The sequence below is a fragment of the Clostridium coskatii genome, assembly GCF_001675205.1.
GTDB classification, from domain to species: domain Bacteria; phylum Bacillota; class Clostridia; order Clostridiales; family Clostridiaceae; genus Clostridium_B; species Clostridium_B ljungdahlii.
In genome coordinates this window covers 1-115343 of record NZ_LROR01000032.1, presented here as the reverse complement: position 1 = coordinate 115343, position 115343 = coordinate 1, and the positions used below count along the sequence as shown (strand labels likewise).

The 115343-nt window shown below is 30.6% G+C and carries 114 protein-coding genes, 4 pseudogenes and 1 riboswitch; of the genes and pseudogenes, 93 read left to right on the top strand and 25 right to left on the bottom strand.

Features of this window, described 5'->3' with window-relative positions; all coding sequences use genetic code 11:
• The first annotated feature begins 25 nt into the window (after positions 1 to 25).
• The 15 genes from CLCOS_RS04330 to CLCOS_RS04260 all read left to right on the top strand — a co-directional run bounded on the left by CLCOS_RS04330 (position 26) and on the right by CLCOS_RS04260 (position 14474).
• A complete protein-coding gene (locus tag CLCOS_RS04330) occupies positions 26 to 1204 on the top strand; it encodes an ROK family transcriptional regulator (RefSeq protein ID WP_013238483.1) in 1179 nt (392 codons plus the stop codon).
• Positions 1205 to 1342: 138 nt separating this feature from the next.
• Positions 1343 to 1822: a HEPN domain-containing protein gene (locus CLCOS_RS04325; RefSeq protein WP_013238484.1), complete on the top strand. Its 480-nt coding sequence runs from the start codon at positions 1343 to 1345 to the stop codon at positions 1820 to 1822.
• A gap of 73 nt (positions 1823 to 1895) precedes the next feature.
• Positions 1896 to 2000, top strand: a riboswitch (SAM riboswitch).
• 245 nt (positions 2001 to 2245) lie between these two features.
• Complete coding sequence (locus tag CLCOS_RS04320; protein WP_063600511.1) at positions 2246 to 3061, top strand: ABC transporter permease; 816 nt, start codon at positions 2246 to 2248, stop codon at positions 3059 to 3061.
• A gap of 21 nt (positions 3062 to 3082) precedes the next feature.
• Positions 3083 to 3862 carry an ABC transporter ATP-binding protein gene (locus CLCOS_RS04315; protein WP_063600510.1) on the top strand — a complete coding sequence of 260 codons (780 nt, stop codon included), beginning with the start codon at positions 3083 to 3085 and terminating at the stop codon, positions 3860 to 3862.
• Between the two features lie 36 nt (positions 3863 to 3898).
• On the top strand, positions 3899 to 4918 hold the full coding sequence (locus CLCOS_RS04310) for an ABC transporter substrate-binding protein (protein ID WP_063600509.1): 1020 nt from the start codon (positions 3899 to 3901) through the stop codon (positions 4916 to 4918).
• Positions 4919 to 4945: 27 nt separating this feature from the next.
• Entirely contained in the window at positions 4946 to 6409 is a 1464-nt protein-coding gene (locus CLCOS_RS04305; protein WP_063600508.1) for an aryl-sulfate sulfotransferase, read from the top strand.
• 222 nt (positions 6410 to 6631) lie between these two features.
• Entirely contained in the window at positions 6632 to 7546 is a 915-nt protein-coding gene (locus CLCOS_RS04300; RefSeq protein WP_063600507.1) for an ABC transporter ATP-binding protein, read from the top strand.
• A gap of 16 nt (positions 7547 to 7562) precedes the next feature.
• Complete coding sequence (locus CLCOS_RS04295; RefSeq protein WP_063600506.1) at positions 7563 to 8567, top strand: ABC transporter permease subunit; 1005 nt, start codon at positions 7563 to 7565, stop codon at positions 8565 to 8567.
• Positions 8568 to 8588: 21 nt separating this feature from the next.
• Complete coding sequence (locus tag CLCOS_RS04290; RefSeq protein ID WP_013238491.1) at positions 8589 to 9404, top strand: SGNH/GDSL hydrolase family protein; 816 nt, start codon at positions 8589 to 8591, stop codon at positions 9402 to 9404.
• Positions 9405 to 9545: 141 nt separating this feature from the next.
• Complete coding sequence (locus tag CLCOS_RS04285) at positions 9546 to 10022, top strand: hypothetical protein (RefSeq protein ID WP_063600505.1); 477 nt, start codon at positions 9546 to 9548, stop codon at positions 10020 to 10022.
• 199 nt (positions 10023 to 10221) lie between these two features.
• Entirely contained in the window at positions 10222 to 10449 is a 228-nt protein-coding gene (locus CLCOS_RS04280; protein WP_063600504.1) for a hypothetical protein, read from the top strand.
• Complete coding sequence (locus tag CLCOS_RS04275; RefSeq protein WP_063600503.1) at positions 10446 to 11063, top strand: hypothetical protein; 618 nt, start codon at positions 10446 to 10448, stop codon at positions 11061 to 11063. Before CLCOS_RS04280 ends, CLCOS_RS04275 begins: the two co-directional genes overlap by 4 nt.
• 6 nt (positions 11064 to 11069) lie before the next feature.
• Complete coding sequence (locus tag CLCOS_RS04270; RefSeq protein WP_063600502.1) at positions 11070 to 11444, top strand: hypothetical protein; 375 nt, start codon at positions 11070 to 11072, stop codon at positions 11442 to 11444.
• Between the two features lie 73 nt (positions 11445 to 11517).
• Positions 11518 to 13968 carry a glutathionylspermidine synthase family protein gene (locus tag CLCOS_RS04265; RefSeq protein WP_063600501.1) on the top strand — a complete coding sequence of 817 codons (2451 nt, stop codon included), beginning with the start codon at positions 11518 to 11520 and terminating at the stop codon, positions 13966 to 13968.
• Positions 13969 to 13970: 2 nt separating this feature from the next.
• Positions 13971 to 14474 carry a hypothetical protein gene (locus tag CLCOS_RS04260; RefSeq protein WP_063600500.1) on the top strand — a complete coding sequence of 168 codons (504 nt, stop codon included), beginning with the start codon at positions 13971 to 13973 and terminating at the stop codon, positions 14472 to 14474.
• 52 nt (positions 14475 to 14526) lie between these two features.
• Here CLCOS_RS04260 and CLCOS_RS04255 read toward each other — a convergent pair whose 3' ends face one another.
• The 6 genes from CLCOS_RS04255 to CLCOS_RS04230 all read right to left on the bottom strand — a co-directional run bounded on the left by CLCOS_RS04255 (position 14527) and on the right by CLCOS_RS04230 (position 20411).
• Entirely contained in the window at positions 14527 to 15663 is a 1137-nt protein-coding gene (locus tag CLCOS_RS04255) for a Ger(x)C family spore germination protein (RefSeq protein ID WP_430392609.1), read from the bottom strand.
• Positions 15641 to 16735: a GerAB/ArcD/ProY family transporter gene (locus tag CLCOS_RS04250; protein WP_063600498.1), complete on the bottom strand. Its 1095-nt coding sequence runs from the start codon at positions 16733 to 16735 to the stop codon at positions 15641 to 15643. Before CLCOS_RS04250 ends, CLCOS_RS04255 begins: the two co-directional genes overlap by 23 nt.
• Positions 16732 to 18207: a spore germination protein gene (locus CLCOS_RS04245; RefSeq protein WP_063600497.1), complete on the bottom strand. Its 1476-nt coding sequence runs from the start codon at positions 18205 to 18207 to the stop codon at positions 16732 to 16734. Before CLCOS_RS04245 ends, CLCOS_RS04250 begins: the two co-directional genes overlap by 4 nt.
• 181 nt (positions 18208 to 18388) lie before the next feature.
• Positions 18389 to 19555 (bottom strand): iron-containing alcohol dehydrogenase, encoded by a 1167-nt coding sequence (locus tag CLCOS_RS04240; RefSeq protein WP_013238501.1) that lies wholly within the window; start codon positions 19553 to 19555, stop codon positions 18389 to 18391.
• Between the two features lie 231 nt (positions 19556 to 19786).
• Complete coding sequence (locus CLCOS_RS04235; RefSeq protein ID WP_013238502.1) at positions 19787 to 20206, bottom strand: hypothetical protein; 420 nt, start codon at positions 20204 to 20206, stop codon at positions 19787 to 19789.
• A gap of 4 nt (positions 20207 to 20210) precedes the next feature.
• Positions 20211 to 20411 (bottom strand): helix-turn-helix transcriptional regulator, encoded by a 201-nt coding sequence (locus CLCOS_RS04230; protein WP_023163472.1) that lies wholly within the window; start codon positions 20409 to 20411, stop codon positions 20211 to 20213.
• Between the two features lie 296 nt (positions 20412 to 20707).
• Between CLCOS_RS04230 and CLCOS_RS04225 the strand changes: the two genes are divergently transcribed.
• On the top strand, positions 20708 to 21856 hold the full coding sequence (locus CLCOS_RS04225; protein WP_013238504.1) for a methyl-accepting chemotaxis protein: 1149 nt from the start codon (positions 20708 to 20710) through the stop codon (positions 21854 to 21856).
• A gap of 286 nt (positions 21857 to 22142) precedes the next feature.
• On the opposite strand, the pseudogene CLCOS_RS04220 reads toward CLCOS_RS04225, so the two are convergent.
• A pseudogene (locus tag CLCOS_RS04220) lies at positions 22143 to 23174 on the bottom strand (FAD-dependent oxidoreductase); the annotation flags it as partial.
• 21 nt (positions 23175 to 23195) lie between these two features.
• Positions 23196 to 24818, bottom strand: coding sequence for a recombinase family protein (locus tag CLCOS_RS04215; protein ID WP_013238506.1), 1623 nt, complete (start codon positions 24816 to 24818; stop codon positions 23196 to 23198).
• 168 nt (positions 24819 to 24986) lie between these two features.
• Between CLCOS_RS04215 and CLCOS_RS22295 the strand changes: the two genes are divergently transcribed.
• The 4 genes from CLCOS_RS22295 to CLCOS_RS04205 all read left to right on the top strand — a co-directional run bounded on the left by CLCOS_RS22295 (position 24987) and on the right by CLCOS_RS04205 (position 26624).
• On the top strand, positions 24987 to 25160 hold the full coding sequence (locus CLCOS_RS22295; protein ID WP_013238507.1) for a hypothetical protein: 174 nt from the start codon (positions 24987 to 24989) through the stop codon (positions 25158 to 25160).
• Between the two features lie 82 nt (positions 25161 to 25242).
• Positions 25243 to 25368: a hypothetical protein gene (locus CLCOS_RS22935; protein ID WP_013238508.1), complete on the top strand. Its 126-nt coding sequence runs from the start codon at positions 25243 to 25245 to the stop codon at positions 25366 to 25368.
• A 17-nt stretch (positions 25369 to 25385) separates the two neighbouring features.
• Positions 25386 to 25886: a siphovirus Gp157 family protein gene (locus tag CLCOS_RS04210; RefSeq protein ID WP_013238509.1), complete on the top strand. Its 501-nt coding sequence runs from the start codon at positions 25386 to 25388 to the stop codon at positions 25884 to 25886.
• Between the two features lie 15 nt (positions 25887 to 25901).
• Entirely contained in the window at positions 25902 to 26624 is a 723-nt protein-coding gene (locus CLCOS_RS04205) for a hypothetical protein (RefSeq protein ID WP_013238510.1), read from the top strand.
• A 119-nt stretch (positions 26625 to 26743) separates the two neighbouring features.
• Here the strand turns inward: CLCOS_RS04205 and CLCOS_RS04200 are convergent.
• The 4 genes and pseudogenes from CLCOS_RS04200 to CLCOS_RS04185 form a co-directional block, all read right to left on the bottom strand.
• A pseudogene (locus CLCOS_RS04200) lies at positions 26744 to 26998 on the bottom strand (FAD-dependent oxidoreductase); the annotation flags it as partial.
• Positions 26977 to 28521, bottom strand: a complete 1545-nt coding sequence (locus CLCOS_RS04195; RefSeq protein WP_063600496.1) for a recombinase family protein — start codon at positions 28519 to 28521, stop codon at positions 26977 to 26979. The pseudogene CLCOS_RS04200 and the gene CLCOS_RS04195, both read right to left, overlap by 22 nt.
• Before the next feature lie 95 nt (positions 28522 to 28616).
• Positions 28617 to 29198: a Uma2 family endonuclease gene (locus CLCOS_RS04190; RefSeq protein WP_063600495.1), complete on the bottom strand. Its 582-nt coding sequence runs from the start codon at positions 29196 to 29198 to the stop codon at positions 28617 to 28619.
• 33 nt (positions 29199 to 29231) lie between these two features.
• Positions 29232 to 29795: a helix-turn-helix domain-containing protein gene (locus tag CLCOS_RS04185; protein WP_082853502.1), complete on the bottom strand. Its 564-nt coding sequence runs from the start codon at positions 29793 to 29795 to the stop codon at positions 29232 to 29234.
• A gap of 262 nt (positions 29796 to 30057) precedes the next feature.
• On the opposite strand from CLCOS_RS04185, the gene CLCOS_RS22290 reads away from it, so the two are divergent.
• From CLCOS_RS22290 to CLCOS_RS03965, 48 genes are all read left to right on the top strand, one after another.
• Positions 30058 to 30231: a hypothetical protein gene (locus CLCOS_RS22290; protein ID WP_156496365.1), complete on the top strand. Its 174-nt coding sequence runs from the start codon at positions 30058 to 30060 to the stop codon at positions 30229 to 30231.
• A 76-nt stretch (positions 30232 to 30307) separates the two neighbouring features.
• The gene (locus tag CLCOS_RS22285; RefSeq protein WP_156496364.1) at positions 30308 to 30469 is read left to right on the top strand and encodes a hypothetical protein; all 162 of its coding nucleotides are present in this window, start codon (positions 30308 to 30310) and stop codon (positions 30467 to 30469) included.
• 45 nt (positions 30470 to 30514) lie between these two features.
• Complete coding sequence (locus CLCOS_RS04180; RefSeq protein WP_206599422.1) at positions 30515 to 30832, top strand: hypothetical protein; 318 nt, start codon at positions 30515 to 30517, stop codon at positions 30830 to 30832.
• A 319-nt stretch (positions 30833 to 31151) separates the two neighbouring features.
• Positions 31152 to 31952, top strand: coding sequence for a rolling circle replication-associated protein (locus tag CLCOS_RS04175; RefSeq protein WP_242872325.1), 801 nt, complete (start codon positions 31152 to 31154; stop codon positions 31950 to 31952).
• A gap of 59 nt (positions 31953 to 32011) precedes the next feature.
• A complete protein-coding gene (locus CLCOS_RS04170; RefSeq protein WP_063600492.1) occupies positions 32012 to 32401 on the top strand; it encodes a VRR-NUC domain-containing protein in 390 nt (129 codons plus the stop codon).
• Positions 32398 to 33156, top strand: a complete 759-nt coding sequence (locus CLCOS_RS04165) for a ParA family protein (protein ID WP_063600491.1) — start codon at positions 32398 to 32400, stop codon at positions 33154 to 33156. The genes CLCOS_RS04170 and CLCOS_RS04165 overlap by 4 nt, the downstream gene beginning before the upstream one ends.
• A 27-nt stretch (positions 33157 to 33183) precedes the next feature.
• On the top strand, positions 33184 to 34218 hold the full coding sequence (locus CLCOS_RS04160) for a DUF3102 domain-containing protein (protein WP_204524434.1): 1035 nt from the start codon (positions 33184 to 33186) through the stop codon (positions 34216 to 34218).
• Positions 34219 to 34416, top strand: coding sequence for a hypothetical protein (locus CLCOS_RS04155; RefSeq protein WP_063600490.1), 198 nt, complete (start codon positions 34219 to 34221; stop codon positions 34414 to 34416).
• A complete protein-coding gene (locus CLCOS_RS04150) occupies positions 34394 to 34573 on the top strand; it encodes a hypothetical protein (protein WP_063600489.1) in 180 nt (59 codons plus the stop codon). The genes CLCOS_RS04155 and CLCOS_RS04150 overlap by 23 nt, the downstream gene beginning before the upstream one ends.
• Before the next feature lie 48 nt (positions 34574 to 34621).
• Positions 34622 to 34765 carry a hypothetical protein gene (locus CLCOS_RS22280; RefSeq protein WP_156496363.1) on the top strand — a complete coding sequence of 48 codons (144 nt, stop codon included), beginning with the start codon at positions 34622 to 34624 and terminating at the stop codon, positions 34763 to 34765.
• 149 nt (positions 34766 to 34914) lie between these two features.
• Positions 34915 to 35316, top strand: a complete 402-nt coding sequence (locus CLCOS_RS04145) for a hypothetical protein (protein ID WP_063600488.1) — start codon at positions 34915 to 34917, stop codon at positions 35314 to 35316.
• Positions 35316 to 35861, top strand: coding sequence for a hypothetical protein (locus CLCOS_RS04140; protein ID WP_063600487.1), 546 nt, complete (start codon positions 35316 to 35318; stop codon positions 35859 to 35861). The genes CLCOS_RS04145 and CLCOS_RS04140 overlap by 1 nt, the downstream gene beginning before the upstream one ends.
• 99 nt (positions 35862 to 35960) lie before the next feature.
• Entirely contained in the window at positions 35961 to 36422 is a 462-nt protein-coding gene (locus tag CLCOS_RS04135; RefSeq protein ID WP_063600486.1) for an ASCH domain-containing protein, read from the top strand.
• Between the two features lie 17 nt (positions 36423 to 36439).
• Positions 36440 to 36772 (top strand): hypothetical protein, encoded by a 333-nt coding sequence (locus CLCOS_RS04130; protein WP_063600485.1) that lies wholly within the window; start codon positions 36440 to 36442, stop codon positions 36770 to 36772.
• Between the two features lie 27 nt (positions 36773 to 36799).
• Complete coding sequence (locus CLCOS_RS04125; RefSeq protein WP_063600484.1) at positions 36800 to 37249, top strand: hypothetical protein; 450 nt, start codon at positions 36800 to 36802, stop codon at positions 37247 to 37249.
• 173 nt (positions 37250 to 37422) lie between these two features.
• Positions 37423 to 37743 carry an HNH endonuclease gene (locus CLCOS_RS04120; protein WP_063600483.1) on the top strand — a complete coding sequence of 107 codons (321 nt, stop codon included), beginning with the start codon at positions 37423 to 37425 and terminating at the stop codon, positions 37741 to 37743.
• Between the two features lie 4 nt (positions 37744 to 37747).
• Complete coding sequence (locus CLCOS_RS04115; RefSeq protein WP_063600482.1) at positions 37748 to 37930, top strand: hypothetical protein; 183 nt, start codon at positions 37748 to 37750, stop codon at positions 37928 to 37930.
• Positions 37931 to 38039: 109 nt separating this feature from the next.
• Complete coding sequence (locus tag CLCOS_RS04110; RefSeq protein ID WP_063600481.1) at positions 38040 to 38348, top strand: P27 family phage terminase small subunit; 309 nt, start codon at positions 38040 to 38042, stop codon at positions 38346 to 38348.
• Entirely contained in the window at positions 38338 to 39999 is a 1662-nt protein-coding gene (locus tag CLCOS_RS04105; RefSeq protein ID WP_153042905.1) for a terminase TerL endonuclease subunit, read from the top strand. Before CLCOS_RS04110 ends, CLCOS_RS04105 begins: the two co-directional genes overlap by 11 nt.
• A 122-nt stretch (positions 40000 to 40121) precedes the next feature.
• Complete coding sequence (locus tag CLCOS_RS04100; RefSeq protein WP_063600479.1) at positions 40122 to 41270, top strand: phage portal protein; 1149 nt, start codon at positions 40122 to 40124, stop codon at positions 41268 to 41270.
• Complete coding sequence (locus tag CLCOS_RS04095) at positions 41270 to 42013, top strand: head maturation protease, ClpP-related (protein ID WP_063600478.1); 744 nt, start codon at positions 41270 to 41272, stop codon at positions 42011 to 42013. Before CLCOS_RS04100 ends, CLCOS_RS04095 begins: the two co-directional genes overlap by 1 nt.
• Position 42014: 1 nt before the next feature.
• Positions 42015 to 43211: a phage major capsid protein gene (locus CLCOS_RS04090; RefSeq protein WP_242866891.1), complete on the top strand. Its 1197-nt coding sequence runs from the start codon at positions 42015 to 42017 to the stop codon at positions 43209 to 43211.
• 14 nt (positions 43212 to 43225) lie between these two features.
• Positions 43226 to 43798, top strand: coding sequence for a hypothetical protein (locus CLCOS_RS22275; RefSeq protein WP_063600477.1), 573 nt, complete (start codon positions 43226 to 43228; stop codon positions 43796 to 43798).
• Positions 43799 to 43802: 4 nt separating this feature from the next.
• Positions 43803 to 44120 carry a hypothetical protein gene (locus tag CLCOS_RS04080; protein WP_063600476.1) on the top strand — a complete coding sequence of 106 codons (318 nt, stop codon included), beginning with the start codon at positions 43803 to 43805 and terminating at the stop codon, positions 44118 to 44120.
• Positions 44121 to 44125: 5 nt separating this feature from the next.
• Complete coding sequence (locus CLCOS_RS04075) at positions 44126 to 44515, top strand: HK97-gp10 family putative phage morphogenesis protein (RefSeq protein WP_063600475.1); 390 nt, start codon at positions 44126 to 44128, stop codon at positions 44513 to 44515.
• Positions 44512 to 44832: a hypothetical protein gene (locus CLCOS_RS04070; protein WP_063600474.1), complete on the top strand. Its 321-nt coding sequence runs from the start codon at positions 44512 to 44514 to the stop codon at positions 44830 to 44832. The genes CLCOS_RS04075 and CLCOS_RS04070 overlap by 4 nt, the downstream gene beginning before the upstream one ends.
• Before the next feature lie 67 nt (positions 44833 to 44899).
• On the top strand, positions 44900 to 45772 hold the full coding sequence (locus CLCOS_RS04065; RefSeq protein ID WP_063600473.1) for a major tail protein: 873 nt from the start codon (positions 44900 to 44902) through the stop codon (positions 45770 to 45772).
• A gap of 77 nt (positions 45773 to 45849) precedes the next feature.
• A complete protein-coding gene (gene gpG, locus CLCOS_RS04060; RefSeq protein WP_082853501.1) occupies positions 45850 to 46182 on the top strand; it encodes a phage tail assembly chaperone G in 333 nt (110 codons plus the stop codon).
• A 29-nt stretch (positions 46183 to 46211) separates the two neighbouring features.
• Positions 46212 to 46352 (top strand): hypothetical protein, encoded by a 141-nt coding sequence (locus CLCOS_RS22645; RefSeq protein WP_156496362.1) that lies wholly within the window; start codon positions 46212 to 46214, stop codon positions 46350 to 46352.
• Between the two features lie 141 nt (positions 46353 to 46493).
• Positions 46494 to 47111, top strand: a complete 618-nt coding sequence (locus tag CLCOS_RS04055; protein WP_082853500.1) for a DUF4352 domain-containing protein — start codon at positions 46494 to 46496, stop codon at positions 47109 to 47111.
• 76 nt (positions 47112 to 47187) lie between these two features.
• Entirely contained in the window at positions 47188 to 53616 is a 6429-nt protein-coding gene (locus tag CLCOS_RS04050) for a phage tail tape measure protein (protein ID WP_063600471.1), read from the top strand.
• 2 nt (positions 53617 to 53618) lie between these two features.
• Positions 53619 to 54332: a distal tail protein Dit gene (locus tag CLCOS_RS04045; RefSeq protein WP_063600470.1), complete on the top strand. Its 714-nt coding sequence runs from the start codon at positions 53619 to 53621 to the stop codon at positions 54330 to 54332.
• Positions 54332 to 56101: a phage tail protein gene (locus tag CLCOS_RS04040; protein ID WP_063600469.1), complete on the top strand. Its 1770-nt coding sequence runs from the start codon at positions 54332 to 54334 to the stop codon at positions 56099 to 56101. The genes CLCOS_RS04045 and CLCOS_RS04040 overlap by 1 nt, the downstream gene beginning before the upstream one ends.
• On the top strand, positions 56101 to 57015 hold the full coding sequence (locus CLCOS_RS04035) for a hypothetical protein (protein ID WP_063600468.1): 915 nt from the start codon (positions 56101 to 56103) through the stop codon (positions 57013 to 57015). The genes CLCOS_RS04040 and CLCOS_RS04035 overlap by 1 nt, the downstream gene beginning before the upstream one ends.
• Positions 57016 to 57231: a hypothetical protein gene (locus tag CLCOS_RS04030; RefSeq protein WP_063600467.1), complete on the top strand. Its 216-nt coding sequence runs from the start codon at positions 57016 to 57018 to the stop codon at positions 57229 to 57231.
• A gap of 13 nt (positions 57232 to 57244) precedes the next feature.
• Entirely contained in the window at positions 57245 to 57748 is a 504-nt protein-coding gene (locus CLCOS_RS04025) for a collagen-like protein (RefSeq protein ID WP_063600466.1), read from the top strand.
• A gap of 12 nt (positions 57749 to 57760) precedes the next feature.
• A complete protein-coding gene (locus CLCOS_RS22270) occupies positions 57761 to 58660 on the top strand; it encodes a hypothetical protein (protein WP_063600465.1) in 900 nt (299 codons plus the stop codon).
• 13 nt (positions 58661 to 58673) lie between these two features.
• Positions 58674 to 59363: a hypothetical protein gene (locus tag CLCOS_RS22755; RefSeq protein ID WP_242866890.1), complete on the top strand. Its 690-nt coding sequence runs from the start codon at positions 58674 to 58676 to the stop codon at positions 59361 to 59363.
• The gene (locus tag CLCOS_RS04010; protein WP_063600464.1) at positions 59336 to 59809 is read left to right on the top strand and encodes a putative ABC transporter permease; all 474 of its coding nucleotides are present in this window, start codon (positions 59336 to 59338) and stop codon (positions 59807 to 59809) included. Before CLCOS_RS22755 ends, CLCOS_RS04010 begins: the two co-directional genes overlap by 28 nt.
• Positions 59810 to 59928: 119 nt before the next feature.
• Positions 59929 to 60198 carry a hypothetical protein gene (locus CLCOS_RS04005; RefSeq protein WP_063600463.1) on the top strand — a complete coding sequence of 90 codons (270 nt, stop codon included), beginning with the start codon at positions 59929 to 59931 and terminating at the stop codon, positions 60196 to 60198.
• 169 nt (positions 60199 to 60367) lie between these two features.
• Positions 60368 to 60679, top strand: coding sequence for a DUF1889 family protein (locus tag CLCOS_RS04000; RefSeq protein WP_063600462.1), 312 nt, complete (start codon positions 60368 to 60370; stop codon positions 60677 to 60679).
• A 125-nt stretch (positions 60680 to 60804) separates the two neighbouring features.
• Positions 60805 to 61062, top strand: coding sequence for a hypothetical protein (locus CLCOS_RS03995; protein WP_063600461.1), 258 nt, complete (start codon positions 60805 to 60807; stop codon positions 61060 to 61062).
• A gap of 59 nt (positions 61063 to 61121) precedes the next feature.
• Positions 61122 to 61346, top strand: a complete 225-nt coding sequence (locus CLCOS_RS03990; RefSeq protein ID WP_063600460.1) for a BhlA/UviB family holin-like peptide — start codon at positions 61122 to 61124, stop codon at positions 61344 to 61346.
• Positions 61347 to 61357: 11 nt separating this feature from the next.
• Positions 61358 to 62173: a GH25 family lysozyme gene (locus CLCOS_RS03985; protein ID WP_082853499.1), complete on the top strand. Its 816-nt coding sequence runs from the start codon at positions 61358 to 61360 to the stop codon at positions 62171 to 62173.
• 2 nt (positions 62174 to 62175) lie between these two features.
• Entirely contained in the window at positions 62176 to 62730 is a 555-nt protein-coding gene (locus CLCOS_RS03980; RefSeq protein WP_082853498.1) for a hypothetical protein, read from the top strand.
• A gap of 198 nt (positions 62731 to 62928) precedes the next feature.
• A complete protein-coding gene (locus tag CLCOS_RS03975; RefSeq protein ID WP_063600458.1) occupies positions 62929 to 63684 on the top strand; it encodes a DNA adenine methylase in 756 nt (251 codons plus the stop codon).
• Between the two features lie 407 nt (positions 63685 to 64091).
• Positions 64092 to 65165 (top strand): hypothetical protein, encoded by a 1074-nt coding sequence (locus CLCOS_RS03970; protein WP_063600457.1) that lies wholly within the window; start codon positions 64092 to 64094, stop codon positions 65163 to 65165.
• A gap of 25 nt (positions 65166 to 65190) precedes the next feature.
• Positions 65191 to 66003 (top strand): hypothetical protein, encoded by an 813-nt coding sequence (locus tag CLCOS_RS03965; RefSeq protein WP_063600456.1) that lies wholly within the window; start codon positions 65191 to 65193, stop codon positions 66001 to 66003.
• Positions 66004 to 66108: 105 nt separating this feature from the next.
• On the opposite strand, the gene CLCOS_RS03960 is transcribed toward CLCOS_RS03965, so the two are convergent.
• Together CLCOS_RS03960 and CLCOS_RS03955 are read right to left on the bottom strand one after the other, a co-directional pair.
• On the bottom strand, positions 66109 to 66291 hold the full coding sequence (locus CLCOS_RS03960; protein ID WP_063600455.1) for a hypothetical protein: 183 nt from the start codon (positions 66289 to 66291) through the stop codon (positions 66109 to 66111).
• A gap of 12 nt (positions 66292 to 66303) precedes the next feature.
• Positions 66304 to 67290, bottom strand: a complete 987-nt coding sequence (locus CLCOS_RS03955) for a sulfide/dihydroorotate dehydrogenase-like FAD/NAD-binding protein (protein ID WP_013238512.1) — start codon at positions 67288 to 67290, stop codon at positions 66304 to 66306.
• Between the two features lie 146 nt (positions 67291 to 67436).
• Here CLCOS_RS03955 and CLCOS_RS03950 point away from each other — a divergent pair, with 146 nt between their 5' ends.
• From CLCOS_RS03950 to CLCOS_RS03940, 3 genes are all read left to right on the top strand, one after another.
• Positions 67437 to 68300 (top strand): DMT family transporter, encoded by an 864-nt coding sequence (locus CLCOS_RS03950; RefSeq protein ID WP_167317021.1) that lies wholly within the window; start codon positions 67437 to 67439, stop codon positions 68298 to 68300.
• Positions 68301 to 68763: 463 nt separating this feature from the next.
• Positions 68764 to 70218 (top strand): cell wall-binding repeat-containing protein, encoded by a 1455-nt coding sequence (locus CLCOS_RS03945; protein WP_013238514.1) that lies wholly within the window; start codon positions 68764 to 68766, stop codon positions 70216 to 70218.
• A gap of 274 nt (positions 70219 to 70492) precedes the next feature.
• Complete coding sequence (locus CLCOS_RS03940) at positions 70493 to 72361, top strand: sensor domain-containing protein (RefSeq protein ID WP_063600454.1); 1869 nt, start codon at positions 70493 to 70495, stop codon at positions 72359 to 72361.
• Positions 72362 to 72522: 161 nt separating this feature from the next.
• Here CLCOS_RS03940 and CLCOS_RS03935 read toward each other — a convergent pair whose 3' ends face one another.
• From CLCOS_RS03935 to CLCOS_RS03925, 3 genes are all read right to left on the bottom strand, one after another.
• Positions 72523 to 73218, bottom strand: coding sequence for a manganese catalase family protein (locus tag CLCOS_RS03935; protein WP_013238516.1), 696 nt, complete (start codon positions 73216 to 73218; stop codon positions 72523 to 72525).
• 187 nt (positions 73219 to 73405) lie between these two features.
• Positions 73406 to 73825, bottom strand: coding sequence for a DUF2935 domain-containing protein (locus CLCOS_RS03930; protein WP_023163477.1), 420 nt, complete (start codon positions 73823 to 73825; stop codon positions 73406 to 73408).
• A gap of 150 nt (positions 73826 to 73975) precedes the next feature.
• Positions 73976 to 76003: a thioredoxin domain-containing protein gene (locus tag CLCOS_RS03925; protein WP_063600453.1), complete on the bottom strand. Its 2028-nt coding sequence runs from the start codon at positions 76001 to 76003 to the stop codon at positions 73976 to 73978.
• A gap of 183 nt (positions 76004 to 76186) precedes the next feature.
• On the opposite strand from CLCOS_RS03925, the gene CLCOS_RS03920 reads away from it, so the two are divergent.
• The 3 genes from CLCOS_RS03920 to CLCOS_RS03910 all read left to right on the top strand — a co-directional run bounded on the left by CLCOS_RS03920 (position 76187) and on the right by CLCOS_RS03910 (position 80521).
• Positions 76187 to 76423, top strand: a complete 237-nt coding sequence (locus CLCOS_RS03920; RefSeq protein ID WP_041705093.1) for a hypothetical protein — start codon at positions 76187 to 76189, stop codon at positions 76421 to 76423.
• Between the two features lie 80 nt (positions 76424 to 76503).
• Positions 76504 to 77979, top strand: a complete 1476-nt coding sequence (locus CLCOS_RS03915) for a cell wall-binding repeat-containing protein (RefSeq protein ID WP_063600452.1) — start codon at positions 76504 to 76506, stop codon at positions 77977 to 77979.
• A 475-nt stretch (positions 77980 to 78454) separates the two neighbouring features.
• On the top strand, positions 78455 to 80521 hold the full coding sequence (locus CLCOS_RS03910; protein WP_063600451.1) for a methyl-accepting chemotaxis protein: 2067 nt from the start codon (positions 78455 to 78457) through the stop codon (positions 80519 to 80521).
• Between the two features lie 566 nt (positions 80522 to 81087).
• Here the strand turns inward: CLCOS_RS03910 and CLCOS_RS03905 are convergent.
• Complete coding sequence (locus CLCOS_RS03905) at positions 81088 to 82605, bottom strand: hypothetical protein (protein ID WP_242866888.1); 1518 nt, start codon at positions 82603 to 82605, stop codon at positions 81088 to 81090.
• 507 nt (positions 82606 to 83112) lie between these two features.
• On the opposite strand from CLCOS_RS03905, the gene CLCOS_RS03900 reads away from it, so the two are divergent.
• The 5 genes and pseudogenes from CLCOS_RS03900 (at position 83113) to CLCOS_RS03880 (ending at position 89158) form a co-directional block, all read left to right on the top strand.
• A complete protein-coding gene (locus CLCOS_RS03900; RefSeq protein WP_063600449.1) occupies positions 83113 to 84237 on the top strand; it encodes a radical SAM protein in 1125 nt (374 codons plus the stop codon).
• A gap of 157 nt (positions 84238 to 84394) precedes the next feature.
• Positions 84395 to 85369 (top strand): hypothetical protein, encoded by a 975-nt coding sequence (locus tag CLCOS_RS03895; protein ID WP_063600448.1) that lies wholly within the window; start codon positions 84395 to 84397, stop codon positions 85367 to 85369.
• 131 nt (positions 85370 to 85500) lie between these two features.
• Positions 85501 to 86714: pseudogene (locus tag CLCOS_RS22750) on the top strand (glycoside hydrolase family 113).
• A gap of 100 nt (positions 86715 to 86814) precedes the next feature.
• The gene (locus CLCOS_RS03885) at positions 86815 to 87456 is read left to right on the top strand and encodes a DUF4397 domain-containing protein (protein ID WP_063600447.1); all 642 of its coding nucleotides are present in this window, start codon (positions 86815 to 86817) and stop codon (positions 87454 to 87456) included.
• Positions 87457 to 87529: 73 nt separating this feature from the next.
• Positions 87530 to 89158, top strand: coding sequence for a GH3 auxin-responsive promoter family protein (locus CLCOS_RS03880; RefSeq protein WP_406542633.1), 1629 nt, complete (start codon positions 87530 to 87532; stop codon positions 89156 to 89158).
• Positions 89159 to 89183: 25 nt separating this feature from the next.
• Here CLCOS_RS03880 and CLCOS_RS03875 read toward each other — a convergent pair whose 3' ends face one another.
• Entirely contained in the window at positions 89184 to 89651 is a 468-nt protein-coding gene (locus CLCOS_RS03875) for a hypothetical protein (RefSeq protein ID WP_341349911.1), read from the bottom strand.
• 808 nt (positions 89652 to 90459) lie between these two features.
• On the opposite strand from CLCOS_RS03875, the gene CLCOS_RS03870 reads away from it, so the two are divergent.
• Positions 90460 to 92364 carry a cell wall-binding repeat-containing protein gene (locus CLCOS_RS03870; protein WP_013238530.1) on the top strand — a complete coding sequence of 635 codons (1905 nt, stop codon included), beginning with the start codon at positions 90460 to 90462 and terminating at the stop codon, positions 92362 to 92364.
• Between the two features lie 219 nt (positions 92365 to 92583).
• Here CLCOS_RS03870 and CLCOS_RS03865 read toward each other — a convergent pair whose 3' ends face one another.
• A complete protein-coding gene (locus tag CLCOS_RS03865) occupies positions 92584 to 93108 on the bottom strand; it encodes a DUF4489 domain-containing protein (protein ID WP_063600446.1) in 525 nt (174 codons plus the stop codon).
• A gap of 175 nt (positions 93109 to 93283) precedes the next feature.
• Positions 93284 to 94066, bottom strand: coding sequence for a hypothetical protein (locus CLCOS_RS03860; RefSeq protein WP_013238532.1), 783 nt, complete (start codon positions 94064 to 94066; stop codon positions 93284 to 93286).
• 125 nt (positions 94067 to 94191) lie between these two features.
• Between CLCOS_RS03860 and CLCOS_RS03855 the strand changes: the two genes are divergently transcribed.
• Positions 94192 to 95652 carry a hypothetical protein gene (locus CLCOS_RS03855; protein WP_013238533.1) on the top strand — a complete coding sequence of 487 codons (1461 nt, stop codon included), beginning with the start codon at positions 94192 to 94194 and terminating at the stop codon, positions 95650 to 95652.
• Positions 95653 to 95976: 324 nt separating this feature from the next.
• On the opposite strand, the gene CLCOS_RS03850 is transcribed toward CLCOS_RS03855, so the two are convergent.
• Positions 95977 to 96795 carry a hypothetical protein gene (locus CLCOS_RS03850; RefSeq protein WP_013238534.1) on the bottom strand — a complete coding sequence of 273 codons (819 nt, stop codon included), beginning with the start codon at positions 96793 to 96795 and terminating at the stop codon, positions 95977 to 95979.
• Positions 96796 to 97030: 235 nt separating this feature from the next.
• Between CLCOS_RS03850 and CLCOS_RS03845 the strand changes: the two genes are divergently transcribed.
• The 3 genes from CLCOS_RS03845 to CLCOS_RS03835 all read left to right on the top strand — a co-directional run bounded on the left by CLCOS_RS03845 (position 97031) and on the right by CLCOS_RS03835 (position 99722).
• Positions 97031 to 97822 (top strand): CsxC family protein, encoded by a 792-nt coding sequence (locus CLCOS_RS03845; protein ID WP_013238535.1) that lies wholly within the window; start codon positions 97031 to 97033, stop codon positions 97820 to 97822.
• 102 nt (positions 97823 to 97924) lie between these two features.
• A complete protein-coding gene (locus tag CLCOS_RS03840) occupies positions 97925 to 98788 on the top strand; it encodes a hypothetical protein (RefSeq protein WP_013238536.1) in 864 nt (287 codons plus the stop codon).
• Between the two features lie 328 nt (positions 98789 to 99116).
• Entirely contained in the window at positions 99117 to 99722 is a 606-nt protein-coding gene (locus tag CLCOS_RS03835; protein ID WP_013238537.1) for a hypothetical protein, read from the top strand.
• Positions 99723 to 100320: 598 nt separating this feature from the next.
• On the opposite strand, the gene CLCOS_RS22930 is transcribed toward CLCOS_RS03835, so the two are convergent.
• A complete protein-coding gene (locus CLCOS_RS22930) occupies positions 100321 to 100452 on the bottom strand; it encodes a hypothetical protein (RefSeq protein WP_013238538.1) in 132 nt (43 codons plus the stop codon).
• A 414-nt stretch (positions 100453 to 100866) separates the two neighbouring features.
• Between CLCOS_RS22930 and CLCOS_RS03830 the strand changes: the two genes are divergently transcribed.
• Positions 100867 to 101742, top strand: a complete 876-nt coding sequence (locus CLCOS_RS03830) for a response regulator (RefSeq protein WP_063600445.1) — start codon at positions 100867 to 100869, stop codon at positions 101740 to 101742.
• Positions 101724 to 102188, top strand: coding sequence for a chemotaxis protein CheX (locus tag CLCOS_RS03825; RefSeq protein ID WP_013238540.1), 465 nt, complete (start codon positions 101724 to 101726; stop codon positions 102186 to 102188). The genes CLCOS_RS03830 and CLCOS_RS03825 overlap by 19 nt, the downstream gene beginning before the upstream one ends.
• A gap of 258 nt (positions 102189 to 102446) precedes the next feature.
• Here the strand turns inward: CLCOS_RS03825 and CLCOS_RS03820 are convergent, their stop codons facing one another.
• On the bottom strand, positions 102447 to 103175 hold the full coding sequence (locus CLCOS_RS03820) for a LysE family translocator (RefSeq protein WP_013238541.1): 729 nt from the start codon (positions 103173 to 103175) through the stop codon (positions 102447 to 102449).
• Between the two features lie 439 nt (positions 103176 to 103614).
• On the opposite strand from CLCOS_RS03820, the gene CLCOS_RS03815 reads away from it, so the two are divergent.
• The 7 genes from CLCOS_RS03815 to CLCOS_RS03785 all read left to right on the top strand — a co-directional run bounded on the left by CLCOS_RS03815 (position 103615) and on the right by CLCOS_RS03785 (position 114273).
• Complete coding sequence (locus CLCOS_RS03815) at positions 103615 to 105561, top strand: methyl-accepting chemotaxis protein (protein ID WP_242866892.1); 1947 nt, start codon at positions 103615 to 103617, stop codon at positions 105559 to 105561.
• A 249-nt stretch (positions 105562 to 105810) separates the two neighbouring features.
• The gene (locus CLCOS_RS03810; RefSeq protein WP_013238543.1) at positions 105811 to 106245 is read left to right on the top strand and encodes a MarR family winged helix-turn-helix transcriptional regulator; all 435 of its coding nucleotides are present in this window, start codon (positions 105811 to 105813) and stop codon (positions 106243 to 106245) included.
• Positions 106246 to 106291: 46 nt separating this feature from the next.
• Positions 106292 to 108517 carry an ABC transporter ATP-binding protein gene (locus CLCOS_RS03805; RefSeq protein ID WP_013238544.1) on the top strand — a complete coding sequence of 742 codons (2226 nt, stop codon included), beginning with the start codon at positions 106292 to 106294 and terminating at the stop codon, positions 108515 to 108517.
• Positions 108514 to 110373: an ABC transporter ATP-binding protein gene (locus CLCOS_RS03800; RefSeq protein ID WP_063600444.1), complete on the top strand. Its 1860-nt coding sequence runs from the start codon at positions 108514 to 108516 to the stop codon at positions 110371 to 110373. Before CLCOS_RS03805 ends, CLCOS_RS03800 begins: the two co-directional genes overlap by 4 nt.
• A gap of 148 nt (positions 110374 to 110521) precedes the next feature.
• Entirely contained in the window at positions 110522 to 110896 is a 375-nt protein-coding gene (locus CLCOS_RS03795; RefSeq protein ID WP_029169919.1) for a BlaI/MecI/CopY family transcriptional regulator, read from the top strand.
• Between the two features lie 12 nt (positions 110897 to 110908).
• A complete protein-coding gene (locus CLCOS_RS03790; protein ID WP_013238547.1) occupies positions 110909 to 112855 on the top strand; it encodes a M56 family metallopeptidase in 1947 nt (648 codons plus the stop codon).
• A gap of 110 nt (positions 112856 to 112965) precedes the next feature.
• On the top strand, positions 112966 to 114273 hold the full coding sequence (locus CLCOS_RS03785) for a VanW family protein (protein WP_063600443.1): 1308 nt from the start codon (positions 112966 to 112968) through the stop codon (positions 114271 to 114273).
• Positions 114274 to 114566: 293 nt separating this feature from the next.
• Here the strand turns inward: CLCOS_RS03785 and CLCOS_RS03780 are convergent.
• Positions 114567 to 115343, bottom strand: a pseudogene (locus CLCOS_RS03780) (collagen-like protein); the annotation flags it as partial.

Sequence of the window (115343 nt, the reverse complement as noted above, 5' to 3'; positions counted from 1 at the left end):
TTCAAATTTGATTGGTGGTACTAAGATGAGTAGATTAAAATCAGTAGATCAAGAAACAATAAGAATATTAAATCAGAAAAAAATATTAAACTTGTTATATAGAAATAATAAACTTACAAAGCAGGAAATATCCCAAAAACTTAATATAAGCATTCCAACAGTTATAAGTAACAGCAATGAGCTTATAGAACAGGGTTTTTTGGAGGAAGCTGGAGTTGCAGAGTCAACTGGCGGCAGGAAGCCTACGATTCTCAAATTCCTGCCAGACAGCAGATATTCTTTTGGAGTGTGGATTACAAAAGATAAGGTGAAAATTATACTTACAAATTTGAATTTTAAAATAATACATGAAATAGACTTTAGTATGCCAGAAAAATTATATGATTTTACTGATGTGATTTCTAAAACGGCAGAGGCTATTGAATATTTGGTGAATAATTTTAATATTTCACCGGATAAAATACTGGGAATAGGATTTTCCCTACCTGGTACGGTAAATGAAAAAGAACTCCTATTAAAAAATGTACCTAATTTGGGCTTTAAAAATGTATCTTTTAAAAAATTTGAGAGGTATTTCAAATTTCCCATTTTTATAGAAAACGAAGCAAATGCATCAGCTTATGCAGAGACATTTATTAATTTTAATGATGCAAAAAATAGTCTTGTTTTTATATCTATTACAGAAGGTATTGGAACAGGTGTAGTTATAGCAAATAACGTATATAAGGGATTTAATAAACGTGCAGGTGAATTTGGACATATGGCTATCGTAAAAGATGGAAAAAGGTGCAATTGTGGAAGAAAAGGATGTTGGGAGCTATATGCTTCTAAAAAGGCACTACTTGGTGCATACAGGGAAGCATTTAATGATGTAAATGGAAACTTGGACGATTTTTTAAAGAAAAGTGAAATGGATTTAAAAGCAAAAGCAGTATTGAATACATATGTTGATTTTTTAGCTGAAGGTATTAAAAATATAATATTGACATTAGATCCTAAAAATATACTTATAGGTGGTGAAATATTTCCCTATAAGGATTTCATAGAAAAAGAACTAATTAAAAAGATATTTACGGATAACAGTTTTTATGATGAGAGTCAGTGTAATGTGATGTTTTCAAATCTTGGGGAAAATGCAGCTGTATATGGGGCAGCACTTTTGCCTATGGAAAATATATTTTTCCTAAATGACAATGTATTATGATATATTGAAGAGACACATTTTATAATTTGTGTTTCTTTTTTTACTTATTAAGTTTGCTTAAGAATTATTAAGTATTTATGTAAAGCAGATAAGATGATATAATTTTCGTAAAAATAAATATTTTATGGAGGGAAATATATGTATCTAGGAAATATTCGTCATAATATTGATGTTTCAAATGAATATTATATGCTAGCCAAAAAAGATGAGGAAGTTGGAAATATTTTAATGGAAAGATGCGAATATAGACATGCCATTTATTTTTTTATACAAGCAATGGAAAAATATATTCGTGCCAAAATCTTCAGATTAGTTGATCCAAAACTTGATTACTTTAGAAAGAGAAATCAAACTCATTCAATTGAAAGTGCTATTGAGTTCTTAATAGATATTATAAGTCCTGATAAAAATATTCAACAACAAATAAAAGAACAATTGAATAAATATGTCCTTCAAGATATTAAATTTCAACAGTTGCATAATAATCTAAGATATCCTTATTATAGTTCAAAGTATAATTCTTATTCCATGGTTGATTTCCGTAGTCTTGATTGTAGTGGAATATATATAAAGTTACATGATTTAAAAGATTATTTACAAGAGTTAAACAGACTATAAAGTAAAAAATTTAAATTTCATGTTGACAAAGTATTTTAAAAGTTATATCATATGTATAAATTAATTGAATAACTTCTTATCGAGAGAGACGGAGGGACTGGCCCTATGATGTCCGGCAACCTGAATATTTTATATTCAATGGTGCTAATTCCAGCAGGGATAACCTGAAAGATGAGAAACATGAGAATGTAACTTCCTGTGGTTTCTCCATAGGAAGTTTTTTAATAGGTAAATTTAATATTTTAGTTGGCTGACTAGAAAAACTAGAGGTCAAGTTTCATTTGAACTGGAAAACACTTTTTCGTTTTTAGTGGATTTTCTAAGTTTGTTGAAGCTTGGCTTTTTTGTTATTACTTATTACCAAATTAGTAATAAGTATAGTTCAATTAATAACCATAAAGTTTAAATAAGGAGGATTTGAATATGGAAACTGATATTAATAGAGATGATACTAAAACAATCAAGTATAAAAGGAATGGACATACTAAATTGACAAAAGAAATTATTAATTATCTATTATTTCCTATTTTAATTTTAGTTACATGGGAATTGATTAGTAGATTACAAATAGTTTCATCTATATTACTTCCATCTATTGAAGATGTAATAAAATCATTTATTTCACAGATAAAAAGTGGACAATTAATAAATGATTTGGCTACAAGCTTGTTTAGAGTATTTAAAGGATATTTTATTGCAGTTACATTGGGTATAAGTATGGGAATAATTATGGCAATTTCAGAGAAAACAAATAAATTTTTTACTATAGTTTTTAATGGAATAAGGCAAATACCACCATTGGCATGGATACCATTGTTTATACTTTGGTTTGGAATAGGTGAAACTTCAAAAGTTATTATGATAGCAATGGGAGCTTTTTTCTCTATATTACTAAATACTATAAATGGTATTCAAAATACCCCAAAGCAGTATCTTGAAGTAGCAAGATTATATAAGATAAAGAAAGTAGATTTGTTTAAAAAGGTATATCTACCTTCTGCTATTCCATCTATATTTGTTGGGTTGAGACTTGGGGCAGGGGCTTCATGGATGTCAGTAGTGGCAGCTGAAATGATAGCTTCAAGTTCAGGTATAGGTTATAGAATAAATGATGCAAGAAGCTTAATGCAGTCTGATGTTGTAATAGTTGGAATTATAGTAATAGGTGTAGTTGGAGTTCTGATGGATACTATTCTTAGAAAAATAGCACATTTTGCATCTAGATGGGAAAGATTTTAGTAATTATAGGAGGTGTATATTTTGGAAGAAAATGATAGAGATTTAATTATAAAAAATTTAGATAAGAGTTATACGGTAAATTATAAAGAAATAGAAATTCTTAAAAATATCAATATACATATTGGGAAAGGAGAATTCATAAGTATTGTTGGACATAGCGGATGTGGAAAGAGTACATTGCTTAAAATTATAGCAGGGCTTGTTGAGCATAATACTGGGTCTGTAACTTTAAACGGTGGAGAAATAAGTAAACCTGGTACAAAAGTTGGAATGGTCTTTCAGGATCACAGGCTTCTGCCATGGCTTACAATTAAAGATAATGTATCCTTTGGACTATATGATATTTCTAATGATGAGAAAGAAAAGCTTGTGTTGGACCATATTGAACTAGTTGGATTAAAGGGGTTTGAAAATGCATATCCTCATCAATTATCTGGAGGAATGGCACAGAGAGCTGCTATTGCAAGGGCGTTGGTTCATAAACCTGAAGTTTTACTTTTAGATGAACCCTTTGGTGCATTAGATGCACTTACAAGGATACAAATGCAAAGAGAAATCTTAAAGATTTGGGAAAAAGAAAAAACTACTATGATATTGGTTACTCACGACATTGATGAAGCTATATATTTAGGTGATAGGATTGTGATAATGTCTTCAAGACCTGGAAAAATAAAAAAAGTCTTACCTGTTGAAATTGCGAGACCTAGAGATAGAAATAGTCATAATTTTTCTGTACTTAGGAAACATGTATTTAGTGAATTTTTTGTAGAAAATAACGTTGTATCGGATTATGTAATTTAGTATAGTTAAAATTTATATAAATTGGAGGATAAATAAATGAAAAGAAAACTATTATCAGTAATTTTTGCAGGGATCTTTATATTTACACTTACAGCATGTTCTAAAGGTGGAGTCAGTTCAAGTAATTCAACAAATGATAGTGAAAAGAAAGTTGTTAGAATAGGATATCCTGGAAGTCAATATTCTTTAGGTGGAGCAGCTGCTATAGCACAGCAAAAAAAGTTTTTTGAGGAACAATTAAAAAAAATAGGTTATACAGTAGAATATAATCCTTTTTCAGGACAAGGCCCTGCAGTAAATGAAGCACTTACTAGTAATAAAATAGATATTGCAGTATATGCAGATTTTCCTGGAGTTGTGTTAAAGTCAAAAGGAGTGCAAACAGATTTAATTGGAATAAGTCAAAATAAAATTTATTCTACTATTGTTGTACAAAATAATTCTAAAATAAAGACAGTAGAAGATCTTAAAGGTAAAAAAATAGGATTTGCAAAGGGAACATATGCTCAGAAATTTTTATTAGAAATATTAAGTAAAAATGGACTTTCAGATAAAGACGTACAGCTTGTAAATGTTACTACAGATGCAGAATCTTCACTTATTTCAGGAAATTTAGATGCACTTGTATTAACAGATGATTCAGCACTTCAATTAACTGCTGTTAAAAAAGTAGCAAGGAATATTGTAAGTTCAAGACAGTATCCAGAAATGAGTGCTCAGAGTATTGTAGTTGCTAGAGATAGTTATATTAAGCAAAATTCCAAAGTACCTGTTGCTATAGACAAAGCGTTGATTGAAGCAAGAAACTACTTTAAATCAAATCCAGAGGAGAGTTATAAATTGTTAACTAAAGCTGGCTTAAGTTTGGAGGCTGTAAAACAACAATACAGTGGTGAATCACCTAATTTTAATGTATTACAAACGGAGATAAATCAAGATACAATAAAAAGATTAAATGAAACGCAAAAGTTCTTGTTAGATCATAACTTAATAACAAACAAGTTTAATACTGCTAGTTGGGCAGATAAGTCATATTATCAAGAAGCTATAAAATAATTATAAATATGAATGGAGAGGATAGTTATGGGATATCCAAGTGTTTATCCAACAGGAGTTACAATATACAATCCTGAAAAATGTTGGAATGGTTATACTATTTTTCAAGCAAAAGATATAGGAGCATTATTAATCGATATGAATGGTCAGGAGGTTCAACTTTGGAAGAATCTTCATGGATTTCCTAATAAAATACTACCAGGTGGATATGTTATAGGAAGTACAGGAGAAAGGGATTCAAGATATGGATTTCAGGATATGACTGACCTTGTACAGGTGGATTGGGATGGAAATATAGTTTGGAAATTTAATAGGCATGAATATATAGAAGATCCCGGGCAAAAGCCAAAGTGGATGGCAAGGCAGCATCATGATTATCAAAGAGAGGGAAATCCAGTAGGATACTATGTTCCTGGTATGAAACCAAAAGTTGATAAAGGGAATACTCTCATTTTATGTCATGAAAATGTAAAAAATGATAGAATATCTGATAAAATATTACTGGATGACAAAATTATTGAAGTTAACTGGGATGGAAATATAATATGGAAGTGGAATGCCAGTGATCATTTTGATGAATTTGGCTTTGATGAAGCAGCTAAAAATATATTATATCGTAATCCAAACCTGAGGACAGCAGGCGGCGGCATAGGAGATTGGCTTCACATAAATTCTATATCGTTAATAGGACCTAACAAATGGTTTGATGGTGGAGATGAAAGATTTAATCCAGATAATATTATTTTAGACAGCAGAGAAGCCAATATTTTAGCTATTATAGATAAGAAAACAGGAAAAATTGTCTGGAAGATAGGACCTCGTTATGATACAAGTGAGGAGCTCATTAATCTAGGTTGGATAATAGGACAACATAATGTACATATGATACCTAGGGGCCTTCCAGGAGAAGGAAATATACTTGTATTTGATAATGGTGGATGGGGAGGTTATGGTATTCCAAATCCAGGTTCTGTAAGTGGAAATAGGAATGCTTTAAGAGATTATTCCAGAGTTATCGAATTTGATCCCATAACTTTAAAAATAATATGGCAGTATACTCCAGAAGAAGCTGGTTTTATAAATCCACTGGACGCTGCAAGATTTTATAGCCCATTTATAAGTAATGCTCAACGTTTGCCAAATGGAAATACACTTATAACAGAAGGTTCAGATGGACGTATTATAGAAGTTACAGAGGATCATGAAATAGTATGGGAATATATAAGCCCATATGATGGAAAAAGTTCTACTAAGATGAATATGGTCTATAGATCATATAGAGTACCCTATAGTTGGATACCTCAACTTGATAAACCTGTAGAGAAACCGATAGAGAAGCTTGATAAAAATCAATTTAGGGTACCAGGGGCTGCCGGTCTAGGACGCAAAAAAGAAACGATTGTAGATCAAACTGAAGAATATGAAGGAAGTGATTCGAACTTTTGTGTTATAACTTACGATGAATTGAAAAAAGAAAATAAGCTAGATTAAAATATAATGTTTAATATTATCTAAAATTTTTATAAGGAATTGCCGAGCACAGTAAAAGTTCAGCAATTCCTTTTTATTATATGTTCTAAATGTATATTTGTTTTTTAAGCAGCTTATTAAAATTAATAAAATATTAAATTCCATCAATTGATATTGATATATACTATAAATTTACTCATAATAAAGTATATATCATACAATTCCTAAAAAGAAGGTATAAAGATGAGAGATGAAGTATTGTTACTGGATAATGTTACAAAAACAATAAAGGGCAGGCAGATAATTAAAGGAATAAGTTTTTCAATGAAGCAAGGAGAAGTAATGGGATTTTTAGGCCCTAATGGAGCAGGAAAATCAACGACACTTCGTATGATTGTAGGACTTTCAAAGCCTACTTCCGGGAAAATAGATATATGTGGATACTCTATAACTAAAAATTATGTAAAAGCTATGTCAAATGTGGGTTGTATCATAGAAGGACCTGATTTATATAACTATATTAGTGGAATAGATAATTTAAAGATGTTGGCATCCATGAGTAGAGATGTTACAGAAAAGGATATAATAAATGTAGTAGATTTGGTAGGCTTGAAAAATAGAATTAAAGACAAGGTAAGTACCTATTCTCTTGGAATGAAACAGAGGCTTGGAATTGCACAGGCTTTAATGCATAATCCCAAACTTCTCATTTTAGATGAACCAACTAATGGACTTGATCCATCTGGAATAAGTGAACTTAGAAACTTAGTAAAGCTATTGGCAAGTGAAAAAAATATTTCCGTACTTGTATCAAGTCATATTATTGCTGAAATTGAACTTATGTGTGACAAAGTAACTATAATTAAAAACGGGCAAACAGTTTTGGAAAGTGCAGATGTAGATAAATTATTAAGTAATCAGGGGGTATTCTGGGTTTTAAGTGACAATGAAAAGGGAAGGAAAATTTTAGAAGAAAATTGGAAAGTTAAAGGAAATGTAGTTGAAGAAAGGCTTGAAGCAAATGTTTCGCTGGAAAAGCTTCAAGAGATAAATTCCTGCTTTGTAGAACGAGGACTTATGATAAAGTATGTTGACAACAAAAACAAGACACTAGAGGATTTGTTTTTGAATCTGACAGAGGGAAATCAAATTATTTAATTGGGGGGCATAAAATTTGATAAGATTAATTGAAAATGAAGTACTTAAGATGCTTTCAAAGAAGAAATTAGTTCTTATTTCTGTAATTTTACTTGTACTTGTATCCCTTTTTTGTTATGGAGAAAATGCATCATATAAACATACGATAATGAGATTTTCAGGTACACCGGGACAAACTCAAAATTATAATTGGAAGTCAATGGTGAATCAGCAGATATTATATTTGAAAAATACTATGAATAGCCAATATATAAAAGAGGACAGAAAAAATTCAATAAACATTCAGATTGAACAGCTGCAGTATTATATAAATCACAACATAAATCCAATAACTCCAACTAGTGCAAAATTTACTATTGATTTTATGGATGAGGCAATCTATTTGTTTTTACCGCTGCTTATAATTATATTAGCAGGAGATGCTGTTTCTGGAGAATTTTCCTCCAAAACAATAAAGGTATTGTTAACTAGGGCTGTTCCAAGGTGGAAGATATTACTTAGCAAGTACATTGGGGTTTTGATTTTATCATGTATAGTAATTTTAGAGTCAGCACTTATGTGTGTAATAATATCAAGCTTTGCATTTCACAGCGGTGGATGGAATGAACCTATGGCAACGGGATTTAAAGTTATAGGAAATAAGCTGGATTCCTCAAATGTAATAAGAATTTACCAATGGCAGTATGCTATCTTAGTATATTCACTTGGATGGTTTGTTTCTGTAAATATTGCAACTTTATCTTTTATGGTTTCTGTAATAGTGAGAAATACTGTCACATCTGTGGGTATAATGCTGGCAACTTTAATAGGAGGGGGATTCCTCCAGATGTTTTTGCAGGATTGGCCCATGATTAAATATTTCTTTGCTGTAAATTTGGATTTAACACAATATTTAACGGCATCTTATCAACCTGTTTCTGGAATGAGCCTTTCTTTTTCTGCATCAGTGCTGTGTTTATGGTCGATTGCAGCTTTAGTTATAAGTTTCAGCGTATTTCAAAGACAAGATGTGTTGGTTTAGAGGCAGAGGGGGAAAAGTGTAATGAATAAAAAATCAAGATTTACAATTTTATCTATTGCTGCATGTATATTTACAATAGTATTTGCAGCAGGATTTGCATATTCTATTAGTATTACTAATGCATCGGGCATCACCAGTAGTAAAGTTACAAATAAGGGAAGTGAGAATAAGGCTGTGGATACTAAAATAAAGAAATTAAACAGTAATTCCTATAATATTTTAGTTATGGGTGATTCACTGGCAAGAGGAACCGGGGATGAAACTAATAGTGGATTTGCAAATGATTTTTCTAAACTTTGGAAAAGTAAAACTAAAAAATCTATAGACGTTACCAACATTGCTGTTAATGGTGATGTATCTTCTGGACTTTTAAATATAGTAAAAAGTAAACAGACCTTACAGTATGTACAGGATTCAAATATGATTTTTATTTCTATTGGTGGAAATGAAATAAAAAATTTTAAAAATTCAAGTACAGTTCCCTCTGCTGTTCAGACAGATAGTTTGAAGACAGTTGAAAATAAATACATGAAAAATCTATCAGATGTTTTTAAATTAATAAGAAGTAGAAATCAAAATAGTATAATTGTGTTTATTGGATTGTATAATCCTTTTGGAAGCGAGTTAACTGAAGATAAATTGGAACTTTTAAATGAGTGGAACTATAAAACAGACCAACTTGTATCGTCAGATGATAATGCCATATATATTCCTACATATGACCTTTTTAAATATAATTCAGGAAATTATTTTGCTGCAGATAATTTTCATCCTAATTCTATAGGTTATGAGGCCATTTCAAAAAGAATGTTTGAAGCATTGAAAAATTATAAATAGTTATAAATTGTTAACAATATTGCCACCTAAATGAAACAATTATTTAGTAACATAAGTCAATGAAGTAATATGTTACTAAATAATTAAATAACGGTAAATTTATAATATAACCGTTAAAGACAGAAGTGGAGATAAATTATTATGAAAGTTAAAGATAAAACTGGATTAAAGAAATCAAACAAGATTTATGTTTCAAAAATTTTGAATGCTGCTGCTTTAGTTGTGGCAGTTCTTGGAATTGCATCATTAGCTAATAACATTTATTTGTTTAGGCAAGCTACTAATCAATATGTGGCTCAAGGATATTCTGCTGCTACTGTTACTAAACAGCTGCTTTCATCACAATTGCTTCCAGGGATATTTGAACCAATTGCACTATATGGAGGTATTTCAATTGTTTTATTAGCTATTAATATGATAAATAAAAAAGTTTCAAAATGCTTAGAATTATTAACTCCAGCTGAAGTTTGTCAGGAAAATATAAGTGATGACATTAATGCTGCTAGTAATGATGTTGAATCTGGTGACCATAGTATTCATACTGATGATAAGGAAAGCAGTGATAATGAAAAAAAACATAATCAATTACAAGGTTCAGAAAAACCTAGTAAAGCTTGATTAAAATAAATTTGATATATGATTTATGCCCTATAAAGTAGACTTTTAAAGGTTTGCTTATAGGGCATATTTGTTCATGCCAATTAAAATATAGTAAATGAAACAAATTTTTGTATATTTTAAAAAAGTAGTTAACATTATAGGAAAATAATAATATAATTGTATCATTAAGTTATAAATAAAATAGGAGGATACATAAATGGTTGGGTTACAAAAATATTTGGGAACTAAGGTTAATATATATATCTATGCTAGTATAGAATCTTATAATAATGAACAGGAAGATACGTCATTAAAGGATGTAACTGTTATGGGAGTAACAGATGATTTTATAGAAATAGAAGACGAAAGAGGACTTTCTCATTGTATAAATTTAAAAAAATGTTTTTCTGTTGTAGTTGAAAGGGAAGGGAGCCTTGGGTATTGATAGATGAAGCTATTAAGGAATATTATTACAACATATATAAAAATTTTTATTTAAATGCAGGAGTAATGTCCTGCTTTATAAAATCTCTTGTTTTTACATCTGTTGTAAATTTAGAGAATGTAGATATTGAAAGTAACATACAATTAGATATGACTAAAATTAAATCTGTTGGAAATGAAGAAAGTTTAGTTATACTGGATATACCAGGAGGCAGGGGACTTGAATACGGCTATAAGTATAGAGATAAATATACTATAGTACCAGATTTTAATATGGTGTGCCACGATTTTGGAGTAGTTAAAAGCAAGCCTATATTAAAAAAGCTTGCTTTATTTTCAAGCACACGTTTAAAAAATTATGATAAATACATGATTATACTTGATAATAATCGATATGTGGATATTGAAATAAACAGTGTAAATCAATATAATAATCAATATGAAATAACAGAAGAGGATTTGCCGGAAGTTGAAATGTTGAATTTTTTAAAAATCCATAACGTACTATATGTATGCGATGAAAATATAAAAGAAGATGTAAAGGAGTATTTGAATTACTTAAAGGCTAACAATATTGGAATTAATGTGAGTAAGTTAAAGGAAAAGAGGAATTGAAGTTAGATGAATAAGAAAAAAGCAGCATTAGGATTAATTATATCAGCTTTGGTTGGAAGCTCAATATATACATACAATCAAAATTATATAACTGAGCAGGATCAGGAGAATGCAGCACAGCAGCAGTCTGGCTGCACTTCACCTTTTGTGTACTATCCTAATAGTTTTTTTGAAGGATACAGAGTATCAAATGAAGGTAAATCAAATGTGGATTTTTATGGGTGGCACAGTTGGACAAATTCTACCAGTGGAGTGGTAAGTCCATATACAAGCTCTAATATAAGCAGCATTAAGACTAGCAATGGAGGAGTTACATCTTCTTCAGACCATATAAGTACTTCTGGTTATAGTGGTGTACATGCTGGTAGTGTGGCTGGATAGACTATATACTTTAGTAAAAATTGGCTAAAAACAGGACAGCAAGTATGAGACTTATAATAAGGAGTTTAGTAGGATGAAATATAACAATGTGGTAGATGAATTACTTTTTGAATATTACTCAATACACTGCAGAAGAAAAGGAGATGTCTATTCTCCATATCCTTTTTATTTAACAGAAATTGAATACAATAAAATAAAGAATTACACTAATGTAATTAATAGACTGTCTTTAGATGTGTTAAATAACTTCAAAATTAAATACAATGATTATGGCAGCATGATTCCTGATTTCCCTCTTAAAGATGAAATAATGCATTTGAATAGAGAAATTCCAGATATTTTTTGGACAAGATATGATTGCTTTCTCCAGTATGATGGCAAAATATTTTTTAGTGAAGGCAACTATGACAAGCCCTGTGCCCAAAGGGAGCTCGCAGTAGGTGAATACTTTAATTGCAATAATAATGTAAATAGAGGCTTTTCTGAAAATTTTAGAGAAAAATTTAATTCAATAATTCAAAAGTATTATGGCAGCAAAAAAATCAATGTATTAGTTCTGGCGGATCCATGTCATTATGAAGAAGTCCATTTATCAATGCTCTATAGAAAATGGCTTGAAGATGATAGGATAAATGTAATTTTTGGTGGAAGTAATAATATATACATTAAAGATGAAGAAGTATATTGTTTTAATAGGCACATAGATGTTATTTTGAGGCAATTTCCATGTGAAAATTTATATGAGGTTAATGACATTAAACTTCTTTTAAATTTATATGAAAAAAATAAGGTGCTTATATTAAATGATCCTAGAGTAATAATTCTTCAAAGTAAAAGTATATTTGCCTATTTTCACAAATTATTGAGAGAAAATAGGTTAGATGAAGGTACTGCAAGTGTCGTAAGAGAATGTATCCCATATACAGAGTTATTAAGTGATACGAATTTTGATAAGGCTAGATATAATAAGGATAAATATGTAATAAAGCCTATACTTGGACGTTATAGCGAAGATGTATTTATAGGAAAGCTGTATTCAAAAGAAGAATGGAAAAGTATTTTAGATGACATTAAAGAGTATAGGAATTATTACGTTATTCAAGAGTTTAGGGAGATAAGAAAAGACAATATAGTTGAATTAAGAGGAGGATATCCTCATACTGTTGATGCTTTTTGCAATTTGGGAGTTTATCTCACATGTAATGAAATAAGGGGAATATGCTCCAGATGGAACTATGACTATCTTACAAATAATGAAACTACATTTATAACTCCAATAGGAATAAGAAATCCTAAACTAAATCTAAAATATAATAAAAATATAAAAGATAGATATAGTGAGTTTAAAAAGGTAAATTTAGATCTCGTAAAGCTAGGATTCAACGGTGCCTATAATAATGCAAGAGAGTACATATCTTTAGATGAAGTCATCTTAAGTAGTGACAAATTTGAAGAGTTAAAAAATGCTTCCTGTGAAGTATTGAACATATTTAGGAAGGTTTCTGAATTTGTATATAAAAATAAGGGATGGTTTGATGAAATTTTAGGAACATCAAATGTAAGTGAAAGTATATATTCATCAAAAGATTTTAAGTACTTGAGTATTTTAGGAAGAATGGATTGGGCTCTGGATACGGATAACAATTTGAAACTTATGGAGCTAAATAATGAAACTCCTGCTGGACTATATGAAAGTACTATTGTAAATGACTATCTTGTAAATAGATATAAACGTAATGTGCAAAATCCAAATAAGAATTTCAAAAACATTTTAAGTGAAAATATTGAAGGATATATAATAAAATATTCCCCAAAGACTATAGGAATATTTAGTACATGTTATTATGAAGATTACTATAATATAGATATTGTATATAACATAATAAAAAAAATAAGTGACAAATACGGAATTAGAGTGATAAGAGGTAATGTGTATAATCTAAGAGTTGAAAATGGTAGGTTATATTACTTTGATGATAAAGTTGATATGATTTATAGGTATTTTCCACTAAATTGGTTTGAAAAATTCAATATGCAAGATGTTGGAAAGTGGATAAATAATGAAAATTGTATAAATCAACCTGTAACTATGATAGGGCAAAGTAAGTCCATTTTTGCTGTGGTATATGAAATGCTTGGAACAGATTTTTTTACACAGCGTGAAAAAAGCGTAATACTAAAATACATTCCATGTACTGATTTTAGTAATAAATCTATGAAAACCATAGATTATATCTGTAAACCCATATTAGAAAGGGAAGGAGAGGGGATATACACTAGGGGACAGCTATCTTGTCAGGATATAAACAATCTGGATAACTATATTTTTCAAGAGAGAATTAATATAAAAACTTTAAACTATATATGTAGGTCAACATTTGGTGAAGATAGAAAAAATTTATTTCCGATACTTGGATGTTTCTATAGTGAAAGTGAATTTATTGGAATGTACTGCAGGCTAGGAGATTTAATTACTAGAGAAAACTGCATATATATGCCTGTATATATTGATAGGATGGTATAAGGATGAATAAAGAAAATGCTAATAAAAGATATAAAAATAAAAAAATAGTTATAATTGGAATTGCCGTTGTACTGCTAATTTCTTTAGTTGTTGTATATGTGAAAAAATATGAAAAACTTGTAAATAAATCTTATGTTGGAACTTATCAATTGCATGAGGTTGGTGGGTTTTATTTAGGTAAAGGAAATAATGATAATGATAAGATGGAATATGTATTTCAAGTAGAACCTATAGATGGATCTAAAACCTTATCTGATAATGTAGATGTTACAGAAGGTGTAACTATAATAGAAAGTTATACTGAAGGGGAAAAAGAATCAATATTAAAAATTGCAAATAAATCAATTGCAAAAAAATCAATGGATCTCTTTAAGAATAACTTAGGAAAAAATGATACAGTTTCTGTTTTTGCGGCTTCATATAAAAACTTGAGTGGTAAAGTCAATACAAAGTATGAGTATGAAATTTTGATTAACAAAAGTGATATAAAGGACTTTGATGATTAAAAAGGAGCAAAACATACTCCTTTTTCAAATATTTAATATAAATACATAGAGCTTAATAATCGCCTCTTCCCTGGCTATCTACTTTAACTTTTACATTAACTTGTATATTAGAATTGCTTATTACTTCATTCCAATCTGTGCCTGTTTCCCTGCCGTATTTAGCAGCAGCCACCCTACCCAGGTCTAAAACATCAACTTTATATTGACTTTTTATTTTATTTATAGTATTATCACACATTTCCTTAACTGAACTTTCCATACTTTGTTCAAATTCCTTCGTTTCTTTTAAATCTTTATACATATTATTATATAATTCATTATCTATCACAGTACCCTTTAAATCCAAATTTATTATAAAATTATATTTGCCATTCTCCTTGTAACACTTAACTTTTCTCTTAGAAGTTGCATAAAAATCCGTATACTTTTTCGAATTTTGTTGTAATGTTAAAATTCCTTTTACATTACTTTCTTTTAGAAGATTTATGATCTTAGCCTCTTTCACATCTGTTTTTGCAATCATTTTATCTTTGTTAAATATGGCAACACCTGTAGTTTTAATTAGGTTACCTCCGCCACTATTTTTATCACCTGTAATTTCTATATAGGGGAGCAATGTATTTCTACCTTCTGCATCTATTCTTACTATAATATCCATTATGGTATACTGTGAAGGAAAAAAATTAAATTGATTTGAGTTTTTTACCATTTCATAAATATATTCTGCAGAACTAGCATAACCTTTTACGTTATATTTAAATATATCTTCAACTTTCCCTTTACATACTACAGAAAATGCCCTGTCATTTGTATTTGCATTATTAAGAATTATATCTATAAAATTTTTTATGCCATTTCTAGAAGCTTCTTCACTGAAAATATATATTCTATTAATACCTAGTAAAAACTTTTTACTAGATTTTAGCTGCCTATTTTCTCTAGTTCTTCCTACAGTTGAGCCCTTTCCTGTAAGTACATTGCTTACTATTTTATTACCAGATTCAAATGAGTGCATAAGAATTGGTACAATATAAGTAGTATAGGAAGAAGTTTTTTCTATATCGGCTCCAACTCCCACAGGTATTTGTAGGTTTTCAACAAGTTCTCCTTTTGTGCCCATAAAGGATATTACAAAAATTAATATGATTAAAATTAGTATAAAAAATTTATTCTTTTTCAAAGTTACCACCTTTTTTAAAACTTATTAAAATTACTATTAGTGAAATATAAATTAAGTTGTATATCAAATAAAATGACATTATCATGTCTGTATAATGTCTCCTTCTAGTAGGAGTTCCATATAAGCTTGATAAAAATAAAATTATAGGGCATAAAATTAAGGCAAATGTTTGGGGGGATATTTTATTTATAAGTCTATTCATGCTATAGCAAGATGAAAAATAATAAATAGATATACATCTTAATACTACCAATCCCCACAATGATACAAATATGTACCTAAAACTATTGATAATAGGTATATTTATACTATCAGCTAATGTTAATATTGGGCATAAGTACTTAGGTGAAATTTCAATACCCAAATAATATATGGCTAAAAAAACAAACCACGTATAAACAAACATAGTAATTACAGTGCTTGTTATTCCACATTTTAGTAACTTGCTCTTATCTTCAAGGAAGGGGTAAATAAAAAAAGCAATTTCAGCACCGCAATAAAAAAAAGCTGTTTCTTTTGAAGATATTAATATATTTTTAAAACCTGAACCCAATACAGGCATAAGATTTAAATAAGTTCCGTATTTTAAAGTTGCAACAGGTACCAAAAGTAGTATTAGCGCTAAATAAAAAATTATTTTACATAATCTACTTAAGGGTTTCATACCTTTATAAGCTGTGTAAGCTGCAACAGTTAGTACAGGCAAAAATATTTGGTAATCTTTTAAAAATGCTGTGGCATATACTTTAAATGTATTAGATAAGCCTGTAAGTTCAGTAGAGGTTACAAATATAAAAAATGTTATAAATATAAAATTCAAAATACTACCTAAGATTTTACCAAGAGATTTTTTACTAAGGCCGAATATGTCATCACTTGGGAATTTATTACAGGTGTAATTTGCTAATATTAATATATATAGGGGATATACTGCACCTATTATGCAGCCTATCCATCCGTCTTGTCTGGCATCTTTTATGACAGAGTTAGGTAAATATAAACTTCCAATACCAATAAAAGATGAAAGTAAAAAAAATGTAAATTCACTTGATGTTATAAATGTATTTTGAGTTTTATTCATTTATTTTTCCCCCTAAAACGCTGCCTTATAGGATTTATATTAGGTATAATTTTAGGTCGTTTAATCATATCTTTAATGGGTGCTCTTATAAAAGTATCTTTCATATCGCTTTTATTGAATTCAAAATAAGGTACTCCAAAGTTTTCAAGGGAGCAGAGATAGGATAATATAAAAAACCATCCTATAATTATTCCAAGCACACCAAGCCAATTTGAAAGTATAAGCATGGGATATGCAAGAAGTCTTATTGCAATGGACATTTGATAATTTGATATTAAAAAAGAGGATACAGTAGAAATACCAGCAACAAATAACGTAGAAGAACTTACTATTTTAGCTTTAATAGCAGCATCTCCGATAATAATACCCCCAACTACACTAAGGGTTTGGCCAATTTTACCAGGAAGTCTTAAACCGCCTTCTCTTAAAAACTCTATAGTTAAATTCATAGCCAAAAGTGACATAAAAGGTGTTAGAGCTATTCCTTTTCTAGATTCCACGAGTGACTCTACAAATTCAATAGGTATGAGATCAGGATTGAATTTAATAAAAGTTATATAAATTGCTGGAAGAGTTATTACTATGAAAGCAGCTATAAATCTTAGGATTCTTGTAAAAAATGCTTGAACTGTTCTTCCATAATAATCTTCTGGTGTTTGAAAAAATTCTACAAATGTAGTTGGATAAGTTGTAACGTAGGGAGTTCCCTCTAATAAAAAGGCAATTCTGCCTTCCATTAGTGCAGCTACTATTATATCTGGCCTTTCAGATCCTATAGTTTGAGGAAAAAGGCTGTACGTGTGTTCTTCTATGAGTTGTTCAATTGTACTATTTGCGGCTACAAAATCCTTATCTATTTTACTTATTTTCTCCTCTATGCTGCTTAAAAAGTCTTTGTCAACTATATCTTCAATATACACTATGACAAAATTACTTTGACTTCGTCTTCCTAATTTAAATTTATGTAAAGTTAGCTTTTTATCTTTTATTCTTCTTCGTAGTATGCTTATATTTGTGTCAAGGTTTTCTACAAATCCTTCTCTTGGGCCTCTTAATGACACATCGCTAATCGGTTCAGAAATTTGCCTGTAAGTACCACCTGAAGTATCTATTACAATAAAATTTGAAATACCATTAAGTACTATTACAGTTTTACCACTATTTATACTATCTGGGATTGTATTTATATCAGTTTCTATACTTGTATTACTTGCAGCAATATACTTTTTGCATAAATAGTCATCCACATTTTTAATAGTTGATATATCTTCATGTACGTGAAGCATTAGAGGATTTAGTATATCTCTATCTATAATATTCTTATCTGTTTGAGCATTCAAATATATAACAGCAGCTGTTAAACTATTTTTATCTCCAATAAATATATATTTTATTACTAATTCGGATTTGTTACCAACCAAATTTTTTATATTATCAATGTTAGAATCAATTGCGGTTTCTGTGTTTTGCATGTTTATCACCTCCCCATTAATAATATAGTTAGTATGCTCTTTTTTTTTATATTTATCCCATGATTACTCGGGAGGATACCCCTACGAATAATTTAATTAATAGTTAAGAATGAAAAGTTAATAGTTATTGTACAAAAAACCAGAAGCTTTTAAACTTCTGGTTTTTATAGAATAAAATAGATTAAAAATCAACCTTTTTACCATAATAGATGTATTCTAATAACTTTTTCATTTCAGTATCATTTATACTTCTAGGATTTGATCCAGTGCAGGCATCTAATACGGCATTGTGAGCTATAAAATCTTCACTATCTTTAAATTCTTTTTCATCTACTCCGTAATCTTTTAATGTTAAAGGAATATCCATACTCTTATTCATATCTTTAATCATGTTGGTTAATGAATCTACTAATTCATCATCAGTATTTCCTGGAAGTTTAAGACTCCTAGCTATTTCAGCATATCTTGGTGCACAAGCTTTTTTATTGAAATCTATAACATAAGGAAGATATATTGCATTGGCACATCCATGAGGGATATGGAATACTGCACCTGTTTTATGTGCTAAACTGTGAGTTATTCCAAGAAGTGCATTTGAAAATGCCATTCCAGCTAAACATTGAGCTAAATGCATTTGGTTTCTAGCTTCTTTATCTTCATTGTAAGATTTAATTAAATACTGATTTACCATAACTATAGCTTGAATAGCAAGAGGATCTGAGAAAACTGAATGAAGTCCTGCAACATATGCTTCAATAGCATGGGTAAGTGCATCCATTCCAGTATGTGCAGTTAATTTAGGTGGCATTGTTTGAGCTAATGCTGGATCAATTATAGCTATATCTGGTGTTAAATTGAAGTCAGCTAAAGGATATTTAATTTTAGCTTTATAGTCTGTTATTACAGAAAATGCCGTTACTTCTGTTGCAGTACCACTTGTAGAAGGTATAGCTATAAATGTTGCTTTTTGTCTTAATTTAGGAAGACCAAAAGGAACCACAGCCTCTTTAAAAGTAAACTCAGGGTATTCATAGAATATCCACATAGCTTTTGCTGCGTCAATTGGTGAACCCCCACCTATTGATACTATTAAATCTGGTTCATATTCTCTCATTAGTTTAGCGCCATTCATAACAGTTTCTACAGATGGATCTGGTTCAACTCCTTCTATTAATTTTGATTCAATACCTGCTTCTTTTAAGTAGTTTACTACCTTATCAAGGAATCCAAATCGTTTCATGGATCCACCACCTACGACAATAACAGCTTTTTTTCCATCTAGGTCTTTCAAGGTTTCTAATGAATTTTCTCCAAAATAAATGTCTCTTGGTAAAGTAAATCTTGCCATTTTTATCCTCCTTGTAAATACATAAAGTATTTTTTAAAAAGATTGTTAAAATATTATCTAACTGATTATACTATACTTATATGGATTATGCAAATCAGTTTTGGTAATATTTTGTTATGTTTTAGAACGTATATCTTTGTAAATATTAAACTATTGATAAGTATATTTCTATTATGTGAAGTAGAAAATAAAAATATACCGTATTATGAAGTAAAACGGTATATCTTTAGATTAGTATTTTTTCATATAGTAGTTGGAAAAGATGAGATTCAATATAACTTTTAAAAGCACAATAGCTGAAAGTGTAATACAAATTGTTCTAAATCCTAAAAGTCCAGTTACAATAATAACTGCTGATTCAAGGTAAATCATTATAGTGTAAACAAAAGATTTTGTCTTTGCTTTTATGAATTGTGTACGCTCTTCTGTTTGTGCCATTTCAATTTTTGCTGCTTTTTTAGGATCCTTTAACAACTTTAGGCTGGTGGCAATGCCAATAACTCCAGCGATTGTAAAAGAGATGCCAATTCCTGAAAGTATATCTTTACTGTGATTGTTTGCAAAATCTCCAAATATAAAAAATAACAGTGCAATAATACCGAAAATAGTTTGAAATATAAAATATATAAGATTTCTTTTAGCATGATACATAAAACTATTCCTCCTCTTCAAAAATAAATACTTGTTCAATCGTCATGTTAAATATCTTTGCTATCTTATAAGCAAGAAAAATGGATGGATTATATTTACCATTTTCCAGTGATATTATTGTTTGTCTTGTTACATTGCAGAAATCTGCTAATTCTTCTTGTGTGATTTTTCTTTCTTTCCGAAGTTCCCTAATTTTATTTTTCATATTTTGAAGATTCATCTCCTAAATGTATAGTACACTTTACAATTATAGTATAGTACACTTTACATTTGGTATCAAGCTAATTTTACAATTATGTATATGTTTATGAAGTTTTTAACTAAAAAATAAACTTATGAGTAGAAATATTTAACTGTATAATACATATAAGTAACTTTGTATTAAATTTAGGATGGAGTTAGGCAAAATTTTATACAAATTGGACAAGTATCGAATAAAGTATATAAAAATGTAATATTATGATATATAATGATATTAAATTTTGAAAAGGAGAATGTAATATGATTTCTATAAATGGAGTAAAATATGTAAAAGATATGTGCCAAACGCAAGCAGATATGATACCAGGTGGTGTTATATATTTAACCAGTGATGGAACTACTTATACTTGGAGAAAAGCGTCTAAGGAATTTGATTTAAATATATTTCAAGTTGGTGAAAAGTTGAATTCAAATAGTATAACTGGTAAAGCTATGAGTCAAAATAAAATGATTATAGAAAATGTCCCACGTTCTTTATATGGAATGAGACTGAAGATTGTGTCGGAACCAATAGTGAATGATGAAGGACAAACTGTAGGAGTGTTTTCTACTGTATTTCCAGTGCAGCATCCATTAATGAAGGCATTTGATGATTTTGCACCAATATTATCTGAAATGTTTTCTGATGGTGCTATTATTTTTACTACAGACTTAAATAAATTTATAAGCATACAAGATTCAAAAGATTTTAAGCTGTCTCAATTAAAGGTTGGAGATAATTTTAAGAAAGATACTACAGTTGCTGAAGCTGTGAAAACTAGAAAACCAGTGTCTGTAGAGCATGATGATTCAATGTATGGTGTACCAGTTTTATCAGTTTGCTATCCTTTATTTAGTGATGATACAGGTGAATTAATTGGAACTTTTGGTCTTATGATTCCTAAAGTTGAAGCAAATAATTTGAAAGAAATGTCCAGGAGTTTAGAAGATAGTCTTGCCCAAATAACTTCTACTATTGAAGAATTAGCAGCATCGGCATCTACTATACATGAAAATGAGCAGAATCTTAATAATAGTATTAATGAAATAACAGATTTATCACAAGAAATAAATGGTGTAGCTTCACTTATAAAGGGCATAGCAGATCAAACTAAGATGCTTGGATTAAATGCCTCAATTGAAGCAGCTAGGGCCGGAGATGCTGGAAAAGGTTTTGGAGTAGTTGCTCAGGAAATTAGAAAATTATCGGAACAGTCAAGAAGCACAGTGCCTAAAATTGCAAAGTTAACGGATAATATTAAGGAAAAGGTTGAGTCTTCTAGCAAGATGAGTCAAGATTCATTAACGTCAAGTCAAGAACAGGCAGCTGCTGCACAGGAAATCACAGCTAGTATAGAAGAAGTTACTTCTATGTCAGAAAAATTAAATGAAATTTCACTTAAACTATAATATAGAATTTTAAATAAAAGTATTGATATTAAAGGGTGGACAGTAGTTTTTACTATAGCCCTTTTTATTATCTTGTCATTGAATATAATTTTAAGACGATCTAAAGATGTAATGGATACATTTTTAAATATAATATTTTATGTTTGAAAAATATTTGTATGCTTATAAAAAAATAAACTTATGCGTAGAAATGTTTTACAATAAACAAGTATATTTAACCGTACTTGTGGTTGTAAAGTATTTGAAGCATAAGTTTATTTTTTGTTCAGAAGCCTACTTAGAGCTATTAAACTAATTTTTTATTAAATATATTTGAAAGACCAGTATTTTTAATTCTATTTTGTATTTCTTCTCTGTCTATGGAATATAGACCTTTTTCTTTCATTCTGTTAAAAAATTCTGCACCAGCAAAAGTATATCTATTTTTTCTTCCTTCTTTAGTGTGTATTTTGGAAGTTGCATAGCTTATGATATCTCCAATAGCTGTATTAGTTGGAAGTGTTAGAGTAGGAATATTGAGTGCACATTTTACGGCATTATGACCGGCAAGAGATCCTGTACATATAGCTTCTGTGTGACCTACAAAGAGACCACTTTTTTCTCCACCGCAAAATAAGTTATCTATGCCATTTACTTTTAAGTCCACAGAAACGGGTGCGATGGAAAGATATCTTATGGAATTTCCCTTACCTCCAGAATACGGATCTATGAATTTGACATTTTCTAGACCTTGTATTTTACGCAACTTTTCTAAAGGATAATAAGATGTCATTAACTTTACATGGCCTGTATCTAAAAGTATTACATTTTGTGCAAATTCTTTTAAAGCATACTGCTGGCATACTTTAGCCTTTAACTTATCCATATTTACATCTTCTTCTGGAACTTTAAGTACTACTGCACCTTTTTCTTCAATTTCATGTAAGAGATTTTTATCTATAGTATCTTTAGCAAGTTTACAGGAACCGCTGAAAGCTCCGTAAGTTCCATCTAATCTCTCGCCGTGAAGATCTTCTACTCCAGCACATTTGCTTATGCTTATTCTAGGTCCGAAGGAAGGACATCTAAGTATGCACATGGAACAGCCGTTACCATATTTTATACAGTTTCCCATAGGACCTGTGGAACCTGTAGTCTCAACAAAGGCATCTGCTTCTTCATAATCTCCATTTGAGGTATATATGCCTTTTATTTTAGTCCCTTCCATTTTTACATCCACTACTCTTGATATTAGCTTTAGTTTTATGCCTTTACTTAAAATATATTTTCTAACAGCTGGTTCGATTTTATTTACATCATAGAGCCAAGCATGAACATGATTTATGGTATTGCAGCAGATTTAGGGAATACTAGGATGAAACTTGTGTACTTTTTCACTTCCCCATAAGTAAACATCAATATCACCTGTATTACCATTCCAGTAGATTTTGTCAATTATGTTTTCTAAGATATGCCTTTTGATTGACACATTTTTTATTAGGGCAAAGGATGAATTGAAATTTTCTAAGGCTTTTTCTATTATATCTAGATCTACATTTTCTTCTTCAATATTTTTAGACTTGTCTAATTTCAAATTTAAATCCTTTATTGTTTTTGCTAAGTTTTCTATTTTATTTAGGATAAATTCAGAAGCAGGGGAGTCATCTGCATTTATATTTGATAATTGTTGCAACAATGTGTTCATTTGGGTACTTTTATCTTCAATTTCTCTTTTTAGCATTTCAACAAAATTATTTTTAATAGAAGAAGTTGATTCATTTTTACGATATTGTAGTTCTTTTAAAAGCTTATTTATATTTAGTTTTTTAATATTTTCAGCAATAGCTTTTTCAATTTTTGGACCGTTGGCATTAGGGTTAACACATCTGGTTTTTCCAGAATGGGCTTTCATTGTACACACATAATAGTAAGTTCTTTTATTTTCACTTTTTTTAGATCTTCCATAAGAGACACGCATGGGTGAACCGCACAAAGCACATTTTAATATTCCAGATAATAAAGATTTTTTAGATGTTCCCTGTCTTGGACTAGATTTCCTTTTATTTTTATCTAATTGAAATTGCACTTCTAGCCAGGTAGTACTTTCAATAATTCCTTTATGCTTGGCAACAGCAGCAATCCACTCACTTGTACTTCTAGTTATATATTTTGAATTGCGTTTATTATATGTAATGATTCCATTGCCATTAGGTATGCCGCAGGTAGTTATACCTAAGTCTTTTAAATATTTAAAAACTAAATCGTTTGACTTTACATAAACAGGATTTCTAAGAGTATCATTTATTGACATAGATGAGAAGTCTCCACCATTTTTGCCTTTTATGTTATTAGTAAGTAGATATTTAAGAACTAGGGATATAGAACCAAATTCCATGTATTTACCATATATCAATTTAACTTTATCCAATTCCTTTTGTATAGGAGAAAGTTTATGCATAAATTTTTGTTTCATTTCAGAGTTATAATAAGTTACTTTCTTAGAGTTGAAACCAAGGGGAGTTTGACCTCCCAGCCAGCGTCCGGATTTTGCAAGTTCTAACATATTATCTCGAACACGTTCTGCAATAGTTTCGCGCTCTAACTGTGCAAATACAGAAGCTATATATACCATGGCTTTACCCATAGGGGTACTTGTATCAAATTGTTCTTTTACACTTACAAAAGATATATTATGTTTCTGTAATAATTCTAATGTAGTAGAAAAATCAGCAACATTTCTACTAATCCTGTCTAACCTGTAGCATATTAAAAAATTAAATTTTTCTTTTCTAGCATCTTTTAAAAGTTCTTGAAATCTAGGTCTATTTGTATTGCCGCCAGAAAAACCTTCATCTTCATATATTATAAAACTGCTTATTTTCAAATTATTCTTTGCATATTCTTTACATATTTGTACCTGACTTTCTATAGACTCACCTTTGCATGTAAACTTGGATTTTCTGCTGTATACAGCTGCTATCATTTTTTAAAATCACATCCTCAAAAATTAATATAGTCCTATATTAAATTACATGGCCTTAATTAACTTTTTATTCCTTTTTAAATTAAAAATTTTCATCACACAATAAGTTGAGGTGCATATAATATTGTAGGTAAATATGCTTAAAAAATAGCTGGGAGATGTTATTTTATGGCCAAGCTAATAAAAGTAAGAATGCATTATTCAAAAGACCCTAAAATAATGGATGAACTGGAAACAAGAATGGCAAGAGTTTTTGCAAGAGCACTTATAAGCGAATTACGTGTTGAACAAATAGATGAACTCATAAAAACATTAAAAGAAAGACAAACATGGAAGAAATAAATAAGTATAGACATATTGAAAACCATTCAAACTAAAATTAAGAATATGAAAAAAGTGAGTGTACCTTCAGAGGAGGTATAAGATGGAAAACAAAACTAAAATGAGATTTGAAAATATAGAACAGAGAGATAAGCAGTTAAAAGAGTTTAGAACTATAAAATATATTATAGATAAGAAAAATCCTTTAATAGTATGGATATATATTTAAAAAGTAGTAGGGGAGGAATGAGTTTGAGTAAACTATATGAGATTTCAGAGAGATACAGAAATTTGGAAGATTTATTGGACAATCCGGAGTTAGAAAATGCCAAAAGTGATATAGAAAGATCCTTAGATTCAATTAACGAGGAATTTAATGTAAAAGCTGAAAATATTGCTAAAATAATTAAATCGAAAGGTACGGACATTAAAGGTTTGGAGGAGGAAATTAAAAGACTTCAAGATAGAAAAAAAGTAACAGAAAATAAAGTCTTAAATTTAAAAAGTTATTTATTTGACCATATGAAGATATTAAAGAAAGAAAAAATAAATGGTAAACTATTTACTCTTTCAATAAGAAAAAATCCACCTTCTGTTAATGTAATAGATGAAGATGCTATTCCACAAAGGTATAAGATTCCTCAACCATATAAACTGGATAAAACGGCTATATTAGAAGACTCAAAACAAGAAATAAAGATAGATGGTGTGGAAATTAAACAATCCACAAGTTTAAGTATTAGATAGAGGAGGTGAAGCAATATGAATAAGGAGGTACGGCTTTTAAAAGCAGATGAAATTGAAATAAGGGTACAGAGCTTAAAGAAAACTCCAAATGGTGTAGGGTGTGTTTTGCTCTTATATAAAGATGCAAGAGTTGATATGAAAATACTTGATGAAACCTTTGGAATGACAGGGTGGAAAAGAACCCATGAACTTATAAATGGAAGACTATTTTGTAATATAGATATTTGGGATGATGAAAAGAAACAGTGGATTAGAAAGCAAGATGTGGGAGTGGAAAGTTATACGGAAAAAGAAAAAGGTCAAGCTAGTGATAGTTTTAAAAGGGCAGGATTTAATATTGGAATAGGAAGAGAACTTTATACAGCTCCTTTTATATGGATCGGTTTACAGCAGGGAGAATTTGCTGAAAAAGATGGTAAAGTTACTCTGTCGCCAAGGGTACATTTTCAAGTTAAGTCAATAGGATACAATAAGAATAGGGAAATTAATCAGTTGGAAATTCAAGATAATTATTATAGATTAAGATATTCTTTAGGAAAAGCTGCTGGTGACCAGAGTAAAACAGTTACTATAGACAACAAAGACGTAATAAATAAAAATGAACTTCACTGTGAAAAGTGTGGAAACATCATATCGGAAAAAGTAGCAGATTATAGCAATAAAAAATTTGGAAAAATGTTATGTATGAATTGTCAGGTAAATATCAAAGGTGCCCGAATTTTAAGTACGGCAAAATAAACAGAGTTCTTGAAACCATATGGATACTTATTATAGACATGTCAAAACATCCTAGAAAGATGACCTTTTGACATGTTGCTTTTATTTGAATTTTAATAAGATCGCAATACTGTAAGTGGAGCATGCTTATGACCGGGAAAATCTAAATTTTTGTGTCTAGTAAGGCTGTCTGTGATGCTTATTAGATCTCCTGCTCCAAGTGCAGTGATTTCTTCTGCAGCAGTGTATCTGCCGTTATTTCTCATTATTCCTCCTACATTTCCTAGGCCAAGTACCATGTCGGTTTTTTCATATATAACTACATCAGCACCTGCTTTTTTAGCAGATAAAGCTGCGGCACATGCGAACCAGTTTAAATGACACCTAATTTTGATATGATGATATTTAAGGAATTAGTATCATAATCATATATTATTTCTTTTACTAGATTTTTAATATAAATCCTTCTTAAATCATTATTAGAAGTATTGAGTATTTTTTTTATAGTATCATATATTACATCTATATTATTCTTATTTAAGTCATTTAATAATTTTTCCCTTTGTGATTTCAATAAATATTCTTTTAGACTATTATTGTTTTGAGTTAGATCTTCAATTTTTTTCATTAATAATTTTGAAGCATCGTTTGACATTAGAGCCAATTTATCAATTAAATTATTGATTAAAATGTCATTTGATTTAATTTTTTTATTTATAGATTTAATTTCCTGATCTATACCCTTAATATCATTAGATTGGTTTAGATATTCCTTTAAATAATTTTTGTCTAGGAATTTTTCTAAGAAAGATAGGAAATCATCTTCAGCATAATCCACTCTTAAGTGTTTACTAGGGCATCCTATACCGTTCCACTTATTTGCACAAACAAAATAATATTTTTGAGGAACTTTTTTCCTTGGAGCACCTGGCTTTAAAAGCATATGGCCACCACATTTGCACCTTATAAGTCCGCCAGATAAAAAGGAATAACTGCTTTCATGTGGGTGAGGGGCAATTGTTTTTTCTTTTAGTTTTTCTTGTACACGTACCCATAGCTCTAGGTCTATAATAGGTTTATGAATTGATATACTAACAAATTTATCTATATTGTTCCATGTCTTTTTCCCATTAGATTTAGGCCTGCGATTATAAGGTAAAAAGCCACAATTATTAGGCTCACCGTAAACAGTATACCCTTGACTTTCTAGATATTTAACTGATTCATTTGTTGCCTTAAGATATGTTGGATTTATTAATATATTTGATATAGTTTTGTTAGGATAATTTTTACCTTTAGCCTTGAAACTTTTGCTTATTTTATACATTGAAAGTCCTAGAGCATATTGTTCAAATATTTCTTTTATGTCCTTTGCATCATCTTCTATAAGTTCTAAATGAGTTATCTTTTTGCTATTTTCTTTAATACGATTTGCCTTATATCCTTTAGGAGGAGTTCCACCACTCCAGTGACCCATTTTGGCAAGTTCCTTCATATTATCTTTTACCCTCTGTGCTATATTCATTCTTTCCATTTCGGCAAAAGAAGCTAAAAGCATCATCATCATTTTACCAACTGGGGTAGAGGGGTCAAAACCTTCAGTGATACTTATTAGCTTAATGTTTAATTTGTCTAATTCATCATATACATTTACGAAATCTACTATATTACGAGCTATACGGTCTATTTTGTAAACAGCTATTACGTCAAATTGTCTAATTTTAGCCAGTTCCATCATTCTTTGAAAGGAAGGTCTATTTATATTGCTTCCAGAGAATCCTTCATCTTCAAATATTTCAAATTTACATTCTTCATTTTGCCTTTTAAAATACTGTTTACAGATGGCTATCTGGTTCTTTATGCTTTCGCCTGTGTCTGTTTCTACAGATTTACGACTATATATTGCTACTCTTAGCATAACACCACTCCTCAAAGATTAATTAAAGGACATGTGATTGTAACATTTTTTAAAATAAATTATTTTACATTTCATCATGTCCGTTTATGGAAAGTTTATAAAAGATTTAGTGAATTAAAGTCTATTTCTAAATTATCATAAATATTGACTTTAACCTTATCATTAAAAGAATATAATTTAGGAGCGTTATAACCATTATCAGTTAATGTATATACTAAAATATTTTGCTCCATAGGATTTATAATCCAGTATTCTCTAACTTTAAATTGCTCATACAAATTTAATTTTCTTACATAATCATTGCTGGGATTGAAAGGAGATATAACTTCAACTATCATATCAGGAGAACCAACACAGCCTTTATCATTTAGTTTATTTTTATCGCATATAACTGATATATCTGGTTGAATAATATTTTTACTATGAATAGTGTCTTCATCATCGTTTTTTAATATTACATCAAAGGGAGCGGTATAAACTTCACATTCTCCTTTATTATCTTCTATATATCTTCCTATAGCTATTAACAGCTTTGAAACTATCATTTGATGTATTCTACTTGGTGCTGGTGACATTGCTGAAATCCTCCCGTCTATAATTTCTACAGGTTTATCATCTGTGAATTTTAAATAATCTTCATAAGTATATATTCTATTATCTATTGGATTTAGAGACATGAATATCACATCCTTTCAATATTTTATTATTTTTTAAGCTCCTTTTTGCTTTCCTGAAACTGATAATATTTCCCCTTTTGATTCAGCATCTAGTTCGATTGCATAGGCTTCAACTTCTCTTTTTTTATATTCTTCAAAATTTTCTACATCTTCAGGGGATGTTGTGGGGGTGTCATTGTCGGTTGATTCTTTAGCAGCGGAAGTTTCATCATTAAAGTGTCTTGTAAATGCATTTTTAAGATGCGACATTAGTTTATTCCTAGTTTCATTGTCAAGTTCCATATAACTTTTAATAATATCAAGTTCAAGTGAAGTTAATTTATTTGCTTTAGCATATTCATCAAGAGAAAATGTATCACTCTCTTTAATTGGATTACCAGTACCATATCGTAGCCACTCTTCACTTACGGAGAACTCGCGACATATATCATTTATAACTCTATCAGTAACATTTTTGGTTTTTTTTCTTTCAATATCAGAAAGGGAACCTTGTTTCAAACCAAGTCTTAAGGACATTTCGTTTTGTTTTATTATAAGAATCTTTTCTCTTAAATAGCGTATTCTATCGCGAATATCGCCAACGTTATTCTTAACCATTTTAATTCCTCCTACCATTAACTGTTGATTCAATTATAAAATAAAAAAATCGGATTGTCTATATAAAAACATGAAAATATATTGACAAAAATAGATAATCTATATTATAATATGGTTAATCCGATAGAAAGAGATAATAATTCAAATTAGATAAAACCACATCTATATAACTCAAAAGCAACCACAATCCTTCAAGTGGTTTTCAGCTAGAGAGTAGAAATATTGATATAAGAAAATTAATAAAAAGTAAGGAGGAAAAATTATGGAAGCTATATTAAGAAGAGAAGAAAAGCCAGCGGTTGATGAAATGGTTGAATTTTTAAAAGATTTAACGGTTCAAGAGCAAGAAGAAATGGCTAAATACATGGCAGCTTTTAAGGAAGGCTTTGAGTTTGCAAGAAGAAATTTAGATAGGCCAAGAAAATGTATGGCATAGGAAAAATACAGTTAAAAGTAACCAAAAGTTATTAACTTGAATAACATAATAGTAGTACTTTTATGGAGGCTTATTTATGAAAAAGGAGAGGGAAAGACTAAAAATAGTGGTTTTAAACCCAGAAGAGATTCCAGCGGCAAAGAGAAGATTTACAAAACTAGTTTGTGACTTGAATAGGGATAAAATACTTAAATGTATTGAAGACCTAAAAAATGGTGAACTTAAGGATGCAAAATGATTACCAAGGCTGAAAAGCCTTTTATAAAAAACTATTTTTAGTAAAATGCAAATACTTATCCAATATATCCTATGCAGCAAGCTAAAAATTAGTACCAATAAATATAAGAGAGGTAATTTAAACATGGGAAAAAGTATGTTTAAGAAACTTTTAGAAAGAAGAATAGGACAAGCTTTATCTGATGCAGAGCTTAAGGAAATTGAAAAAATGGTAGCTGATGATATAGCATTTAATTTTAAAAGCTTTGGTAAAAAGCCTAGCTACAATGAGGTAATAGCAATTACAGAAAGATGTGCTATTGCATTTAAAAGGTGCTTACAGCAGGAGGATAAAAATACTATATATGGTTTTTATAAACTATAAAGGCAATAGTAAAACGCTTTACATATATCCCACTAAGATAAATGTAAAGCGTTTACTAAAAGTTCATCGCTTTAAGAAAATCCTTATTCACATTATATCAAAATAAAGCGATGGAGGTCAATAAAATATAGAATAAATCAATCTTTTTACAGCTTGTATTGGGTATTAATGTTTTAACGATACTATTTAATTATATATATTTAAAAGTAATAATAACTAGATAATAAATACTAGTTTTATATAGAAATATATAAAAGAGTAGGATTGTTATAAGCTATATACTCCTGACAGAAGGGAGAAAAAAGACATGATGACTTTCATGAGAGAAAAAAAGATATATTGTGGTGATAAATATATGGAAGTAGATATATTTCCATATTCAAAAATGCAAAAAGAAATAAGTAAGGGTAAGAGGTCTAAGAAAAGGAAAGAAAGTGCTCCCAAACAAAAAAATCTAAATGATAAAAATTCAAGAAGATATTTCACACAATTAGTAAATTCTAATTTTGGTTTAGGAGATTATCATGTTACTGCGACATATAAAGATGAATTCTTACCAGAGACATTAGAAGATGCTGAGAGAGAAGTGACAAATTACTTACGCCGAATTAATTACAGAAGAGAAAAAGAAGGACTAATACCATTGGAGTATATACTTGTAACCGAGTATAACACAGAAGAAAATGGAGAAAAGCCGATAAGAATACATCATCATATTATTATAAATGGCGGTCTTAATAGAGATACAATAGAAGACCTCTGGAGCAGGAGAAGAAAAAAAGGTGAAAAGAAAGGTGAAAGCATAGGTTTTATAAATGTGGACAGATTGCAACCGGATGAAAATGGTGTTTCTGCATTATGTAGATATCTAACCAAAAGGCCTTGTAGCAAGAAAAGGTGGACTTCATCTCATAATCTTAAAAAACCATGGTATAGAAACAATGACCATAAATATAGAAGAAGAGAGATTGAGAAAATATGTAAAAGTATACCTGATAGCTACTATTGGGAGAAAAAATATCCGGGGTGGAAACTAGCAAATAATGACTACTCATTAAAAGCGGTATATAACGACATAACAGGGTGGTCTATATATTTAAAAATGATAAAACTAGAATGAAAATATACACAAGATGTTAACAGGTTATACACAGCTTATCAACATGAAAGGAGAACGTTATGAGGAAAAATGAATTACCAGTAGCAAGTGAAAGTGTAGAACAAATATGTTTATTTAGGTGGGCAGCATATGAAGAAGGAAAATATCCAGAATTAGCACTTATGCATCATATCCCTAATGGAGGAAAGCGAAATATTACCACGGCAAAAAGGTTAAAGCTGGAGGGCGTGAAGTCAGGTGTGCCAGATATTAGTTTGCCAGTTGCACGTAATGGCTTTCATGGACTGTATATAGAGCTTAAAAAGAAAAAAGGAAATGGAACTACAAAGAATCAAGATTGTTGGCTTAAATCTTTAAATGCCCAAGGATATTATGCAATAGTTTGTAAGGGATGGGAAGAAGCTTCAAAAGAAATATTAGATTATTTGGGAGAAGGTGAAATGATATGAAAGTAATATCTTTAATAAATTTAAAGGGTGGAGTGGGTAAAACTATAAGCTCTATAAATATAGCGTGTATATTAGCGTCAAAAGGGAATAGTGTTTTGATTATAGATAATGATAAACAGGGCAATACAAGCAAGTTTTTTAACGTGCATGATTATGATGAACCAGGTATATCTGAAGTACTTACAATAAAAGATTTTGATATAGAAAGAGTAATAAAAAATACAAAGTATAGCGGGTTGGATGTGATACAAGCAAATATGACTTTATTAAGGGCGAATAAAGAAGTATTGATGGATGTGTCCAGACCACAGCAAACAAGGTTAAAAAGAGCTTTAAAGAAAATTGAATACAAATATGATTATTGCGTTATAGATAATGCTCCGGATATAAATATGAGTATTATTAATGCCCTTGTTGCTAGTGATGATGTATTAGTACCGATAAAGGTGGACAAGTTTGCATTTGATGGGTTGGAGCAGCTTACCGAACAGATAGAAGAGGTTAAGGAATTTAATGAACATCTACAATTTAAAGGATGCTTTATAACTATGTTTAGGAAAAATAAAGTTAATATGCAGGGAGCGGAATGGATAAGGAATAATGGAAATTATCCTATGTTTAAAACCATTATAAGGAATACGGTAAAAGTAGATGAAACAACTTTTACAGGTCAATCGTTGCAAGAATATGCGAAAAATAGTACTGCGGCAAAAGATTATTTGTCTTTAGTAAATGAGTATCTGGAATGTGATTAAAAATAACCAGAGAGGAGGAAAAGGGAATTGAGTAAAAAGTTTAACATGGCTGATTTACTTAGTGATAAATCCAAAGGAAAAGAAGATGTTAAAGAGCCTAAAAGTATTGATAAAATAAATCAACCTAAAGTGGACCAAGTTTCTATAGAGGATATACCTATAAATAGAGATGTAACATTAATAGCAGCAGAAATTAACAATATAAAAGAGAAGACCAGAAAAATGGTCTTATACAATAGTATAGAAATTGGGAGACGGTTGGTTGAAGCAAAACAAATGTTGGCTCATGGAGAGTGGGGAAAATGGCTAAAAGAATCGGTGGATTATTCTCAGAGAACTGCAAATAACCTCATGAGAATATTTCAAGAATATGGAGCGGATCAGATTACACTTATTGGTGATAATTCAAAGTCGCAAGCGTTTGCCAATTTAAGCTATTCTCAGGCAATAGCTCTACTAGAAATACCAGAAGATGAAAGAGAAGGATTTATAGAAAAAAATGATGTAGAGAATATGTCAACGAGAGAGCTTCAAAAACTTATAAAAGAAAATCATAAATTAGAGAATAAGTTAAAAATGCTTCAAGAAGAAGCATCAAAGGAAAAAGTTCGCAATAAGGAGACATTGACTAATAAAGAAGTAGAAATTGAAAACCTTAGAATTTACATTAAAGAGAGTAAAGAAAAATTATTAGAAGCTCAATCTAGCAATGATAATGATGAAATTGAAAGACTTCAATTGTCTTTAGAAGAAACTCAAAATAAATTTCAAGATGCTTTGAAAGAAATAGATGAACTTAAAAAGGAATTAAATGAAAAGCCAATCGAAGTAGTTGCATCCGTTGAAAAAGTTCCTGAAGAAGTTGAAAAGGAACTTGAAGATCTTAGAGCAAGAGTTTCTACTAATGAACCAGCGATTAAATTCTCAATATACTTTAAAGAGTTTACTAAGACATTTGAAGCATTAATTAATACTTTATCGGAAATACGAGATGATAAAGCTAAAGAAAAATATAAAGAAGCGGTTTGTGATATTGTGGCTAAGATGAAAGAGGGCTTTTGAATGAGTAAAGAAATTAACAAAGAGGAGCTTATGCAAAAGCTAATAAAAACTTTTAATGATTTAATAGATTATGCAATGTATATGAAAATGGTAACTAAATTTGATGGAGGTATAAGAGATAACTTATTGTTAGATTCATGTGAAATAATTGCAAAAATAAAGGAGAGTGGTCTATTTGAAAAAGAAGGAATTAAATGAAAGGCAGCTAAATACATTAAGAAAGTTAATTTATAACCATATACATGAATTTTTAACTGATAAAGTAAAAGCAAATAAGACTTTTGAAAAGATAAAAAAATATGGAATAAAAACAATGCCAGAAGCGGTGGCACTCTATAAAGAGAATAGATCCTAAAGGTTTTGTTTTAATAAATGAAATAAATTTCAGTGGGAGGAGTTATAAATGGCAAAAGAAGTTGATATTTTAGAAATAGAATGTTGTCCATTTTGTGGAGAAAAGAAAGACTTAGAATTTTGGACGGATGATGGAATCGTTATCTGTAATAATTGTGGAAGAAATTTCAAAACTGTAGAAGATAATATTTAATATGCAAAATGATATTTTTGTGAATTAGTTAGACAAAATTGTTCTTTGAAAATTGAATAATACGGTATTAAGCAAATGATAGATATTAGCATATCAAAATATGTTATAATTTTCTTGTGTATAAAATTTACATGTGAGGTGTTTAATAAATGGAATTACATAAAGAAAATTTAAGTGATGAAGTTTTGAAGTTATATGAAGAAACGATAAAGAATTTAGATTCAGAAAGGTTACATGTAATAATGGAAAAGCCGCGTATTGGTAATGCTACAGCTCAATATATTCATGATGGTAAGGGCAATTTTAAAATATATATTACTCCAGAATCATATTCAGATTACATTTTTTCTCATGAATTGTTACATGTTTATATTACGGCTAATGGCATCTTACCTATATTAACTTCTTTTGATAAAAATGCTGATGAGACAAGTAAGTCTTTGGCAATATTATTAAATGATATAATTCAGCATAAGTGGATAATGAACGAGCAAAGACGTAGAAATATATTGGGTGAAAAAAACTTTTTAAATCTAAGCTTACTAATTTAATGAATATGTCATATAATGAGTCAAGCATAGCAAGTGAAAATTTTCATATGATAAATACTATATATGAATTTATTAATGACTATTGTGAACATATTAATAGCATTGAAGAAAGTTTAGGTAAAAAGTATCATTTATCATTAGCCTATGCAAAAGAATTATTTGAGGAGCAATCAAATTATGACGTAAGTTCTCCATTTTATGCTAGAAGGTATATTGTTAGAATTATTAACAAATGGATTGAGTGGTTTGCTAAAGATGGTGGACAGTACGATTTTTTAAAAAGGGAAATTGTTGTGAAACCAGTTTTTAGTGAAAGACAACTAAAAACAGGAGCAGAAGCTGTATTAGGCATGGACAGACGAAATGATGGCGTTTATTGTTTTTATACTAAAGTTGATAATCAAAGATGTTCACTAAATTTTACAGCTAATAATAATTTCTTGAATCATGAAAAATCTATGCTCTTAGGTCAGTTATTAGATGAAATAAAATTACCATATTATATAGATGATAGAAAGGGCAATTGGACTCGTAATAATTGCTAAATTTTATTTTATTAGAATACCGTATTATTCAGAAATGAATTTTGCGGTATTTTTTATATCGTAAAACAAATAGTTTACGTCCAGGAGGTGTTGAAAAAAGTGAAAACATTAACTATAAGACAACCTTGGGCTACGCTGATAGCCCTGGGTAAAAAGAAAATTGAAACTAGATCATGGAAAAGTAAATATCGTGGACCATTATTAATTCATGCTGGTAAAAGTATTGATAAAAAATCATGTTTAAGAGAACCAATTAAATCGACTTTAAAAAATCATGGATGCACAGAAAAGAATCTTCCAACAGGTTTAATTATTGCAAAATGTGAGCTTATTGATTGTATAAAAATGAAAGATTGGTTTTCAGATACTTCATTAAAAGTCATTAAAGCAACTCTTGAAAATGGTAAAGCAATAACGGGAAATGAATTAGAGCTTGGAGATTTTACTCCAGGTAGATATGCTTGGATTTTAGATAGAGTTGAATTACTTAAAAATCCAATACCTGCAAAGGGAAAATTAAGTTTATGGGAATATGAAGGTGATTTAAATGAGAGGCATTAAATTTAGGGGCAATTATCATGAACAAAAGTGTTAAGAATAAAAAGTATTTAAAATTAAATATCAAAAGAAATTTTACAAAACAAGATTTATTGTTTTTAAAGAAATATCCTGAGTTGTTTCCGATGTGTACAATTTTTGGAATAACTAAAAGAAAGATAGATTATATTTTTAAAGTTATTACTTATACAATGCATAAGCCAGGTAAAGCATATAGTGAAATAGAACTTGGCATAAGAATGATAATAGCGGCATATATACATGGACATTCTTTCCCTAAAAATAGTATAGGTGTATATTATCAAAAGTTATTTGAAAAAGCGGGTATAAAGATGCAGGATATTTTTAAATAACAAAATCGTAATGCTAGAGGTGACAATATGAAAAATCATATTAGAGATTACGCAACTGCTGCATTTAGGTTTTATGCTAAACAGAGTATGTCGGCAGATAAATACAAGAAAAAAATATATGATGAAGCATTAGAAGAGTATCAGAGGAAACAAAAGGGTAGCGGAGTAAGCTGTCCAACAGAAGCCGCAATAATGAGAGCGGAAAAAGCAGTTAACAAGAAGCTAGCAGAAATTAGAGATATGGAAGCTGTGGAGCTTACCATTTCAGAACTTAGAATTAAAACTCAGGGCAGAGCTATTGTACAAGCTATAAAGCTTGTTTATTTTAAAGATGTGGACAAGGAGTTAAAAAGAGGTGATATACATACTAGAGTACATGAAGCAGAGTTATATATTCCCGCCAGTGAAAGATGGATATATAACTGGCTAAGAGAAGCAAGAAAGTTGTTTGCAGAAAAAAGAGGACTAAGAATATAAAAGTTTTTGAAAAGTGTGCAGTAATGAAGCCATTTAAAGTAGTATACTAAGTATAGTAGAAATTCATTTATACAGAGATTTGTAGAGCACTTAGTTAAAAGCTAGGTGCTTTTCTTATGCTTAATTATTTGTTGTCATGTACTTTAATTAAAAAATATAAAGAGGAAAACTAAATGGACACAGTACAGTTAGTAAAATGGATTAATGCTTTAATAAGGCAACATAATATAAAAGCTTTTTATAATTCTAAACTTTGGAAATGTGTAAGGATTAAAGCATTAGAGAGAGATAACAATGAGTGTCAGAAGTGTAAAGCTAAAGGATTGTATAGTGAAGCTCAATGTGTACATCATAAGGAACATTTGAAGAAACATCCAGAGCTTGCGTTAACATTAAGTAATTTAACTTCATTGTGTAATAGTTGCCATGATGAAGAACATCCAGAAAAATTTTATCGTAAACGAAAACCTCAATTGAATAAAGAAAGATGGTGATTATATGGATATGCTATATGAATGTTTAGAATGTGCCAGCCAAGAGATTGTAAGAGTTTCAAATCATAGAAGAATGTGTAAGAAATGTGGGGGACATTTAATTCTTATAGGCTATGTTGGAATAGATTTAGCAAGTGGCAGAGACAAAACAACACACCCCCCGGTCAAAAAAATGGAAAAATCTTGAGCTTTGGGAGAACGGGATATAGGGACGACAAGATGTCTGCCTCGCGCGCGTGAAGAAAAATTGGCCTATATATGACATAAATTTACATTTAAAGGGAGGGATAAAAAGTATGGCTAGTGCTAAGAAAATCAAGGAATCTTTAATAAAACAGCTTGAAGATAAAAGTGCAAATGTAGAGCATTTTTTAGGGTTAATTGATGATTATATTTGGTATTTTAATCAGGAAAAATTAATGCAAAAGGATGTGAAAAAGCGAGGATATACCTATGAAACTATTTCTGCATCTGGCAAAGAATATGAAAAAGATAATCCCTCCGTCAAAAACGCAGTACTTTACAATAAACAAAAATTAGCAATTCTAAAAGAGCTGGAACTGACTACAGAAAATGTTGTAAGTGATGATGAGGATGAACTCTAAACTTATACCAGAAATACAAAATTATATTGACTTAGTTCGAAGTGGAACAATAGCAATATGTAAAGAACAGTTTCAGTTATGCGATTATGTTGAAAAATGTTTTGAAGAAGAAAATCTCTTTGTTGATGAAGATCTTCTCCATAAATATTTAAGTTTACAGAAATACTTTCCATTTGATTTATATGAATGGGAAGTATTTTGCTTTACTCTCCATAATTGTACTTACTCAAAGCCAGGTATTTTAAGATGGCCAGATTTATTCATTTATGTTGGAAGGGGTTCTGGCAAAAATGGATACTTATCTTTTGAAGATTTTTGCTTGATATCTGAATATAACAAAATTAAAAATTATGACATTGATATTTGTGCCAATGCAGAGGATCAGGCCAAGACTTCTTTTGATGATGTATATAACGTTCTTGAAGATAATGAAAGAAAATTAAAAAAACACTTTTACTGGAACAAAGAATATATACAGAATCTGAGAACAAAATCTAAACTAAGGTTTAGAACTTCTAATGCTAAAACAAAAGATGGTGGAAGACCAGGCAAAATTGATTTTGATGAATATCACCAATATGAAGATTATAAAACTATTAATGTTTTTAAAACTGGCCTTGGTAAAAAGAAAAACCCACGAACTACAATAACTACTACAGATGGTGATGTTAGAGGTGGACCACTTGATAATATAAAAGCTCGTGCGCTTAGAATTCTAAATGAACGAAATGGTGATAATGGTTTATTGCCATTTATATGTAGGCTTGATGATGAAAAAGAAGTTGATAACCCTAAAATGTGGGATAAGGCAAATCCTACTTTGCACTATAGGGAAGAGTTATTTAGAGAAATAAAAAAGGAATATATTGATTATACAGAAGACCCTATTAGTAATAGCTCTTTTATGACAAAAAGAATGAATATTCCTAAAGGAAATAAGGATGTTGAAGTTACTTCATGGGATAATATTTTAGCTACTAATCAACCTATTCCAGACCTTACAGGATGTACTTGTATCGCTGGAATTGACTATGCGTATACTACAGATTTTGTTGTAGCGGGGTTGCTATTCAAATACAAAGGTAAATATTATTGGATTACTCATACTTGGGTGTGTAAAAAATGTAATGACCTTGGAAGAATAAAAGCACCGCTTGAAGAATGGGAAACTGAAAAAGGTGGGAAACTACTTACTTTTATAAACGATGTAGAAATAGCACCCTCAATTCCTGCGGAATGGCTTTCAGAACAGGGACAAAAATATAATATAACTACTCTAGGTATGGATAATTACAGATATACACTACTTGCTAAAGCTCTTAGAGAAGTTGGATTTGATACAGACAAACAGGGAGCAAATAATATAAAACTCACAAGGCCAAGTAACCAGATGTTAGTTGCTCCAACTATAAACAGCTTGTTTGTAAATCATAATATTGTATATGGTGATAATCCTTTGATGCGTTGGTATACAAATAACACATGTAAACATCCTGAAAAGTATGACAATATGACTTATGGTAAGATAGAACCTAAGTCGAGGAAAACAGATGGATTTATGGCTTTTATAGCTGCAATGTGTGCTGGTGGAGTTGGACTTGAAGATAGCGGGGAAGAGGTCGATTTCGATATAGGAGTTTATACTTATTAAGAAAGAGGGTGAAATGAAGGAAAGAGGTGTCACCAAACTTAAAAATATAAAAAATTTAAAGTGAAGTTAAGTCTTAGAAATAAGACTTTTTTATTTTGCATTGAAAGAAGGTGATTGATAGATTGGGGTTTTGGGAGTGGACTAAACGTTTCTTTGGACCTGACAAAGACGAAATTTATGTTACACAAAAGGCTATAGAACAGAGCAATAAACTAAACATAGAAAGGTTTGGAATTGTAATGGCCATTAATTTTATTGCAAATGCTGTAAGCAAATGTGAATTTAAAACCTTTTTAAACGGTAAAGAAGTAAAAGGTGATGAATATTATCTGTGGAATATAGAACCAAATTTAAATGAAAGTTCTACACAGTTTTCACAAAGACTTATATCTAATTTGCTTTTTTATGGTGAAGCTTTGGTTATAGATGTAAATGGTCAGCTGCTTGTAGCAGATAGTTTCAATCAAGTTGAATATGCAGTAGTAGAAAATTATTTTACAGATGTATCTGTGAAGACAATGAATTTTAGCAGAACCTTTAAGATGTCTGAGGTTATGTATTTTAGGCTGAATGATACCAATATACGTACATTATTAACTGACTTGGTGAATGGCTATGAAGAACTAAATAATATGGCAGAGGGCAAATATAAACGCAGTGGTGGCAGAAAGGGAATTGTTCATTTAAACAAACCAGCTAATGGAGATAAAGAATTTCAAAAGAAAGTTGATGATTTATTTAAAAATCAGTTTAAAGAATACTTTGAAGCTGAAAATGCAGTTATACATTTGTATAGTGGTATGGAATATGCGGAGCAACAGGATACCTCAGCTAAGAAAAGTACATCCGAAATAACAGATATCCAAAATATAACCAAAGAAGCTTTTGACAGGATAGCACAAGCCTTTAGAATACCACCATCTTTATTAAGAGGAGATATAGCGGATATAGAAAAGATTACAGATAATTTTTTAAGCTTCTGTATAGATCCTCTAGTAACAATTATAGGTGAGGAAGCCACCCGTAAAAGATATGGAAAACAAGCTTTTATAAATGGGTCCTATATAAAAGTAGATACAACATGTATTCGCCACATAGATATATTTAATATAAGTGAGGCTTTTGACAAGCTTATTGCTAGTGGAGGTTATTCTATAGATGACTTGAGAATAAAAGCAGGTGATACACCTTTGAATACAGATTGGAGTAAAAGGCATTGGATAACTAAAAATTATCAAGATGTAAATACAATTGAAGGAGGTGATAAATGATGTCAAAACCAATTTTTTTAATAAAACAAGCAGCTGAACCAAATACATTGGAACTTTATATTTATGACTATGTGCAGAGTGATGGTGTGGATTGGTGGACTGGTGAAACTATACAAAGTGAAACGTCTGCTAATTATATAAAAGATCAGCTTGAACAGGCAGGCGACAACATAACTAACATTAATATTTATATAAACAGTTATGGCGGTGAAGTGAAAGAAGGATTAGGAATTTACAATATTTTAAAGAGGCATCCGGCACAAAAAACAGTGTATGTTGATGGATTTGCGTGTTCTATAGCTTCTGTCATAGCAATGGTAGGAGATAAAGTTATTATGGGTCCAAATACTTTAATGATGATACATCATGCAGCTATGGGCATGTTTGGAAATGCTGACGAACTTAGAAAAGCGGCAAATGATGTTGATGTAATAGACAAGGCAAGTTGTTCAAGCTATCTTACAAAGGCTGGTGATAAGTTAGATGAAGCAACATTAAATCAACTTTTAGATGCTCAAACCTGGCTCAATGCTGAACAATGTGTCCAATATGGACTTGCTGATGAAATAGCAGGAAAAGAAGATCCACAGATAACAGCAGCACAACAGAGGTTTGAACAATCTTTGAAGGAACAGATTACACAAATGCAAAATAAAATTGAGGTACCAAAGCAATTTACAAAACAGAAGACTAATGCCGAAAAAATGATGGCAATATTTAAAAAGAAAATGGAGGAGAAATAATATGGCAATGAAAAGTAAAGATTTAATACAACAGGAATTAAAACAAAATTTGGCGGATGCATTTAAATCCGAAGATCCTGATGCTATAACACAAGCTTTCACTAATTTTGCTGAGACTGTACAGCAGAATGTACTTGAAGAATATAACACGTATCAGAAAACACAGGATTCTAATATTTTAGCTAAAAGAGGCATACATCAACTAACTTCTCAAGAAGAAAAATATTATCAAGTTTTTATAAATGCGGCAACTTCTAGTAATCCTAAACAATCTATAGCTGATATTGATGTAGCCTTTCCGGAGACAATAATTGATAATATCTTAGATGATATAACAACATCACATCCGTTATTAGATCAAATAACTTTTACTAATACTACTATACTGACTAAAATGCTTGTAAATAAACAAGGTTCTCAACTAGCCGCATGGGGTGCTTTAAACTCTGCAATAACTAAAGAACTTGAAGGAGCTATTGGAAAAATAGATTTAACTATTTGCAAATTAACTGCCTATATGCCTATAAGTAAAGATATGCTCAATGTAGGACCAACATGGATAGATGCGTATGTAAGAGGAACATTAAGCGAAGCTATAGCTCTTGCGCTAGAAACAGCTATTATAGATGGTACCGGCAAGGATGAACCTATAGGAATGGATAGAAGTGTTGCAGATGATGTAACTGTAACAGGTGGAGTATACCCAAAGAAAACTGCAAAAGTATTAACAGCATTTGATCCAGTTTCATATGGTGCTATATTGGGACAACTTTCTAAAGCACCTAATGGCAAAACAAGGCCAATTACAAATGTGCTTTTAGTTGTAAATCCTTCGGATTATTTTACTAAGATTTTTCCAGCAACAACTGTAAGAGCTGCGGACGGAACTTACAGCCATGATGTATTTCCGTTTCCTACTACTGTTATACAATCTCCAGCGGTTGCTGCCAATGAGGCTGTTGTGGGAATAGCAAATAAATATTTCATGGGCTTAGGTTCAGGCGAAAGAGGCGGTAAAATAGAATATTCTGATGAATTTAAGTTTTTAGATGATGAAAGAGTTTATTTAACTAGGATGTATGGTAATGGCAGGGCACTTGATGATAATGCTTTTATATTGCTTGATATAAGTAATATTGAACCAGCTACACTACAAGTATCAGTAAACAATGTTGTTAAAACTAAAGAGCAGGCTTAATTGAGGTGATTTAAATGGCTGATACAATTGGGGTAGAAAAATTATTATCGGAAGTAAAATCATATCTTCATATAACTTGGAAGGATGATAATACGGACAATAATTTAAAAGGTTTCATAAGTAGAGGTATGGCACGTTTACAAGATATTGCAGGTGTGCCTTCTCTTGATTTTATAACACATGACCAGCCGAAGTCTCTACTTTTAGATTATTGCAGGTATGCAAATAGCCAGGCTCTTGAAATGTTTGAAAAGAACTTTGAAAGTGAGCTTCTTGATTTGCACCTGCAGTACCAGCTTAAAGAACCCCAAAAGTTGATGACTGTCTCTATAGCAGGAACAATGGCGGGACACACAAAGATAATTGTATCACCTGGACTTGATGATGGCGACAGCTATGTATACAAATTGGGTGCAGAGCTTACTCCCCCTGGCTATTTTGATATATGTAATTTTGTAAATGGATATTTAATATGGGATGGAAGTTCTGAAATTGAAGTTACTTCAGGTGATGAAATTTTAATAGTTGAAGTAGATGAAAATAATAAGGCAATTCGAGCAGGAAAAACAGATGTAACAGTGGGGTGATGGTATGAAAATAAAAACACCTACTAATTTTGTCTCTTTTAGTGATGGTGTCTGTAGTATTTATAGTGAGGATGATGATGGAAACAAAAATAACAAGTATGAGAATCTTGGCTTTACTAAGTGTGTTTTAGGTCTTACAAGATTTTTTCAGGCTGATGCTAATCAAATGAAAGTAGATAAGGTAATAAAAATACCGCAGCTTGACAATATAGATACCTATGACCATGCAACTATTGATAGTGTGGATTATGATATTATGATAATTCAGGATAAATATGATACTAACCCTCCTAGCAGAGATTTAACATTGAAAGTGAGATGATGTGAATGAGTGTTGATGTTGAACTTACTGGAATATCTGAACTTATTGAAAAACTTCAAGCTACAAATGCTAAATTTAATAGTGTTGAAAATAAGGCGTTAAAAGCTGGAGCACGGCCTATACTTGATGATATGAAAACAACTAAAGCATTTAAAGATAGAAGCGGTGATTTAAGAGATGATTTATCTATTGGAAGTATAAGAAGTAAAAATGGGATTAAATCTATACAGATAGGTATTGATAAAAATGATATATCAGCAGTTTACTATGGTAAATTTATAGAATTTGGTAGTAGCCATGAAGTGGCTAAACCATTTATACAGCCTGCTTATGAAAGACATAAGAAGGAAGCGGTGGAGATTATTAAAGAAGAGATAAGGCAGGCTTTAAAATGAATGATATAGAAAGTATTTTAAAATCTATAGGTGCTCCAATTAAGCACTTGTTTTATACAGGCCGGGAAGACCCTTATATAACATACCAGTTCTACAATGAATATGGTAAAGTTTTTGCAGAGGATAAAGAGGTAGTAACAGCGTATTCGGTTCAGATAAATATTTTTACAAAAGGCAAACTTGAAGATTTATACAAGCAGGTTTTAGATCTTATGATTGTAGCGGGTTGGTGCCGAACTTATGCGACTGAAGACTATGAAACTGACACAAAGCTTAACCACAAAATAATAAGATTTAAGTACACAGAGGAACATTGATAGAAATGTTCTTTTTTATTTGTAAAATGAAATGAAAGATTTAATTAAAAAATGAGGAGGAATAATAATGAGTAAGCATAGTGGACAAGTAGGATTAAAGAATTTAGTTTATGCAAAGATGCATGAGGATGGGATAACATACGATGCGCCTAAAATATTAAGTCCTGCAATACAAGCTAAAATAACTCCAAAAACTAACACTGCTACACAGTATGCTGATGATAAGTCAGTTGAAAATGCAACTACATTAGGTGAAATAGATGTTGAATTGCAGACACAGGATGTACCTTTACAATCTCAAGCAGATTTACTAGGACACACTATAGATAGTAAAGGAGTATTAGTTCATAGTGGAAATGATAATGCTCCATATGTAGCGATAGGGTTTAAATCTCTTAAGGGAGATAATACTTATAGATTTATATGGCTTTTAAAGGGAAAATTTGAAGAAATAACAGAGGAATATAAAACTAAATCTGATAAAGTTGATTTTGCCACTCCATCTCTTAAGGCCACATTTGTTACAAGGGATGATGATAACTGGAAATTTATTGCTGATGAAAACAATGGTATGGATAATGATGTAATGGAACATTGGTTTGATGCAGTATACCAGCCTAATATAGATAATACTCCTCTTTCTATTGAGACCAATCCAACAGACGGAGCTACAGGAGTTGCAGCAACTAGTGGTGTTAACTTTGTATTTAGTAAAGCAATAAATTCATATACTGTAAATGATTCGTCAGCATTTTTAATTAAAGCTGATGGTACTATAATAGATTCTACTATAGTAATAAGCACAGATGCTAAGACAGTAACATTGAAACCTAAGAGCACTTTGGATGCGGGAAATTATGTTGCAATAGCAACAAAAGCTATTAAAACTGCACAAGGGTCAGCTCCTGCAAATAATGTTGTAGTTAATTTTGCAGTATAGATGATACAACCTTGTTAGGGTGACTTCTTAACTTACAGGTAATTATATAGGATAAATGTCCAATGGAGGTAAATTAAATGAAAGATATAAAAATTATAAAAATAAAGTTAAATGATAAAGAATATATTATGCCACGTCCAAAAGCAAGGGTTATAAGGGATACTCTTGCTTTTTTAAATGATACTAAGATAAATTATGCTAATGTAAAGCCGGAAGATCTAGACAAAATTGCTGAGTATATATGTGATACATTTGGAAAACAGTTTAGTATAGATGACGTATATGACGGTTTAGATGCTAAAGACATAAAACCTAAATTTGATGAGTGTGTAAATGCAGTAATATCAAATTTAGGTTTACATTTAAATAAAATCCCAAACAGCGAAACTCCGGAGGAAAAAGAAAAATAACTCTGGAGGATTTTATAAAAGAAATATACTTGGATAGATTAACGGCTGGTGAGTCTATGGAATCAATAGATAACATGGACTTTTTTTATTATATAGATTTACTTATATATAAAATAAATAAAGATGAAGAAAGAGAAGTAAATAAAACCACTATTGAGAATTTAATATAAGATATCTGAAAAAATAGTAATAAATATTTTGATTGATGAAAAAGATATAGCACGAAACTCATAGAAACATTGTGCCATATGGAAAACATACTCTTATTTTGGTATTATAGAAATATATACTAAATTTAGGGGGGACACATTATGAAAAAAAGAATAATTATGGAAGCTGTAGGTGCTATCTTAATTTTTATTGTTGGTTATTTTATAGGGGATGCAACGGCTATAAATAGAGTAAATAAAACTATTAATACTAAGGTGTCTAGTCAGACATCTCAAAAGTCAACTTCTCAGGATAATACTGAACCGAAAGAAGAACAAAAACAAAAGATGTATAAACTAGGGGAAGAAGGCACGTCAGGTAACTGGAGTATAAAAGTTTTAGAGGCACAGGAAGCGTCTACAATACAAAGCGGTGATGGGTCAGATAATAAAACAACACAGCAAAAATTTATAATAATTAAGCTTCAGATGACTAATATTTCTCAGGCAGCAGTTCAATATAGTGATGATGAGTTTGCATTAGTCAATACCAAAGATAAAAAGCAATATGAAATAAATGGAGATGATTCGCTTACTGCTAATCAAGTAGAGACTATATATAGGAAAAATTCAAACTTTTTCTTAGGTATCGATAGTCTTAACCCTAGTACTCCAAAACAAACATATTTAGTTTTTGAAGTACCTAAAAATTTTGATTTACAAAATGCAGTTTTAGTTCATATGAGCAATAGCAAGGCGACAGGGTTTCATTTAAAATAAAAAATAATTTTTAAAAAGTCTTAGAGATAAGGCTTTTTATTTTGCACAAAAATAATCAGGGAAGGAGGTGAAAGTTGTGGCAGAAAATGAAGAAATAAGTTCTTTAGCGGTAAGAGTTGCACTTGATGATTCAAGCTTTAGCAAGGGCATACAGAATCTAAAAAGAAGTTTAGGGACAATTGATAGTGAATTTAAAAATAGTGTTGCAGGTATAAAAGACTGGGGTAAAAATCTTGATAGCTTGAAAAGCAATGCTCAATCTCTAGGAGATAAAATAGAAACTCAACGAAAAATAGTTCAAAGTTATTCAGAACAACTAGAAAAATCAAAGAAGACTTTAGAAGATAACTCTAAGTCTATGATGGAATTAAAAAGTAAAGTTGATTCAACTAAAACTGCATATGAAGAAAGTAAAGCTACGTTAGGATCAGAAAATGAAGAGACAAAAAAGCTAGAGAAAAGTCTCAATGATCTTACTGAAAAGTATAAAAATAATGAGCGAACTGTTTTAAACAATGAAAAGAGTGTACAGGGATATACTATTCAGCTGAACAATGCACAAAGTAGGTTGAAGGGTTTTGAAGGGCAATTGGATGAAACAAATAAAAAAATTGCTAATTTTAAATTAACATCACTCAGTACCTCTTTAGAAGAAACAAGTAAAAAATTTAAATCTGTTGGAGAAGGATTTAGTAAAGCCGGAGATGCAGCATTAAAATTTTCCATACCTGTAGTAGCTGGAATTGGAGTTGCAGCAAAAGCAGCCACAAGTTTTGAACATCAAATAGCTGATATTAGAAAAGAAGTTGAAGCAAGCGGTGCAAGTACTGAAAAAGTAAACTCCATTATGTCTGAAATGTCACAGGATTCTCTGCAGTGGTCCGGAGATTTTGGACAAAGTACAGATAATATAAACGAAGGCCTGCTAACTCTTGTTAAAGATGGATATAGTGCGGATGAATCCATAAAGGTTATGAATACAGCATTATATACCTCTCGTGGTGCTAATGAAGATTTAGCTGTAGTTGTGGACCAGTTAGGAAGTTCTCTTGAAGCTTATGGAATGAAAACAAATGATGCAGCTCAAACAACACAGAATATGGCTCATATGGCTGATGCTTTTGCATATATAAGCAACCATACAAAGGCTAGTATATCTAGTTTAGGTGAAGCTTTTAGTATCACAGGTTCAACAGCCTATGCAATGAAAATACCAATGACACAAACTGCGGCGGCTATAGGAATACTTGAGAGTAATGGTATTGATGCAAGTACTGCTGCAAATGCCTTGAAAGCGGGGCTCGTAAACTTAACAAAACCTACAGATCAAATGTCGGCAGCTATGAAAGAAATGAATTTGGAAGTATTTGATAGTAAAGGTAATATGAAAGATTTGCCTGCTCTATTAAATAACATAGAAAAAGGTACAAAAGGTTGGACTAACGAACAAAAACAGGCCGCCCTTGCTGCTATATTTGGTAAAGAATCTCTTGCTACATGGAATGTTCTTGTTCATAAAGGTGGGGATTATTTAAGTGATTTATCCACTCATGCAGATAATGCTAATGGAGAAGTAAAGAAATTATCTGACAGCATGAAGGATACATCTGCAAATAATTTTAAAGAGTTGAGTGCATCTGTCCATACACTAGGAGTTGAATTTGGACAGAATGTGTTGCCAACATTAATCCCTATGGTAAAAGAGACTACCAATCTTGTAAAAGCTTTTGGAAATTTAAGCCCAGGTATGCAGAAAGCTATAGTTGATGTAGCCGGATTTACTCTAGTTGCGGGTGTAGCATCAAAGACTATAGGTAGTGTAGTGAAGGGTGGAAGTGGTATACTGGATTTTTTAGGTAAGCATGTGAAAAAGTCTGCCGAAGCGAAAGTTGCATCTGAAGCAGCCGGAGAAGGGATAGAAAGAGTAGGCCTTGCTGCTGCTGAAACCGGAGTTGAAACGGCAGGTGCAACAGCTGCTAGTGGTGGACTTATAGCAAGCCTAGGAAGTGTAGCTTTAGCAGCCGGACCATATGTATTGGCAATTGGTGGTGTTGTGGCAGCAGGAGTTGCCGTGCATCATGTTATGACTGAACAAGCAGTACCTGCTGTAGACCTATTTGCAGACAGAACTATAAATGACACTGAAAAAGCTTCTGGTTCATTTAAAAATTTAGATAGTAGTATAAAATCATCAACATCTAGCATTAATACATCTGTTAATAAAGCAGGTTTAGACACAACACAAACGACTATAAAAATATCGGATGCTACTAAAAAAGCTGTTCAGTCTTATATACAAATGGATGATGATGTAAAGAAGACCATGACAGACATATATATTAATGCTGATAAATTTACCGATCAAACTAAAAAATCAGTTATAAGTCAATATACTGACATGACTAATAGCACCAAAATTTTAAACACAGGAATGAAAACTGATTCTATTAACCAATTTAAGCAGATGGTATCTCAGACAGGAAATTTGACTAAAGACAATGTAGAAAAGATTGTTGCAAAATATTCTGATATGGTAAATAAAGTTTCAGGGCTTACAAAACAGCAGAAAGAAACTATGGTTAAGAATTTCAGAGATGGCTTAACGCAGTCCGTTGGAATAACCCAGCAGCAAGTAAATACTATAACCCAGCAAATTACAGCTATGGGTACGAAAATAAAAGAAGGTATGGATAAACAGTCTAATGACAGATATACAACTCTTAAGAACTTTTTTGATAAAAGCAGTGCTTTAAGTACTCAAGATGAGCAGAAAATATTGCAGAATATGCAGAAAGACAATAATAACAAGAAACAAAAAATAACTCAGTATGAAGCCCAAATAACACAAATATATCAAAGAGCCTCAAATAATCATAGAGACTTAACTGTACAAGAACAACAGCAAGTTAATTCTCTACAAGATAAAATGAAAACCAATGCTGTGCAATCTTTAAGCCAAAATGAAATAGAAAGCAAGGTTATATTAGAAAGAATAAAAAGTTATGGTACAAGTATAACTGAGCAGCAGGCACAGGATATAATAAAGAGTGCCAATAAACAGCGGGACGGAGCAATAGCAGCTGCAAACAGCCAGTATGATAAAGTTGTTGCAGATGCAATATACCAAAGGGACGTAAGCCACACCATGACTGCAGATCAAGCTGATAAGGTTATAAAAAATGCAGGAAAGCAGAGAGACCAAAGTGTACAAGCAGCAAAAGACCAGAGAACTCAAGTTGTGGATCACCTGAGTAAAATGGATGGCGAAGTATTAAGTAATATGAATACTGATACTGGTAATATGCTTTCTCCTTGGGAAACTCTTATATCTAATATTAAAAAAGCATGGACAGATTTTAAAAAATGGCTTAGCGGTTTATTTGCCCACAGTGGGAGTGGAGACCAAAAAATTCCGGCCACTGGTAGTATAGGTTCTGGAAATGGCCTTGGTGGTATACCTGGCTTAGCAAGTGGAACTGATAGTGCATCAACCGGATGGCATATCGTTGGTGAAGAAGGACCTGAACTTTATTATTTTGCTGGTGGCGAAACTGTTATAGATGCAAAATCTACTAATAAAATATTAAGCCAGGTAAATAAAAGTAGTAGTGGTTCATCCCAAAATGACAGCGGAGAACAATTGAGAGCTACAGAGGAATATGGAGAGAATTTAAATAAGTATTTTGCTAATGGTTTGGAAAGCAGTATATCTACAGTATCCAAACCATTAAATGTATTACAAGATAGCGTAAATACTTTAATGACTTCATTTATACAAAAATATCTTAGTTATGGACAGCAGAGTAGTAAAAATATGGGACTAGGTATAACTCAAAGTTCAGCCTCTGCGATAAATCCAGTAAATACTTTAAATAAGAAAATAGGTACTTCGGTGTCTAATCTTACTCAGTCTTTTACAAAATATGGACAAGATTCAATATCTAATTTAGGAACTGGAATAACAGGAAATGAATCAGTTGCAAATAATGCTGTAAATAAGGTAACAGATGATAATGAGAATATTTTAGACGCTTATTCTAAGGTTCATACTGATTACGGAACGTCTTCTATGGACAATCTTGGAACTGCCATAACAGGGAATGAAGGTGTAGTTACTGATGCAAATACCAAAGTAACTACAGATAATAAAGCTATATTAAGTGATTATGTACGGCTCCATACGACATATGGAACTAATTCCATGTCAAATCTGACTGCTGGAATAAATAGTGCTTCTTCCAATGTACTATCTGCAACAAATAAGGTGTCAAATGACAATAAAAATGTATTAAATAATTTTGCTGCATCTGCAAACCCAATAGGACAGAATGTTACTAATGGCCTTTCTGAAGGAATGAAATCTGCCGAGGCCAATGCTGTTAGTATAGCCCATGAACTTACACAAAAAGTTTTAGATGCTTTTACGGGTCCAGATGGTTTTGACATACATTCACCTTCTAAAAAGACAACAGGTTATGGTGAAAATGTAATACAAGGATTTATAAATGGTATGTCCAAGAAAGATGTGCTTAATTTCTTTAAGAATAAAATTGGTGGTATGCTTAACTTTGCAGAGGGTGCTAGTGGACAGATTGCAAGTTGGTTAACTGCTGCACTTGCATTAACAGGACAGCCTATGTCAGCACTTCCAGCACTTGAACAAATAGCAATGCATGAAAGCGGAGGAAATCCCATGGCAATAAATCTTTGGGATAGCAACGCAACAGCAGGACATCCAAGCAAAGGGCTTATGCAGCTTATAGATGACAATATGCAGTATGCACTTCCAGGTATGGATAATATATGGAATCCTATAGATAATGCTGTAGCAGCTATTAGATATATGATAGCAACCTATGGAAGCATATGGAATGTACCGGGTATAAGAAGTATGGCAAATGGTGGATCATATGTTGGTTATGCTGCTGGTACAACCAATGCTGTAGCAGGATGGAGAATAGTAGGGGAGAATGGCCCTGAATTAGAATATTCTCCTAGTGGAGGAGAGACTATTTTAAATGCCAGTGATACATCAAAAGTTTTAAGTGCTAATTCATCAAATAGCAATGGAAAGACAATAGGAGCATCACTTATAAAAGGTATAGCGGATGGAATAAGCAGCAAGATAAGTTTAATAAGTAACGCAATGTCCAATATTGGGAAAGCAGCAAGTAATGCTTTTGGAAACTCATTAAAACAATATAATGCATGGGACGAGTTTAAGAATGAACTTGCTAAAGCTCTAAATGACAATGAAGTGTATATAAATAACAGCGTAGTTAAACTTAACACAGTACTTGCCAATTCTGTCATGAATGAAAGAAATGCAAGAAGTAAATATTTTGAAGATTATAGTAAAGGTGTTATTTCTTCAGATGCTGCTGTAACTAAATTGGATGTTGATATAAAAAATCTTCAAACCTCGACTGGCGATTTTGAAACAGATACAAGAAATTTACTAGGTGTTATGACGGATCAAAGTACAGAAATAAACATACTTACAGCGGAATATAACAAGCTTGGAGCTCAATATGGGTATAACTCGGACAAAGCGTTGGATGCTCTAAAAAAAATACAGGATGTTAAAGATGCTTATCAAAAAAGTGGTACTGATATTTTAACTTTAGTTGACAATCTTAAAAAATCTGAAATAGATGGTATAAATGAAGTTAACGATAAGATTAAGGATGCGTTAAAACAAAGGTATCAAGATGAGCAGGATGCAGCAGAAAAGCAGGTTAACCTTGCAACAGATACCCAAACCAAAATATTACAGGCAAAAATAGATAATTTAGATCAGCAAGAAAGTGACCTTGACATAGAGTATCAGGACGAAGACGATGCTGATAAAAGAGCCGAACTTGAAAGACAGTTATCTATGCACTATGGAGCTGCAAAGAAGAAGGAGCTTCAAGAGGAACTCGATGATCTTAATAAAACAGAGGAAAGAAGGCATCAGAAAGAGTCTATTGCCCAGCAAAAAGATGATTTGCAAAAGCAAATTGACCAGTTAAAGGAAAGCAATGACAATATGATTAAAAATATAGAAGAATTTTACTCTGATAAACTTAAGGATGCAAATATAGATGCTGAGGCACAAAAAATGATAATAAACAATAACCAAAGTGAAATAATAACACTGCTTAAAAGTTATGGCAAGGACTATGAGATTACAGGTTCATCGTTAGGAGATAGATTTGCAGCTGGATTTAAAAGTTCTCTTACTTCAGTTTCAGATATGATAAGTAATTTAAAATCACAAATAAATGATTTAAATACCAATGTAAATTTATCATCTATAAGTCCACTTTCAACTAACGTAAATAATACAGTTACAAGTAATATACAGCAAACTTATACTGCACCTAAAAGTATACAGAGCAGCCAACCTATAGTTATAGTAACTAAAACATATTTAGATGGTAAACAAGTGGCCGAAACATCAACACCGTATATTGATAAAAATTTAGGTGCAATAAATGCTTTAAGTGCAAGGGGGTTGTAAAAATGAGTGTAAAAGATGGCTTTATATTTAATGGAAAACATTCTTTTAAAGATTTTAATGTATGGCTTCAGGAGAAAAAAATACAGCCGCCAGCAAAGACAAAAATAAAAGAGTCCGTCCCTTTTATGAATGGCACATATGACTTTAGCACTGTTGGAAGTAATGGAGATCAGGTATATGGGGAAAGAAAAATACAGGTTAAACTTGGACTTCGTACTAAAAGTAAGGAAGAGTTATATATAGTATATCAACTTATTCTCGAATGGCTTGAAGATACGGGAAGACAGGAATTAATGTTTGACAACATACCTGGATTTTATTTTATTGCAGAAGTTGAAGATACACCAGAATTTGAAGAAACTATAAAGATGGGTACTTTAACAATAAGCTTTACAGCACAACCATTCAAAGTAAGTACAAGTTATATGGGAGATGATATTTGGGATACATTTTGTTTTTTGACAGACTATACCCAATATACAAATGAATTTGCTATAAATGGTGAAACTGCTGTAACTATGTATAACAATGGAAGGTCAATAACTCCAGTAATAAACTGTAGTTCTGACATGACATTAGTCTATAACGGTAAAACTTATAATCTTACCAAAGGAGACAATAAACCTTGGGGTTTAAAACTACAAAATGGCAGAAATGATTTATTATTCAGTGGCAGCGGTATAGCAAAGATTTTGTTTAGATGGGAGGTTTTGTAGTGTATAAAATTTCTATTATAAATGGAAGTGATGAAATAGTTGTACATTATCCAGATCCGGAAGCACCAAAAGTTTCAGACCCGCATCTAAATTTAAAAAGAAGTCAGGCAGGCAGCTTGACTTTTTCTATTCCCTGGGATAATCCAGGATATAATTTAGTCACTAGGTTCGTAACTAAGGTAAGATGTATAGACGTAAGAGACGATGGAGAAATATTTAGCGGTAGGGTATTCAGCATTAAACCGAGTATGACAGAAAGTGGAGAATTTAAAAAGGACATTGTATGCGAAGGCAAAATGAACTATCTTCAGGATACTATTGTACAAAGCCTTATATATGAAGATAAAACACCTAAAGATGTTATAGTTGATTTTCTGAACTACCATAATACACAGGTTGAAGATTATAAGAAAGTGCAACCTGGAATTATAGACGTAGAGGATTGGTTGTTTTTTACTACAGACTTTGAAACGACTTTAGAAGCAATTGAAAAATATGTTTATGATGAAAATAAAGGTTTCTTGAAATTTAGAACTGAGGACGGAACAAATTATCTAGACTATATGGCCAATCCTCCACAGGATAAAATTGCAGAGGTATCTATAGGTCAAAATCTTAAATCTTTAACCATAGATGATAGCCAGGTATTTGGTACAAGAATCATTCCAGTAGGTTCTAATGGTCTGACAATTGAAAGGGTAAATGACAATAAGAGCTATATCGAAGATCCTGTTGCAGTTAAAAAATACGGAATCATTTATAAGAAAGCTGACTACTCAGATATTGATGACGACGAGGAATTGAAGACTGAGTGTACTGCTGATTTAAGTCAGTATACTCAACCTGCAGGAAGTCTTGACATATCTGCACTGGATTTGAGCACTCTTGCAAATACATCTGTTGACAGCATAGATACAGCAACATCCGTTCATATAAGATGTCCAATCCTTGGAGTTGACGATACCTACAAGGTACTGGAACTTGATGATGATTTAACTAAACCATGGAATCCTAAATTGACAATAAGTAATAAGGCTTCAAAGCTTAGTGGAACTATAGGAGATATTCAATCAAATAGTATTAATAGAATGGCTACTTATGGAGGAGTTCAATTAGGTTATAAATATGGTCTTAGAGTTGTAAGCCATGATAATTCCGTAGAAATACTTATAAATGGCAAAGAAGGCATAGTGATTAAAAATGACAGCAAAGAAGTATTCTATTTAGATGCAGATGGAAATGTAAATATGATAGATGGGTATATAAAACTCCATAGAGGCAATATCCAAATAAGCATAGACCCAAAAGTAGGAATTGAAATAAAGAATGATAGTAAACAGGTTTTTTATATTGATACTTCTGGTAATTTAATAATGGATGGTATACAAAAAATAACTAAAGGTGGAAAAGTATTAATAGAAAATACTTTTAATGAATATGGGGGCATTAAAAATGTATATGATATAGATGGCAATTTAGTCCTTAAAATTGGTGTTGAAGCTGGAAGTAGTGATAATGTAGGAGCTACTTTAATTGGCTATAACAAAGGATTTGATAAGCCACGTTTTAAACTAGGTATAGCAAAGAATGGGGATTTTGGGGTATTAGAATTATTAAACAAGGATGGACAAGTGAAAGCTGAAATAAATGCAGATGATGGAAAAGGTAATGGAGTAGTTTTTATTGTTAATTCTAATGGAGTGAAACAAAGATTAGCAACAGAGCTATATGTACAAGAGCATATGACAACTACAGGAGGTGGTGCATAATGTCGGTTGATGTAAGTAAGGAATGTGATTTTATTAACCAAGCCATAAAAGGTGGAGAAGTAAGAAAAAGCCTTTCTGGCGGAATACAAAAAATTGCAGACGAGGTTAATAAGTATGAAGATGCTCAAAATCAAGAACAGACAGATTTTGAAAATGCTCAGAAGAGGGAGCAATCAAATTATGAAACTAAGATAGATGTTGAATTTGATAATTATAAATCTGATTTGATTAAACAAGAAAATGATTTTGAAGATGCGCAAGAAAAAGAACAATCTGATTATGAAGCTAAAATGGATGATAAGTGGTCTGGTTATAAAAAAACTATGGACAGTGATGAAGTAATTAGAGAGCAAAATGAAGATGCCAGGCAGTCCAGTGAGCAAAAAAGGGAGGCTGACGAAACTACTCGGCAGAGCAACGAAACTACTAGAAAACAAAATGAAATAGTTAGGCAGGACAATGAAGCTACTAGAATTCAAAATGAGACAGCTAGGGAAATAGCTTTTGCAGGTATGCAGCATGTAGATGCTAACTTAGAATTATCTGCAGCTAGGGGAACCTTTGACAATTTAAATGATAGGTTGAATTATTCCGAGGGTGAAACTCTAGTAAATAAAGAGCTTATAACAATTCCACATAATACTAATTCTTATCCTAATGTGCGTTGTATTTGTACTAGTTATGGTGCAGGAGTAGGCGGAGCTGGTGAAGGACCTGCGGGAGGTACAGAGAGTTATTTAGTTAATGCAAAAATAGGTTATCCAGATACTAATAATGTAAAGATTTATGTACCTGCAAACTATTTAATCAGAAGTCCTGTGTTGCAACAAATAAATAACAGAAAATACATTTTAGCTTCTAGTGATAAAACAGAAACTAAAAGTATGTTAATAAATTTAATGGAGGTGGCTTAGATGGAAGACTTAATTAAAGGCGAAGCAGATTGGCATAACAAGGTAAATAGTAATTTTCGTGAACTTGCTGAAAAGGCTGGAGTAGTTGTAACTGAAGAAGATATTCCGGTTGCTGAAAGGAAAAAGGGTGCGGTTTATTTTGTAGTTACAGACCAGGCACCAACAACAAATGAAACTATAAAAGTAAGCCCTACTATGGGCGTAAAAACAGTATAGGAGGTAATATTATATGGCTGATACATTAATACAAATACAGTTACTAGATTCCACTACAGGAGAAGTGGTTTCTGATGCTTTTCCATTAACACAGGCCAAAGGAGTAAAACTTGCTAATGGACAGGATTTAGAAACATATCTATCAAGTTTAGTTCTTCAAAAAGGAGATACAGGAGCAACAGGAGCTAAGGGTACAGATGGAAAGACTATATGGAATGGCACAAGTGATCCAACTTCCAGCACTGGAACGGATGGAGACTTTTATATAAATACAAATTCACATAAGATTTTTGGACCTAAAGCAAGTGGATTATGGCCAACAGGAGTTAGTATTATTGGACCTCAAGGAATTCAAGGAGTGCAAGGTACGAAAGGCGACACAGGAGCAACTGGGCCAACTGGACCTACAGGTTCACAAGGAGCTAAAGGGGATAAAGGAGACCCAGGAGATACTTTAAAGTATGGGACAAATTATAGTACAGCAAGTAGTGTTAAATTATTTTTCAAACAGGTGTAGGAGGTGAGGTAAATGGCAGAGGAAAGGACTATACAGATACAAGATGATTCAGGAAATGTTTATTATCCACAAACAAAATCATCCTCAGTATTTATGGGTGATGGAAAATCCATTGATTCACACTTAGGGGATGCTACTGCTTTAAAAACTTCTGCTAAAGATAGTTTTGTAAATGCTATAAATGAGGTTTTTCAATCTGGCACTAACGTAAAATCTAATACGATTAGTGCCGTAAACAGCAAAGGAGGTAATTTAAGTACTAGTGCTACATGGGATGATGTAATAAATGCTATAAAAGCTATAGCAAAAGGACAGGGAAATGCGGTAGAAAGTCAAGTATTAGGTGGAGCTACTTTTTCTAATTCAGATGGAAAACTTAGGACTGGTTCTATGTCTAATAATGGAGCTATAAGTGGAACTATTACAAATCAAGGACAATCTATAAGTATTCCAGAAGGTTATACAAAAGGTGGAAGCATTATAGCTAAATTTGCTAATTTAATTGCTAGTAATATAAAAAAGGATGTAAATATAGGTAGTATTATTGGTACTTTAGATATAGAAAATCTAGGTGGTAGAAAATGGGCAAGTGGGAGTGCATCTGTAGACTACAAGGGACAATATATAGAAGTTACAGGATTAAATTTTAAGCCTTTAGTTATTTATACTTATACTTCTACATCATTGTATGGTGTAGGAGATTATGGCATGGAAGGATATCTAGAAACTGTATATATAGATTTCTCCAGTGTTGGTGTAAAACCAACAAAACTAACCGTACTAGTAAATGATGGGTTAATGTCTAATCATGTAGAATTTAAAATCTGTAATATAGATGGAAGTACGTATCATGTGGATGGTAATGGATTTAAATTGCCTAGTTGTGTTGGTAATTGGATAGCAATAGGATAAGGAGGTATTGTAAATGCAACAAATAGGAAGAAGAATATATTATGATAAAAATACAGGAAATGTATTATTGAATACAGGAGAAATGCAAGGGGCTGATGATGCTTTAAAAGAAACTACAATAGACGAAGACTTTCAGACATATAAAGTTCTATCTCAAAGAAATAAGGATAGTGTAGGGGTAATCCAATTAGAATATGGACAATTAAATAATAAATTTAGCACGTGCACAGGGTATAGCATAGATACAACTAAAAATCCTATAGATGCAAGTGCTATTATTTTTACATTTACAACTCCTGATGCTTCACTTCAGGAAGTTAAGCAGGCTAAAATAAATGAATTAAGTCAAGATTGCCAGAATAAAATAGTAGAAGGCTTTACTTCCACAGCTTATCAAAATACAAGTAAAGTTTATGATAGTTCTTTAGAAGACCAGTCAAATATAACAGGAAACGCCCTTAGTGCCGTATCAAAAGTGGCAGGAGTAAAGGAGTGTCAGCAAGATAAGTTTTATTATCACGCAAGGGGAGAAGAATTTATTGAGTGGACAGCAAATGAATGTTTGCAATTAGCTAGAGATTTTAAAACTTTCAAAGAACAGCAGCTTATAAAAAATAAGCAACTACAAGCTTATGTAAATACTTTAATTACAGTGGAGGAGGTTCAAAAGGTAACATGGGATACAGTAATTCCAACAGCTTAAAAAATAAAATATATAAAGACCTGATTTTAATATTTATTATGGGTGCTCTGTATATGGTACTAGAAGGTTTATGGCGCGGATGGACACATATAAGTATGTTGGTAGTTGGTGGATTAGCTGCTTTCTTTATAGGGAAGTTAAATGAACATCCCAAATTCTATGATAAGAAAATGTGGCAGGAGTGTTTGATAGGTACTATCATAGCTCTAGTACTAGAATTTACAAGTGGGATGATTTTAAATGTGTGGCTAGGTTTAGATATATGGGATTATTCTAATGAGCCTTTTAACTTATATGGACAGATATGTTTGCCTTATGCTGTGATGTGGTTTTTCCTAGTACCATTTGCTATATATGTTGATGATTATTTAAGATATAAGTTATTTGAAGAGAAGAAGCCAGCAGGATTATTGAAAAATTATAAAGATTTATTTACATGTAATTAAATGTAGCAGAAAAATGTTCAATAATTACAGGGAAGGATAGCGTTAATTAAAGAATAGTGTAAATATATAGAGGAATTATAAACCTTTTATAGAATAAATAGTATTTGGAGGTGAATAAAATGACTCAAATTCAAATACTTAAAGTAAAAACAATTCGAAACAGGCACAGCACACTGGAGGTATCAGGATATATTGGACAAAATAGATTCTATGGATATTTAGAGGGAGTATGCTTAACTATTAGCACCCCTCATCCATTAAATTCAAAACAAGTAGAAAATTTTGAAGAAAAATTACAAGAATTATTTCCAGTGTCATATGATGGAAAGTTTAAGAAAAAAGAAATTGACTTAATAATGAAAGACGCACCATTTATATTTAGCGTCTAGCGTAGGATTTAAACCATCTTAAAAAGGTGGTTTAAATCGTTTGTGAATTATTTTACAGACTAAATGTAAAGCAAAATAAGGATTAGAAATAGTCTTTTTTAATTTTATTTTCTAAAAAAGGAAAACATTATTTTATGTAGAAGTAATTAATAAGAGGGGAGGAATTTAAATGGATCCAGTAGTAGAACAAGGACTAAAAGCTATTAAAGGCAGGATTAATATATCAACTGGTTTTGTAGATCAAAGAGATAAAGGAAGTGCAATAGAACTTTTAAGGAAGCTTCATGAATCAGGATATAGATTAAATTCAAATGAAATTGTGGCTTGGGCATCAAACAACGAATTTCAATCTAAATATGCTCAACAATTAGGGGATTTCGTAGAAGGTGTTAATGCCGGAAAAAGGTATAGAATAGGAAAGAAGCCCTATTGGAAAGAAGATATTGTAGATACATTAAAAGAACGAAGCGAAAGAATATAGTATATATTTAAGTAAAAGAGGTTTGGAGAAATTCCAGACTCTTTTTTATACCATAAAATAATCATAATAAAGAGGAAATATATTTTTTATGTAGAATCATACATAAAAAGGAGAGTGAGATTAATATGGTGATTACCAATATTGTTCCATGCATAAAAATTGTAAAAGAAGACAGTATGAGTGGATGTGACCTGTATATTGAATTGGGAGATCTTGTTAAAATTAAAGATCACAAGGATAAATTAATTATAGGAAAATTGTCATTTATAGAATTAGGAAAAGATGAATCAGAGGATGATATTATATATATTTCTACTGATAATGAAACAATAATTAATATAGGGACAAGCTATATAAAAGACATAGATATCATACATGAATAATAAATAGCTTCTAGTGTAATCTAGGGGCTTTTTTAATATTACAATTTAGGAGGTGTGACATGGAAAATGAAATACTCAAAATTGCAATTAATCAAGGATTATGGGCGGTGCTATTCGTAGTACTGCTTTTTTATATTCTAAAAGAACAGGAAAAGAGGGATAAGAAAGCAGAGAAAAGAGAGGAAAAATACCAGGATATAATTTCAAAACTTACAGATAAATTTAATATCTTAGAGGATGTTAAAAAAGATGTGGCAGAGGTAAAGGAAAAAATATTTAAATAGGAGGTCTTATAATGCTGAAGGGAATCGATGTATACGAGGGTGACAATATTTCAGATTGGGATTTAATCAAAAGAAATTATGATGTAGTAATTCAAAAAGCTACTCAAGGAACTGGGCATATCGACAGACTTTTAAGTTACAGATATCCCAAAATTAAAAATGCAGGACTAAAAATTGGATTTTATCATTTTGCTCAATATAATTCTAAGAATCCAATTGATGAAGCTCAGCATTTTTTAAATGCTATAAAAGGATTAGAAAGTGACACCGTTCTGTTTTTAGATATAGAAATAGAGGATAAATGGGACAAACAGATTGCCATAAATTTTGCTAATGCTTTTATTAAGTATGTGCAAAGTCAAGGTTATAGCATTGGTATTTATACAGGCTACTATTTCTATAAGGATTACCTGGGAGGGAATATACCTCAGGTACCTTTATGGATTGCAAGTTATGGAAAACAGCCACCTACTTATCCAGAAGATTCATGGCAATACTCAGAGAATGGCAGAATTTTAGGAGCAATAGGATACGTTGATTTAAACTATTTCAATGAAAATATATTGAACGGAGGAACAAAAAAAGTGAAAAATATAGTATGTATAAATAACAGTGTTGATGAAAGGGCAGCTGGATATTTAGCTGATTATTTACAGTGCCCCATTATAAATAATACTCTTGTAAAATTTGATTATAGTTGTGTAGAGAATGTATATTGTGTGGGCGGTGGGCAATTTACAGATCATGCAAAACAAATAATAAAAGGTGTTACCCGATATGATACTTGCCAAGCTGTATTAGATTTTATTAAAAATGGAGGTAAATAATTATGGATATCAATATAATAACTAGTTTAGTAAGTGTAATGGTTGGTGGGGCTATAGGATGTATATCTCCTAAAATTAAATTTAACAAAAATATAGAGGGCAATATTAATACAGGGTTAGCTGAGGCTGACAATTTAATAAGTACAGCAAAACTTATAGCTCCTAATTCTAAAGCTGTAAATGTTATTGATTTTATAGAAAAGAGAGCTGAAAAAGAAGTTCAAAATGTTGAACAATTAGCTCATACAGGAGATTTGCAATCAAATGAGGAAAAGTTCAAAACTGCACAGGATGGCGTATATAATTCATTAGAATTAATTGGGATTAAATCAGATGATAAATGGAGAAAAGTTATTGACGATAGTATTCAAAGTGCTGTAAATCAATTAGGACATAAAGCAGTTCCAGAAATTGAAAAAGATAAGAAAATAAATGAGTTACAGCAGCAGTTACAGGTGGTACAAGCAAGAAATAATCAATTGCAACAAACTATAGCTCAGATAAATGCAAGTACGGCTCAAACTGTAATACAAACCCAACCTGTACAAACAGTATAAAATAATTTTGCGGGAATTCAGTGTCTATAAAGCGATTTTTAGTATCTTGAATATGACATTTTATAAGAAAAGGAAAAATATTAGGCTCTGTTTTTTAAATCTTAGCTACTGTATTTTATTATAGTGGCCTTTGCAGGCCACTATATATTTTTACTATTAGATGAACATAAGTTTAAAAATACAAAGGAGGAATTATAAATGAATAGTTTTATAGGATGGATAGGTGGAAAGAAACTGTTAAGAAAAGAAATAGTTAAAAGGTTTCCTGAAAAATTTAACAGGTATATAGAAGTATTTGGAGGAGCGGCATGGGTTTTGTTCTCAAAAGATAAGTTAGCTAATATGGAAGTGTATAATGATGTAAATAGTGACCTGGTTAATTTATTTAGATGTGTAAAATATCACTGTGGAGAATTACAGAAAGAACTTTCATTCATGTTAAATTCAAGAGAATTATTTTATGATTTTATAAATCAATATAATACTAGAGGAATGACAGATATACAAAGGGCAGCAAGATTTTTTATGCTAATTAAGACAAGCTATGGAAGTAATTTAGAGTCTTACGGTTGTGTTAAAAAAGATATTAATATAATGACTAAATATCTTACAGATATTCAAGAGAGACTTTCAGGAGTAGTTATTGAAAATAAAGATTTTCAAAATTTACTCAAGGTATATGATAAAGAAGAGGCACTTATATATTTAGATCCTCCATACTATGGCACTGAAAGGTACTATCAGGCTAAGTTTTCAGAAGAGGATCATATGAGACTATGTGATTGCTTAAAGAATGTAAAAGGAAAATTCATTCTTTCATATAATAATTGCGAATTTGTAAGAGATTTATACAAAAGTTTTAATATAGATGAGGTTGCAAGAAATCATAATCTTACAGGTAGGTACAAAAATAAAGATCATAAATATAATGAATTAATCATTAGAAATTATTAATGTATATATAAAAATAATATCCTAGGGTGGTATAAAAATTACTCTAGGATTTATTTTTATATTTAAGAGGGTTTAAAGCAAATGTTAGATGTGTAGTATTAAATGGTAAACAATATTATTATTGCAAAAAAGGTATACTTTTGTCGAACTTATTGAATCTCTTAGAAGCATGTCCTATACTAAAGAAAATATCGCTAACTTTATAACTGAACTTGTCTAAATTGGTAGCTTAAACAAAAACAAGTGTTGATAGAAATATAAGATCAATTTTATGAAGCTATAAGTCTAACATTAAAGTTAACGTTTTATAGAGAACTTATAACAAATTATGTACTTTCAAATTAAGCATTATTACTAATAATGTTTTTGAAAGTGCAAGAAGTTTATTTATGCTTGGAGGGCTTTTTATGGAGATAAAAGATATTATAGTAAAATCAGATTTTATGAACTTGACTAATTTAGAAATTAATAAAATATTAGAAATACTAGATATAGAATTAAATGATGGTGAGGATCCTAGAGAACGTTTATTTAATAATTTAAACTTAATATTTAAAGATGATAAATCTAAAAATATATTATTAGATAAGATTTTTGCAGGAAGAAAATCAGTTAAATGGTTTAAAATTATCTATAAAGAGGAAGGTAACGATATAAAGAAATATAAAAAGTTGTTAATTAAAAAGATAGAATCTGATAAATGTTGTTTTAACAAAAGTATACATATAAGTACTCAAGATTTAGAGAGTCCTAAATTGTACACCTGTATTAAGTTAAAGAATAATAAATACATAATGAGATTTATGGTTCCATCGGGTGTTAGAACGTATAATAATGGTGAACAATATTCCAAATTTAAAAATATAGTTAATGTTATTGCGATAATAGATTTTGACAATATGTATTTAGAGGTAAGAACTAATTCAAAGGATGCAAAATTAATATCAAGTCAGTTAAGTGATAAATTTAACTTAATTCGTATTGATGACTTAAATATACTAAAAAATTATACCGGGTCATTAGAGAAATTTAAGGATTCTTTAAATAATGGAAATTTTGCTCAATCTATATCTATACCAGATGAAAATTTAAAGCTAACGGAAGAAAATAATGAATTATTAGTTAATATGTTAATAATAATTGATGATTATTTTAAGGATAAGAATCTGAAGAAATTTGTAGATAAAATTAAAAATTTAGATATTGATACTGATGGAACTCCGTTTACTCAATTATTACTTGCGGGTATGGCGAGTATAGGCTTAAAAATAAGGAAGGATTCCCAAGAAGATTTGTCTAAGCAAACTTTGTATAATATATTAAAAAATTATATAACAAATTATTCAGGATTAATAAGATTCTCTAGTTTGGATGGAAAGGACATATATACAATATCTGTTGGATTAAAAACGCATTCTATATTTTTTAAGTCGTCAGTTAACGAAAAAATTATAACATATATAAGAGGAAAAGTGATATAATAAATAAAAAGGAGGAGACTGTGCAGTGAGTAAATTTGAAATAGATTCTTATGTTGAAAAATTAGCAATGAATAAAAATGTGCAAAGTTTTTATCCAGTAGCTATTTCTAAGGCACTAAATCTCCAACTTAATTTAGTTTTAGAAAGACTAAATGAATTAGTTTCAATAGGGTATTTAAAATTAAAATTTGAAATAAAATGTGACTGTAATTTTGATACAATTGAAATTGTAGAGGATTATACAAAGTATTTGGGGCAAGAAGTATATTGTGAGGATTGTGGTACAGATGTAAAAATCACATTAGAAAATATATTCCCTATATATTATATAGAAGATGATTATCGTGAATGCGTAAAAAAAAAGAAACAGCATAATACAAAAGAAAATGGCCATTATGTAACTAATGAATCAAATGATAAAAATTGTGCTATTAGTATGGAAAATTTATTAGTAGAGTATTTTAAAGAACAAGGGTCTTATATAGAAAAAAGTAAATATGGGAATATAAGCGAAGATAATAAAGTGCTGGGTGAAATAGCATCTATGTTATCTATAATTCAAGATAAAGAGATTTTAGGGGAATTAAGTTTAATAAATGAATCAATAAAATCATTAGATAATAACCAAAATGCTAATGCAACTAAAAATAGTATATTTCAACGAGTAGTTGATAAAGCTGATACTATTGGGAAGGTTCATAAAGGTTGTCAAGGTATAAATGCTGCTTATAGTGGATTATTAGCAGTGATACATTATGCTTCAGGAAAGTGGACAGCTATAGGACCATATATTAAGCCTATAAAAACATTTATAGAAAATATGATTCAGTTAAAATAAACTCAGGTGTTTGAGCTTATTTCAACTGAATCATATTTAATTAAAAATCCTTAGCTTTAGACTGGAGTTCCTATTTTTGTTTAATGAAATTTATTTTGGTTATAATTATTTGAGAATAGGAAGTATAATTGTTATAAAAAGTATCATAAAAAAACAAATTAAAATAGATAAACTCCAGCTTAAAACTAAGCTGGAGTTATGTTTTTGAAAAAAGGTTCTTATGAATAGGGGTTGTTTAAACTGTACTGCACATCCAGACCATCCTGAACCAATTACTATTATTTTCATAAAAAATACCCCCTATAATAATCTTCTACCTTTAAATAAATCTCTTGGATCCATTTGCACCTTACATAGTCTTCTAACTATGTCACCATCATAGTGTTTGGTGCAGCTTGCACATATTCCTTCACCGCAGCTCATTTTGGAATTATTGCAGCAGGAAAAATTTATGGATTTGTTTTTTGAATTGTTCATTTTATCTATAAAATCTATAATTTCATAACTCATTATATCCGGGCCCCCACAGTGAACTAAATTTATGGAATTTTCCCGCAGAATTTTTTTAAGCATTAATTTGAATTTCTCAGAGAGATTTCCCTCGTCTAATATAGTGCAATCTAACACTTTTGATTTGCATTCTTTAAAATAATCCTCATAAAAATTTTCTTTAAATTGTGTGTCAATAATAGATATAACCTTGTTCTTATTGGAATATAATTTTTTCATAACTGGAATAGAAGGAGCAATTCCTATACCTCGGGCTATAATTAATGATGTACCATCTTTAGCATTAGAAATATTTGAAAGTCCCATTATTCCATTTGAAAACGGTCCTCTAAGAAGTATTTTATCGCCTTTATTTAATTTAAAAAGAGCTTTAGTTTTTGTGCCGCTTGATTTTATTGCAACATCTAGGGTATTATTCGTATTATCTGCATTTATAATAGAAATTGGTACGTCGTAATAATTTACACTTTCTTTATTTCTTAAAAATACGAAGCTTCCAGCATTGGATAATTCTCTTACTAGGTTTTCTGGTGCTTCTAAAGTAAACATGCAAAGAGAATCTTCAGCTACTTTTTTGTCTAATATAGGACAATCATAAGTTTTTCTTAAATTTTTTGCTTTTTTACCATTGGAAATATATTGTTCATATATACAAACTCCACACCAGTCTTTGCATTGGCAAAACTCTTCACCGGAAAGTTGAGAGCATAATATACAGTCAAGAGTCTCTGCCAGGTGGCATGGACAATAGTCACTTCCTGCATCAATACAATACATGTAAATAACCTCCGTTGATATTATTATAAAACTATGTACAATATTAGATTATTTTTCAGAATGATTTTTGTTACTTTAAAATGAAAAACTATGTTAGAATAAAAACATTGACTGCTAAATTTAATTACTTAGATAGGGGTGTTTTGTTGAAAAAAGGATACATATATTCCGCATTGTCTGCTATATTATTTGGAACTTGCGGAATCATAATAAAAATTGCTTTCTCGGAAGGGGCAAATTCTATAAATATATTGACACTTCAATATATGATGTCAATTCCAATTATGTTTCTAGGCATACTTATAATAGATAGTAAGGCTTTAAAAATAGGGAAAAAGGATTTATACCACACAGCAGTTCTTGGTATAGTGGGTAATACTTTCATGACTATTTTCTATTATATGGCTTTTAATTATCTTGATGTTTCAATGGTTACCATACTGCTTTATACATATCCCGCTATGGTTTTTATTTATTCAGTAGTATTTCAAAAAATGCAGGTAAGTTTTAATAAGATTTTTGCTCTTATTGCAACTTTTATAGGCTGTTTTTTAGCTTTGGGTCTTAACCAGAGCATAAAGACATTTTCAACAAAAGGTTTTATGTATGGAATTCTGGCAGCAGTATTTTATGCCTTTATGAATATATATACGGAGAAAAAAATGGACAAATTAAATCCACTTGCAGTTAACTTTTACTCCATTATATTTTCATTTTTATCATTAATAATTTTTAAGTTTCCAGTGGACGTGTTTAGACAGGATTTGAATGGAAAATTAATTGTTTGCATTATAATATTAGGAGTGTTTTGTGAGATAATACCTTTAACTTTGCTTTACGCGGCAATTAAACATATTGGATCTTTAAAAGTTTCAATAATAGGTAATTTAGAAATACCAACAGCTATGTTTCTTTCATTTCTTATTTTAAAGGAACCTTTATCACTACTTCAAGTTTTTGGAGCAGCACTTGTTATTTATGCTATTTATAGTATAAAAAAAATGGATTGAGTTTTATCTAGTTATCACAGTCATATTAGGTGACTATGATAACTATTTCAGACTGAAAATTGAGATTCATGCATTAATAGACAAAGTATATTAATGGAAGAGAATATTTAGATATGAAAATTACTTTAAAGATTTTTGCTTTTTGCTGTAAGAACAAGCTTTCTTTTCGATAGTATCTAGGGATTCACTTAGACATTCTTCAATAACATCAGGTGTTATTAATATATTTTCCTTTTTCAAATTACCGCCTCCTTTTACTTAATAGACTTAATTATATTCTAGTAAACGGAATATGTCAACTAAATTATTTAAAAACACATCCTTTTACTGGAACAATATATAGTATATAGTTATATAGCCTAAAATATGACTACGATATAACTAATAATTAAATATTCTGCTGTAATTTTTTTAATATGTAAATACTATAAATAGTAATATATTAAAAATAGGGGGGATATTAGTGAAGAAAACCATAGCTTTCATAATTTCAATAGTTATATCAACATGTGGAGGAGAATTTGTATATGCTAAAACTGCTTATGGTGTAAGTAGAATAAGTGGGGCAAATAGATATGAAACATCTGTAAATATAGCAAATAATTTTAGCAGTGATAAATTGAAAAATGTAATTATTGTAAGTGGAAGTAATTTTCCAGATGCATTAGGAGGCTCTGTGCTTTCAAAAAAAGAGAATGCTCCTATATTGTTAGTAGGAAAAGACGTAAATTCCAGTGGAGATGCTATTAACTTTATAAAAAATAAGTTAAGTAGAGAGGGAACTATCTACATATTAGGAGGAGAATCGGCTGTAAGTGAAAATTTTGAGAGTTATTTTAATTCATTAGGATACAGCAGCATTAAAAGATTAGGGGGAGGAGATAGATTTGGCACAAATTTTATAATTGACAGATACTTAATGACAGCAAAAGCTACTCCAGTAGTTATAGTAAATGCTTTTGGATTTGCAGATGCTTTAAGTGTTTCAAGTATTGCTGCGTCAAAAGGATATCCTATTATCATGACTAATTCATTTAACTTACCTGATGAAACAAAAGAAACACTGAAAAATATAGAGCCATCTAAAGTATTTATTATTGGTGGAGAATCATCAGTAGCAGGTAATATAGTAAGTCAGTTAAAGGAAACTGTCCCATCACTCAATAGTAATGACATAATAAGGATAGGGGGCATGAACAGATATGATACATCCTTAAATGTATGTAAATACTTTAATCAAACTTCAAATGAAGCTGTCATTGCAAGTGGTGAGAATTTTCCTGATGCGTTATCTGCAGGTGCACTGGCTGCAAAAAACAATGCACCAATAATATTAACAGATGGAGCTAATATATCAGATCAAAAACAATATTTGGATGGATCCAACTGTGAAAAGGTTATTTTAGTAGGTGGCACTGTAGCTGTAAGTGAAGATGTACAAGATGCTTTAGAGGGCAAAGCTGTTATTTCAAATGGGGATGCTAAAAAATTGCTGCTTCAGGGTGACGATGCTTTTAAGAAAGTATTAAAAATTAATGTGGATGGAAACTCCTATATGGATGTATCAGGCATAAGCTATGCTCCCGTAACAGATAACATAGGGGAATACAGTTCTATAAGTGAATATTTAAATGAAAACTATGGATTGAACAATTATTATACGAAGGATTTTGTAAGTGCTCTAATAAGTTTTGTATTTAAGGATATTGATGGTAAAGTTTATATGAGATATGGAAATCCTGAACCTGAACTTACTGTTGAAAATTCTGAAGTAGTTTCTAAGAAATATGATGGTAATAAAGCGGATATTACATTAAAGGGTTATTATTATGGAGAGTTATCCTATGCCAATGCCACTTTAGTTTACGATGGAAATAGGTGGCTCATAGATAAGTTTGATAACTGGGGAGTAGAGTAATTTACCTTGCAATAAAAGAAGACTATGAATTTTTAAAATTTATAATCTTCTTTTTATTACAAACTTTAGACAAAATAATCTCTTGAATAAGATGAAAAAGATGTTTATTTATACTATTTTACTTTTATATTTCGGTCAATATCATGTTAAAGACTAGGTATAATAGGGCATACTAGAGCTGTTATATTTATATTATGGTACCTGTATTGATTTTTGATATAGAGAATACTATAATAGCAACTATAGGCAGTTTGGGACGGAAGGTGCTATATTTATGGTGAGTACTTTAGAAAAAGAGCTATTTTCCATAATTGAAAATTTGAAAATTGCAGGATATGTTTCTTTTTATAGTAGATATAAAACAGTATTTTTTATTGCAGTAATCATAGTTGCAGTACTATTATCATTTGTAATTATATTTTATATAAATATAAAAAAAAGAAATTTAATGGAGCAAAGATATAAATTAGCTGCAGAAAGTTCTAACATTGCTATTTGGGAATATGACATAGAGAAAAATAATTTTTTTGCTTCAGATAAGTGGAAAGAAATTACTGGGTACAAAGTTAGTAAAAATGATAATCTTAAGATCATATTAGAAAAATTGTTACCAGATGAAAATAAAAAGATAATGCTAAATTATTTGGAGAATCACCTAGCAGGGATAACTCCTTTTTATGAATGCGAGTTTAAATTAACAACTAAAGGTGGAAAGAAAAAATGGATTTTTATTAGAGCAAAGGCACTTAGGAATGCAAAAGGAAAAGCTTTAAAAATAGCAGGCTATGTTACTGATATTACAGAACAAAAGCTTATACAGGATAAAAATAAATATCTAGGCTATTATGATAGCTTAACAGATCTTCCTAATAGAAAAATGTTTCAAGATAAGCTAAATAAGGTATTGAAAAGCTCTAGTGAAAATGATAAAAAAGGGGCATTACTTTTTATAGATGTAGATAATTTTAAAAGGGTAAATGATACTTTAGGTCATCAATGTGGAGACAAGCTTCTTCAATATGTGGCAAATACATTAAAAAATATTATGGAAGAAGATAATACTGTATTTAGATTAGGCGGAGATGAATTCTTGATAATACAGCATGATATAAAGGATAAGAATGATATTGTAAAAGTTTGTAATAAAATAATATTTGCATTTAAAGCACCATTTAAAATAAACGAAAATTTAATTCATATTAGTGCTAGTATAGGCATCTCCATGTATCCTCAGGATGGGACTACAGCTGATTCTTTACTGAAAAATTCAGATATAGCTATGTATAAAGCAAAAGATTCATGTAAAGGCATATATAAATTTTATAATAGAAGGATGTCTTATGAGGTTTCGAGAAAAGCGGAACTAGAAGAGGGGCTTAGAACTGCTTTAGAAAATAATCAATTTCAGTTATATTATCAGCCTGAAATTGACTGTAAAACTGGAAAAATCAAGGCTATGGAAGCTCTATTAAGGTGGAAAGTTGGGGAAAATGAATTCGTTTCTCCAATTGAATTTATTCCCGTAGCTAAAGATACATCATTAATAGTTCCTATTGGTAAGTGGGTACTGGAAACTGCTTGTAAGCAGCATAAACAATGGTTAGATAAAGGGTATGATTTTGGTATTATATCAATAAATGTCTCAAAGGTTCAATTACAGCATCCCAGTTTTTTTAAAATGGTAAAAACAGTTTTACATGAAAGTAATCTTCCACCAGAGCTTTTGGAAATTGAAATTACAGAAAGTGAAGTTATGCAATCTTTACAATCTAATATAGCTGCCTTAGAAAAATTAAGAAGACTTGGAATAAGCATTGCTCTAGACGATTTTGGGACAGGCTATTCTTCATTAAATTATTTAAGATTACTTCCTATAAATACTCTTAAAATCGATAAGTTTTTCATTAATCGAATTCATCTTAATTCCAAAGATTGTTCTGTGGTAGATGGCATAATAAATCTATCTCACAAGATGAATATAAGTGTAGTTGCTGAAGGAGTGGAGTTTGTAAAACAATTTCAAATACTTCGATCTATGAACTGCAATAAAGTTGAAGGATACCTGTTTAGTAAGCCTATGCCTGTAGAAAATATTGAAAGTGTGGTTTATTCAATAGGTAAGTTTAATAATATGTTGGTATAAGTTGAATATGATTGTATTTAAATACATTATATTGTTATACAAAAATAAGGACTGTCACACTGAGAATAAATTTTACAACATATGGTATTAGCAAGCAAATTACAAAATAATATGTTGTATGTAAATTTCTTAGTGTAACAACCCTTTTTTTAATAAATTTATTAATGTTTCCCTGTCAATTCCTGTTCTCTTTTAGGATTTGCAAAGCTAGGTTCTGTAGGATTAGGGTCTCCATAGTATCTACCTGGTGTTGAAAGGTCAAAATACAATTTAGAATCTTGGGTTACACCAAAATCCTTATTTGAACCTGTAGACTTAACGTTATTTAAGGCCTCTCTAAATAATGCATTGTGAGCTTCTTCACGATTTAGTAAGAAATCTATTGTCTCACGTACATATTTATCGTTGATTTGGCGATATAGGTATTCATATACTACTTTTGCTCTTTGCTCGGATGCTATATTTGAAAGCAAGTCTGCAACAAGATCTCCTGTAACGGTTACATAATTTGCAGTCCATGGTTCGCCAGAAGAGTTCATTAATACTGGTGCTAATCCACCTAATACATGAGTTTCAATTTCTCCACTACCTACTGAATTGAAATCAACTGAATGACCGTTCAACAAATTTACAGTCTGAGCAACCATTTCCATATGGCTGAGTTCTTCTGAACCAATATCTAAAAATAAATCTTTTATTGCAGGATCATTTACTCTAAAACTCTGTGATAAGTACTGCATGGCAGCCTTGAGTTCGCCATTTCCACCGCCTAATTGTTCTTGCATTAGTACTGCATACTGTGGATTAGGTTTTTCTACCTTAACTTCTTTTAAAAGTGGTTTCTCATGTTTAAACATTAGTATATCAACCTCTCCTTCATTTTGTAATTTATATTCATAAATCTAATTTAGTTTTTACAAAATGAACAGATATAATACATCTCATAGTTGATGTAATTTCAATATATAAAAAACTAAAGGAGAAGATTGAATAAAAACGTTATTGGCATTTTTAATTAATATGTTAGGAATTGTATTTAAAAGTTTATCTTATTTGCTGTCTTAAATTTTTAAATAGCTCAAGCATAAAGGCTTGTTCATTAATTATGTGTCTAACTAGTTCCTGCCAAGCTTTATTTGCTTTTGCGAAAGTAAGCAATTGAGGATAAAAAGATAGGGCACGGGTATCGTAATATATAAATTCATCAATTAATTTTTTTATATGCATAGTATATTGAGCAGGATTGGTGCTTGTAGATTTTTTCAGCTGAACTGCATTGTTATATAATTTTAAAAATGCATTGTGAATATTATTTAATCCATCTACTATAGGCTTTGGTAGTTTAATATTAGAAAGGGAAGCCACAGTTTTGAGAAAAATTGGATGGTCACTTGAAATATGAGACCACAGTTGAAGTTCGTTGAAAACGCAAGTAAATTGATTCATGTAAGTGTAACAATACATGAGTTACCTCCTGATAAAATTATACATAATAATATAATATGCAGGTTATTACAAAAAGGTTACTGTAATAAAATTATTTTTAAACAGGCACATTAAGTTTTTTTAAGCATCAGGTGGAGTCAAAACTCAACCTGATACTTAGAAATCTGATTATAATATTTTCTTTAATAAATTAATGTCTGTTATAGGTTTTTTGCAGGTAAAGTTTTCACAAATGTATGTGGTAGTTTTGTTATTGATGTCTATATAGTTTTCTATAATAGGGGAAATAGTGCTCAAATCTTTATTTAAATTGCAGTACAAAATTGAAATTGTAAAAGGATTAAATTTCTCATTTATCATATGAACTACTTGCTTACCTTCCTCAATGTTGCTTCCTGCAGATACAATAATTTGCCTTATAGGTGATTTTGAAAATAAAAGTGATATAAGAGAAAATGAGCATGCTCTTGGAAAGCTATTTATTTCTCTTGAAAAAGCGTCAAATAGCTGTTTAGCTTTATCTTCAAAATCATAACTGCTTGTTAAATGGGACAATCGCAGCAAATTTAATGTGGCTACGGAATTACCAGAGGGAATGGCACTATCATATATTTCCTTTGGCCTTGTAATTAACTTCTCACCGTCATTTCCATATAGGAAGAAGCCTCCATTTTCTTTATCCCAGAAAAGTTTTAATAAATCTTCATTGAGTTCCAGTGCTTTTTTTAGGTAATCTGTGCTGTAGGTTGTTTCATATAATTCTATAAGTCCCCATATTAAAAAGGAGTAATCATCTAGGTAGCCTAAAAAAGAAGCTTCTCCATCACGATATCTTGCAAGGAGACGGCCGTCTGATTTAACTAAGTTTTTATAAATGAAGTCTACAGCTTTTTTGGCAGCTTTAGTGTATTTGGAGTTGTTTAAAACTCTGCCAGCTATTGACATAGCACCAATCATAAGACCATTCCAGGAGGTTAAAATTTTATCATCTTTATAAGGATGTATTCTTTTTTCCCTTTCAGCAAATAATTTCTCTCTGCAGTTTTCTATAAATTGCATATCATCTTCTGGAATAGAACTATTTATTAGATTCAAAATATTTTTGCCTTCGAAATTTCCGCCTTTTGTTACATTAAAATAAGAACAAAATTTGCCACTATCTTCTTCTTGAAGTATATCTTTTATTTCTTCCTCTGACCAGACATAAAATTTACCTTCTTCGCCTTCAGAATCAGCATCTTCTGCAGAGTAAAAACCACCTTCATTTGAAGTCATGTCCCTTAGTACATAACTCAGTATTTCTTCTGCTGTTTTACAGTATTTTTTATTACCTGTAGCTTGAAAGGTTTCAATATAGGCTATAATTAAGAGCGCATTGTCATATAGCATTTTTTCAAAATGTGGAACAAGCCATTTTCTATCTACAGAATAGCGGCTGAAGCCAAAACCTATATGGTCATATATTCCACCTTTTCTCATGCAGTCCAATGTTTTTTCAACCATTTCTAAAGCAGAGGAATCTTTGGTTTTGTAAAAATATCTGAGCAGAAAAAGCAAGTTATGTGCTGAAGGAAATTTGGGAAAGTCTCCAAAGCCTCCATATGTAGGGTCAAAATCATATTTGAAATTTAAAAAAGTTTTTTGAAAGATATCTTCATTAATGGTTTCATTAGAGGTTTCATTTGAATTTTTTAGGGAATCTAATATTTGTGTGCTGGCATTTAAAAGTTCACTTCTATTATTTTTCCATGCCTTTTTAATGTAGTCTAAAATAGACATCAACCCCATGAGCCCATCTCTATTATTTTTGGGGAAATAGGTACCTGCAAAAAAAGGTTTTTGATCAGGTGTCATGATAATTGTAAGGGGCCATCCGCCGCTTCCAGTGATGGACTGACATACATTCATATATATACTGTCTATATCAGGCCTTTCTTCTCTGTCCACTTTTATGGAGATGAAGCTGTCGTTTAGCATTTCAGCTACTTCTGTGTCTTCAAAACTCCCCTTTTCCATAACATGGCACCAGTGACATGTACTGTATCCTATGGATAAAAATATAGGTTTATCTTCTGATTTTGCCTTCTTAAATGCTTCATCTCCCCAAGGATACCAATTTACTGGATTGTGTGCGTGTTGTAAGAGATACGGAGATTTTTCATTTATTAATCTATTGGGTGTACTTGTTAGGTTCATAGAATCACCTCCTAAAATTTATTCTTATTATAGATTTATCTTTTGGGGAGAAAATTATTCAAATAAAAGTATGTTTTGAGTGGTTTAATATTTAAAAATAAGGTAAAGCAGTTTATGAAAAATATTGAAATTAGAGCTGGTAAAGGATTTTGAGATGAAATTGTTTTTTAGGTAAAATTGTTTATGGTAAGTGTGGTATCTTTTAAGGTAGAGAAAAGCAGCGATGATAAAAATGTGATTAAGGTATGGGCAAAGCATATCTTCTATGACCTTTCTTATTATTTTATAGAAAGCATGAAAGCAGAAAACTGCAGTGTGAAAACATCTTTGGAGAAATCTTTAGTAGGAGATTTAATAACCATATATACAGCAGATAGTGATATTATAACTGCAAATACAATACTTAATAAAATGATTTAATTTACTTAAATTTTATGACATAAGATAAGTGGCATTATTGATATAAAATGGTTATACTGGTTATAGTAGGGGGAATCAACATGAAAAAAAAATTATCAGGAATTATTTTTACTGCAGCTATATTTTGTGGGATGTTTCTCACATCAAATGTTGTAAGTGCAGCAACACTACAAGATAGATTATGTGGTAATAATAGATATGAAACTAATTCTAAAATTGTAGACTCAGGTTGGACATCATCAGAATATGTTGTAATAGCAAGTGGAGAAGGCTTTGCAGATGCACTATGTGCGGCACCTTTAGCTGAGAAAAATAAAGCACCTATACTTTTAACTAGCAGGGATGCTTTAAGTTCAGAGGCTAAAGAACAATTAACAAGACTTAAAGTAAAAAGAGTATTTATTGTTGGTGGAACAGCATCCGTATCTGATAATGTAAAATCTGAAATAACAAATATGAATATTGAAACTACTAGAATATATGGACAAAACAGATTTGAGACATCATTAGCGGTAGCTAAGGCTTTAGGAAACATTAATGGTGTGGTAGTAACAAATGGATTTGGATTTGCAGATGCTTTATCTATAGCACCTATAGCAGCAAAAAAGGGAATGCCAATATTACTTACTGACAAGGATGATTTATCAACACCAATTAAGGAGTTTTTGCATAATAGTTCTTATAATGAAAGTTATATAGTTGGTGGAACTGGAGTTATAAGTGACAAAATATCCTCACAGTTGAACAATGTTACAAGGCTTGGAGGAAATAGTAGATATGACACAAATTCAGCTATATTAAATCATTTTACTAATGATTTTAGTTATGATAAAGTTTATATTGCGTCAGGAGAAAATTATCCAGATGCATTATCTGGCAGTGTATTAGCAGCTTCAAGTAACTCACCTTTAATTTTAGTAGGATCTTACGTTGATCCTTCAGTAGAATCTTCAATAAAAGCTCAACACGAAAAATATAATAATGTAGTAGCTTTAGGAGGTACTGGAGTAGTCACAGATTCAGTAATAAATAGTATTGTCAGTGGGGTTTTTATACCAGGCATAAGCGATGATGAAATAAAAAATTTAATATATAATGCAGATCAAGCATATATTCAGATTCATTCACTTGCATCATATGATGAGAATGACAGTATACCTACTGAACGTGAAGGAGAAACTTATTATAAACTAAAAGACAATGTAAATACCTATGATAAGCTATTTAATTATTATAATAAATATTTTTCAGAAAAAAAATCAAATTACTTTATAAATACAGATTTATTTATAAAGTCAAATAATATTTTTTATATTCTTGGTTGTAATCCTGGAACAAGACCTTTATTTTTACAATCTAAAATAGAAAATAAAACCGTAGATAATAATAAAATAAATGTAACTTTAAATTGTTATCATGAGGACGATAATCCTGAAGAGGAAAGTCCTTCTGATTGTACTTTTACTTTAATTTATGAAAATGGATGTTGGTTAGTAGATGACGCAACTAGTGGTATGGATTGGAATGATTTCGAGTATAGAGATAACCAGAGCTAGGATTACAAGAGAACAAGCAATTGAAATACAATAGAGTTATTATTGTAGGGAAGAAGATACATAGTTAACTTCTCCCTTCAATAATAGTTTTTACCTAAAATGATACGGTTTATATCTTATTTTTTATGGTAATTAAAGATATATTTATTAGCTTACAAAATAACTTATGAATCTTAAAAATTGAATAGTATTTGACAATAAAAAGAATATGAATTTTTCAAATCTTGCATTTTACAAAAAATGAAAGAAAATTCAGGAAAATGACATATTTGCGTTGACAAAGACAAATATCAACATTATAATTTTAAATAACAACATAAGTATCCACTTACTTTGGTTAAAATATATTGAGTATTCTTAAGCATTTCTTTAGGCTCATGCATTTTAAAATTTTAATTGTCTGAATTTATTGAATATAAGAAATACAACAAAAAGATGAAATGTAAAAACTTAGAGAAAGAAGGAAGCTGGTATTATGAATAAAAAGGTTATTGGAATAAAGGCAAGGATTTTAGTATCTTCAATGGTAGTTCTCTTGATAACTTTAGTAAGTATTAGTAGTATTATAATCTATCAAATTAATAAAAAGGCTTATGAAGATTATTTTACTAATTCTAACGAGCAAATGAAAATCGTTTCTCAAGCAATTAACATTTTTTATGATCAAATTGACAAAAATATTGATATGTTAGCAAAAAATCCTGTGATAATGACAGCTGATAATAGTGTTACGACTTATAAAAATACAACTCAAGATACTCCAATGAAACCTTCAGCTAAGGCAGGAATTGAACAGGAAATTTATAAAGTATTCGAGCAATATGCAAATAGCCACAAAGGTACAAGCTATGTATATTTAGGAACAGAAGATGGAGGATATATACAATGGCCAGAAGAGAATATACCAGCAGGATTCGATCCTTCAAAAAGACCTTGGTTTAATGATGCAATGAATAAAAAGGAAAGTGTTATTAGAACAGCTCCATACAGTTATAAGTCTCAACTGCTTACAAGTAATGCTCGTACATTTACTGATAAAAATGGCAAAATTATAGGTGCCATAGGAGTGGATGTACAGCAAACTAATATTAGCGATATGTTAAATAAAATGAAAATTGGTAAAACAGGGTATTCAATGATTGTGCATAGTAACGGACTTATAATGGCAGATGGAAAAAATTCTAAAAACAATTTTAAAAAGGTTGGAGAAGTTGGTATTAATGGATTAGATAAGCTTTTAGCTAAAGACCCAAAATCATTTGATGTTGTTGTTAATGGTGAAAAGTATATTGTTAATCCCTATAAAGTTGAAGGAACTGATTGGATATTAGCATCATTTATGACAGAAAAAGAGTTAGGAGCCAGTGCAAAAGCAATAGTAAATATAGTGATAGTTTCTGCAGTGGTCATGTTAATATTGGCAATTATTTTATTTAATTTTCTTTCGAGCAGTATAATAAAGCCTATCTTAGCAGTGACAAAAAAAGTACAAGATTTTGCTAATTTGGATTTTTCAGTATGTGAAGAGTCAGATGAACTAAAATACTTAAACAGAAAAGATGAAGCAGGAGATATGGTGAGAGCCTTTGTAAGTATGAGAAAGAATGTATCAGAATTCATCATGAAAACTGCGGATTCAACAGAAAAAGTTGCAGCTTCATCGGAAGAGTTAACTGCTACTTCTGAACAAGCAGCTACTGCATCAAATGAAGTAAGTAAGGCTATTGAGGAAATTGCGAAAGGAGCTACTGATCAAGCTAAAGATACTCAAATGGCAGCTCATAATGTAGAGGATTTAGGTAATTTATTAGAAAAAGATTTAAATTATATTGAGGAATTGAATGTTGCAGCAGTTGAAATAGAAAGGCAAAAATCAGAAGGTTTTTCAATTTTGAAAGAACTTGTTGAAAAAACTCAGAAAAATAATGATTCTGCAAATAGTGTTTATCATATTATAATGAGTAATAATGAAAGTGCAGAAAAAATTCAAAATGCTAGCACTATGATTCAAAGTATTGCAGACCAGACAAATCTTTTAGCTTTAAATGCTGCAATAGAAGCTGCAAGAGCAGGAGAAGCAGGTAAAGGCTTTGCAGTTGTTGCTGATGAAATAAGAAATCTTGCAGAACAATCAAATAATTTTACAAATGACATTAAAACAGTAATAACTGAATTAAAGGTAAAATCACAAAATGCAGTTGATTTGATGCAACAAACTAAGCAGATAATTGAGGAACAAGCTTCTAGTGTTGGAGAAACTGAAGGAAAATTTGAAGGAATAGCAGAGGCGATAGATTCTATAAAAACTGTAGTTAATAAACTTAATACTTCTGCCAATAAGATGACAGAAAATAAAGACAAAATCATTGAGGTAACTCAAAATTTATCTGCAATTTCTGAAGAGAATGCTGCTGGAACAGAACAAGCATCATCATCTGTGCAAGAACAAGTCACTACAATTGAAGAAATTGCCAAAGCAGGAGAGAGCTTAGCTACAATTTCAGAAGAATTAAGAGTGTTAGTAGACAGATTTAAGGTCTAGAAAAAAACTCTATACCAATTATATTTAAATCAAATTTTTTAAATTTAATGCACAAAGGGGGATGAAAGTTAGAAAATATAACTTCCCTTTTGTGCATTAAGTTATATTTTTGACAAATAGTACTATATATAAGTAATTGAGAAACCAACTGATAATAAATTTACTAGAATGTTAAGTAAGAAAATTATGATAAAACAGCAACACAGTTCCTTCCTTTGTAAATATGTTAATAACAGTAATTACGCAACACAAAAAGAACATTGAAAATTTGTTACTTTGGCTGATAAGTAAAAAATTGTTTATATAAGTGATGTATTAGTCTATAATATAATAAAAGTATTATTTGTTGGAGGAATTATTTTTGAAGGCGTCTTTTCCGAACGAAAAAATAATGACATACAGCCATCAATTAGTGATATTTATTATAATTTAGATGAATTGAGAGAATGCATTGAGAAAATACGATATTTGATATAGTATATGATTAAAGGATTAGGTAACAGAATCCCATATTTAACATTGCCACAGCATTGAATTCTGTTATCATTTTCTATAACATATTTCTATTATTGTTTTTTCTTTTTTCTAAATAAAATTGCCCGGCTCCAGATAACATCAAAGATAGCTGGGGCAACATTTGTTTCCGGGTTTGCATAAATCCTGAAGCCTACATAAGCGTCCTCATTGTTATCAACACCATATGCTGATCCAGAGGGGTTACCGGTACTGTAGGGTATTATAACTTCGTTACCTTCCTCAACTTTTCTTGCCATCTTTACTGCATAATAGCATTTCGAGTTTTTATAATCTTTAGGAAAATACTCGGTAGCAGGATACTTTAACTCATCTGTAATATTGGCTCCTGCAACCCCGTTCCAGTATTCTTCGCCGTAAAAACTTATGTTGAAAAATGTTGCAAATTCAGCTTGTACGTGATCAACGCCATATAGTATCACAAAATCTTCATCGGTTTCTAATTGGAAATTGTCTGTTCTTATATAGAGCCCATCTCTGTTGTCATAATACACAGGAACATCCTGTAATATTCCCTCATAACCATCAAGTATCCAGAGTTTTGAATCCAGATCCACAGGTTTATATTCTTCATTTTGATATTTCTTAATTATCTCATTTCGCAGGTAATTAAGTTCATTTCTTGCATAATGAACTACCTGGAATTCAGTGGTACCAGTTTCATGCATTTTAAGGTTCGGTATTGGCCAGAGATTTGTATAGGAATAAGGAGTTTTTGGAGTAATACGTAATACCTTCACATAGTTTTTAAGGTTATTGATATAATTCCAGCCAGCATCATGATCTAACCAAATTGCAGCTCTCATTATAAACGAGAAAGTATCTTTTCCCTTTTCAAGCCCAATGTTCGTAAGTCCCATAGGAATGTTGTCGTCATTCATAATACCGGGATTAAATCCTGATTTAATTAGAGCATCACGCATTTGCTCGTTAATGCCTTTGTCTGCAGTTGTAATGATGATGGTAGAGCTGTTAAACGGATCTCCAGGGGAACCATAAGGTGTATTATCAGTCCAGATATTATGGTTATTGATTTGATCACCCATGCTGGCACCGATGTTGTGATAAAAACCAGTATAGTCATTGCCTACCGTAATAGTATTACTGTAATCTTTTGACGGTTCGTTTTCTATAAATCCAAGGTAGCTTTTGTAACTAAAGTTATATGCGGTTGGAGGGGTCTTTCCAATTAATACAATAGCTTCATCAGCACGCAGCTTATAGTCTAAACCAGGTGCTGCGTATTCTATATTAGCTGGATAATTATTAGGATTATTAGGATTATAGCCTTTTGGAGGTTTCTGAGCCGGAGATGGATCTTGGTTTGGTGCCGGTGGAAGGAGATAGGTTGCATATGGAGCACCTGCATTGTTTGCAAATGCGGTGTCAATTATACCTTCACTGACTAGCTTTAGTATATCAAAATACTTCAGTTTACCCTCCTGAACAATAAAACCTCTGTCTTCTAATGTGGAGATAAAACCTGTTATCTTTGTATCCTCAGCATTTGTATAATTAGAGAATTGTCTCGAGAAGTTTCGGTTATACATTGGGGTATTAACGCAGTAAAGGCATGAATACGTTTTGCAACTATTACACATGGTGGAAGAACTATACGATGGAGTATTAAAGTAGTAAGAATGTGTCTTATGCATATTATAAATTCCTTTCAAAGACTTTTTATCATCTTATGTTAAGTGAGTAAAATATGTGCACTAATATGTATAAATGATACGTTCTTGTGGTTATATCCAAAATGAGGAAAAAACTTGAAATAAAACTTGAAATAATGTATTATCAAATAGTCATCGGATAAAAGTAGACAAAAACTGAAATAAAAAAAGTGAAGAAGATATAGAAGAAAATCTTAAGCAAAGAGCTTGAAAAAATCAATAGATTTTTTTATTGTATAAGAACATATTATAGACAAAAGTTAGTAATACGAATGGTTTGAAGCCCTTGAATGTATATACATTCGAGGGCCTTCGTATGTGAAAGAGGACAGCAAGAGGATTTGAATTGAATCTTTAAGAAGATTAATTAGAGGGGGATACATTATGAAAATTTCAAAGAAAGATGCACTAAAATGGTTTGAATTTTTTTCGATATTACCAGAGGATGAAGAAGTTATGACAAAACAACAAGAAATCATTTACGCTACCTTTGCACAAATTGAAGCAGCAATTGATCATAGAAATGATACGTTAATGTCGGAAATTAGAGGTTTGAAAACTTTAAAGAATAGAACTTTTTTTGTGGGAAGTGAAAGCAAATTTCCCAAAGGATGTCGTTCTTGTTTGCTTGGAACTGGTTTGAGTGCAATTAGGAAAACGAACAAATGTAATTTAAAGTGTAAGTTCTGTTATGATTATGGAGAGATAGAAGATATGCCTCCAATTGGTGAAGGTATGTGGGAAATTGGAGGAACAAAATTTTATGAGAAGGATATAGATTTACTTCTTTCCATCCACCAGAAACCTACAGGCATTTCTTACGTTTATTTAGAGCCATTTATGGAAATTGAAAAATACTATTCTATAATAAAGAAATTTAGTGATGCAGGGATTTATCAACATCTATATACAAATGGTACTTTAGCTTCGGAAGAGACATTGAAAGCATTAGGTGAAGCTGGTCTTGATGAGATACGTTTTAACCTGGGTGCCACTAATTGCTCAGACAAAGTTATTGAAAATATTGCAATAGCAAAAAAATATATTAAAAATGTGGGTATTGAAACTCCAATGACTCCTGAGTTTTTCAAAGCTTTTTTTGAGAAAAAGCAAGCAATCTTAGATACAAAACTTGATTTTATAAATTGTGCAGAATTACATTTAAATGAGAATAACATAGACAATTATTATGGGGAAAACATGTATATTGCAAGGCAGGGCTATATATCTCCAATTTGGAGTAGGGAATTAACTTTGAAATTTATGAAAATAGCCGATGAAGAAAACTGGGATTTAGCAGTTCATGACTGCTCAAATCATACAAAGTTTGCTAGAGGCTTAAACTTGAGCAGCAAAGAGGGCAAGTGGTTTGGAGCTAGTGACTATGCCTGTGAGTTTCCTAGGATACCATACAAGATATTTTTACCAATACTGCGTGATGACAATTTTAAATTTTTAAGTGAAGAAGAATTGCCTGAGGGCTATAAACCAGGAGAGTTGATTTTTTAGAAGAGAAAATATAGATAGGGAGAGTTTTTGAGTGTTAGTGATGCACTTGAGAGCTTTTTTTATGTTTAAATATGCTTTTTAGTTTAGGCATTACCACGTAAAAATATGCTATAATTTCCTTAGATATAAAAAATATATATAAATGGGGATGTTTATCATGAAATTGCAGAAAGAAAATTTAAGTAGTGAAATCTTGAAGTTATACGAAGAAGTAACAAAGAGTTTAGAAGGGAGAACGCTGCAAGTAGTAATGCAAAGACCTCCTATTGGTAACAGTGAAGCTCAATATATTCATAATGATAAAGGCAATTTTGAAATATATATTACTCCAGAATTATATTCAGATTATATCTTCTCTCATGAATTATTACATGTTTATATTGCAGCTAATGGCACCTTACCTATATTAACTTCTTTTGATAAAAATGCTGATGAGACAAGTAAGTCTTTAGTATTATTGTTAAATGGTATAACTCAGCATAAGTGGATAATGAATGAGCAAAGGCGTAGAAATATATTGGGTGAAAAAGAATTTTTTAAATCTAAGCTTACTAATTTAATGGATATGTCATACAATGAGTCAAGCATAGCAAGTGAAAATTTTAATATAATAAATACTATATATGAATTCATTAATAACTATTATGAACATATTAATACCATTGAAGAAAGTTTAGGCAAAAAGTATCCTTTATCATTAGCCTATGCAAAAGAACTATTTGAGGAGCAATCAAATTATGACTTAAGTTCTCCATTTTATGCTAGAAGGTATATTGTTAGAATTATTAACAAATGGATTGAGTGGTTTGCTAAAGATGGCCAACAGCATGATTTTTTAAAAAGGGAAATTGTTGTAAAACCAGTTTTTAGTGAAAGACAACTAAACACAGTAGCAGAAGCTGTATTAGGCATGGACAGACGAAATGATGGTGCTTATTGTTTTTATACTAAAGTTGATAATCAAAAATGTTGTCCAAATTTCAAACCTAATATTAATTCATTGGATCAGGGAAAGAAAATACTTAATGTAAATGTTTTAAGTCTATTATTAGACAAATTGGAATTACCATATTATATAGATGATAGAAAAGGTAATTGGACCCGAAAGAATTGCCGAGTATTAGCTTATTAGACTATTGCATTATATAAGGGAATGGCTAATTAGCTGTCCCTATATTTAAAGAAGGTTAAGGAGGAAAAATGAAAATTATTAAATATGTAAATAACTATAATATGGTTAGCAAATTCAAAAATGTAATTTTAATGACAGCTATTTTTAGTCTTTTTTTTCTAATATCCTTTAATGTACAGGCAGCAAGCTTTACAGATAATCAAACAGTAGATTCTAATAAAACATGGACAATTAAATTTACAAGTGATATTGGATTTGACGATTTGACTAAACAAGGTATAACAGTAACAGACAGTAAAGGCACTAAAGTAAATGTAGGATTACAGCTGGGACAAGATGGCAGAACAATTACAGTGACAGCTCCAAAAGGTGGATATACAGCAGGGAAAAGTTATATATTGAACATTGGAAATAAGGTACATTCTACAAAAGGTAAGGTTTTGAATAAAGAATACAAATTGAACTTTAACATTAAGAGTAATGAAAATAGGATGTTGAGCGGAAAAAAGATTAAATCAGGTAATTTATCTACAGATTATAACATTAAACAAGCCTTAAAGGTAAGGATATAAACATAATATTAGAGCCCTATCCTTGGATCGCTGAAGGCACACAAAATGAGACAAAGTGGAATCCTGATAATATAAGCACTTTCTTTTCAAATTGGAAGGTAAATGTACTCAAACCATTAATAGACGATATTGCAAATCCATATAATGTAGATGCACTAAACATAGGAAGTAACTTTGTAAATATAGAACCCGAAGAAAAGAATTGGTGTGATACTATAGATTATGTTAGAACATATTATAAAGGATTAGTAACTTATAGAACTAATAGGTGGGATACAGCATCTTTTGATCCTAAAAGTATTACTGACTATAAAAATAAGCTAAATAATAAGCTGTTTTCAAAATTAGATTTTATATCTATTGCAGCTTATTTTGAGCTTACAAATAATGATACAAATACCGTTGAAAATCTTGTAAGCGCAATAGAATGTTCTCAGGCAGAACCTAATAAAGGACAAGTCAGAAATCAAAATATAAAACGAGAAATAAAAAACTTTTATGATAAATGGAATAAACCTATTTTCTTTGGAGAACTTGGATTCCCTAAGACTAACGGGGCTTCTATTCATCCATGGGATTCAGGAAAAAATAAGATTGTAAATAACAGTGAGCAAGCTAGGTGCTTTGAGGCTTACAAGATAGAGTTTGAGAATGAACCGTGGGTTCTAGGGTTCTCTGTATTTGCAATAGGTAGCCAAGAGGGAGAAAAAAGCTATTATCCTAGTGAAGAAAGTACATCAGTTATCAGAAGTTGGTATAGTAAGGAACAGTAGGTAAATTATTTTTGCTAAATATCAAGTAAGAAAGATTAAGTGAACATTTCAATATTTATTTAGTATTATAATAGTGGTTAAAAATATAAGGAGAAGGTTTATGTTTTATTGTCCATATGCTCGTAGAATAAATAATTATTATAGGGCTAATCAAATGAATTCTTCTATTAGGGTATTTCATGCTGCACCTAATGCACCAGCTGTAGATGTTTATGCCAATGGAGAGCTTATCGTAAAAAATCTTTCCTATAAGGAACTCTCACAGTATATTTCTGTTGCTTCTGGCAGCTACAATATTATGGTTTATCCCTCAGGACAAATGACAAACCCTGTTATAAATACTAATTTAAATATTCCTGGAAATACTGTATTTAATGCAGCTGTAATAGGAACTCTTCCTAATATTAGCTTATACCCTATACAGGAACCAACTACTGCTCAGAACTTTGGAAGACCTTGTGTAAGATTTGTTCATCTTTCTCCAAATGCACCAGCTGTTGATGTAAAGTTGTCTGATGGTACAAAAGTATTTACTGATGTTGGTTATAAAGGTATTACAGATTATGCCTGTGTTCCTACAGGAACGTATACTTTCACAGTTAGTCCTACTGGCAGGGAGAATATAGTATTAACTGTTCCAAATGTTAAATTGGATCCTAATAATTACTATACCTTGTATGCAGTTGGTCTGGTTGGAAAATCTCCAGCTTTAGAAGTTATGTTAGTGCCAGAACCAAGATAAAATAATTAGGAAGTGCATTATTACGAGTATAATAAGCAAGGTACTTTATAGAATTTCTATAGAAGGTGGAGGAATAGTAAAAAAAAGGTTTAATAGACAAACACAAAATTGTAGAAAGGTGAATGAAAAAGTACTATTTAAAATATTAAAATCAAATGCTAAAAGTGAAATAGGGATTAAGTTTAATTTTAAAGATATTAAGTCCATAGATGATTTTAAAAAACAAGTTCCACTAACACAATATGGATATTATGAAAGCTATATAGAGCGAATGGCAAATGGTCAAAAGAATATTTTAACAAGTGACAATGTGGAATACTTTGGCCATACATCAGGAACTACAGGTAAACAAAAATTAATTCCTTGTACTAAAAGAGGTAGAAAAATTGCTTCAAAGTATATGGCACTTCTTATTAATAAATATTCTTATGATAACTTTAAGGAAAATTGGAATTATGGAAAAGGATTAATGATAGCTGATATAGTTATGACAACTTACACTAAAGGTGGGATTCCAATATGCTCTGCTACTTCTGGAGGAATGAATGGTATAAAGTATATATTGCCATATTTATATACTTCGCCACTAGAAGTTATGACAATAAAAGATAGGGAAGATGCTCTTTACCTTCACTTATTATTTGCGTTAGAAGAAGTTAAACTTTTATATATAAGTGGGGTTTTTATCTCCAATATTTTAGATTTATTTAGAGTCTTGGAGAGTAAATATGAAAGTTTAGTAAGGGATATAAGAAGAGGATGCATAAGGAGCAGCTTAAATATTGATGAAAATACTAGAATAAATTTAAATAAGCATCTTTCACCTAATGCCAGTAGGGCTGATCAATTAGAGAGAGAATTTAAGAAAGGATTTAAGGGGATAAGCGTTAGAATATGGCCTAATATGGCCTATATTGCTACAGTAACTGGAGCAAACTTTTCAATATATGATGATAAAGTTAACTATTATACTAATTCACTCCCAATCTATTCTCCAGGTTATGCTGCTACGGAAGCTATGATTGGAATTAATCCTTATGTAAATAAGATAAGATATGTAATTATTCCTGACACTGTTTTTTATGAGTTTATTCCTATTAAAGAGAAAAATAAAAAAAGCGAGGATACCTTTTGCTTAGATGAATTAGAAATAGGAGAAAAATATGAAATAGTTATTACTAATTATGCAGGCCTTTATAGATACAGAATGGGTGATGTTATTAAGGTGGTGGATTTTTATAATAATTGTCCAGAAATTGAATTTTTATATAGGAAAAATCAAGTACTTAATATGGCAGCAGAAAAGACTAATGAAGAACAATTGACTAATGCAATAAGAAATACAATGAAAAAATTAGACTTAAACCTAGTAGATTATACTACGATACCAGATAACTCAATTACACCTGGAAGGTACAGTTTTTATTTTGAATTTAAAAATAATATACCTAATTATAAAGTCAAGCTATTAGAAGAGACATTGGATTATGAAATAAGAAAATCAAACTTGGCCTATGATAGAGCAAGGAATAATAAGAGATTAGGTAGGGTAAAAGTAATGCTTTTGGCACCAAACACTTTTAACTTAGTAAAGGAATCCTTGTTTAATAAAGGAGTATCAAAAAATCAAATTAAGATTCCAAGAGTTGCAATTAATAATAGAAATATATTAAATATTGTTAATAAATCAAAAATACTGTAGTTTTAAGTAACTGCAGTATTTTTGGTTAAATATTATATTTGACAAATAACAACAACTTTATAAGGCGTTGTTTGAGCTGGTATACTCTTCGTAGAAGCTCCATAGATACGATTAGATTACGATTTGCAGGATTTTTAGTAAAGTCTTGATCATTTTCCAGAACTATTTCAGTATCTGGCTCAATGTTTAATTTTAACTTATTGTCACTGCTCACTAAGTTACTATTAAAATAGTCTACATTTACATTTTGGTATTCAACATCTCGTGCTATAACAATTGCCCTAAATTGTGGTGGAAAAATAAGAGGAACAGCTGCATTCGCATTATAAAAACCAGTTATTGTATCTCCAACTGACACTGTTACATGATCTACAAAATAAGTTGATGGTCCTACAATAAAATTTACCAAATCACCTAGTCTGTTTTCTACAGATATTAATTTATAACATCCTGCGCTTTCTTCACGCTTACTTATGAAAAAGTCATTAATCATGGTAATCACACCATGGAAAGGTTGAAATTTTTTCATTGTATATTTCTTCACTCCTATTTAAAAAATCTGTTTATCCCATTATCCGATGCCAAGAACTCTGTTTATATATACTATGCATATTTAAAATATTATGATCATTTCAAAAAAGAAATCTGTAAATTATATGATATTACAAAAACAAAATATTATTATATATGATTTCCCAGGGGGAGTGAGAACATCAAATTTATTTCATGTAGAAATTAAGCATAAAAATATTCACAATGTTATGCAAATATATAAAAATTGCAGTATAATTTTACATTATTTAATAAAAATTGTAATAGAGGTGACGTTGTAGAAACTTTATGCAGTACATGCAGTTTACGTAATGATATAGAAAAATATAGCGGCATTAGATGGATTGGACAACCTTCTTACGCGATTAAAAGCACTTCTCAAAATGACTTTTTAGCTTTTGAAACAAATCTAACTAAAGGAATGATAATCTATAATCCCCCCATTTATCCGATGACTAGCGGCTCTAATACTCCCCTTTTCCAAGTTTACGTTGCGAGCAGCTATGCCCCTGGATAACGATTTTTCCTAAAGGATAACGCCTTCTAAGTGCTGAAGCACTAAGAAGCCTGTTAATAAGCATCAGATAGAGTCAAAACTCCATCTGATGCTAAGAATTCTGTTTATTAAGTGGAATACACATTATAAAATCCCATTAATATGATATGCAGGAATGAACATACTTCTTCAAATTATGCATATTGTGTTCGATAATTTAATTGATATTTAATTGATATTGGGGGGAGATAAATTGAAAAAAATATGTATTTTATTTTGTTTTTTATTTATAACATTTTTTATGGCAGCGCAAGATTCAGCAGCAGCTCCGTCCAATATCAGATTTGGTGGAATGAACAGATATGAAACTTCGGTAAATGTTTCGAAAAGTAATTTTGAAAAATCAGAGTATGTGGTTTTAGTTTCAGGAGAAAATTTTCCAGATGCTATTTCTGCAGCACCTCTTGCAAAAAAATATAATGCACCTATTTTAATAACAGAAGGTACTAATTTAAATTCTAATGTAGATGAAGAAATTAAAAGATTAGGAGCTAAAAATGTTTTTATAGTAGGCGGTAATGGCGCAGTATCCCAAAATATTGAAGAACAATTAACTGCCCTAAATATTCAAGTTACACGTATAAGTGGACAGGACAGATATGAAACGAGCACTAAGGTGGCAGAAAATATAGGTACAAGTAATGGAGTAGTACTAGCTTCAGGAGAAAATTTCCCAGATGCTTTATCTATAGCTTCTATAGCAGCGGCAAAACAAATGCCAATACTTCTTACACAAAGTAAGATATTGCCTGATAGTGTTAAATATTATATAAGTAATAATAGTATTTCTAAAAGTTATGTAGTTGGTGGTACTGATGTAATTAATGCTAATGTTGTTAAAGATTTACCTAATATGAAAAGACTTAGTGGAATAGATAGATATGAAACAAATTTAAATGTAATAAATGAATTTTTGGAAGATTTTAATTTTAACAATCTATATTTAGCATATGGGGGAGATTTTCCAGATGCTTTATGTGCTTCAGCTGCAGCAGCAAAAGATTTTGCACCTATTGTTTTAGTTAGTAAAAGTTATACTAAGGCACAGTCCTTAATCAGATCAAAGATAGATTCAATAGCTTCATTAAAGATATTAGGTGGTACATTTGCTATACCAGATACTTTAGTACAATCTATTTTGTATCCAAATAAAACTGTACTAGGATATACTACTTACTATTATGTAGGAGATAGTTCTTCCTATAATTCTATAATAAATCATTCACAGGCAATTGATTCAATTGCTACAGATACTTATATTATGGATAGTACAGGTAATATAAAAGGTTTAGTACCATATAATCAGGTAAACTATGCAAATGATAACAAAATTAAGACATATGCCATGGTATCAAATAGTTTTAATGCAGATACAGCAAAAGGTGTACTGGAAAATTCAACAAATAGGCAAAAACTTATAAATAATATATTACAAAGTTTAAAAGCAAACAATTATAAAGGTGTAAATATTGATATAGAGAATGTTTACTATTATGATAGAAATTATTTTACCACATTTATGACCGAACTATATAATACGCTGAATCCACAAGGATTTGAAGTGACAATAGCGCTTCCTGCTAAAACAAGTGATAGTATGTGGCAGAGCTGGATTGGAGCTTATGATTATGCTGCACTTGCAAAGGTTTCAGATAAGATTATATTGATGACTTATGATGAACATTGGTCTGGCGGAGCACCTGGTGCCATAGCATCTATAGGATGGGTGCAAAATGTAATAAATTATGCAATTACAGTTATTCCTAGAGATAAAATACTATTGGGATTAGCAGCCTATGCTTATGATTGGCCATCAAATGGAGCAAAAGCAAAATCTTATGGCATAAGTCAAGCATATAATATAGCTTCACAAAAAGGTGCTCAAGTTAAATGGGATTCTGCAGCTAAAAGTCCATACTTCAATTATACTGATAGTTTAGGTGTATATCATACTGTATATTTTGAAAATAGTACAAGCATTTCATATAAGCTAGACATTGTAAATAATTATGATTTAGGTGGAGTTTCTATATGGAGATTAGGATTGGAAAACTCTGATTACTGGGAAACTATTAGTAACAAATTTAACAGATACTAAGTAAACTTTCTATTTGTTAAAATAATCGTCTATTTACATGATTTGAGGGCAAAAATGAAGGCAGTGTACCATAATTGTGCTGGGCACAAGAGTATTGTTTTTAAATATTGTAAATTGATTATTAGGGATACCTGTAACACTGAACAGTACAGTATGTGTATATTAAATTTGTTTATATGAAAAAACTCAAGGTTGCCCTTGAGTTATATAGTAATTTTATTAGCAGCATGACTCTGATCCAGATGTAACTATTGCTCCTAGCATAGCATTGTTTATAGAAAGCGTTCCAACGGTAACTGCACTAGTAACAGTTGCCACTACGGTATACGTACAGCAATCGTTAAAGCAGCTGCAGTCGCAATCGCAAACGAAGAAGGAAAATGTTTGACTAGAAAGTAATGCTACTAAGTTAAAAGTGTAAGCTGGTCCAACAGGAGTAGGTGTAATTTGATTCCTGCATTGTTTAAACACTTGGAAATTTATAGTACCAGTAAATGCCACGGCTGCAACAAGGTTACTGGCAAATTCAAGCTTAATACATGGATTATCGAATTTGCAACCATTTATTGTTAAGGAAGTAAGAGTAAAGGCTGTTCCTAAAACTGTGGCAGCTGGTATTGTAATTGAATTAGGGCAGCTGCATTTTATAATGGTAGCACCTATTTTTTTGCTTTTACAAGGATCAAAATCCTCTTTGCAAGGGTTGCAATCGTCTTTATAATAATATCTTGACATAGAATTCATGGATAAAATCCTCCTTTTTATATTAAAAAATGAAATAAGTTGATTAAAAATAACATCAAAATATATTGGCAATCTTGCTATTATCTTCTACTATAATATATGATTTCATTAAAAAATGGTGATGATAGTTTTTGCAATTTATTTGTTTTATGATAGTGTTATTCTATCATTTTTATTATTCCATATGATTTTTGTCGAAATCATCATTTGAAACTTCTTTGTTATAATAGGAAAATAGCGGTTCTAAATTTTGCTCAGGATAGAATTTTGGAACAGGAGATTTTTCGAATATTTCACGTGGGTTTTCTTTAGCATTTTCTCCAGAAGCTTCTTTTGGAATCACGGTGTAACTGTAAGCTGGTATAAGAAGCTGTACAACAAATTCACTTTTTACAACAATATAATATCCTAAGGTTATATCAAGTACGTAATTACCATCGTTATCTTTGATAAGTTCACCGTCTAATGCATTTGCAACCATTTCCAAATTAATAATATTGGAATCCTGATCTTTGGTTTTTATGCTGCTATAAGCTTCAGAAACTGGATCAGGACAATATAAGCTTTCTATATAATCTGTTCTATTAATTTCATAAAATTCACTCTTATTCACACCATTAATATCTACGTAATCGGCGTAAAATGAAATTATATAAGAAAGAATTATTTTTTTAAAACCTTCTTTCTTTTTTAGAGGAATTTTATCTATAGAAATTAATTTTATATTAAAATCTCTGGAGTCTATATATCTTTTTGGATTCACAATGATATTGCTCCTTAATTCACAATCTGTTTTATCTGTATCTGGTCCTTCACTGTATACAAGACATTTTTTGATTAAGCATTGATCAAATATTTTTGGAACTTCGATACAAACAAGTTCGGAAGGATCAGGTAATTGTCCTTGTTTGTTTACAAGACCAGGTCGTGGCTCAAATTTATTAAAATTAATGGACATAAATTATCCTCCTTTTAAATATTAATATAATAGAAAAATATATAATTATCACTTATATATTATGTTTTATTGACATAATTGTGATTTAATAAATTTTTTTATGGAAATAAAAGAGGTGAAATAATATGGGAAATAGTTATCCGTGGGTATTTATTGGCAGTAATAATAATATGTGGAAAGTTTATTTAAATAGTTCAAGTGAGTTGATGTATAAAATAATATATGAGAATGGAAAATGGACAGAGGAAAAACTTATTGATACTAATGTAGTTGAGTTTTCTATATGCATACAAGACCAAACTATCCATATAGTATATGCAAATAAAAAATGTGAATTGAGATATTGTACTAGAAAAGATGAAAAGTGGTTTGGAGAAAAAATTTGTGATATACAAAAAAATGATTTTGAAATTCAGACTTTAAAAGCTTTGATTTCACAGGATAAAATGCATATATTCTATTTGCTTAAATCAAAGGGCAGTAGTAACCGTGGAATTTTAAAACATTGCATATGGGATGGAAAAAAAGTAAAGCAGTATAATATACAATATATTGTTTTGTCAGATAGAATTAAGACATATTATCAAGTTTATGCTGAAAAAAAAAATTTAATCAAAATTTTTTTTGTTTCAAATAACAAAGATGAACTTTCTCTTGGTTATTCTGAATATAAGGAAGGACTATGGACAGATTCAAAGAGACTTTATGGAATTCATGGCAGTAATGTAACATTTAAAGTTTTAAAAACTCACTATACTATAAATATAATCAATAAGATGAAAGAGAATTTTACATATTCATTGGAGCATGTATGTATTGAAGAAGATACTATGAATATGAAAAATTATAAAATCTATGCAGGAAAAGAGGAACCTGTTGAACCAATTATATTTTCGGTAGAGGATACTTTATTTACTTCTTGGCTTAAAGAAGATAATGTATTTTGTTCAAAATATAATCTAGATAAGTGGGAAACGCCTATTGAAATTAATAAAGATTTAAAGGAATCAATTAATGCATATGTTTTTTTAGACAACAAAAAGTTAAATGATGCTTATATAGTATATGGGATAGAAAATACCAGTTTAAAAATTATTTCCTTTGAACAAATTTCAAAAAATACAGTTAAAGCATTAAGCAAAGAAAAATCTGATATGTCTAATTATGATGAATATGTTGAGAGACTAAAACAAAAATCAAAAACCATATATTATGAAAACAATATTCTTAAAGAAAAAATAAATTTTTTAAATAAGGAAATAAAACAAAAAAAACTTAATATAAATGAATATGAAAATAGGCTTATTAAAATTGGTGGAGAAAAAAAGGTACTGAAAGAAAATTATGATTTTTTTATACAGGTAAAAGAAAATATACAAAAAGAACTTGAAAATACAAAAAATCAATTGGAAAATTATAAACTATTTATTAATAAGTTACAAGGTAATTTGGACAAGAAAGAAAGGAACAATAATAGATTGAAACAAGAAATTACTTATTTAATGAAAGAAAATTTAAAAGTAAAACAGGAATTGAAATTTGAAAAAAATAAATCTATTGTAGATAAGTTATTTAAAAAGAAATAATAAAATAATCCACCTAGAGTTTAAGGTCCTAGGTGGATTTTTTAGTAAGGCATAATATCTGTAATCCCATCTTTATTTAAATGCCGTTTGACACTGTGGTGATAAATATGATTTTTTATATTAGTTTGAGTGTATCTAATCATAAGGATAAAAAATGCTCTCTTGGAAAATTACATGGTAAGTTTAATTTTAAAAATAATTTACACATGATCCATAATGATTGTTTTTACTCTATTATGAATATTATAATAAGTAAAGTTAAAATTTAACGTTATTTTGAAGTAAGCTTTTATCCATAAGTTTACTTGTACACTAGATTTTCAATCATTCCATAGGGTCATTCTCTCCATAATCACATCCATTCATTTCATCGTCATTTGCTTCGTCTTCACCTTCATCAGATTCTGGGAATAGAGGCTCTAAGTTTTGATTTGGATAAAATTTAGGTACAGGAGATTTATTAAATCTATTACAGATATTTTCTTCTGGTTCAGGCTGACAAGGTTCTTTAGGTATTGGGCAATAATCATAAGCGGGTATTAAAAGTTGAACTATTATTTGGCATTTGACTACTATATAATAACCTAAAGTGATATCTAAAAATTTGTTATCATCACATTTAGTTATCTCTCCATGAAGTGCATCTGCTACCATTTCAAGTTTTATCATACTTGTATCACAATCTTCTAATCCTTTAGAATGCATTCTACTGCTTGACATTTTAGCAACAGAATCAGGACAATAAAAATTCCAAATTACATCTTCCCTGTTAATTTCAAAAAATTCACTTTTGTTTACTGCATTGCAATCAACATAATCAGCATAAAATGATATCACATAACATATTACTAGTTTTTTATAATCTTTCTTTCTTGGTATAGGTATTTTTTCTACAGATTTTAATGAAATTTTGAAATCTCTACATCCTAAAAATATTTTAGGATTTTCTAAAGGATTACTCCTTAATTCACAATCTGTAGTATTTGTGTCAGGTCCTTCACAGTAGGATAGACATTTTTTAATCAAACATTGGTCAAAAACCTTAGGTACCTCGACACAGACTAATTCTGATGGATCTGGTAGGCATCCTTGCTTATTTACACGTCCGGGACGTGGTACGAATTTATTAAAGCTTATTGACATAACCTTCCTCCTTTTAAAAAGTATACAATATTTACATTATATATTATGCTTGAAAATTATAGTTGTGATTTTTTATATTATACTATAGTTAAGAAAATTTCATAACATATATTTACAGTAAAAGAATTTATATTTTTATTTAATAAGTGTAACTTTTAGAAATTTTAGAATAGTATAATATCAGGATATAAATTATTGTAGTAATATCCTAAACTTTTAAGAAGGAGATAATAAAATGGATAATGCTAATTTTTGTCCTGAACCTACTTGTAGTGCTAGAGTTATAAGTGCAGATACACTATCAGGTGCTAATAATTATCCTTTACCAAGAGGAGCATACAAGGTTCCAAAGGTTCTTGCAGAATTTGTAGTTCAATTGGATTCAGAATCAAAAATCAGACTCAATGAGCCTGCTTATGAAATAAAAAGAATAGAAAAACAAATATTTTTAACTGAATGCAGATATATCGCTCCAACAGATAAAGTTTTTATTCAAGGCTATATAAGAAAAAATATAGAATATGCTGCAAAAGAATGCATAACTCGTTCTGGGATAAGTGGAGCTATTAGGGATACTACCGTTCATATTCCAATTAAAGCATACACTCAAGTAAATTTCACTAATTTACCAAGAGTTTTTCCAAATCTTCCTCCAGTAGTAGCTAGATATTTTGATGCAAAAAGAAAAGGAAAAAATATAAGAGAAGCAGACAGGGGAAATATTGAAATTTTTAATGAGCCTGTTTTTTGTGAACTTGAATGGTCTGCAATTTTTGATGCAGATATTGACGATAAGGGCATGCCAATTGAAGGATTTAGGAATGAAGAAGAATTTCAAGAGTTTACTGATAAGTCAGTAGTATATCTATGCTTAAAATTATTGCAAAAGCAGCAAGTTTGGTCTTTAGATGATAAAACTGGCAAGTGCTGTGGTAGAAATGATATTAAAAAATCAACTAGAAGTGATGATATGCCATTAAAATCTAATTGGAATTTTTCCATTAATGATTTTATTCAAAGAAAATAGTAATTATTTATAAAGGGGCTGGTTATTTATAACCAGTCCTTTAAGTCAACAAAATATATTAAAATGCATATTATAGATGGAAAGCAAAATTGGAGCAAGAATATGCGAAAAAGTAAATTTAAAAACAAGAAATATTTAACTTCTTCAAATGCAGAAAAAAATCAACATAATAAATACTGTGTTAAAACAAAACAGAAGGATACTTCTAAAAATAAAATTAAGGTTAGAAAAAATAGTGAACTCCATAAGGAGAAATTAAAAGTTAATGTTAAGATGAAAACTGATGAAACGAAATCTACTGATTTAAAATCAAATATGTGCAAATCTAAAATGATTGTAGAATGTAATAGCAATATAGTAAAACCCTTTGTCAATAATGGGCTTTTTCCTGTAAGATTGCCTGTTATAATATCAGAATCTGCTATTAGAATTAATATTGAAAATACTGTGAGTTTTTCAAAACCAGTTGCCTATATAAAGTCTATTAGGAGAACAGCTTTTATTACTCAATGTAGTTTAATTCCTGATATGGGGAAACTTTTCTTAAGTGGAATTGTAAAAAAGAGTATTGAGTACTCAGAATCAATGGTAGATAATACTGATTTGAATGGACAAATTAAGAATATTGTAATAAAAGTTCCCTTTGATTGTGTTACTAAAATTAAATATATTGTCAACCCGTTGATGTTTGAAAAAAATTATAAAAATAAATCTGCATTAGCTAATGCTCAAAACTGTGAGCAAATTTTTTATGAAAGTTATAATGAACCGTCTAAAATATCATGCGATCTTATTCATGCTAGTTTCGAGGAAATAAACATAAAAGATATTCAAAGTACTTACAATAATTTTAACGGAAAAACGTTTTTTAAAACAATCAGCCAAAAAATGGCTATGATATTAACTATAAGACTAACTCAAAATCAAAATGTTTATGTAGCAAGTCGTATTAATTGTGAGCAATAATAATGAATTTAGATATGGTTATTGATTTCTAAAGGAACACATTAGCTCACCCAGATGATGTTAAACATAAATTATGTGCTAGAAGTTTTTTTAGTAAAATTACAATTTGAATTTTTATAAGCTTAATTTTAAAGTTAACTATATATATGCAGATTTTTTACCGCTAAATTTCATGAAAATAATTCTTGTGGAGAATTATTTTATATATATAAAATATGCTTGAAGGTTGTAGTATTATAACAAAAAATATTTGAAATTGTAATGATTAAAAATTTGATATGTAAAATGTTAGTGTAGAAAAAAGTACTTTTAAAAGGAGAGATAATAATTGAAAGACATTCAGAAAATAGTGATGGAAGTAGATAATATAACTAAAAATCAATTAGCTGTGGATTTAAGTGAAGATGAAAAAAAGGAACTAGAGGGGTTAATTGAATCTGGTTCTGGGGAAACCTTACAACAAAGCGTTCCTTATACTTGCTGTAATTGTGATTCGGCTATACCGCCATCCTGTACTCCGGGAACTTTTAGCTGCTTAATTAGTGTTCCTACTGATTTTACATTTGTACCTGGGGATTTACATGCTGGTGTTTCTCAGCACACTAATTTTACTGTTACTCAGGTAAGTGGTAAATGTACGGCGACACTTTCCAATGGATGTACTATAGCATTGAATAGTGCAAAAGTAACTGGAAGTGTTAAGGTATTTGCAAGTTTAGGATTTAAAGATCCAAGTGGAAATTGTGCTTTTCTATGCTGTACGGATGTTGTATGTTTCTGTAATTCGGATGTAGTTTGTTACGGAACTATAGATCCAAATGCTATAAAATTTCTAGTCAGTGATTTAAGTTATCAAAATTTAGGAACTACACGATCTTCATACCCTAAAATAAATATATACGAGGTTACGGGCAAAATTACACCTACTTTTTAGTATTTACTTTAAATTAAAAAGGGTATATCAAAAATATTTCAGAAGAAATTATTTGGGATAATCTTTATTCTTATAATTAATGCTTGTCTAAAATGAGATCACTTCTTTAAATTTATTCATTTAGTTAATATCAAAAGTGCATTTGCATTTTTTAATGCTATTTATGTCTATAACTGTTGTATTATGTTATATATTAATCGATATAGGCTAGATAGCATATTTTTTTCTTCTATTATTTTTAGCGAGAATTTGATTTTATTTTATATAGCGTCCTAGATAATATTATGACAGTTTATATTAATTACTCAACTTTTGTACATATAAAATTTTGATTAGTTGAAAGTGGACAATTGACAGTGAGAAATGATTTTTAGCTATTACAAAAAATCCACATTAACTATTAATTCCTAATTTTTAACTATTAACTAACAAAGTTGAGTTAATTATTTGCATGGTAAATAAAATGAGAAAAGAAAGGTCAAAGTTGAATTGAAAATTTATTATATAAAGATATCCATTTGATAATTATATGTAGTAAGGATAAACCTTGTATAGTCTATTCTATTTTTAAAATAAAAATAGAATAGACTATACAAAGTTATTTCACTTGTTTTTTACTTTTATTATGTGATGCAGTTTCTTTTTCAATAATATCTAGAGATTCAGATAAACATTCTTCAATAACATCAGAAGTTATTAATATCGATTCCTTATCTTTTAGTTTATTCAAAGTTACCAACCCCTTTATTATTATATACTCATAAAAAGAAAATGTCAATTAAAATTATCACTAAAATTAAAAGATTTTTATATTGTAAAATTAAAATTCAGAATTTAATGAATTTTCACATTAAATGTACAAGCTTCTATGCTTTAAAGATATTTGGGATAAAAGCTCTATTTTTCTATTGGAGAATATAAATAAATTTGCAAAAAAAGTATTATTTAAAATTTATTTATATGAATTTTTATGAAATTTTATATAACATTAAATGTCAATAAGTTAATATAAGTAAATTCAACATAAATGAAAAGTTTTTTGGAAACACTACAAAAAATATGTTAATATAATTATAAGTAAGTCGATTATCTAAAGTGTAGAAAATAAAGGAATAACATTTAAATTAAGAAAGTTGGTGGAATTATGAAAGATATTAAAGTAGTAGTTGTGGATGATTCACCTTTTTCAATTGCATTACTCAGGGATATGCTTACTGATAATGGATTTGATGTTGTTGGTGAAGCTACTTCCCTTGAAGAGACTATTGAAGTGGTAGGTAAATTAAGACCAAATATTGTAACAATGGATATGACTATACCAGGTACAGATGGTATTGAATGTACTAAAGCAATTCATTCTATAGATCCAAACATAAATGTCATAATAGTAAGTTCAATGATGGATGATGAAATAGTGAAAAAAGCTAAAAAAAATCATGCTTGTGGATATATTCAAAAACCGGTTGACCCTGAAGAACTTACTTTATTGATAAATAGAATAATGGCAGATGATGAATTATTTAAGGATCTTGATGAAGTTTATTACAAGGTTTATAAAGAGTCCTTTATGGATGTTTTTAATAAATTAATGAAAACAGTACCAAAGTTTGGCGAAGAGAGTAACTCGGATGTAGAGCTAGTATCCAGGGGGATATCAGTTGTTATGGGCATTATAGGTAAGTATTCAGGAAGAATGTTGCTAGACATGTCTTATGATACTGCAGAGAAACTTTCTGAATTTGCATTAAGGAGAAAGCCTAAAGATGCAGAGGAAATGTTAAACATTATGGGAGAAATTTGCAACATGGTAGCAGGAAATGCATCCTCTGTACTCAATAGAAAAGATAAATTGTTAGGACTGCGTGTAGCACCTCCAAGTATATTTTATGGAAATTCCATAAATATATCTAAAGCAGAATTAGATACAACTACATCTTCTGTAGCTAATACTGAATTTGGTGAGATCTATGTAAACGTAGGATTTCAAAGGGGGTCTGGAGAATGGATGTCAAATATATAAATCCATTTTTTGATGCGTTTTTAAATGTTATGCCTGAACTTGGAATAAATGATATAAAAAGAGGAAAGATTAGTCTTAGGGGAAAGACTATAGAAAGTATGGGAGTTTTAATTATTATTGGAATTGTAGGCGATTTGAAAGGTAACATTATATATGAAACTACTATAGAAAATGCAAAAGCTATAGCTTCTAAGATGATGATGGGAGCTCCAGTTAAAGAATTAGATGAAATGGCACAAAGTGCAATTGAAGAGCTTACAAATATGCTTACAGCCAATGCATCCACATCATTTTCAAATGAAGGTATTAGGATAGATATATCAACCCCTACATTGATGTATGGAAATTTTAAAGCTTCATCAAATGCAGATAAGACTATATGTGTGGAAATGATTATAGATGGTCTTTCATTTCGAGTAAATGTTGCAATAGAGAAATGTAAGTAAAGGACTGTTTATTTAAGATTAAGAATTTAATGTAAATGTTTTGAAAAATTATTATTTAGATATATGAAAAGTGGAGAATAAGGCATTTGAAAGAAAATAGCCAGTTAAAGATGCGACGGATGTTTTTTATAAGACAAGGAGGAAGGTTCCTTAGATAGTGAATCCTATCTAAGGGTTCTACCGATGCAGTATTATAAAAAATAGGCTAACATATTGACTGGTTATTTCTTTGAAATGCCTAAGGTATATTCTCCACTTTTAATGATGTATTGACATATTATATTTAATATTTAAAAATATTTTAAATATTTTGGAATGTAATATAAAATGAGGTTTCATTGGACCAAAATATTTGAAGCCTGCTAAAATTATTACAACTCCTGAAAAAATTATTATCGAGCTTAAAATTTTATCTATAAATTTTACATTTTTTACATTAAGCTTATTATTAAATTTACCCATGGTAAATACTAATAGAATCCACCACAACATGCTTCCTATAAATACTCCTATTATCAAAAGTAATTTATGATCTGGTTCTTGTCCGATATGTGCCAAGCGCAGCCCTGTAAATACAGCTATAAAAGAAAAAATTGTTGCCGGGTTTGCTAGAGCAATAAAAAATGTTGATATAAAAGCTTTAAACATAGAACCGTTAGGTGAATAAGATTTTATATTTCCTGTTTTATCTATATCTTTGCTCGGACTTTTTTTAATAAAAGAGTAGACACCAAAACAAATTAATATAATCCCTCCTATTATATGAAAATACAATTTATGAATAAGAATGAATTTTTCTATTAATATAAAACCTAATGCTGCAATTGTTGCATAAATAGTGTCTGTAAGTGCTGAACCGAGTCCGGAGACTAAACCACATTTACGTCCAAATGTGATAGTGTTTCTAAGGCACATTGCACCAATGGGGCCTAAGGGCATACCTGTTATCAATCCTATAAGTATTCCTTTAAATAAATTTATTAACATATAGTTTCTCACTTTCAATATAGTATTTAAAATTTAGTCTAATGAAAATATTTTATTCATACCTTATTATTTTATCCTTAACTAGATGCATATTCAACATAATATGTTCCATTTCTATAAATTTTATAGCATAAATTTATTGTACCGTAAAATACGACAAAAATTAACATGTAATTTAAATAATATAGAGAATAAATGACATAACAATCAGGTGATTAAAAATATGGTTGTTAAGTATAAATGAAGTGATGTACAATGAAAAATTTCATAGCTTAAGATGCTTATAGATTTTTTTTACGAATAATGTTATTATTAACAATAATATTAGTAATAATGTCAACAATTATGTGTAAATATATGCATTATTGTTAATAATTATGACTACAAATAAGGGAGAGTGACATTTATAGTAAGGAAAATTTCATTACAGCATAAATTGGTGGGAATATTGATACTTTTTGTTATAGTACCATTATTAGTAATATCATTTTTATCTTTTTACATGGAAACAAAACTTGTAAGTAACAAGGCTTATCAACTAACTAGTCAAATAGCAAGAGAAAAAGCTTCATTTATTGATTTACATAACAATTCCTTAAAACAGAATATACAGTCTTTATCAATTAATAATAATATAATAAGTGAAAATAAAGCTGATGTAATGAATGCTCTTGGGAGCGTAAATGAGAGCAATAAAGATATAATGCAGTGCTATGTAGCAGATGAAACAAAACAGATGTTAATATATCCTGAAAGTGTTAAGCTGCCAGAAGGTTATGATCCAACTAGTAGACAGTGGTATAAAGATACCATGGCTGCAGATGGACAAGTATTTGTAACTAAACCTTATAAAGATGCATTTACTGGTAAGATTATTATAACTATTGCAAAAAAAGTAACTTTTAGTAATGGAAAACAAGGTGCTGTGGGAGCAGATGTGGATTTATCTGCTTTGCAGAAAAAGTTAACGGAAACTAAAGTCGGAGAAACTGGATATGCCATACTTACTTTAAGTGATGGAACAATAATTGCAGACTCCAATAATAGTAACATAATGCACAGTATAAAAAATGAAGTTGAGGGTGGACAAAAAATTATAGATGAGAAAAATGGTAACTTTAAGTGTGGTTTAGGGAAAAAATCTCAAGTAATTGGATTTAGCCAATCCAAAGCAACAGGATGGATAGTTGTGACCATTCTTCCACAAAGTGATTATGCACAGGATTTAAATAAGAGTGAATGCATAAGCCTTATAGTTCTTATAATTATGTTAGCAGCTGCAGTGATTTGTGGAATATTCATTGCAAAATACATATGTAAACCGCTTTTAAAAATACAGGTATTTGCCAAAAGGTTATCTTTATGTGATTTTACTACTCCTATAAAAATGAACAGACATGATGAATTTGCAGATACTGCTAATTCCTTAAACAAAGCTCAAGAAAATGTAAGGTCACTAGTTAAAGTAATAGTTGCAAATTTTAAAAATATTAATGCTTCAAGTCAGCAGCTTTCTGCAACGGTTCAGGAAATGACGTCAAAATTTGAAAATATAAATAATTCCATAAATCGTATAGCAGATGGATCTCAGGAAACAACTGCTTCTGTAGAAGAAATTACTGCATCTATAGAAGAGATAGATTCCAGTACAGTACAGCTTACAAATAGGACTGAAAATGAAAATAAAACCGCAAGTAAATCTCAACAAAATGCTCTCTCTGTTCAACAAAATGCTCAAAGTGCCATAAACCAATGTAAAAATATCTATAAGGATGAGGAGGAAAAGATATTAAAAGCTATAGATGATGGAAAAGTAGTTTTACAAATAAAAGAAATGGCGGATGTAATAGAAAGTATTGCAGATCAAACTAACTTATTAGCATTAAATGCAGCTATTGAAGCACAAAGGGCTGGTGAGCAGGGAAAAGGATTTGCTGTAGTTGCTGAAGAAGTGAGAAGTCTAGCAGAACAGTCTTCTGAAACAGTTTCTACAATTCAAAGTACGGTATTAAAGGTTCAGCAAGTTTTTGATAATCTTTCAAAAACTAGTCATAATTTGCTGCAATTTATTGATAAAAGCGTAAATATGCAATTGGATAACTATTTGAGTACAGGACAACAATATTATGAAAACTCTAAACTTACAGCTAATAATATAGAACAAGTGGCTTCTATGGCTGAAGAAATAGCAGCTACAGTAAATGAGATTACAAAGGCTATTGGCGGCATGTCTGAAGTTGTACAAAAGTCTTCGGAAAGTACCAATGAAATTCGAAATGCTATAAATGATGCAACAGAGAAAATGGCTCAATTTGGTAAAAATATGCAAAGTCAAGCAGAATTAGCTGAGACTTTAAATAGTACAATTAAAAAATTTAAGATTTAAATTTTTAAAATGGAAGTAAGCAAAACATGTTAATCCAAGGACTAGCCCTTCTAATAGTTCTACTTTTTAAAGGGGAGATATTAGAGAGGCTATGTCTTTATTTTTTTGTTAACAATAATGTAATAAAAAAGATATTGATAAAAAAAAGCATTAGTAGTAAAATATTTTACACATAAAGGTTCGCATACGAAAGATTTCAATACAAAATATTATGGAATACTTAATTAAAAATGTAAAAGAGGTGAGTACATGGATGATAATAAAAGTATTGTAATAATGAGGGAAATAAAAACAATACTATGTTTTTTAAAAAAGAACATGAAAAATAGTTTTAATAATTTTAATCTTACTGCACCTCAAGGAATGCTTATTGAAATATTGTGCAGATATGGTGAGATGAAAATAAGTGATTTGAGTAACAAGATGGGACTATCAAGTAGCACTGTTTCCGGGATTGTAGATAGGTTAGAAAAACAAGGACTAGTAAAAAGGACTAGAAGTGATGAGGATAGAAGAGTAGTTTATGTAGATGTAACTGATAAGTTTAAAAATGGATTCCAGGGGAATTTTAAAAAAATTGAGCAAGAATTTGAGAATATGATGAATAAAGCTTCCCCAGGGGAAATTGATAGTATACTTAATGGACTTCATATATTAAAAAATTTAGTTAGTAAGAAGAAATAATCTGAAGTAAAATTATGGTGTTTATATAAGGAGAATATACAATAATATGATTAAATTAATAAAGCATTTAAAGCCTTTTGTAGGACTGATTATTGCAGCTGTAATGCTTTTGTTCGTACAGGCCATGTGTGATCTTGCACTTCCTGATTATACATCTAATATTGTAAATAAAGGTATACAGCAAGGTGGTATTGTAAGTTCTGTACCTCAGGCAATAAGAGAAAGTCAAATGAAAAAGATAAAAATATTTATGAATAAAAGCGATTTAGAGGAAGTTTCTAAAAGTTATGTTCCTGTTGATAAATCAAATGCAGACTATACTAGGTATTTAAAGAAGTATCCAAATCTCAAAAATGAACCTATTTTTGTACTTAAGGATGTTGATAAAAATGAAATGAACAAATTAAGTTCTATAATGGGAAGATCCATAATAGATGCTTCAGGTGTTGAACAGATTAAGTCCAGTGCGAAAAATGGGATAATTTCATTTAATGGCATGAAAATACCGGCTAGTGCAGATTTATTTGATATGATTTCTAAAATGCCAGATAAGCAGCGTTTAAGAATAATTGAAGACATAAACAAGAAAGCATCTAGTTTGGATGATAATATGGTTATCCAATTGACTGCCTCTAAAATTAAAGCAGAATACAAGGCACTTGGAATGAATACGGATAAAATCCAAAGCAAATATATAATAAATGTTGGAGTAACTATGCTTTTTATATCACTTCTTGGAGGTGTGTGTACCGTTGCAGTTGGATTTTTAGCAGCAAGAACTGCAGCAGGACTTGCCAGAAATTTACGTAAAAATGTATTTGAAAAGGTTGAGAACTTTTCAAATGCGGAATTTGATAAATTTTCAACTGCATCTCTTATAACAAGGAGTACAAATGACATTACGCAAATACAAATGCTCATGGTTATTATGATAAGAATGGTATTTTATGCACCAATTATGGGAATTGGTGGTGTAATAAGAGCTATGGGAAAAAGTAAATCCATGTCATGGATTATTGCACTTGCAGTTATAGTGCTTTTAGGGTTGATACTTGTAGTATTTGCAGTAGCTTTTCCAAAGTTTAAAATTATACAAAAGCTAATAGATAAACTAAACCTTGTAACTCGTGAAAATCTTTCTGGAATGATGGTAATAAGGGCTTTTAATACACAAAAATTTGAAGAAGAGCGTTTTGACAAGGCAAATAAAGATGTGACAAAGACAAATTTGTTTGTAAATCGTGTGATGGTGTCCATGATGCCTGTAATGATGTTTGTAATGAATGGAATTACACTGCTCATAATATGGGTTGGTTCCCATGAAGTTGCAAATTCAAATATGCAGGTAGGAGACATGATGGCATTTATGCAATATGCAATGCAGATAATTATGGCATTTTTAATGCTTGCTATGATGTTTATTTTAATACCAAGAGCATCGGTTTCTGCAGGGCGTATTGAAGAAGTTTTAGAAACAGATATTTCAATCGTAGATCCAGAAGATAGGGCACATTTTCAAGACAATATACAGGGACTTGTTGAATTTAATAATGTATCTTTCAGATATCCTGGAGCAGGTGAAGATGCCTTAAAAAATGTAAGTTTTAAAGCCCTTCCTGGAAAAACAACGGCATTTATAGGTTCTACAGGTTCTGGAAAGACAACTCTTGTAAATTTGATTATGCGTTTTTATGATGCAACAAGTGGTGAAGTGCTTGTAGATGGAGTGAATGTAAAGAAAATAACTCAACATGAACTTCGGGATAAAATTGGATATGTACCACAGAAAGGGTACTTATTTAGTGGCACAATTGAATCCAACCTTAAATATGGAGATAAAAAAGTAGGTTATGATGGTATAAATCATGCTATAGAAGTTTCTCAGTCCGAAGGATTTATAAATGAAAAAACTAAGGGAATTAAAAGTGAAATTTCTGAGGGAGGCTCAAATGTATCTGGAGGTCAGAAACAGAGACTTTCTATTGCCCGTGCCCTTGTAAAGAAACCTGAAATTTATGTATTTGATGATAGTTTTTCTGCTCTTGATTTTAAAACGGATGCTGCTCTTAGAAAGGCACTTAGAAAAGAGACTACTTCAAGTACATTCCTTATTGTGGCACAGCGTATTTCTACAATTATGGATGCAGATCAAATAATAGTTCTTGATGATGGTAATGTAGTAGGAATAGGTACTCATGAGGAGCTTATGAAAAATTGTGAAACTTATAGGGAGATTGCTCTTTCACAGCTTTCAAAGGAGGAATTGGCATGAGTGATAAATATAAAATAAAAAGACAAAAAGTACATCAGCATGGACCTGGCGGTATGATACATGGTGGTGAAAAGGCAAATAACTTTAAAGGTACTATGAAAAAACTCATGTCATATATGAATGAATATAAATTAGCTGTTATTATAGTATTTATATTTGCAGCTGCAAGTTCTGTGTTTTCCATAGTAGGACCTAAGATATTGGGCAAGGCTACAACTAAGCTCTTTGAGGGAATTATGGGTAAAATTTCAGGATCAGGCTCTGGAATAGACTTTGATTATATAGCTAGGATATTAATAATACTTGCAGGATTATATGCATTAAGTACACTTTTTAGTTATATTCAAGGATGGCTTATGTCTGGGGTTTCCATGAAAGTAAGCTACAAGATGCGAAAGGAAATTTCAAAAAAAATAAACAAATTACCTCTTAAATATTTTGATGGAACAAATCAAGGGGAGGTACTATCTCGTGTTACCAATGATGTGGATACGGTAAGTCAGACTCTAAATCAGAGTTTGACTCAGATAATTACTTCCATTACTACTGTAGTAGGGGTACTTGTGATGATGCTGAGCATAAGCTTTACTATGACTTTAGTAGCACTTTGCATAATTCCACTATCTATGGGAATTATGATGTTCATAATCAAACAATCCCAGAAATATTTTAAAGAGCAGCAGGACTACTTGGGACACGTAAATGGGCACGTAGAGGAAATGTATGGTGGTCATATAGTTATGAGAGCTTTTAATGGTGAAGAAGATAGCATTGAAAAGTTTGATGGACTAAATAATACACTGTATAAATCTGCATGGAAATCACAGTTTTTATCAGGCATGATAATGCCAATCATGAATTTTGTCAGCAATCTTGGTTATGTAGGTGTATGCGTGTTTGGAGGATGGCTTGCCATAAAAAAGACTATTGAAGTTGGAGATATTCAAGCTTTCATACAGTACGTAAGATTCTTTACCCAACCAATTACTCAAATAGCAAATATATCAAACATACTTCAGCAGACTGCTGCTTCAGCAGAGCGTGTATTTGAATTTTTAGAAGAGGAAGAGGCAGTACCTGAGACTTGCAATCCTGTAAAACTTGAAAAGGTTGAAGGATATGTAGAATTTAAAAATGTTCGTTTTGGATATAATCCTGATAAAGTTGTTATAAATGATTTTTCAGCTAAAATAAAGCCAGGTGAAAAAGTTGCAATTGTAGGACCAACAGGTGCAGGAAAAACTACTATGGTGAAACTTTTAATGAGATTTTATGATATAAATAGTGGATCTATTTTAGTAGACGGACATGATATAAGAGATTTTAGGCGAAATGACTTGAGATCTATATTTGGTATGGTGCTCCAAGATACGTGGCTTTATAATGGAAGTATAATGGAAAATATAAGATATGGGAGACTTAATGCTTCTGATGAAGAGGTCAAAATTGCAGCAAAGGCAGCTCATGTGGATAGCTTTGTGAGAACCTTGCCAGGTGGATACGATATGATTTTAAATGAAGAAGCCTCCAATGTATCTCAAGGACAAAAGCAGCTTTTAACAATTGCAAGGGCTATACTTGCAGATCCTAAAGTTCTTATTTTGGATGAGGCAACCAGTTCTGTAGATACTCGTACAGAAGTTAGAATAAAAAAGGCAATGGATAATCTTATGAGAGATCGTACTAGTTTCATTATTGCACACAGGTTGTCTACAGTGCGTGATGCAGATTTAATTCTTGTAATGAATAATGGTGATATTGTAGAACAGGGAAATCATGAAGAACTTTTGAAAAAGAAAGGATTTTACGCTAACCTTTATAATAGTCAGTTTGAAGATTCTCTGGCTGCTGAATAAACAGAGTAAGTTTGTTATAGGATAGATAGTTAAATACTATTTATCCTATATTTTTTTATGAAAGTATAAAATTTGCTTGACAAATAGAGACTACAAATGTAGTATGATATTAAAGACTACAAATGTAGTACAGAAGGAGGTGAAAAAATTGAACAAAATACCTAAAATATCGGATTCAGAATGGGAAGTGATGAAAGTTTTATGGAAAAAATCGCCCCTTACTTCCAGCGAAATTATTGAGATTTTAAAGGAGCATAGTTCTTGGAATCCCAAAACTATTCATACTCTTATTAGCAGACTGGTAACTAAAGATGCTATCAATGTAAAAAAAGATGAACCTTTTTATTTATATTCCCCTAATATATCCGAGAAAGAATGTAAAAAAGTGGAGACAAAATCTTTTATTAAAAAGGTTTATGACGGCTCAATCAATTTGTTGATTTCCAATTTTATAAAAGATGAAAAATTATCGAAGAAGGAAATAGAAGAATTAAAACAAATATTAGATGAAAAAAAGAAGTAGGGGGCAATTTTTATGCAGCTTTCTTATATATTTAAAATGGTTGTGTTATCGTCAGTTGTAGGTAGTATAGTTACAATTATAATTCTTGTATTAAAAAATTTATTAAAAAATAAACTTAATGCCTCTTGGCAATATTTTATATGGTTTTTGCTTATCATTAGGTTGATTATACCTACTGAATTCGATACCCCGCTAAGTAAGTTTAATGTATTTGCAAATGCCACTCAGAGAATTCAGACATCTCAAAGTATAGTTAGAAATACTAACTACGAAGAAAATAATATTAAGAGTGACAGCCAAATTCCAAAAGCTGGTTTAGAAAAAAACAATGACTTCAAAGAAACAAAAGTTAAGGATTTTAATTACTATTTTAACGTAGCAAGTGTAATATGGGCATTAGGTGTTATCCTAATTTTATCTATTATATTATCTATGAATGGAATATTCTTTTTAAAGGTAAGAAAGCAGTCTCATTGCGAAGATACAGATACAATTACAATTTTAAAAAAATCCAAAGCTATTATGAATATTTCTAGATCTATACCTATTATTTATGATAAATATGTAAAGACTCCTTCACTTTTTGGAGTTATTAATCCTAAGATTTTAATTGATTCGGATTTAGTGCAGAAACTTTCTCTTGAGGAAAAAAAGTGTATCTTTTTGCATGAACTTTCTCATTTTAAGAGAAAAGATATTTTTGTAAACTGGATAATATTGCTCTTAGAAACAATTAATTGGTTTAATCCTGTAATATGGTTTGCTTTTAGCAAGATGAGAGAAGATTCCGAATTAGCCTGTGATGCTCATGTATTGTCCTATTTAGAGGAAGAAGAGCAAAACAAATACGGTGAAACTATTATAAAACTTGCCCAATTTATTTCAGGTATTAAGTGGATTCCTGGAACTAGTGGAATAATTAAAAGAGGGTCAAATATAAAGAGGAGGGTAATTATGATAAAAAATTTTAAGAAACATCCGTTTAAATGGATAGGAGTACCTGTTTCAATTTTAGCTGCTGTGTGCATGATTGGTATAACTAATATACCTGCCCAAGCTATGGGACTAAAAACTAATGATGAAGTATTAAAACCAAAAGAGAGTAAAATAAATTATCCCAATATAGCTAAGGAAGTTTCAACTGGAAGTTCACAAACTACGACATCCAGTAATAAAAAAGAAACTAAAAGTGGATCATTAGAAACAGATCAAAGTAAAACAAATTATGTAAATATAGTAAAAAGTTTTTTGCCTAAAAATGCACAAATTGTAACTTGGGGTAATACCAAAGAAGAGGATAATGTTTTTTTAAAGGATCTGGATGGGGATGGCACGAATGAAATTATTACTTCATATAAGTTAAATGAAGAAAATGAAAAAATAAATGTAATGGCCTTAAAAAAAGTAGGGGGAAATTGGACTAAAGTTTTGGATGAACCTGTAGAAGGTTTTAAAATAGATTTTGTACAGACAGCAGATATAGATGGTGATGGAGAAGATGAAGTGCTTCTGGGCAGAAGAATTGGTGGAACTACAGGACAACTTTCCGTTTATAAGTGGAATAATAAGGCATTAGGTAAAATATCAAATGAAGATATATATTATTCTAAACTAGACATAGTAGATATCCCAGGAAAAAATATGAAGGCAATAGCTACATGGAACCATGATACTGGCAATGCCTATATGGTTGATGTATTAAAGTGGAATGGAAAAGCTTTTAAATCAGCAGAAGAACTCTATCCTAATTACTTTAAGCAGACAGTGGTTCCTTATTATGAGCAGAAAGTAAAAGAAATGCCAAAGGTAGGATTTTACTGGTATGATCTAGCAGATTCACAAATAAAAGCAGGAGATAAAAAATCAGCACTAAAATCCATAGAAGAAGGTTTGAATTTAAATACAGGTTATCCGTCCCAAGAAGAATTTAACAAGCTTAAAGAAAAAGCTTCTAAATAGATACTAAGTGAAAAGTTAATATATATTCGGGAATAAGAGGGTACATTTTCGAGTATATATTAACTTTTATTAAAAGTAAGTTTGAGCTTTAGGAGGATTCATAGTAGTAAATGGTAGAAAGTATAGACAGAGAAGAAAGATTAATAAAAAAACAAAAATTAAAAATTAATAAAAAGAAAGCAGTAAGGTCTATTTGTATATTAGTTTTATTTATATATGCTTTACATGTAATTTGGGTACATTTTTTAGTTAATAGATATAATAAGCTCATATATCCAGGAGTTAAAGTTGAAGGTATAAAATTAAGCGGAAAAACACAAGAAGAAGCGGTAAGTACTTTAAGGAATAAGTACATAAATGAGATATTAAAGAAGAATATAGTGATTAAAATTGACAATAAGATGTATACAATAAATTATTCAAAGTTAAATATAAGTTATAACCTAGAAGATACAATAAAAAATGCTTTTGACTATGGTAAAAGTGGAGATATGTCTTACAAATATAAGATCATAAGCAGTGGCAAAGAAAAAAATTTTTCTCTAGAATACAGTTATGATAAAAAAGAAATTCAAAAAACTATATCAAAAATTCAAGGTGAATGTGATAAAAAACCAGTAAATGCAAGTATGACTAAAGATAAAAACGATAAATTTCAAATTACTAAAGAAAAAGTAGGATATGAAGTTAATAAGGACAAGCTTCTTAGGGATATTGATAGGGAAATAGGAAATAGGGATATTAAGGATATTATAGTTGATGTTAAAATAAAAAAAGTTGAGCCTGCTATAAAAAAAGTAGATTTGCAGAAAATAGATACGAAAATATCCAGTTTTGCTACGGATTTTTCTTCTTCTACAGCAAACAGAGCTAATAACATACAGGTAGCTTCTAAAGCACTGAATGGAACTGTTGTTATGCCAAGTCAAACTTTTAGCTTTAACAAAGTAGTAGGAGAGAGAACTTCAGAAAGAGGATATGAAGCTGCACATGTTATTGTAGGTGATAAAGTGGAATCTGGATTAGGAGGAGGAGTGTGTCAGGTATCAAGTACCCTTCATAATGCTGTAGTAGGAGCAGGTATAGTGCCTACAGAAAGAGATCACCACAATATGCCCGTGAGTTATGTAGGTATTGGAATGGATGCTACTGTGGATTATGGAAACATAGATTATAAATTTAAAAATACACTGGGATATCCTATATATATAGAATGTACAACTGATGATAAGAAACTTACATTTAATATTTATTCAAATTCTAAGTTGACTAAAAAGACCTATAAGCTTGTAAATAGTGTGAAAACAGTAAATAGATCTGGCAAGGCGGTATGTGAGGCAAAAGCTTATAAAGTTACTTATGAAGATGGAAAAGAAATTTCAAGAGATGAGATAAACAGTGATTGTTATGTGAAATGAGATAGGTTGATATATTATTCTAAATATAGTAACATATAAGATATATTATAGAAAGGGCAAGGTATGCAATTAATGAAGATTAACTAATTCAGCGTTTTTAAAAATCAATTGAGATTTATTTTTGCTGGGTTAGTTTAAATGAAATAATAATTACTATAGATGTTTATGCTTTTTTTGGCATAGCTATATACTTATGGATTCATTTATCTTTCTGGCGTTTGCAAAGGAGAGATTTTTTTGTATCTAGAATACTGGCCATTTAAAAAAATAGCCAGTATTAATTATATTTTACTCTATCCTATAATATTCAAAGCTTTAGTATTTGCAGTAACACTTGTGATATTAGTAGCACTAGTAAGTGTAAGCCGAATATCATAAGTGTGGGAACCTGCTGTAGGAGTTTGAGTCCATGTCAAATTAGGAATTTCTGTGTGTGCTTCTAAATTTGAATTACCAACACCTGCATTACTAATTATTTCTGAAGCGATAGTAGCTCCATCCTCACGTAATTCATATAAAATTGAATAATTATAAAAAGCACCCATTGTAGTTACTATTATATTCAATTCTACCATAGAATCCAATTTTAATTCCTGTCCAGTCGTAGATATTGTCTGAGAAAGAAGTACGGTTGGGGTAGCAGTGACTGCGTTAGCTGCACTATTTTCTAAAGAAGACAATATAGTTGCTCCAGTTGGTCCGGTTGGACCCGTTACTCCGGTTACTCCAGTTGGACCAGTTGCGCCAGTTGGACCAGTTACTCCAGTTGCACCAGTTACTCCTGTTACTCCAGTTGGACCAGTCTCTCCAGTTGAACCCGTTACTCCAGTTGGACCAGTTACTCCAGTTGCTCCAGTTGGTCCAGTTACTCCGGTTGGACCAGTCTCTCCAGTTGGACCAGTTACTCCAGTTGCGCCAGTCTCTCCGGTTGGACCAGTTACTCCAGTTGGACCCGTTACTCCAGTTGGACCAGTTACTCCGGTTGGACCAGTCTCTCCAGTTGGACCAGTTACTCCAGTTGGACCCGTTACTCCAGTTACTCCGGTTGGACCAGTCTCTCCAGTTGGACC

What these genes read in the sequence shown, in the direction of transcription:
- CLCOS_RS04330 (WP_013238483.1), top strand. Translation starts at nt 26, where the DNA reads ATGAGTAGATTAAAATCAGTAGATCAAGAAACAATAAGAATATTAAAT.
- CLCOS_RS04325 (WP_013238484.1), top strand. Translation starts at nt 1,343, where the DNA reads ATGTATCTAGGAAATATTCGTCATAATATTGATGTTTCAAATGAATAT.
- CLCOS_RS04320 (WP_063600511.1), top strand. Translation starts at nt 2,246, where the DNA reads ATGGAAACTGATATTAATAGAGATGATACTAAAACAATCAAGTATAAA.
- CLCOS_RS04310 (WP_063600509.1), top strand. Translation starts at nt 3,899, where the DNA reads ATGAAAAGAAAACTATTATCAGTAATTTTTGCAGGGATCTTTATATTT.
- CLCOS_RS04305 (WP_063600508.1), top strand. Translation starts at nt 4,946, where the DNA reads ATGGGATATCCAAGTGTTTATCCAACAGGAGTTACAATATACAATCCT.
- CLCOS_RS04300 (WP_063600507.1), top strand. Translation starts at nt 6,632, where the DNA reads ATGAGAGATGAAGTATTGTTACTGGATAATGTTACAAAAACAATAAAG.
- CLCOS_RS04290 (WP_013238491.1), top strand. Translation starts at nt 8,589, where the DNA reads ATGAATAAAAAATCAAGATTTACAATTTTATCTATTGCTGCATGTATA.
- CLCOS_RS04285 (WP_063600505.1), top strand. Translation starts at nt 9,546, where the DNA reads ATGAAAGTTAAAGATAAAACTGGATTAAAGAAATCAAACAAGATTTAT.
- CLCOS_RS04280 (WP_063600504.1), top strand. Translation starts at nt 10,222, where the DNA reads ATGGTTGGGTTACAAAAATATTTGGGAACTAAGGTTAATATATATATC.
- CLCOS_RS04270 (WP_063600502.1), top strand. Translation starts at nt 11,070, where the DNA reads ATGAATAAGAAAAAAGCAGCATTAGGATTAATTATATCAGCTTTGGTT.
- CLCOS_RS04265 (WP_063600501.1), top strand. Translation starts at nt 11,518, where the DNA reads ATGAAATATAACAATGTGGTAGATGAATTACTTTTTGAATATTACTCA.
- CLCOS_RS04260 (WP_063600500.1), top strand. Translation starts at nt 13,971, where the DNA reads ATGAATAAAGAAAATGCTAATAAAAGATATAAAAATAAAAAAATAGTT.
- CLCOS_RS04250 (WP_063600498.1), bottom strand. Translation starts at nt 16,735, where the DNA reads ATGAATAAAACTCAAAATACATTTATAACATCAAGTGAATTTACATTT.
- CLCOS_RS04245 (WP_063600497.1), bottom strand. Translation starts at nt 18,207, where the DNA reads ATGCAAAACACAGAAACCGCAATTGATTCTAACATTGATAATATAAAA.
- CLCOS_RS04240 (WP_013238501.1), bottom strand. Translation starts at nt 19,555, where the DNA reads ATGGCAAGATTTACTTTACCAAGAGACATTTATTTTGGAGAAAATTCA.
- CLCOS_RS04235 (WP_013238502.1), bottom strand. Translation starts at nt 20,206, where the DNA reads ATGTATCATGCTAAAAGAAATCTTATATATTTTATATTTCAAACTATT.
- CLCOS_RS04230 (WP_023163472.1), bottom strand. Translation starts at nt 20,411, where the DNA reads ATGAAAAATAAAATTAGGGAACTTCGGAAAGAAAGAAAAATCACACAA.
- CLCOS_RS04225 (WP_013238504.1), top strand. Translation starts at nt 20,708, where the DNA reads ATGATTTCTATAAATGGAGTAAAATATGTAAAAGATATGTGCCAAACG.
- CLCOS_RS04215 (WP_013238506.1), bottom strand. Translation starts at nt 24,818, where the DNA reads ATGATAGCAGCTGTATACAGCAGAAAATCCAAGTTTACATGCAAAGGT.
- CLCOS_RS22295 (WP_013238507.1), top strand. Translation starts at nt 24,987, where the DNA reads ATGGCCAAGCTAATAAAAGTAAGAATGCATTATTCAAAAGACCCTAAA.
- CLCOS_RS22935 (WP_013238508.1), top strand. Translation starts at nt 25,243, where the DNA reads ATGGAAAACAAAACTAAAATGAGATTTGAAAATATAGAACAGAGAGAT.
- CLCOS_RS04210 (WP_013238509.1), top strand. Translation starts at nt 25,386, where the DNA reads ATGAGTTTGAGTAAACTATATGAGATTTCAGAGAGATACAGAAATTTG.
- CLCOS_RS04205 (WP_013238510.1), top strand. Translation starts at nt 25,902, where the DNA reads ATGAATAAGGAGGTACGGCTTTTAAAAGCAGATGAAATTGAAATAAGG.
- CLCOS_RS04195 (WP_063600496.1), bottom strand. Translation starts at nt 28,521, where the DNA reads ATGCTAAGAGTAGCAATATATAGTCGTAAATCTGTAGAAACAGACACA.
- CLCOS_RS04190 (WP_063600495.1), bottom strand. Translation starts at nt 29,198, where the DNA reads ATGTCTCTAAATCCAATAGATAATAGAATATATACTTATGAAGATTAT.
- CLCOS_RS04185 (WP_082853502.1), bottom strand. Translation starts at nt 29,795, where the DNA reads ATGGTTAAGAATAACGTTGGCGATATTCGCGATAGAATACGCTATTTA.
- CLCOS_RS22290 (WP_156496365.1), top strand. Translation starts at nt 30,058, where the DNA reads ATGGAAGCTATATTAAGAAGAGAAGAAAAGCCAGCGGTTGATGAAATG.
- CLCOS_RS22285 (WP_156496364.1), top strand. Translation starts at nt 30,308, where the DNA reads ATGAAAAAGGAGAGGGAAAGACTAAAAATAGTGGTTTTAAACCCAGAA.
- CLCOS_RS04180 (WP_206599422.1), top strand. Translation starts at nt 30,515, where the DNA reads ATGCAAATACTTATCCAATATATCCTATGCAGCAAGCTAAAAATTAGT.
- CLCOS_RS04175 (WP_242872325.1), top strand. Translation starts at nt 31,152, where the DNA reads ATGAGAGAAAAAAAGATATATTGTGGTGATAAATATATGGAAGTAGAT.
- CLCOS_RS04170 (WP_063600492.1), top strand. Translation starts at nt 32,012, where the DNA reads ATGAGGAAAAATGAATTACCAGTAGCAAGTGAAAGTGTAGAACAAATA.
- CLCOS_RS04165 (WP_063600491.1), top strand. Translation starts at nt 32,398, where the DNA reads ATGAAAGTAATATCTTTAATAAATTTAAAGGGTGGAGTGGGTAAAACT.
- CLCOS_RS04155 (WP_063600490.1), top strand. Translation starts at nt 34,219, where the DNA reads ATGAGTAAAGAAATTAACAAAGAGGAGCTTATGCAAAAGCTAATAAAA.
- CLCOS_RS22280 (WP_156496363.1), top strand. Translation starts at nt 34,622, where the DNA reads ATGGCAAAAGAAGTTGATATTTTAGAAATAGAATGTTGTCCATTTTGT.
- CLCOS_RS04145 (WP_063600488.1), top strand. Translation starts at nt 34,915, where the DNA reads ATGGAATTACATAAAGAAAATTTAAGTGATGAAGTTTTGAAGTTATAT.
- CLCOS_RS04140 (WP_063600487.1), top strand. Translation starts at nt 35,316, where the DNA reads ATGAATATGTCATATAATGAGTCAAGCATAGCAAGTGAAAATTTTCAT.
- CLCOS_RS04130 (WP_063600485.1), top strand. Translation starts at nt 36,440, where the DNA reads ATGAACAAAAGTGTTAAGAATAAAAAGTATTTAAAATTAAATATCAAA.
- CLCOS_RS04125 (WP_063600484.1), top strand. Translation starts at nt 36,800, where the DNA reads ATGAAAAATCATATTAGAGATTACGCAACTGCTGCATTTAGGTTTTAT.
- CLCOS_RS04120 (WP_063600483.1), top strand. Translation starts at nt 37,423, where the DNA reads ATGGACACAGTACAGTTAGTAAAATGGATTAATGCTTTAATAAGGCAA.
- CLCOS_RS04115 (WP_063600482.1), top strand. Translation starts at nt 37,748, where the DNA reads ATGGATATGCTATATGAATGTTTAGAATGTGCCAGCCAAGAGATTGTA.
- CLCOS_RS04110 (WP_063600481.1), top strand. Translation starts at nt 38,040, where the DNA reads ATGGCTAGTGCTAAGAAAATCAAGGAATCTTTAATAAAACAGCTTGAA.
- CLCOS_RS04105 (WP_153042905.1), top strand. Translation starts at nt 38,338, where the DNA reads ATGAACTCTAAACTTATACCAGAAATACAAAATTATATTGACTTAGTT.
- CLCOS_RS04095 (WP_063600478.1), top strand. Translation starts at nt 41,270, where the DNA reads ATGTCAAAACCAATTTTTTTAATAAAACAAGCAGCTGAACCAAATACA.
- CLCOS_RS04090 (WP_242866891.1), top strand. Translation starts at nt 42,015, where the DNA reads ATGGCAATGAAAAGTAAAGATTTAATACAACAGGAATTAAAACAAAAT.
- CLCOS_RS22275 (WP_063600477.1), top strand. Translation starts at nt 43,226, where the DNA reads ATGGCTGATACAATTGGGGTAGAAAAATTATTATCGGAAGTAAAATCA.
- CLCOS_RS04080 (WP_063600476.1), top strand. Translation starts at nt 43,803, where the DNA reads ATGAAAATAAAAACACCTACTAATTTTGTCTCTTTTAGTGATGGTGTC.
- CLCOS_RS04075 (WP_063600475.1), top strand. Translation starts at nt 44,126, where the DNA reads ATGAGTGTTGATGTTGAACTTACTGGAATATCTGAACTTATTGAAAAA.
- CLCOS_RS04070 (WP_063600474.1), top strand. Translation starts at nt 44,512, where the DNA reads ATGAATGATATAGAAAGTATTTTAAAATCTATAGGTGCTCCAATTAAG.
- CLCOS_RS04065 (WP_063600473.1), top strand. Translation starts at nt 44,900, where the DNA reads ATGAGTAAGCATAGTGGACAAGTAGGATTAAAGAATTTAGTTTATGCA.
- gpG (WP_082853501.1), top strand. Translation starts at nt 45,850, where the DNA reads ATGAAAGATATAAAAATTATAAAAATAAAGTTAAATGATAAAGAATAT.
- CLCOS_RS04055 (WP_082853500.1), top strand. Translation starts at nt 46,494, where the DNA reads ATGAAAAAAAGAATAATTATGGAAGCTGTAGGTGCTATCTTAATTTTT.
- CLCOS_RS04045 (WP_063600470.1), top strand. Translation starts at nt 53,619, where the DNA reads ATGAGTGTAAAAGATGGCTTTATATTTAATGGAAAACATTCTTTTAAA.
- CLCOS_RS04035 (WP_063600468.1), top strand. Translation starts at nt 56,101, where the DNA reads ATGTCGGTTGATGTAAGTAAGGAATGTGATTTTATTAACCAAGCCATA.
- CLCOS_RS04030 (WP_063600467.1), top strand. Translation starts at nt 57,016, where the DNA reads ATGGAAGACTTAATTAAAGGCGAAGCAGATTGGCATAACAAGGTAAAT.
- CLCOS_RS04025 (WP_063600466.1), top strand. Translation starts at nt 57,245, where the DNA reads ATGGCTGATACATTAATACAAATACAGTTACTAGATTCCACTACAGGA.
- CLCOS_RS22270 (WP_063600465.1), top strand. Translation starts at nt 57,761, where the DNA reads ATGGCAGAGGAAAGGACTATACAGATACAAGATGATTCAGGAAATGTT.
- CLCOS_RS22755 (WP_242866890.1), top strand. Translation starts at nt 58,674, where the DNA reads ATGCAACAAATAGGAAGAAGAATATATTATGATAAAAATACAGGAAAT.
- CLCOS_RS04010 (WP_063600464.1), top strand. Translation starts at nt 59,336, where the DNA reads ATGGGATACAGTAATTCCAACAGCTTAAAAAATAAAATATATAAAGAC.
- CLCOS_RS04005 (WP_063600463.1), top strand. Translation starts at nt 59,929, where the DNA reads ATGACTCAAATTCAAATACTTAAAGTAAAAACAATTCGAAACAGGCAC.
- CLCOS_RS04000 (WP_063600462.1), top strand. Translation starts at nt 60,368, where the DNA reads ATGGATCCAGTAGTAGAACAAGGACTAAAAGCTATTAAAGGCAGGATT.
- CLCOS_RS03995 (WP_063600461.1), top strand. Translation starts at nt 60,805, where the DNA reads ATGGTGATTACCAATATTGTTCCATGCATAAAAATTGTAAAAGAAGAC.
- CLCOS_RS03990 (WP_063600460.1), top strand. Translation starts at nt 61,122, where the DNA reads ATGGAAAATGAAATACTCAAAATTGCAATTAATCAAGGATTATGGGCG.
- CLCOS_RS03985 (WP_082853499.1), top strand. Translation starts at nt 61,358, where the DNA reads ATGCTGAAGGGAATCGATGTATACGAGGGTGACAATATTTCAGATTGG.
- CLCOS_RS03980 (WP_082853498.1), top strand. Translation starts at nt 62,176, where the DNA reads ATGGATATCAATATAATAACTAGTTTAGTAAGTGTAATGGTTGGTGGG.
- CLCOS_RS03975 (WP_063600458.1), top strand. Translation starts at nt 62,929, where the DNA reads ATGAATAGTTTTATAGGATGGATAGGTGGAAAGAAACTGTTAAGAAAA.
- CLCOS_RS03970 (WP_063600457.1), top strand. Translation starts at nt 64,092, where the DNA reads ATGGAGATAAAAGATATTATAGTAAAATCAGATTTTATGAACTTGACT.
- CLCOS_RS03960 (WP_063600455.1), bottom strand. Translation starts at nt 66,291, where the DNA reads ATGAAAATAATAGTAATTGGTTCAGGATGGTCTGGATGTGCAGTACAG.
- CLCOS_RS03955 (WP_013238512.1), bottom strand. Translation starts at nt 67,290, where the DNA reads ATGTATTGTATTGATGCAGGAAGTGACTATTGTCCATGCCACCTGGCA.
- CLCOS_RS03940 (WP_063600454.1), top strand. Translation starts at nt 70,493, where the DNA reads ATGGTGAGTACTTTAGAAAAAGAGCTATTTTCCATAATTGAAAATTTG.
- CLCOS_RS03935 (WP_013238516.1), bottom strand. Translation starts at nt 73,218, where the DNA reads ATGTTTAAACATGAGAAACCACTTTTAAAAGAAGTTAAGGTAGAAAAA.
- CLCOS_RS03930 (WP_023163477.1), bottom strand. Translation starts at nt 73,825, where the DNA reads ATGTATTGTTACACTTACATGAATCAATTTACTTGCGTTTTCAACGAA.
- CLCOS_RS03925 (WP_063600453.1), bottom strand. Translation starts at nt 76,003, where the DNA reads ATGAACCTAACAAGTACACCCAATAGATTAATAAATGAAAAATCTCCG.
- CLCOS_RS03920 (WP_041705093.1), top strand. Translation starts at nt 76,187, where the DNA reads ATGGTAAGTGTGGTATCTTTTAAGGTAGAGAAAAGCAGCGATGATAAA.
- CLCOS_RS03915 (WP_063600452.1), top strand. Translation starts at nt 76,504, where the DNA reads ATGAAAAAAAAATTATCAGGAATTATTTTTACTGCAGCTATATTTTGT.
- CLCOS_RS03910 (WP_063600451.1), top strand. Translation starts at nt 78,455, where the DNA reads ATGAATAAAAAGGTTATTGGAATAAAGGCAAGGATTTTAGTATCTTCA.
- CLCOS_RS03905 (WP_242866888.1), bottom strand. Translation starts at nt 82,605, where the DNA reads ATGTATAACCGAAACTTCTCGAGACAATTCTCTAATTATACAAATGCT.
- CLCOS_RS03900 (WP_063600449.1), top strand. Translation starts at nt 83,113, where the DNA reads ATGAAAATTTCAAAGAAAGATGCACTAAAATGGTTTGAATTTTTTTCG.
- CLCOS_RS03895 (WP_063600448.1), top strand. Translation starts at nt 84,395, where the DNA reads ATGAAATTGCAGAAAGAAAATTTAAGTAGTGAAATCTTGAAGTTATAC.
- CLCOS_RS03885 (WP_063600447.1), top strand. Translation starts at nt 86,815, where the DNA reads ATGTTTTATTGTCCATATGCTCGTAGAATAAATAATTATTATAGGGCT.
- CLCOS_RS03875 (WP_341349911.1), bottom strand. Translation starts at nt 89,651, where the DNA reads ATGATTAATGACTTTTTCATAAGTAAGCGTGAAGAAAGCGCAGGATGT.
- CLCOS_RS03865 (WP_063600446.1), bottom strand. Translation starts at nt 93,108, where the DNA reads ATGAATTCTATGTCAAGATATTATTATAAAGACGATTGCAACCCTTGC.
- CLCOS_RS03860 (WP_013238532.1), bottom strand. Translation starts at nt 94,066, where the DNA reads ATGTCCATTAATTTTAATAAATTTGAGCCACGACCTGGTCTTGTAAAC.
- CLCOS_RS03855 (WP_013238533.1), top strand. Translation starts at nt 94,192, where the DNA reads ATGGGAAATAGTTATCCGTGGGTATTTATTGGCAGTAATAATAATATG.
- CLCOS_RS03850 (WP_013238534.1), bottom strand. Translation starts at nt 96,795, where the DNA reads ATGTCAATAAGCTTTAATAAATTCGTACCACGTCCCGGACGTGTAAAT.
- CLCOS_RS03845 (WP_013238535.1), top strand. Translation starts at nt 97,031, where the DNA reads ATGGATAATGCTAATTTTTGTCCTGAACCTACTTGTAGTGCTAGAGTT.
- CLCOS_RS03840 (WP_013238536.1), top strand. Translation starts at nt 97,925, where the DNA reads ATGCGAAAAAGTAAATTTAAAAACAAGAAATATTTAACTTCTTCAAAT.
- CLCOS_RS03830 (WP_063600445.1), top strand. Translation starts at nt 100,867, where the DNA reads ATGAAAGATATTAAAGTAGTAGTTGTGGATGATTCACCTTTTTCAATT.
- CLCOS_RS03825 (WP_013238540.1), top strand. Translation starts at nt 101,724, where the DNA reads ATGGATGTCAAATATATAAATCCATTTTTTGATGCGTTTTTAAATGTT.
- CLCOS_RS03820 (WP_013238541.1), bottom strand. Translation starts at nt 103,175, where the DNA reads ATGTTAATAAATTTATTTAAAGGAATACTTATAGGATTGATAACAGGT.
- CLCOS_RS03810 (WP_013238543.1), top strand. Translation starts at nt 105,811, where the DNA reads ATGGATGATAATAAAAGTATTGTAATAATGAGGGAAATAAAAACAATA.
- CLCOS_RS03805 (WP_013238544.1), top strand. Translation starts at nt 106,292, where the DNA reads ATGATTAAATTAATAAAGCATTTAAAGCCTTTTGTAGGACTGATTATT.
- CLCOS_RS03800 (WP_063600444.1), top strand. Translation starts at nt 108,514, where the DNA reads ATGAGTGATAAATATAAAATAAAAAGACAAAAAGTACATCAGCATGGA.
- CLCOS_RS03790 (WP_013238547.1), top strand. Translation starts at nt 110,909, where the DNA reads ATGCAGCTTTCTTATATATTTAAAATGGTTGTGTTATCGTCAGTTGTA.
- CLCOS_RS03785 (WP_063600443.1), top strand. Translation starts at nt 112,966, where the DNA reads ATGGTAGAAAGTATAGACAGAGAAGAAAGATTAATAAAAAAACAAAAA.